The 114806-nt window shown below is 68.6% G+C and carries 103 protein-coding genes, 4 tRNA genes, 1 pseudogene and 1 riboswitch (1 of these 109 running past the window's edge); of the genes and pseudogenes, 63 read left to right on the top strand and 45 right to left on the bottom strand.

Annotated elements, in window-relative coordinates:
• From SCNU_RS14740 to SCNU_RS14725, 4 genes and pseudogenes are all read left to right on the top strand, one after another.
• Positions 1-1026: pseudogene (locus tag SCNU_RS14740) on the top strand (cytochrome P450) (it extends 353 nt beyond the left edge of the window).
• The gene (locus SCNU_RS20885; RefSeq protein ID WP_009680185.1) at positions 1026-1217 is read left to right on the top strand and encodes a ferredoxin; all 192 of its coding nucleotides are present in this window, start codon (positions 1026-1028) and stop codon (positions 1215-1217) included. The pseudogene SCNU_RS14740 and the gene SCNU_RS20885 overlap by 1 nt, the downstream one beginning before the upstream one ends.
• A gap of 1 nt (position 1218) precedes the next feature.
• Positions 1219-1773: a hypothetical protein gene (locus SCNU_RS14730; protein ID WP_009680184.1), complete on the top strand. Its 555-nt coding sequence runs from the start codon at positions 1219-1221 to the stop codon at positions 1771-1773.
• Complete coding sequence (locus tag SCNU_RS14725) at positions 1755-3014, top strand: hypothetical protein (protein WP_040518547.1); 1260 nt, start codon at positions 1755-1757, stop codon at positions 3012-3014. Before SCNU_RS14730 ends, SCNU_RS14725 begins: the two co-directional genes overlap by 19 nt.
• Positions 3015-3123: 109 nt before the next feature.
• Here SCNU_RS14725 and SCNU_RS14720 read toward each other — a convergent pair whose 3' ends face one another.
• Positions 3124-4017: a PaaI family thioesterase gene (locus SCNU_RS14720; RefSeq protein ID WP_009680182.1), complete on the bottom strand. Its 894-nt coding sequence runs from the start codon at positions 4015-4017 to the stop codon at positions 3124-3126.
• 249 nt (positions 4018-4266) lie between these two features.
• On the opposite strand from SCNU_RS14720, the gene SCNU_RS14715 reads away from it, so the two are divergent.
• The 8 genes from SCNU_RS14715 to SCNU_RS14680 all read left to right on the top strand — a co-directional run bounded on the left by SCNU_RS14715 (position 4267) and on the right by SCNU_RS14680 (position 14602).
• On the top strand, positions 4267-5070 hold the full coding sequence (locus SCNU_RS14715; protein WP_040518519.1) for a TIGR03084 family metal-binding protein: 804 nt from the start codon (positions 4267-4269) through the stop codon (positions 5068-5070).
• Between the two features lie 8 nt (positions 5071-5078).
• On the top strand, positions 5079-6827 hold the full coding sequence (locus tag SCNU_RS14710) for an acyclic terpene utilization AtuA family protein (RefSeq protein ID WP_009680180.1): 1749 nt from the start codon (positions 5079-5081) through the stop codon (positions 6825-6827).
• Positions 6828-6829: 2 nt separating this feature from the next.
• Positions 6830-7990, top strand: coding sequence for an acyl-CoA dehydrogenase family protein (locus tag SCNU_RS14705; protein WP_009680179.1), 1161 nt, complete (start codon positions 6830-6832; stop codon positions 7988-7990).
• Positions 7991-8072: 82 nt separating this feature from the next.
• Complete coding sequence (locus SCNU_RS14700; protein ID WP_009680178.1) at positions 8073-9671, top strand: acyl-CoA carboxylase subunit beta; 1599 nt, start codon at positions 8073-8075, stop codon at positions 9669-9671.
• 11 nt (positions 9672-9682) lie between these two features.
• Positions 9683-11692: an acetyl/propionyl/methylcrotonyl-CoA carboxylase subunit alpha gene (locus SCNU_RS14695; protein ID WP_040518546.1), complete on the top strand. Its 2010-nt coding sequence runs from the start codon at positions 9683-9685 to the stop codon at positions 11690-11692.
• Between the two features lie 178 nt (positions 11693-11870).
• Positions 11871-13028, top strand: coding sequence for an acyl-CoA dehydrogenase family protein (locus SCNU_RS14690; RefSeq protein ID WP_009680176.1), 1158 nt, complete (start codon positions 11871-11873; stop codon positions 13026-13028).
• Between the two features lie 183 nt (positions 13029-13211).
• Positions 13212-14006, top strand: a complete 795-nt coding sequence (locus tag SCNU_RS14685) for an enoyl-CoA hydratase family protein (protein ID WP_009680175.1) — start codon at positions 13212-13214, stop codon at positions 14004-14006.
• Positions 14003-14602 carry a TetR/AcrR family transcriptional regulator gene (locus SCNU_RS14680; protein ID WP_009680174.1) on the top strand — a complete coding sequence of 200 codons (600 nt, stop codon included), beginning with the start codon at positions 14003-14005 and terminating at the stop codon, positions 14600-14602. Before SCNU_RS14685 ends, SCNU_RS14680 begins: the two co-directional genes overlap by 4 nt.
• A gap of 24 nt (positions 14603-14626) precedes the next feature.
• On the opposite strand, the gene SCNU_RS14675 is transcribed toward SCNU_RS14680, so the two are convergent.
• Both SCNU_RS14675 and SCNU_RS14670 read right to left on the bottom strand, forming a co-directional pair.
• Entirely contained in the window at positions 14627-15127 is a 501-nt protein-coding gene (locus tag SCNU_RS14675; protein WP_009680173.1) for a hypothetical protein, read from the bottom strand.
• A 71-nt stretch (positions 15128-15198) separates the two neighbouring features.
• Positions 15199-15705 carry a hypothetical protein gene (locus SCNU_RS14670; protein WP_139026037.1) on the bottom strand — a complete coding sequence of 169 codons (507 nt, stop codon included), beginning with the start codon at positions 15703-15705 and terminating at the stop codon, positions 15199-15201.
• Between the two features lie 167 nt (positions 15706-15872).
• Here SCNU_RS14670 and SCNU_RS14665 point away from each other — a divergent pair, with 167 nt between their 5' ends.
• Positions 15873-16385, top strand: coding sequence for a flavin reductase family protein (locus SCNU_RS14665; protein WP_009680171.1), 513 nt, complete (start codon positions 15873-15875; stop codon positions 16383-16385).
• Positions 16386-16401: 16 nt separating this feature from the next.
• Here SCNU_RS14665 and SCNU_RS14660 read toward each other — a convergent pair whose 3' ends face one another.
• From SCNU_RS14660 to SCNU_RS14645, 4 genes are all read right to left on the bottom strand, one after another.
• Entirely contained in the window at positions 16402-17763 is a 1362-nt protein-coding gene (locus SCNU_RS14660) for an MFS transporter (RefSeq protein ID WP_009680170.1), read from the bottom strand.
• Positions 17764-17984: 221 nt separating this feature from the next.
• Positions 17985-19094: an NDMA-dependent alcohol dehydrogenase gene (locus SCNU_RS14655; RefSeq protein ID WP_009680169.1), complete on the bottom strand. Its 1110-nt coding sequence runs from the start codon at positions 19092-19094 to the stop codon at positions 17985-17987.
• Positions 19095-19118: 24 nt separating this feature from the next.
• Positions 19119-20618, bottom strand: a complete 1500-nt coding sequence (locus SCNU_RS14650; RefSeq protein WP_009680168.1) for an aldehyde dehydrogenase family protein — start codon at positions 20616-20618, stop codon at positions 19119-19121.
• Between the two features lie 142 nt (positions 20619-20760).
• Positions 20761-22371, bottom strand: a complete 1611-nt coding sequence (locus SCNU_RS14645; RefSeq protein ID WP_040518517.1) for a helix-turn-helix domain-containing protein — start codon at positions 22369-22371, stop codon at positions 20761-20763.
• A gap of 89 nt (positions 22372-22460) precedes the next feature.
• On the opposite strand from SCNU_RS14645, the gene SCNU_RS14640 reads away from it, so the two are divergent.
• The 3 genes from SCNU_RS14640 to SCNU_RS14630 all read left to right on the top strand — a co-directional run bounded on the left by SCNU_RS14640 (position 22461) and on the right by SCNU_RS14630 (position 24678).
• Complete coding sequence (locus tag SCNU_RS14640) at positions 22461-23345, top strand: exodeoxyribonuclease III (protein WP_009680166.1); 885 nt, start codon at positions 22461-22463, stop codon at positions 23343-23345.
• Positions 23346-23429: 84 nt separating this feature from the next.
• A complete protein-coding gene (locus SCNU_RS14635; RefSeq protein WP_009680165.1) occupies positions 23430-23945 on the top strand; it encodes a hypothetical protein in 516 nt (171 codons plus the stop codon).
• A gap of 181 nt (positions 23946-24126) precedes the next feature.
• On the top strand, positions 24127-24678 hold the full coding sequence (locus SCNU_RS14630; RefSeq protein WP_009680164.1) for a lipocalin family protein: 552 nt from the start codon (positions 24127-24129) through the stop codon (positions 24676-24678).
• 57 nt (positions 24679-24735) lie between these two features.
• Here SCNU_RS14630 and SCNU_RS14625 read toward each other — a convergent pair whose 3' ends face one another.
• Positions 24736-26091: a TIGR01777 family oxidoreductase gene (locus SCNU_RS14625; RefSeq protein ID WP_009680163.1), complete on the bottom strand. Its 1356-nt coding sequence runs from the start codon at positions 26089-26091 to the stop codon at positions 24736-24738.
• 173 nt (positions 26092-26264) lie between these two features.
• On the opposite strand from SCNU_RS14625, the gene SCNU_RS14620 reads away from it, so the two are divergent.
• The gene (locus tag SCNU_RS14620; RefSeq protein ID WP_009680162.1) at positions 26265-27209 is read left to right on the top strand and encodes an SDR family NAD(P)-dependent oxidoreductase; all 945 of its coding nucleotides are present in this window, start codon (positions 26265-26267) and stop codon (positions 27207-27209) included.
• A 14-nt stretch (positions 27210-27223) separates the two neighbouring features.
• Positions 27224-27667: an SRPBCC family protein gene (locus SCNU_RS14615; protein ID WP_009680161.1), complete on the top strand. Its 444-nt coding sequence runs from the start codon at positions 27224-27226 to the stop codon at positions 27665-27667.
• Positions 27668-27726: 59 nt separating this feature from the next.
• On the opposite strand, the gene SCNU_RS14610 is transcribed toward SCNU_RS14615, so the two are convergent.
• The gene (locus SCNU_RS14610; RefSeq protein WP_009680160.1) at positions 27727-29517 is read right to left on the bottom strand and encodes a cytochrome c biogenesis protein CcdA; all 1791 of its coding nucleotides are present in this window, start codon (positions 29515-29517) and stop codon (positions 27727-27729) included.
• Between the two features lie 228 nt (positions 29518-29745).
• On the opposite strand from SCNU_RS14610, the gene SCNU_RS14605 reads away from it, so the two are divergent.
• Complete coding sequence (locus SCNU_RS14605; RefSeq protein ID WP_238526454.1) at positions 29746-30420, top strand: fasciclin domain-containing protein; 675 nt, start codon at positions 29746-29748, stop codon at positions 30418-30420.
• An 11-nt stretch (positions 30421-30431) separates the two neighbouring features.
• Complete coding sequence (locus tag SCNU_RS21060) at positions 30432-30785, top strand: lipocalin family protein (RefSeq protein ID WP_337998795.1); 354 nt, start codon at positions 30432-30434, stop codon at positions 30783-30785.
• On the opposite strand, the gene SCNU_RS14600 is transcribed toward SCNU_RS21060, so the two are convergent.
• The gene (locus SCNU_RS14600; protein WP_009680158.1) at positions 30770-32212 is read right to left on the bottom strand and encodes a cryptochrome/photolyase family protein; all 1443 of its coding nucleotides are present in this window, start codon (positions 32210-32212) and stop codon (positions 30770-30772) included. The two genes, SCNU_RS21060 and SCNU_RS14600, sit on opposite strands and share 16 nt — an antisense overlap.
• A 97-nt stretch (positions 32213-32309) precedes the next feature.
• Between SCNU_RS14600 and SCNU_RS14595 the strand changes: the two genes are divergently transcribed.
• From SCNU_RS14595 to SCNU_RS14575, 5 genes are all read left to right on the top strand, one after another.
• Positions 32310-33599, top strand: a complete 1290-nt coding sequence (locus tag SCNU_RS14595) for an NAD(P)/FAD-dependent oxidoreductase (RefSeq protein WP_009680157.1) — start codon at positions 32310-32312, stop codon at positions 33597-33599.
• Complete coding sequence (locus tag SCNU_RS14590; RefSeq protein ID WP_009680156.1) at positions 33596-34375, top strand: DUF1365 domain-containing protein; 780 nt, start codon at positions 33596-33598, stop codon at positions 34373-34375. Before SCNU_RS14595 ends, SCNU_RS14590 begins: the two co-directional genes overlap by 4 nt.
• Position 34376: 1 nt before the next feature.
• Positions 34377-35681, top strand: coding sequence for a class I SAM-dependent methyltransferase (locus SCNU_RS14585; protein ID WP_009680155.1), 1305 nt, complete (start codon positions 34377-34379; stop codon positions 35679-35681).
• Between the two features lie 65 nt (positions 35682-35746).
• Positions 35747-36301: an ECF RNA polymerase sigma factor SigK gene (gene sigK / locus SCNU_RS14580; protein ID WP_009680154.1), complete on the top strand. Its 555-nt coding sequence runs from the start codon at positions 35747-35749 to the stop codon at positions 36299-36301.
• On the top strand, positions 36294-37031 hold the full coding sequence (locus tag SCNU_RS14575) for an anti-sigma factor (RefSeq protein WP_009680153.1): 738 nt from the start codon (positions 36294-36296) through the stop codon (positions 37029-37031). The genes sigK and SCNU_RS14575 overlap by 8 nt, the downstream gene beginning before the upstream one ends.
• Here SCNU_RS14575 and SCNU_RS14570 read toward each other — a convergent pair whose 3' ends face one another.
• A complete protein-coding gene (locus SCNU_RS14570) occupies positions 37032-38288 on the bottom strand; it encodes a CynX/NimT family MFS transporter (RefSeq protein WP_009680152.1) in 1257 nt (418 codons plus the stop codon). It lies immediately after the preceding gene.
• A 56-nt stretch (positions 38289-38344) separates the two neighbouring features.
• Here SCNU_RS14570 and SCNU_RS14565 point away from each other — a divergent pair, with 56 nt between their 5' ends.
• From SCNU_RS14565 to tuf, 5 genes are all read left to right on the top strand, one after another.
• Positions 38345-39025, top strand: coding sequence for a FadR/GntR family transcriptional regulator (locus SCNU_RS14565; protein ID WP_009680151.1), 681 nt, complete (start codon positions 38345-38347; stop codon positions 39023-39025).
• 357 nt (positions 39026-39382) lie between these two features.
• On the top strand, positions 39383-39754 hold the full coding sequence (gene rpsL / locus SCNU_RS14560) for a 30S ribosomal protein S12 (RefSeq protein ID WP_009680150.1): 372 nt from the start codon (positions 39383-39385) through the stop codon (positions 39752-39754).
• Positions 39755-39759: 5 nt separating this feature from the next.
• Positions 39760-40230, top strand: a complete 471-nt coding sequence (gene rpsG, locus SCNU_RS14555) for a 30S ribosomal protein S7 (protein ID WP_009680149.1) — start codon at positions 39760-39762, stop codon at positions 40228-40230.
• A 97-nt stretch (positions 40231-40327) separates the two neighbouring features.
• Positions 40328-42433 carry an elongation factor G gene (fusA, locus tag SCNU_RS14550; RefSeq protein ID WP_009680148.1) on the top strand — a complete coding sequence of 702 codons (2106 nt, stop codon included), beginning with the start codon at positions 40328-40330 and terminating at the stop codon, positions 42431-42433.
• 201 nt (positions 42434-42634) lie between these two features.
• Complete coding sequence (gene tuf, locus SCNU_RS14545) at positions 42635-43825, top strand: elongation factor Tu (protein WP_009680147.1); 1191 nt, start codon at positions 42635-42637, stop codon at positions 43823-43825.
• A gap of 114 nt (positions 43826-43939) precedes the next feature.
• On the opposite strand, the gene SCNU_RS14540 is transcribed toward tuf, so the two are convergent.
• The 3 genes from SCNU_RS14540 to SCNU_RS14530 all read right to left on the bottom strand — a co-directional run bounded on the left by SCNU_RS14540 (position 43940) and on the right by SCNU_RS14530 (position 47568).
• Complete coding sequence (locus SCNU_RS14540) at positions 43940-44890, bottom strand: hypothetical protein (RefSeq protein ID WP_009680146.1); 951 nt, start codon at positions 44888-44890, stop codon at positions 43940-43942.
• A 140-nt stretch (positions 44891-45030) separates the two neighbouring features.
• Positions 45031-45501, bottom strand: a complete 471-nt coding sequence (locus SCNU_RS14535; protein WP_009680145.1) for a heme-binding beta-barrel domain-containing protein — start codon at positions 45499-45501, stop codon at positions 45031-45033.
• A gap of 45 nt (positions 45502-45546) precedes the next feature.
• Positions 45547-47568 carry an NAD(+) synthase gene (locus SCNU_RS14530; RefSeq protein WP_009680144.1) on the bottom strand — a complete coding sequence of 674 codons (2022 nt, stop codon included), beginning with the start codon at positions 47566-47568 and terminating at the stop codon, positions 45547-45549.
• Positions 47569-47665: 97 nt separating this feature from the next.
• Between SCNU_RS14530 and SCNU_RS14525 the strand changes: the two genes are divergently transcribed.
• Together SCNU_RS14525 and SCNU_RS14520 are read left to right on the top strand one after the other, a co-directional pair.
• A complete protein-coding gene (locus SCNU_RS14525) occupies positions 47666-48211 on the top strand; it encodes a copper resistance CopC family protein (protein WP_009680143.1) in 546 nt (181 codons plus the stop codon).
• 7 nt (positions 48212-48218) lie between these two features.
• Complete coding sequence (locus tag SCNU_RS14520) at positions 48219-49127, top strand: CopD family protein (RefSeq protein WP_009680142.1); 909 nt, start codon at positions 48219-48221, stop codon at positions 49125-49127.
• Positions 49128-49196: 69 nt separating this feature from the next.
• Here SCNU_RS14520 and SCNU_RS14515 read toward each other — a convergent pair whose 3' ends face one another.
• Entirely contained in the window at positions 49197-50099 is a 903-nt protein-coding gene (locus SCNU_RS14515) for an alpha/beta fold hydrolase (protein WP_009680141.1), read from the bottom strand.
• Positions 50100-50212: 113 nt separating this feature from the next.
• On the opposite strand from SCNU_RS14515, the gene SCNU_RS14510 reads away from it, so the two are divergent.
• The gene (locus SCNU_RS14510) at positions 50213-51103 is read left to right on the top strand and encodes an alpha/beta fold hydrolase (RefSeq protein ID WP_040518515.1); all 891 of its coding nucleotides are present in this window, start codon (positions 50213-50215) and stop codon (positions 51101-51103) included.
• Here SCNU_RS14510 and SCNU_RS14505 read toward each other — a convergent pair.
• Positions 51078-54146, bottom strand: coding sequence for an MMPL family transporter (locus SCNU_RS14505; RefSeq protein WP_009680139.1), 3069 nt, complete (start codon positions 54144-54146; stop codon positions 51078-51080). The two genes, SCNU_RS14510 and SCNU_RS14505, sit on opposite strands and share 26 nt — an antisense overlap.
• Positions 54147-54333: 187 nt before the next feature.
• On the opposite strand from SCNU_RS14505, the gene SCNU_RS14500 reads away from it, so the two are divergent.
• Both SCNU_RS14500 and SCNU_RS14495 read left to right on the top strand, forming a co-directional pair.
• A tRNA-Lys gene (locus SCNU_RS14500) sits at positions 54334-54406 on the top strand.
• A 255-nt stretch (positions 54407-54661) separates the two neighbouring features.
• Positions 54662-55834 (top strand): ArsB/NhaD family transporter, encoded by a 1173-nt coding sequence (locus SCNU_RS14495; protein WP_009680138.1) that lies wholly within the window; start codon positions 54662-54664, stop codon positions 55832-55834.
• A 44-nt stretch (positions 55835-55878) separates the two neighbouring features.
• Here SCNU_RS14495 and SCNU_RS14490 read toward each other — a convergent pair whose 3' ends face one another.
• Positions 55879-57060 carry an RtcB family protein gene (locus tag SCNU_RS14490; protein WP_040518513.1) on the bottom strand — a complete coding sequence of 394 codons (1182 nt, stop codon included), beginning with the start codon at positions 57058-57060 and terminating at the stop codon, positions 55879-55881.
• Between the two features lie 386 nt (positions 57061-57446).
• On the opposite strand from SCNU_RS14490, the gene SCNU_RS14485 reads away from it, so the two are divergent.
• The 8 genes from SCNU_RS14485 to SCNU_RS14450 all read left to right on the top strand — a co-directional run bounded on the left by SCNU_RS14485 (position 57447) and on the right by SCNU_RS14450 (position 65320).
• Positions 57447-57519 (top strand) — tRNA-Glu (locus SCNU_RS14485).
• Positions 57520-57564: 45 nt separating this feature from the next.
• Positions 57565-57638: transfer RNA gene (locus SCNU_RS14480), tRNA-Asp, on the top strand.
• 34 nt (positions 57639-57672) lie between these two features.
• Positions 57673-57746, top strand: a tRNA-Phe gene (locus SCNU_RS14475).
• A gap of 191 nt (positions 57747-57937) precedes the next feature.
• Positions 57938-60751, top strand: a complete 2814-nt coding sequence (locus SCNU_RS14470) for a ring-infected erythrocyte surface antigen domain-containing protein (RefSeq protein WP_009680135.1) — start codon at positions 57938-57940, stop codon at positions 60749-60751.
• 38 nt (positions 60752-60789) lie between these two features.
• Positions 60790-61953, top strand: coding sequence for a zinc-binding dehydrogenase (locus SCNU_RS14465; protein WP_040518512.1), 1164 nt, complete (start codon positions 60790-60792; stop codon positions 61951-61953).
• A gap of 137 nt (positions 61954-62090) precedes the next feature.
• Positions 62091-62645, top strand: coding sequence for a YceI family protein (locus SCNU_RS14460; RefSeq protein WP_040518511.1), 555 nt, complete (start codon positions 62091-62093; stop codon positions 62643-62645).
• Positions 62646-62720: 75 nt separating this feature from the next.
• Positions 62721-64448 (top strand): adenylate/guanylate cyclase domain-containing protein, encoded by a 1728-nt coding sequence (locus tag SCNU_RS14455; RefSeq protein WP_009680132.1) that lies wholly within the window; start codon positions 62721-62723, stop codon positions 64446-64448.
• Between the two features lie 2 nt (positions 64449-64450).
• A complete protein-coding gene (locus SCNU_RS14450; RefSeq protein WP_040518509.1) occupies positions 64451-65320 on the top strand; it encodes an oxidoreductase in 870 nt (289 codons plus the stop codon).
• A 10-nt stretch (positions 65321-65330) separates the two neighbouring features.
• On the opposite strand, the gene SCNU_RS14445 is transcribed toward SCNU_RS14450, so the two are convergent.
• The 4 genes from SCNU_RS14445 to SCNU_RS14430 all read right to left on the bottom strand — a co-directional run bounded on the left by SCNU_RS14445 (position 65331) and on the right by SCNU_RS14430 (position 71375).
• On the bottom strand, positions 65331-65966 hold the full coding sequence (locus tag SCNU_RS14445) for an alpha-ketoglutarate-dependent dioxygenase AlkB (RefSeq protein WP_009680130.1): 636 nt from the start codon (positions 65964-65966) through the stop codon (positions 65331-65333).
• Positions 65967-65999: 33 nt separating this feature from the next.
• The gene (locus SCNU_RS14440; RefSeq protein WP_009680129.1) at positions 66000-67154 is read right to left on the bottom strand and encodes a pyridoxal phosphate-dependent aminotransferase; all 1155 of its coding nucleotides are present in this window, start codon (positions 67152-67154) and stop codon (positions 66000-66002) included.
• Between the two features lie 157 nt (positions 67155-67311).
• The gene (locus tag SCNU_RS14435; protein ID WP_009680128.1) at positions 67312-68964 is read right to left on the bottom strand and encodes a DNA repair helicase XPB; all 1653 of its coding nucleotides are present in this window, start codon (positions 68962-68964) and stop codon (positions 67312-67314) included.
• 59 nt (positions 68965-69023) lie between these two features.
• The gene (locus SCNU_RS14430; RefSeq protein WP_009680127.1) at positions 69024-71375 is read right to left on the bottom strand and encodes a helicase-associated domain-containing protein; all 2352 of its coding nucleotides are present in this window, start codon (positions 71373-71375) and stop codon (positions 69024-69026) included.
• Between the two features lie 46 nt (positions 71376-71421).
• On the opposite strand from SCNU_RS14430, the gene SCNU_RS14425 reads away from it, so the two are divergent.
• Complete coding sequence (locus tag SCNU_RS14425; RefSeq protein ID WP_040518508.1) at positions 71422-71601, top strand: hypothetical protein; 180 nt, start codon at positions 71422-71424, stop codon at positions 71599-71601.
• 186 nt (positions 71602-71787) lie between these two features.
• Here SCNU_RS14425 and SCNU_RS14420 read toward each other — a convergent pair whose 3' ends face one another.
• The 3 genes from SCNU_RS14420 to SCNU_RS14410 all read right to left on the bottom strand — a co-directional run bounded on the left by SCNU_RS14420 (position 71788) and on the right by SCNU_RS14410 (position 73619).
• Entirely contained in the window at positions 71788-72420 is a 633-nt protein-coding gene (locus tag SCNU_RS14420) for a transglycosylase family protein (protein ID WP_009680125.1), read from the bottom strand.
• A 6-nt stretch (positions 72421-72426) separates the two neighbouring features.
• A riboswitch (cyclic di-AMP (ydaO/yuaA leader) is annotated at positions 72427-72619 on the bottom strand.
• A 263-nt stretch (positions 72620-72882) separates the two neighbouring features.
• Positions 72883-73413, bottom strand: coding sequence for a flavin reductase family protein (locus SCNU_RS14415; protein ID WP_009680124.1), 531 nt, complete (start codon positions 73411-73413; stop codon positions 72883-72885).
• Entirely contained in the window at positions 73410-73619 is a 210-nt protein-coding gene (locus tag SCNU_RS14410; RefSeq protein WP_009680123.1) for a hypothetical protein, read from the bottom strand. Before SCNU_RS14410 ends, SCNU_RS14415 begins: the two co-directional genes overlap by 4 nt.
• A gap of 117 nt (positions 73620-73736) precedes the next feature.
• Between SCNU_RS14410 and SCNU_RS14405 the strand changes: the two genes are divergently transcribed.
• On the top strand, positions 73737-74156 hold the full coding sequence (locus SCNU_RS14405) for a cold-shock protein (RefSeq protein WP_009680122.1): 420 nt from the start codon (positions 73737-73739) through the stop codon (positions 74154-74156).
• Between the two features lie 104 nt (positions 74157-74260).
• On the opposite strand, the gene SCNU_RS14400 is transcribed toward SCNU_RS14405, so the two are convergent.
• Positions 74261-74845 (bottom strand): DUF2771 family protein, encoded by a 585-nt coding sequence (locus SCNU_RS14400; RefSeq protein WP_009680121.1) that lies wholly within the window; start codon positions 74843-74845, stop codon positions 74261-74263.
• Between the two features lie 60 nt (positions 74846-74905).
• Positions 74906-76702: an MFS transporter gene (locus SCNU_RS14395; RefSeq protein WP_009680120.1), complete on the bottom strand. Its 1797-nt coding sequence runs from the start codon at positions 76700-76702 to the stop codon at positions 74906-74908.
• 141 nt (positions 76703-76843) lie between these two features.
• On the opposite strand from SCNU_RS14395, the gene SCNU_RS14390 reads away from it, so the two are divergent.
• The 3 genes from SCNU_RS14390 to SCNU_RS14380 all read left to right on the top strand — a co-directional run bounded on the left by SCNU_RS14390 (position 76844) and on the right by SCNU_RS14380 (position 81038).
• Positions 76844-77626 carry a DUF3027 domain-containing protein gene (locus tag SCNU_RS14390; protein WP_009680119.1) on the top strand — a complete coding sequence of 261 codons (783 nt, stop codon included), beginning with the start codon at positions 76844-76846 and terminating at the stop codon, positions 77624-77626.
• On the top strand, positions 77607-80342 hold the full coding sequence (locus SCNU_RS14385; protein WP_009680118.1) for a sacsin N-terminal ATP-binding-like domain-containing protein: 2736 nt from the start codon (positions 77607-77609) through the stop codon (positions 80340-80342). The genes SCNU_RS14390 and SCNU_RS14385 overlap by 20 nt, the downstream gene beginning before the upstream one ends.
• Before the next feature lie 63 nt (positions 80343-80405).
• Positions 80406-81038 carry a phosphatase PAP2 family protein gene (locus SCNU_RS14380; RefSeq protein WP_009680117.1) on the top strand — a complete coding sequence of 211 codons (633 nt, stop codon included), beginning with the start codon at positions 80406-80408 and terminating at the stop codon, positions 81036-81038.
• Here the strand turns inward: SCNU_RS14380 and SCNU_RS14375 are convergent.
• Positions 81014-81268 carry a DUF2530 domain-containing protein gene (locus tag SCNU_RS14375; RefSeq protein WP_009680116.1) on the bottom strand — a complete coding sequence of 85 codons (255 nt, stop codon included), beginning with the start codon at positions 81266-81268 and terminating at the stop codon, positions 81014-81016. The genes SCNU_RS14380 and SCNU_RS14375 overlap by 25 nt on opposite strands.
• A gap of 97 nt (positions 81269-81365) precedes the next feature.
• On the opposite strand from SCNU_RS14375, the gene SCNU_RS14370 reads away from it, so the two are divergent.
• Complete coding sequence (locus SCNU_RS14370) at positions 81366-82871, top strand: NCS2 family permease (RefSeq protein ID WP_009680115.1); 1506 nt, start codon at positions 81366-81368, stop codon at positions 82869-82871.
• A 13-nt stretch (positions 82872-82884) separates the two neighbouring features.
• On the opposite strand, the gene SCNU_RS14365 is transcribed toward SCNU_RS14370, so the two are convergent.
• The gene (locus SCNU_RS14365; protein ID WP_009680114.1) at positions 82885-84117 is read right to left on the bottom strand and encodes a GNAT family N-acetyltransferase; all 1233 of its coding nucleotides are present in this window, start codon (positions 84115-84117) and stop codon (positions 82885-82887) included.
• A 75-nt stretch (positions 84118-84192) separates the two neighbouring features.
• On the opposite strand from SCNU_RS14365, the gene SCNU_RS14360 reads away from it, so the two are divergent.
• Positions 84193-85059, top strand: coding sequence for a TrmH family RNA methyltransferase (locus SCNU_RS14360; protein ID WP_009680113.1), 867 nt, complete (start codon positions 84193-84195; stop codon positions 85057-85059).
• Positions 85060-85228: 169 nt separating this feature from the next.
• Positions 85229-85708 carry a P-loop nucleotide/nucleoside kinase family protein gene (locus SCNU_RS14355; protein ID WP_238526453.1) on the top strand — a complete coding sequence of 160 codons (480 nt, stop codon included), beginning with the start codon at positions 85229-85231 and terminating at the stop codon, positions 85706-85708.
• 91 nt (positions 85709-85799) lie between these two features.
• On the opposite strand, the gene SCNU_RS14350 is transcribed toward SCNU_RS14355, so the two are convergent.
• The 3 genes from SCNU_RS14350 to serC form a co-directional block, all read right to left on the bottom strand.
• The gene (locus SCNU_RS14350) at positions 85800-86708 is read right to left on the bottom strand and encodes a DUF6928 family protein (RefSeq protein ID WP_238526452.1); all 909 of its coding nucleotides are present in this window, start codon (positions 86706-86708) and stop codon (positions 85800-85802) included.
• On the bottom strand, positions 86705-87619 hold the full coding sequence (sepH, locus tag SCNU_RS14345; RefSeq protein ID WP_009680110.1) for a septation protein SepH: 915 nt from the start codon (positions 87617-87619) through the stop codon (positions 86705-86707). Before sepH ends, SCNU_RS14350 begins: the two co-directional genes overlap by 4 nt.
• Positions 87620-87814: 195 nt before the next feature.
• On the bottom strand, positions 87815-88948 hold the full coding sequence (serC, locus tag SCNU_RS14340) for a phosphoserine transaminase (RefSeq protein WP_009680109.1): 1134 nt from the start codon (positions 88946-88948) through the stop codon (positions 87815-87817).
• 165 nt (positions 88949-89113) lie between these two features.
• Between serC and SCNU_RS14335 the strand changes: the two genes are divergently transcribed.
• Together SCNU_RS14335 and SCNU_RS14330 are read left to right on the top strand one after the other, a co-directional pair.
• Positions 89114-90025, top strand: a complete 912-nt coding sequence (locus SCNU_RS14335) for an ABC transporter ATP-binding protein (RefSeq protein ID WP_009680108.1) — start codon at positions 89114-89116, stop codon at positions 90023-90025.
• Positions 90022-91620, top strand: a complete 1599-nt coding sequence (locus SCNU_RS14330; RefSeq protein ID WP_009680107.1) for an ABC transporter permease — start codon at positions 90022-90024, stop codon at positions 91618-91620. Before SCNU_RS14335 ends, SCNU_RS14330 begins: the two co-directional genes overlap by 4 nt.
• Before the next feature lie 25 nt (positions 91621-91645).
• Here the strand turns inward: SCNU_RS14330 and SCNU_RS14325 are convergent, their stop codons facing one another.
• Positions 91646-91930, bottom strand: coding sequence for a putative quinol monooxygenase (locus SCNU_RS14325; RefSeq protein WP_009680106.1), 285 nt, complete (start codon positions 91928-91930; stop codon positions 91646-91648).
• Positions 91906-92622 (bottom strand): membrane protein YczE, encoded by a 717-nt coding sequence (yczE, locus tag SCNU_RS20655; protein ID WP_009680105.1) that lies wholly within the window; start codon positions 92620-92622, stop codon positions 91906-91908. Before yczE ends, SCNU_RS14325 begins: the two co-directional genes overlap by 25 nt.
• A gap of 60 nt (positions 92623-92682) precedes the next feature.
• Here yczE and SCNU_RS14315 point away from each other — a divergent pair, with 60 nt between their 5' ends.
• The 3 genes from SCNU_RS14315 to SCNU_RS14305 all read left to right on the top strand — a co-directional run bounded on the left by SCNU_RS14315 (position 92683) and on the right by SCNU_RS14305 (position 96187).
• A complete protein-coding gene (locus SCNU_RS14315; protein WP_009680104.1) occupies positions 92683-94104 on the top strand; it encodes an aminotransferase-like domain-containing protein in 1422 nt (473 codons plus the stop codon).
• Between the two features lie 77 nt (positions 94105-94181).
• Entirely contained in the window at positions 94182-94892 is a 711-nt protein-coding gene (pdxH, locus tag SCNU_RS14310) for a pyridoxamine 5'-phosphate oxidase (RefSeq protein ID WP_040518506.1), read from the top strand.
• Positions 94892-96187 carry an MFS transporter gene (locus tag SCNU_RS14305; RefSeq protein ID WP_009680102.1) on the top strand — a complete coding sequence of 432 codons (1296 nt, stop codon included), beginning with the start codon at positions 94892-94894 and terminating at the stop codon, positions 96185-96187. Before pdxH ends, SCNU_RS14305 begins: the two co-directional genes overlap by 1 nt.
• On the opposite strand, the gene SCNU_RS14300 is transcribed toward SCNU_RS14305, so the two are convergent.
• The 5 genes from SCNU_RS14300 to SCNU_RS14280 all read right to left on the bottom strand — a co-directional run bounded on the left by SCNU_RS14300 (position 96184) and on the right by SCNU_RS14280 (position 100701).
• The gene (locus tag SCNU_RS14300; RefSeq protein WP_009680101.1) at positions 96184-96543 is read right to left on the bottom strand and encodes a PLDc N-terminal domain-containing protein; all 360 of its coding nucleotides are present in this window, start codon (positions 96541-96543) and stop codon (positions 96184-96186) included. The two genes, SCNU_RS14305 and SCNU_RS14300, sit on opposite strands and share 4 nt — an antisense overlap.
• 336 nt (positions 96544-96879) lie before the next feature.
• Positions 96880-97848 (bottom strand): alpha/beta fold hydrolase, encoded by a 969-nt coding sequence (locus SCNU_RS14295; RefSeq protein ID WP_009680100.1) that lies wholly within the window; start codon positions 97846-97848, stop codon positions 96880-96882.
• Between the two features lie 156 nt (positions 97849-98004).
• Positions 98005-99036: an oxygenase MpaB family protein gene (locus tag SCNU_RS14290; protein ID WP_009680099.1), complete on the bottom strand. Its 1032-nt coding sequence runs from the start codon at positions 99034-99036 to the stop codon at positions 98005-98007.
• Between the two features lie 64 nt (positions 99037-99100).
• Positions 99101-100003 (bottom strand): 5-oxoprolinase subunit C family protein, encoded by a 903-nt coding sequence (locus SCNU_RS14285; protein ID WP_009680098.1) that lies wholly within the window; start codon positions 100001-100003, stop codon positions 99101-99103.
• Complete coding sequence (locus SCNU_RS14280) at positions 100000-100701, bottom strand: 5-oxoprolinase subunit B family protein (RefSeq protein ID WP_009680097.1); 702 nt, start codon at positions 100699-100701, stop codon at positions 100000-100002. The genes SCNU_RS14285 and SCNU_RS14280 overlap by 4 nt, the downstream gene beginning before the upstream one ends.
• A gap of 144 nt (positions 100702-100845) precedes the next feature.
• On the opposite strand from SCNU_RS14280, the gene SCNU_RS14275 reads away from it, so the two are divergent.
• The 3 genes from SCNU_RS14275 to SCNU_RS14265 all read left to right on the top strand — a co-directional run bounded on the left by SCNU_RS14275 (position 100846) and on the right by SCNU_RS14265 (position 103634).
• Complete coding sequence (locus SCNU_RS14275; protein WP_083812612.1) at positions 100846-102156, top strand: citrate synthase; 1311 nt, start codon at positions 100846-100848, stop codon at positions 102154-102156.
• A gap of 2 nt (positions 102157-102158) precedes the next feature.
• Positions 102159-102515 carry an FKBP-type peptidyl-prolyl cis-trans isomerase gene (locus SCNU_RS14270; RefSeq protein WP_009680095.1) on the top strand — a complete coding sequence of 119 codons (357 nt, stop codon included), beginning with the start codon at positions 102159-102161 and terminating at the stop codon, positions 102513-102515.
• Positions 102516-102650: 135 nt separating this feature from the next.
• Entirely contained in the window at positions 102651-103634 is a 984-nt protein-coding gene (locus SCNU_RS14265) for an oxidoreductase (protein ID WP_009680094.1), read from the top strand.
• 11 nt (positions 103635-103645) lie between these two features.
• On the opposite strand, the gene SCNU_RS14260 is transcribed toward SCNU_RS14265, so the two are convergent.
• The 4 genes from SCNU_RS14260 to SCNU_RS14245 are packed head-to-tail and all read right to left on the bottom strand — an operon-like array spanning position 103646 to position 106580.
• Positions 103646-104833 carry an ABC transporter permease gene (locus SCNU_RS14260; protein WP_040518529.1) on the bottom strand — a complete coding sequence of 396 codons (1188 nt, stop codon included), beginning with the start codon at positions 104831-104833 and terminating at the stop codon, positions 103646-103648.
• Between the two features lie 5 nt (positions 104834-104838).
• Positions 104839-105729 carry an ABC transporter ATP-binding protein gene (locus tag SCNU_RS14255; protein ID WP_009680092.1) on the bottom strand — a complete coding sequence of 297 codons (891 nt, stop codon included), beginning with the start codon at positions 105727-105729 and terminating at the stop codon, positions 104839-104841.
• 10 nt (positions 105730-105739) lie between these two features.
• A complete protein-coding gene (locus tag SCNU_RS14250; RefSeq protein WP_009680091.1) occupies positions 105740-106315 on the bottom strand; it encodes a hypothetical protein in 576 nt (191 codons plus the stop codon).
• On the bottom strand, positions 106308-106580 hold the full coding sequence (locus tag SCNU_RS14245; protein ID WP_009680090.1) for a helix-turn-helix transcriptional regulator: 273 nt from the start codon (positions 106578-106580) through the stop codon (positions 106308-106310). The genes SCNU_RS14250 and SCNU_RS14245 overlap by 8 nt, the downstream gene beginning before the upstream one ends.
• 86 nt (positions 106581-106666) lie before the next feature.
• On the opposite strand from SCNU_RS14245, the gene SCNU_RS14240 reads away from it, so the two are divergent.
• Positions 106667-107398: an enoyl-CoA hydratase gene (locus SCNU_RS14240; protein WP_009680089.1), complete on the top strand. Its 732-nt coding sequence runs from the start codon at positions 106667-106669 to the stop codon at positions 107396-107398.
• A 98-nt stretch (positions 107399-107496) separates the two neighbouring features.
• On the opposite strand, the gene SCNU_RS14235 is transcribed toward SCNU_RS14240, so the two are convergent.
• Positions 107497-108816: a D-arabinono-1,4-lactone oxidase gene (locus SCNU_RS14235; protein ID WP_040518504.1), complete on the bottom strand. Its 1320-nt coding sequence runs from the start codon at positions 108814-108816 to the stop codon at positions 107497-107499.
• The gene (locus SCNU_RS14230) at positions 108813-110063 is read right to left on the bottom strand and encodes an alanine racemase (protein ID WP_009680087.1); all 1251 of its coding nucleotides are present in this window, start codon (positions 110061-110063) and stop codon (positions 108813-108815) included. Before SCNU_RS14230 ends, SCNU_RS14235 begins: the two co-directional genes overlap by 4 nt.
• Positions 110064-110213: 150 nt before the next feature.
• On the opposite strand from SCNU_RS14230, the gene SCNU_RS14225 reads away from it, so the two are divergent.
• Genes SCNU_RS14225 through SCNU_RS14215 form a run of 3 tightly spaced genes read left to right on the top strand, consistent with a single transcriptional unit; the run spans position 110214 to position 114029 of the window.
• The gene (locus SCNU_RS14225) at positions 110214-111257 is read left to right on the top strand and encodes an MBL fold metallo-hydrolase (RefSeq protein ID WP_009680086.1); all 1044 of its coding nucleotides are present in this window, start codon (positions 110214-110216) and stop codon (positions 111255-111257) included.
• A complete protein-coding gene (locus SCNU_RS14220; RefSeq protein ID WP_040518528.1) occupies positions 111254-113782 on the top strand; it encodes an HAD-IC family P-type ATPase in 2529 nt (842 codons plus the stop codon). The genes SCNU_RS14225 and SCNU_RS14220 overlap by 4 nt, the downstream gene beginning before the upstream one ends.
• Before the next feature lie 46 nt (positions 113783-113828).
• Positions 113829-114029 carry an antitoxin gene (locus SCNU_RS14215; RefSeq protein WP_009680084.1) on the top strand — a complete coding sequence of 67 codons (201 nt, stop codon included), beginning with the start codon at positions 113829-113831 and terminating at the stop codon, positions 114027-114029.
• A 104-nt stretch (positions 114030-114133) separates the two neighbouring features.
• Here the strand turns inward: SCNU_RS14215 and SCNU_RS14210 are convergent.
• Positions 114134-114806, bottom strand: a 673-nt coding sequence (locus tag SCNU_RS14210; protein WP_009680083.1) for an HNH endonuclease signature motif containing protein, incomplete at its 5' end; no start/stop codon positions are given.

The following is a 114806-nucleotide window of genomic DNA, read 5'->3' as shown; positions in this document are numbered from 1 at the left end:
CACCATCCCAGACGAGGTGGAGCGGATGATCGCCGACTGGGGCGACGAGGGGGAGATCGATCTCCTGGACTTCTTCGCCGAGCTGACGCTGTACACGTCGTCGTCGTGCCTGATCGGCCGCAAGTTCCGCGAGGAGCTCTCCGGGCACATCGCGCACCTGTACCACGAGCTCGAGAAGGGCACCGATCCCATCGCGTACGTCGACATGCACGCGGACATCGAGAGCTTCCGTCGCCGCGACGCCGCGCGCGCCGAGCTGGTGGAGTTCATCGGCGGCGTCATGGACCGGCGCATCGCGAATCCGCCTGCGGACAAAGAGGATCGGGACCTGCTCGACGTCCTGGTGTCGCTCAAGAACGACGACGGCTCGCAGATGTTCACCCCGGACACCGTCACCGGCATCTTCATCTCGATGATGTTCGCCGGGCACCACACGACGTCGGGAACGGCGGCGTGGACGCTGATCGAACTGCTCAAGCATCCGGACTATCTCGCCGAGGTCACCGGTGAGCTCGACGGGATCTATTCGGACGGAACCGAATACAGCTTCGCCGCGATGCGTCAGATCCCGAAGCTGGAAGGGGCGATCAAGGAGGCGCTGCGACTGCATCCGCCGCTGATCATCCTGATGCGGCTGGTCCAGGAGGACTTCGAGGTCGGCGGGGTCACCGTGCACAAGGGGCAGTCGATCGCCGTCTCGCCCGCGGTCTCGAATCGCCTGCCCGAGGACTTCCCGAATCCCGACGCCTTCGATCCGGCCCGATACGACGAGCCCCGCCAGGAGGACCTCGTCAACCGCTGGACCTGGATCCCGTTCGGCGCGGGCAGGCACCGCTGTGTCGGCGCGCAGTTCGCGATGATGCAGCTCAAAGCCATCTTCTCGGTGCTGCTGCGCAACTACGAATTCTCCCTCGTGCAGGACGCCGACAGCTACCGCAACGACCATTCCAAGATGGTCGTCCAGCTGCAGTCCGGAGGAGGCTGCTGCACCAGCCGTGCCGTGTCGCCTACCGGCGGGTGCGGTGATGCGCGTCGTCGTCGATCTCGACCTGTGCCAGGGACATGGCATGTGCGAGATGGAGGCGCCCGACGTCTTCGAAGCGGGCCGCGACGCCGTCACCCTGCTCGATGAGACCCCCGATGAATCCCGGCGCGCCGAAGTGGAGGCCGCCGTCCGTTACTGCCCTACCCAAGCCCTGAAGATCGTGGAGGACTGACATGGCATTTCCCCGCTCCGAACTGGACGAGATGAAGCAGCGCTGGCTCGACGCCAACGTCGAGGCCGAGAAGGCGGGCGACTGGCGTCCGCTGGCCGAGTTCTACACCGAGGACGCCACCTACGGGTGGAACTACGGACCCGAGAAGGACTTCATGGCCGTCGGACGCGACGAGATCCGCGAGATCGCGCTCGGACAGGAGATGGAGGGCCTGGAGGGCTGGGAGTACCCGTATCAGGCGTGGGTGATCGACGAGCGGACCGGCGACATGATCGGGCTGTGGCGGCAGATCAACGAGGGGCGCCGTGAGGACGGGTCCAACTACGCGGTGCACGGCATCGGCGGCAGCTGGTTCCGGTACGCGGGCAACTTCCAGTTCAGTTGGCAGCGTGACTTCTTCGACTTCGGGAACGTCTCCGCGCTGTTCCTCGAGATGCTGACGAACCAGGCGTGCAGCGACGGCATGCTCAAGCGGATCGAGAAGTCCGCGCCGGGGAATCTGCCCGGCTGGTATCCGCGCGACGAAGCCCCCGTCGGATTGTGGGAGATGCCGTGAGCCCGACGTCGCTGACCCACGATCAGCTGGCGACGCTGGTCCCGGAGTCGCTGCTGTCGGGCCAGCTGATCGACCGGTCCGGGATGGCGCACCTCATCGCGGAGTTCGGCCGCGAGGGGATGACGCAGGTCGCCATTGAGGAGTGGATGGCGGCGAGCCCGGTCTACACCGCGCGGATGCGGACGGCCCTCGGCATCGACGGCGATGGTGTCGAGGACATGTTCAAGTGCCTGCAACTCGACATCGGCGCGCCGCCGCAGTTCATGGACTTCCGATACCGGATCGTCGACCGGTACCACGGCTCGTTCGTCCTCGACCACTGCGGAGCGTTGCTCGACGTGGAGCCGATGGGCGAGGAGTACGTCACGGCGATGTGCCACGACATCGAGGATCCGACGTTCGACGCGACCGCTATCGCGACGAACCGGCGGGCGCGGATCCGTCCCGTCCACCGTCCGCCGCGAGTGCCCGCCGATCGCGCGCCGCACTGCGAGTGGACGGTCACGATCGAACCGGATCGCGAGGAGCTGCCGCTGCCTGCGGTCACCGAGCCGACGTTGGCGACGCGCGCGGCGGCGATCGAGTTGAGTGCGATCGACCCCGCCGACGCGGATGGTCTGGTCGACTACCGGGGACCGCTGGTCGAGGACCTGGCGTTCGGCGAGTTCTCGACGTCGGCGCTGGTGCGGATTGCGGAGGAGACGGCGCTGCAGCACCAGCTGCTGGCGATCGGTTTCCTGGCCTCGGTGCGGCGTCGGACCGATGAGGGCACGGCCGACGCGATCCTCGACAAGCAGCTGATCGGGATCGCCGGAATCACCGCCGAACGGCTCGCGGCGAGCGTGTTCGGTCGCCGGAACGACGCGCAGGCGCTGGCCGACGTGCTCAACGTCCACCCGGTGTTCGGGCCGACGCAGTACACGGGCGTCGTCGCCGAGGCGGTCGGAGACGGTGTGCGCGTGCGCATTCCGCAGGATTCTCCGGCGGTCGAAGACGGTGCGTGGCTGCGGCTGCTGTCCCAGGGCCGCCTCGATGCGCTGCAGTCCGCAGCCCGCGCGGTCGACGCGACCTGGGTGGTCGGGGAGGCCGTCGTCGATGGCACCGATCTGGTGGTGTCCATTGGCCGCGGAGATCCGCAGCTCGAGTCCGGCGAGGTCGCGATCGTGCGCTTCTCCGCGGGCTCGTCGTTCGCCTTCGCCGACCGAGGCCCGTCGAAGGCGTTGCCGCTGTCGGTGGTGTGAATCGGGACGTCACCTACATGCGCTCCCCGAACTTGCAGGCGCGGACCTCCGGAAGTCCGCGCCTGCAAGTTCGGGGAGCGTGTGTGGTCGGGATACGCGGCCCGACGGCCTACACGTCGAAGCGGGCGTCGGCCGTGGCGCGGCCGAGGAGCTGATCGCCGTCGTACATGCGGGCGTCGAACAGCGACAGCCGGCGGCCCAGCTTCACCGGCGTCACCTCGACGCGTACGGTCCGGCCGTCGACGATGGGGGAGCGGTGGAACTCGCAGGTGAAATCGATCAGCTGGTACCCGCCGCCTGCGCGGACGTTGCGCTGTGCGCCGAACGAGCACGCCTGCCCGAGCATGGTGGCGATCACGCCGCCATGCATGGTGCCCATGAGGTTCGCCATCCACGGCTCACCGGTGAACTCCGCCTCGATCGAACCGTCGTCGTTCGACCGGGTGACGGTGCCGCCGAGAATGCCGGCGAGCGGTCCGACCGGGAGACTGCCGTCGATGAGCTTCGCGATCACGTCGGCACCGGACAGTGCGGGATCGAGTGCGGGGACCGCGGGGAGGGTGTTCGGGGCGGGCGGATCGGCCTGCCACTGGCCGGATTCGCCCGTGGTGGGCCGCCCCACGCGAACGCCGCGGGCGACGCCGAAGCACAGGGTGTCGCCGTCGCCACCGGTGATCGCGACCGAGGTGGTGCCGTAGGTGTCGTTGTGCATCTGGACCTCGCCGGTGGCCCGGACCATGTCGTGCAGGCGCGGTCGTTCGACCATCGACATGGTGAGCCGTGCCTGCATCGACGACGAGTCCATGTTGAGCCGGTGGAACGGGATGCCGCCGATGTCGTCGAACAGGACCGCGAACGCGGGGAGTTCGATCAGTCCGCGGTGATCGGTCAGGTCGGTGCCCAGCTTCTGTGTGAGGACGGGCGTCGCGGTCTCCGTCTCGCGGCCGATGCCGAAGGTCGAGAAGGGATCGGCGTTCCGAAGCGGCGCGGCATGAGTCGTCATGCGTCCGTCATATCAGCACGTCGGACGGGGTGACACTCCGCGGAGGCGGGAGTGAGACCGTCGCCACTCACTGGGGTGCCGCGAGGGATCTGTCCGTTCCGGGGCTGCCGAGGGCAGATTGCCCTCGCAGGCGCGCGCAGCGACAGTCTTTCTGCGAAGGCGACGGTTCCGACCTGCGGTGGAACATGAAGCAGAGCAAAACAATCATTCGTGCTTGATTTATTCGGGCGTCCGTGTGACTCTGGTCGCATGGCGATTGTGGACGACCTGGTGCAGGCGTTGCAGGCGGAATCCGAATCTCTCGACGATCTGGTCGCGGCCCTGCCGGTCGAGGCGTGGTCGACCCCGACGCCCGCGGAGGGGTGGACCATCGCCCACCAGATCGGGCACCTGCACTGGACCGATCGGGTCTCCTTGCTGTCGGTGACCGATCCCGACGGCTTCCAGGCGCTGCTCGCCGAGGCCATGGGCGATCCGATGGGCTTCGTGGACGCGGGTGCCGAGGCAGAGGCGGCACGACCGCCCGCCGAGCTGCTCGCCGACTGGCGTAAGACGCGGGCGAGGCTCGCAGGCGCGCTGATCGCCGTCCCCGACGGCACCAAGCTGAACTGGTTCGGGCCGCCGATGTCGGCGCCGTCGATGGCGACCGCCCGGCTCATGGAGACGTGGGCGCACGGTCTCGACGTCGCCGACGCGCTCGGCGTGGAGCGGGTGGCCGACGACCGGATCAAGAACGTCGTCCACCTCGGTGTCCGCACCCGGAACTTCGCATACATGGTGAACGGGCTCGAGGCGCCGGCGGAGGAGTTCCGGTTCGAGATCACCGCGCCGTCCGGCGAGGTGTGGACGTGGGGTCCGGAGGGTGCGTCGAACGTCGTGCGCGGCCCGGCCGTCGACTTCTGCGAGCTGATCACCCAGCGCCGCCACCTGTCCGATCTCGCGCTGGACGTGATCGGCGCCGATGCGCAGAAGTGGGCGACGATCGCTCAGGCTTTCGCCGGCCCGCCCGGAGGCGGCCGCGAGGCGAGCGGTCTCAATGGCGAAATGCATTAGGAGGAACGATGTCTGACGCAGCACGACCGATCCGGATCGGCAACGTCTCCGGCTTCTACGGCGACCGCTTCAGCGCGGTCCGCGAGATGCTCGAAGGCGGTGAGCTCGACTTCATCACCGGCGATTATCTCGCCGAGCTGACCATGCTGATCCTGGGTCGCGACCGCCTCAAGAACCCCGATCTCGGCTACGCGAAGACGTTCCTGCGCCAGATGGAGCAGAACCTCGGTCTGATCGCCGAGAAGGACGTCAAAGTGGTCGTCAACGCCGGCGGACTCAACCCGCACGGGCTGGCCGTCGCGCTGCGCGAGGTGATCGAGAAGCTCGACGTCGACCGCCGCGTGGCCTTCGTCAACGGCGACGACATCGTCGGTCGGGCGGGCGAGCTGGGCCTGGGCTCACCGATAGCCGCCAACGCCTACCTCGGCGGCTTCGGCATCAAGACGGCGCTCGACGCCGGTGCCGACATCGTGGTCACCGGACGCGTCACTGACGCGTCGCTGGTGGTCGGATCGGCGGCGTCGGCGTTCGGCTGGGGCTACGACGACCTCGATCAGCTGGCGGGCGCGGTGGTCGCGGGTCACGTGATCGAGTGCAGCGCCCAGGCGACCGGCGGCAACTACTCGTTCTTCACCGAGATCCCCGACATGGGGCGCCTGGGCTTCCCGATCGCCGAGGTCGCGGCGGACGGCTCGTCGGTGATCACGAAGCACGAGGGGACCGGCGGCTCGGTCCAGATCGGGACGGTCACCGCCCAGTTGCTGTACGAGGTCGGCGGTCCGCGCTATTACAACCCGGACGCCACCGCGCGGATGGACACCGTCGAACTGTCGCAGGTGGGCCCGGACCGCGTTCGGGTCAGCGGCGTGAAGGGCGAGGCTCCGCCGAAGGATCTGAAGGTGTCCCTGAATCATCTGGGCGGGATCCGCAATGAGTTCGAAGTGGTCTTGACCGGCCTCGACATCGAGGCCAAAGCGGCCGTCTTCCAGGAGCAGTTCGAGGCTGCGCTCCCGGAGCGTCCGGCCGAGCTGACGTGGGAGCTGGTCCGCCTCGATCGGCCCGACGCGGATACCGAAGAGAAGGCCAGCGCCATGCTGCGCTGTGTCGCGCGGGATGCCGACCCGAAGAAGGCCGGTCGCCAGTTCACCGGTGCCGCAGTGGAACTCGCGCTGGCGAGCTACCCCGGTTTCACGCTCACCGCGCCTCCCGGAAACGGTGCGCCCTACGGCGTCTTCGAACCCGCCTACGTGGACGCTTCGCTGGTGCCGCATCAGGTGAATCAGCCGGACGGCGTCACCGTGCGGATCGAGCCGTCGCCGTTGCGCACGGAGCCGATCGTCGACCGGAGCGTGCCGTCGTCGAGCACGACCACCGACTGGGGCGCGACCGTCGACCTGCCGCTGGGCACGATCGCGGGCGCCCGCTCGGGTGACAAGGGCGGCAGTGCGAACATCGGGCTCTGGGCGCGTTCGGACGACGAGTACGCGTGGCTCGACGAGACGCTCAGCGTCGCGAAGCTGAAGGAACTGTTGCCGGAGGTCGCCGACCTCACGGTCCACCGCTATCGGCTGCCGAACCTGCGCGCGGTGAACTTCGTGGTCGAGCAGGTGCTCGGTCGCGGCGTCGCCGAGAACGTCCGTTTCGATCCGCAGGCCAAGGGACTCGGCGAGTGGCTGCGTTCGCGCGTCGTCGCCGTGCCCACTCGGTTCGTCGACGCGCAGTCCGCGGCGAACCGCCGATCAACTGAAGGGAACTGAGAGTGCCCATCGTGAGCGACATCTGGGACTCGCCGGAACGACGTGAACTCCGCAGCAGCATCGCGGGATTCGTGGAACGGCACATTCTGCCGTACCAGGACGAGTGGGAACGGGAGGGGCTGATCCCGCGCGAGACGCATCTGGCGGCCGCCGAGTTGGGGCTGTTCGGCCTCGGCGTGCCCGAGGAGATCGGCGGTAGCGGCGGCGACCTCGTCGATGCCACGATCCTGGTCGAGGAACTCCACTACCGGGGTGTGGCCGGCGGCGTCTTCGCATCTCTGTTCACCCACGGCATCGCATTGCCGCATCTGATCGCCGCCGGGGATCAGGATCAGATCGACAAGTGGGTCCGCCCCACGCTGGCCGGCGAGAAGATCGGCAGCCTCGCGATCACCGAGCCCAGTGGGGGCAGCGACGTCGGCCATCTGCGCACCACAGCCGTTCGAGACGGGGATCACTACGTGGTCAATGGGGCCAAGACGTTCATCACGTCGGCCGTGCGCGCGGACTTCGTCGTCACCGCGGTCCGCACCGGCGGGCCGGGGGCTGCCGGGGTGTCGCTGCTGGTGATCGAGAAGGGCACGCCCGGTTTCGAGGTGGCGCGCAAGCTCGACAAGATGGGCTGGCGCAGTTCGGACACGGCCGAACTGTCGTTCACCGACGTCCGGGTGCCGGTCGACAATCTGGTCGGCGCGGAGAACTCCGGATTCGCGCAGATCGCGCAGGCCTTCGTCACCGAGCGTGCGTCGTTGGCGTCGCAGGCGTATGCGAGTGCGCAGCGCTGCCTGGACCTGACCCTCGAGTGGGTCCGGAACCGGGAGACGTTCGGCAAGCCCCTCATCGCCCGGCAGTCGGTGCAGGACAGCGTCACCGAGATGGCCCGCAGGATCGATGTGGCGCGGACGTACACGCGATCGGTCGTCGAGCGGCGCGTGTCCTCGGGCGACGATCTGATCGCGGAGATCTGCTTCGCGAAGAACACCGCCGTCGAGGCGGGCGAGTGGGTCGCGAACAAGGCTGTCCAGCTGCATGGCGGGATGGGCTATATGCGCGAGTCCGAGGTGGAGCGACAATACCGCGACATGCGCATCATCGGCATCGGCGGCGGCACCAACGAGATCCTGACCGGTCTCGCGGCGAAGCGATTGGGGTATCAGGCATGAGGGCGAGCGTAGCGACGGGGGATGTCGGGGCGAGCGTAGCGACGGGGGACGTCGGGGCGAGCGTAGCGACGGGGGATTCGAAATGACCATCATCCGCAGCAGGATCGACACGTCGTCGGAGGAGTTCGCGACGAACGTCGAGGCGATGAACGCCAAGCTCGCCGAGCTGGATCTGGAGTTCCGTAAGGTGCTGGCCGGCGGTGGCGAGAAGTACGTGGAGCGGCACCGGAAGCGCGGCAAGATGACTGCGCGCGAGCGCATCGAGCTGCTGGTCGACGAGGATTCGCCGTTCCTGGAGCTGTGTCCGCTCGCGGCGTACGGTTCGCAGTTCACGGTCGGCGCGTCGGTCGTGGTGGGGATCGGTGTCGTGGAGGGCGTCGAGTGCTTGATCGTGGCGAACGATCCGACAGTCAAGGGCGGCACGTCGAATCCGTGGACCCTGCGAAAGATCCTCCGCTGCAACGACATCGCCAAGCAGAACCGTCTTCCGGTGATCTCGCTGGTGGAGTCCGGCGGTGCGGATCTGCCGACGCAGAAGGAGGTGTTCGTCCCCGGCGGCCGGATGTTCCGGGACTTGACGAACCTCTCGGCGGCGGGCATCCCGACGATCGCGCTGGTGTTCGGCAACTCGACGGCGGGCGGCGCGTACGTCCCCGGTATGAGCGATCACGTCGTCATGATCGAGGATCGGTCCAAGGTGTTCCTCGGCGGTCCGCCGCTGGTCAAGATGGCGACCGGTGAGGAGAGCGACGACGAGGAGCTCGGCGGTGCGAAGATGCACGCCCGGGTCTCGGGTCTCGGCGACTACCTGGCGGCGGACGAGCAGGACGCCGTGCGCATCGGTCGCCGGATCGTCGCGCGGCTGAACTGGCGTAAGCAGGGTCCGGGGCCGGTCGCGCCGTCGATCGAGCCGCGGTACAGCCCGGAGGAACTGCTGGGAATCGTTCCGCCGGATCTGAAGATTCCGTTCGATCCGCGTGAGGTGATCGCCCGGATCGTCGACGACTCCGACTTCGACGAGTTCAAGCCCGAGTACGGCGCGTCGCTGTGCACGGGGTGGGCGCGGATCCACGGTCATCCGGTGGGCATCCTGGCCAATGCGCAGGGCGTGCTGTTCTCGGCGGAGTCGCAGAAGGCGACCCAGTTCATCCAGTTGGCGAACCGCAGTGACACGCCGCTTCTGTTCTTGCACAACACGACCGGCTACATGGTCGGCAAGGAGTATGAGCAGGGCGGCATCATCAAGCACGGCGCGATGATGATCAACGCGGTGGCGAACTCCACCGTTCCGCACATCTCGGTCCTGGTGGGTGCGAGCTACGGCGCCGGCCACTACGGCATGTGCGGCCGGGCGTACGACCCACGGTTCCTGTTCGCGTGGCCGAGTGCGAAGAGCGCGGTGATGGGTGCCGCGCAGCTGGCGGGCGTCATCTCGATCGTCTCGCGGGCGGCCACCGAGGCGCGCGGCGGCACTGTCGACGAAGAGGCGGATGCGGGCATGCGGGCCATGATCGAGGCGCAGATCGAAGCCGAGTCGGTGCCGATGTTCTTGTCCGGGATGCTCTACGACGACGGCGTCATCGACCCGCGCGACACTCGCACGGTGCTCGGTCAGGCACTGTCGGCGATCGCGTCGGCACCCGTCGAGGGCACCAGCAACTTCGGCGTCTTCCGGATGTGAGGAATCTGCACATGAGTAATGCAATCACTTCTGTTCTGGTGGCCAACCGCGGCGAGATCGCGAGCCGGGTGTTCGCCACGTGCGTCTCGATGGGATTGAACACCGTTGCGGTGTACTCCGATCCCGATGCCGACGCGCCGCACGTGCGTGCCGCGGACGCGGCGGTGCGTCTGCCGGGCTCGACGTCGGCCGAGACCTACCTGCGCGGGGACGAGATCATCGCCGCCGCGCAGACCGCGGGTGCCGATGCGATTCATCCCGGTTACGGGTTTCTTTCGGAGAACGCGGAGTTCGCGCAGGCCGTGTCGGACGCGGGGCTGACCTGGATCGGTCCGCCGCCCGCCGCGATCCGCGCCATGGGCTCCAAGGTCAACGCGAAGGCGCTGATGGACGAGGCCGGGGTGCCGGTGCTCAAGGACATCGATCCGGAGTCGGTGACCGCCGACGAGCTTCCGCTGCTGATCAAGGCCTCCGCAGGCGGAGGCGGTCGTGGCATGCGGATCGTGCGGGACCTGGCGGAGCTGAGTGACGCCGTCGCCGCGGCTCGCCGCGAGGCGGAATCGGCGTTCGGCGATCCGACCGTCTTCTGCGAACCGTACGTCGAACGTGGGCATCACATCGAGGTGCAGGTGATGGCCGACGATCACGGCGAGGTCTGGGCCGTCGGCGAACGTGAGTGCTCGATTCAGCGCCGTCATCAGAAGGTGGTCGAGGAGGCGCCGGCACCGCTGGTCGAACGGGTAGGCGGAGACATGCGCGAGCGGCTCTTCGCCGCGGCGCGCAAGGCGGTCGAGTCGATCGGTTACCGCGGCGCGGGCACGGTCGAGTTCCTGGCGGACGAGAACGGCAAGTTCTTCTTCCTGGAGACGAACACGCGCCTGCAGGTGGAGCATCCGGTCACCGAACTCACCACCGGGGTCGATCTGGTGGAGTGGCAGCTGCGCGTCGCGATGGGCGAGCCGCTCGGTGAGGCGCCGGTGGCGGCGGCCGCGGGCGGGTTCGGACACTCCATCGAAGTGCGTCTCTACGCGGAGGATCCTGCGCACGACTGGCAGCCGCAGTCGGGCAGGGTGGTCCGGATCGATCTGCCCGCCACAACGCGGTTCGGGCTTCTGGAGCGGCCGGGCGTCCGCGTCGACTCGGGCATCACCGACGGCAGCGAGATCTCGACGTTCTACGATCCGATGCTCGCCAAGGTGATCTCGTGGGCCCCGGATCGAGCACAGGCCGCGGCCATCCTGGCCCGGGCGCTCTCGGACGCTCGCATCCACGGTTTGGTGACCAACCGGGACATGCTCGTGAACACGCTGCGCGAGAAGGACTTCCTGGCCGGCCACACCGACACCGGATACCTGAGCGAGGAGCGGGTGGGGGAGTTGTCCGCGCCCCTCGCCGGCGAGGGCGCCGATCTGGTGGCCGCGACCGCGGCCGCGCTGGCGCAGTCGGCGCGCAACCGGGCGACGGCGACCGCGGTGCCTGCCGCGCCGTCGGGCTGGCGCAACCTGGCGTCCGACTACCAGCGCAAGACCTACGTCGCCGCCGACGGCGCCGAGATCGTCGCGCGATACCGCGTGGCGCGTGACGGCTCGGTAGAACTGCCGGATCTCGACGGAGTGACGGTCGAGTCGGTGACGCCGGACGTCGTCGTGCTGACCCGAGCGGGTGTCGTGCGGCGCTATCAGGTGAGCACGGTCGGCGACCAGGTGTTCGTCGACTGGCCGGGCGCCTCGGTGACGCTCACGCGCGCACCGCGGTTCATCGACCCGGCCGCCGTGCAGCGGCCCGGATCGCTGTTGGCGCCGATGCCCGGTTCGGTGATCCGGGTGGCCGTCGCCGAGGGCGATCGGGTGACCGCGGGCCAGCCGCTGCTGTGGCTGGAGGCGATGAAGATGGAGCACACCATCAGCGCGCCGTCGGACGGTGTGGTCTCGGTGCTGGCCGTCGAGGAAGGCCGTCAGCTCGCCGTCGGAGACGTACTGGCGGTCATCGACGATGACGCGGAGTCCAGGTCGGTCGAGTAGTCCAGGTTGGTCGAGTAGTCGTCGAGCCGCTAGGCGAGACGGCGTATCGAGACCCGCTTCGCCGGCAGATCTCGATACGCCCTCGGCTAGCGCCTCGGGCTACTCGATCAACCTGGGGCCGTGTCCCACCCAACGTGATCATCAGAGACCAGAACTCACTACCCATTGAAGGAGCCCCATGAGTTTCAGCGAGACCGAAGAACAGATCGCACTGCGCGAGGCGGTGGCCGCACTGGTGACCAAGTACGGGCACCAGTACTTCACCGATTGCGCGAGGCAGGGCCGCAAGACCGACGAACTGTGGAACGAGGCGGGCCGGCTCGGATTCATCGGCGTCAACCTCCCGGAGGAGTACGGCGGTGGCGGTGCCGGGATGTACGAGCTCGCGATCGTGATGGAGGAGATGGCAGCCGGCGGCAGCGGCCTGCTGATGATGGTCGTCTCTCCGGCGATCTGCGGCAACATCATCGCCCGGTTCGGTACCGACGAGCAGAAGCAGCGGTGGATCCCCGGACTCGCCGACGGTTCGATCACCATGGCGTTCGGCATCACCGAACCCGACGCCGGATCCAACTCGCATCAGATCACCACCACGGCGCGACGCGACGGCGACGAGTGGATCCTCAACGGCCGCAAGGTCTTCATCTCCGGTGTCGATCAGGCGCAGGCCGTCTTGATCGTCTCGCGTACCGAGGACGCCAAGACCGGTCGGCTCAAGCCCGCGCTGTTCATCGTGCCGACCGATGCGCCGGGCTTCGAATATCAGGTCATCGACATGGAGATGGTGAACCCGGAGAAACAGTTCACCCTGTTCCTCGACGACGTCCGGTTGCCGTCCGACGCGCTCGTCGGCTCCGAGGACGCGGCCCTCAGCCAGCTGTTCGCCGGACTGAACCCGGAGCGGATCATGGCGTCCGCGTCGGCCGTCGGCATGGGCCGCTACGCGCTCGACCGCGCCGTCGAGTACGCGAACGACCGCACGGTGTGGAAGACGCCGATCGGTGCGCATCAGGCGATCGCACATCCGTTGGCGCAGGGCAAGATCGAGCTGGAGATGGCCAAGTTGATGATGCAGAAGGCCGCCACCCTGTACGACGCGGGCGACGACTGGGGCGCGGCCGTGCCCGCCAACATGGCGAAGTATGCGGCGGGTGAGGCGACGGCGAAGATCGTCGATCAGGCGATCCAGACGCTCGGCGGCAACGGACTCACGATGGAGTACGGGCTCGCTGCGATGCTGCCGCTCTCGCGCCTGACGCGGATCGCCCCGGTGAGCCGCGAGATGATCCTGAACTTCGTCGCGCAGACTTCGCTGGGTCTGCCGAAATCGTATTGATCGCCGGCTGTCGCCGACAACTCGGCATGGTCGGCGGCGCATCGGCATCCGGGCTGGAACGAGGGGATGGGCGGGGAGATTCCGACGAGCTCTTCGCAGGGACGAGGCGCTAGCCGAGGAGGAATCTCCCCGCCCGTCCCCGGCGCACCTCGCCGAGAACCTGAACACTGAAAGGGCCAGACAATGACCGACGACCTCCTCGTCCGCACGAGCGTCGACGCCTCCGTTCTCACAGTCATGCTGGATTCCCCAGCCAATCGCAATGCGCTCAGCGCTGCGCTCGTCGCGCAGCTGCAGACCGCGTTCGACGCGGCCGTCGACGAGTCCATCCGCGCCGTCGTCCTCACCCACACCGGCGGAACGTTCTGCGCCGGCGCCGATCTCGGCGAGGCCCTCAAGCGTGGGCTCAGTCCGGAGGAGGCGACGGCTGAGGGCGGCAAGGCGATGGTCGGGCTGATCCGGACGATCCTCGAACTCGACAAGCCGGTGATCGTCGTCGCCGACGGGCATGTGCGGGCGGGGGGACTCGGCCTGGTCGGTGCCGCCGACATCGCGCTGGTCGGGCCGGCGGCGACCTTCGCCCTCACCGAGTCCCGACTCGGGCTGGCGGCATCGATCATCTCGATCCCGCTGCTGGCCAAGATGACGGCGCGCTCGGCGGGCCGCTACTTCCTGACCGGCGAGAAGTTCGGCGGGCGACGAGCACAGGAGATCGGTCTGGTCACGTCCGCGTGGGACACCGCCGAGGATCTGGCCGCCGATCTCGATGCTGTGCTCGAGGGCATCCGGAAGGCCTCGCCGCAGGGGCTTTCGATCAGCAAGAAGCTGACGACCGCCGCGCTTCTCGACGGCTTCGACGAGGCCGCGACGGCGCGCGCGGAGGAGTCGATGAAGCTGTTCGCCTCCGACCAGGCCCGTGAGGGAATGACGGCCTTCCTCAGCAAGCGCAGGCCCGAATGGGACACTAGTCGCGAATGAACGCACCGCTTCGAGAACCACAGCAGGACCGCTCCCGGGCCACCCGGGAGCGGCTGCTGGCGTCCACCGTCGACCTGCTGGCCACCCGGGGCTGGGCCGCGACGACCGTGGCGAAGGTGGCAGAGGATGCGGGCGTCTCGCGCGGTGCGGCGCAACATCACTTCCCGACCAGGGAGGCGTTGTTCACCGCGGTGATCGAGCAGATGTACGACAACATGACCGCCGAGGCCGGTGCGGCTCTGGCCGAGCTGCCCACCGGACCCGACAGCATCGCCGCGGTGGTCGCTCAGGCGGTCGCGATCTACACCGGCAAGCCCTTCAAAGCCGCGTTGCAGGTGTGGTCGGCCGCCGCGTCCGACCCCGCCCTCGGCGAGGTCATCCGGCCGCTCGAGCTCAAGCTGGGTCGCGCGGCCCACAAGCTGGTCGTCGCCGGACTGGATCCGGACGGCTCCAGGCCTCAGGCTCACCGGCTCGCGCAGATCACGCTGGACCTGGCCCGCGGCTTCGGTCTCGCCGACACATTGACCGACGACTCGCGTCGTCGGGCCGGCGTCCAGGCCGCATGGGTCGAGCAATTGACCGTCGCTCTGGGGTAGGAGCGGACTCCAGCGCGGGGCGACTCAGGCGGCGCAGGGCGACGTCGCAACGACGCTCAGTACGTATTTCCCCGAGGGCAGGGTCGCGGCTCGCACAGTCACCGCGTAGTCGACGGCGTCGCGGTAAGTTGCGCTCCCGGGTGGCTCGGGGTCGGGTCGAGTCCAGGGCTGTCGGTGGAAGTCCTGCCGGGTGAGCCCGGCTGCGCGAGTCAGCGTCGCGGAAACGAGGGCGCCGTCGGGGTCATCGACCATCCACTCCTTTCGGATCCGATACGGCGGACCCACGCTCTCGCCTGCGTCGCCGGTGTTGCAGCCGAGCCGCGTCGCGGCGTCGATCGACGTGGTCGACGGCCGACCGGACACCTGCTCGACGAGCTCGGTGACTCGGGCGTCGGCATCGTCGAGCCGTATCGACGGCGGTGGAACCGTTTGCGCGAACGGCGACGGGACGGCGTCGCAACCGGTTAGGGCGGCGCCGCCCGCGCACAGCAGGACGACGATTCGTGGCAGTCGTCGTCCCGGCATTCGTCGACTGTGGCATAGGTCGACGTCGCGGTCGTTCGAACAGCGTGTTTCGAGATTCGGGCGGAGCGCGGTCAGGCGTGTGACAGCACCTGCAGCACGATGACCGCGCCGGCGAGCGCCGCCTCGATCGCGAGCAGGCCGAGCTGCTGCTGCCAGGTGATACCGACTCGGCGCACCGCGCTCCAACAGATCAGCACGAGTGCGACCGTCAGCGCGATCGTAGACGCGAGCAGTGCTGCGTCCACGTCCCAATCGGTGATCCATGCGATCGCCAGGAAGATGAACGGCAGCGTGACCGACGACAGCGCACCGAAACTGGTCCGCACCGCACGGAAGAACTCATGGCGGGTCATCAGGCTGCCGTGGACCACCGGATGCGCCAGGATGTCGGCGGTGAAGACGGCCAGCACCGTGCCGCCGAGGGTGATCGCGAGGGTCACGAACGCGGCCAGGTCCGTGACACCGCCGTGCATGCGGATGGCGAGCGTCACCGACAGAGTCGCGAAGATCAGGTAGATCGACTCCTTCAGATGCGCAGCACGTTCCTCACGAGTCGGCTGTGGACGCGTGCCGGGCATGAGCTGATGGTAGTCGGAGTGCGCCGGAGCGGCGGTGATACGTCGTGGTACGACGGGGATCGGGCCGCCGTGCACGGAGCGCCCCACGGCTGTCGGATCTGAACGCTAACGTGGCGGACATGATCACGATGACTTCGCTCGTCGACCACGTCGCGTTCGACTGACCGATGGCTGGTGCGGATGGCCACTCGGCCTTCGAGGAGATGATGACGACCGTCGAGTCGCCGGTCTATCTCGTCACGACCGTCGCTGGAGACCGGCGGTCCGGATGCCTCGTCGGCTTCGCGGCCCAGATGAGCATCGATCCCTCGCGGTTCGTTCTGGGGATCTCGCGGGCGAACCACACGCATGCGGTGGCCGCCGAGGCGGACCATCTCGCAGTGCACGTGGTGGGCCGCGACCACCTGGACCTGGTCCGGCTGTTCGGGTCCGAGACCGGCGACGAGATCGACAAGTTCGATCGATGCTCGTGGACCGAGGGGCCGTTCGGATTGCCCGTCCTCACTGATGCCGGGATCTGGTTCGCCGGTCGAGTGCTGGACCGGATCGACGTCGGCGGCGACCACACCTGTTATGTGCTCGAACCCGTCGGCGGTGCGATTCCCGGACACTCCGCGGTTCGCGGCGATTGGGTCGGCGCCGCCGACGTCGACCAGCTCGATCCAGGGCATCAGGCCTGAACGCGGTGGGCGGCGGTCAGACCGAGGCCGAGGAGATCTTCGCGGTCAGATCGCGGCCGCGGGATTCGCGGATGATCGCGATGCCGACGAGCGAGCACAGGGCGCCGACGATCATCGTCAGGCTCAGCGGCACGCTCGATCCGTCGGCCGCAGCGACAAGCGAGGTGGCGATCATGGGAGTGAAACCGGCGCCGATCAGACTCGCCAGCTGGTAGCCCATCGACACGCCGGTGTAGCGGACGCCGGTGCCGAACATCTCCGACAGCATCGGGGCGAGGGGCGCGTAGAGGGCGTTCTGAATCGCGATGCCGATCATCAGGCCGACCGTCAGGATCACGACCGACCCGGTGTTGACCATTGCGTACATCGGGAAGGCGAACGCGATGGCGCAGATCGCGCCCGTCAGGCTCACCGTCCGTCGACCGATTCGGTCGGACAGCGCGGAGAACAGCGGAATGCACACCAGACCCACGGCGGAGGTGAAAAGGCCGGCCCGCACCACGTCGGCCTTGTCGTAGCCGATCGACGGTCCGTACGCGAGGATGTGCGAGCTGATCAGCGCAGTCAGGACGAAGGGGCCGATGCCAACCGCGGTGGCGAGGATCAGCGCACGCGGCCGGGCGAGGATCTGGAGGGCCGGGATCTTCTCCGTCTTGTCCTGCTCGGCCTTTTCGGTGGCCTCCTGGAACACCGGGCTCTCGACGACGCTGAGGCGCACATAGAGGCCGATGGCCAAGAGCAGGGCGCTGAGCAGGAAGGGAATGCGCCAGCCCCAGCTCATGAAGCTGCTGTCGGGGAGCATCGTGACGACGACGACCGCGGCGGTGGCGGCGAGCGAGCCAAGCGGGGAGCCCATCTGCATGACGCCTGCCCACGTGCCGCGTTTGTTCGACTCGGCATGCTCGATCACCATCAGCGCGGCTCCGCCCCATTCACCGCCTACCGCGATGCCCTGCACGATGCGCAGCGCGACGAGCAGGATGGGTGCCGCGACTCCGATGGTCGCGTAGGTGGGAAGGACGCCGATCAGGAAACTCGCCGCGCCCATCATCGACATCGACAGGATGAGCATGGTCTTGCGTCCGAGTCGGTCACCGAAGTGCCCGAAGATCACGCCGCCGAGCGGGCGTGCCACATAGCCGGCGGCCAGCGTTCCGAACGCGGCGATCGTCGACACCGCGCCGCTCGCGCTGGGGAAGTACAACTCGCCGAAGACCAGCGCCGCCATCGTGCTGTAGAGCAGGAAGTCGTAGTACTCGATGACGGTACCCAGCAGGCTGGACAGCGCCACGCGGCGGATCTGCTGGAAGCCGCCCTCCGGGGAGTCGATGCGGCGGTCGGGGTCGGCCGATGGTTGCGGGGTTCGGATAGCGCTCACGGGGGATCCCTTCCGAGCTGTTCGGATGACGGAGGGTTGACTCGATGTCGTTCAATCAGTCGACACTTCGATCGCTAACCAAGCAAGCGCTAGTTCCGGTCAGCGGAACTTGTCGTATCATCCGAGCGGTCGTCGGGCATCCCCGCCGGTGCCGATCGTGTGCATGGAACCGCGGGCTCACCGGCGGTCGGACGCCGATGAGCCCGCGGGCTCGGGGTGGGTCAGGCGTGCATGATCACGCCGCGGATGTTCTTGCCGTCGCGGAGATCCTGGTAGCCCTTGTTGACGTCTTCGAGTGAGTAGCGCTGGGTGACGAGTTCGTCGAGCTTCAGCTCGCCGGCGTCGTACAGCCGCAGCAGCTTGACGATGTCGTACTGCGGGTTCATCGAGCCGAACAGCGAGCCCATGATCGTCTTCTGGTTCAGCGTGAGATCGGCGCCGGACACTTGGACGGTCAGTTTGGCGGGATCGGCGAGTCCGGTGATGACCACCTTGCCGCCCTTGCCGATGACGGCTGTCGCGGCCTGGACCACCGGGACGTCGACGGTGCCGACCAGGACCAGCGCGGCGTCGGCGCCCTGGCCCCACGTCAACTCCGAGACCTTCTCCTGGGCCTCCTCGGCGGTGGCGAAGGCATGCGTCGCCCCGAACTTCAGCGCCTCGGTGCGCTTCATCTCGACCGGGTCGACGACCACCACGTACTTGCAGCCCGCGCCGACCGCGCCCTGGACCGCGTTGATACCGAGTCCACCGATCCCGTAGATCACGGCGGTGTCACCCGCCCGCAGATTGCCCGCGTTGACTGCGGTTCCCCAGCCGGACGGGACACCGCAGCCGACCAGTACCGCGGTCTCGAGCGGCAGCCAGTCGTCGACCTTGACCACCGAATGCTGCGAGATGGTGGCGTACTCGGAGAAGGTGCCGAGCATGCACATGGCGCCGAAGTCCTGGCCGTTCGCGTGGAAGCGGAAGGTCCCGTCGGGCATCGACCCCTCGAGGATGGTGGCACCCATGTCACACAGGTTCTGGCGACCGGTGGAACAGTAGCGGCAGGTGCCGCAGTTCGGGATGAAACTGCAGACCACGTGATCGCCGGGCTTGACCTTGGTGACGCCGGGCCCGACCTCTTGGATGATGCCGGATCCCTCGTGTCCGCCGACGATGGGATAGCGCGGCGGGAGGTCGCCGTCGGTGAGATGCAGGTCGGAGTGGCACAGGCCGGCGGCGGTGTACTTGATCAGGACTTCGCCCGCGCCGGGTCCGTCGAGATCGAGTTCCATCAGCTCGAACGGCTTGCCGGGCTCCAGCAGGACTGCGGCTTTGGTCTTCATGAGTTTCTCCTGGTGTGCGGCGAGTCAGAGGGCGATGTTGACGGATTTGGTCTGGGTGTAGAGGTCGAGCGCGGAGTCGCCGAGTTCGCGGCCCCAGCCCGACTGCTTGAAGCCGCCGAACGGGAGGGCGGTGTCGAAGCCGTTGTACTGGTTCACCCAGACCGATCCGGCCTTCACCGCGGCGGCGGTGCGGTGGGCCTTCGAGATGTCCTTGGTCCAGATGCCGGCGGCGAGGCCGTAGATCGAATCGTTCGCGGCGCGGGCGACGTCGTCCTCGTCGTCGAACGGAAGGGCGGCGACGACCGGACCGAAGATCTCCTCCTCGACGATCGAGTACTCCGGCTTCACGTCGACGAAGACGGTCGGCTCGATGAAGTAGCCCTGATCGCCCCAGCGCTTGCCGCCGGTGAGGGCGCGGGCGCCGTCGGCCAGACCCTCGTTGATGTAGCGGGAGACGCGGTCGAACTGTTCCTGCGAGACCAGCGGTCCGAGCTCGGTGGTCGGGTCGAGTCCCGGTCCGATCTTGGCCTGCGACGCGGCGTCGGCGACAGCCTGCGTGAACTCGTCGAAGATGCTGCGCTGCACGAACAGCCGGGTGCCCGCGACGCAGCACTGGCCGTGGTTAAACATCCACGCGGCCACCGATCCGGCGACCGCGGCCTCGATGTCGGCGTCGGCGTACACGATGTTCGGGCTCTTGCCGCCGAGCTCGAGGGAGACCTTCTTCAAGTTGCCGGTGGCGGCCTGCACGATCTTCTTGCCGACCTCGGTGGAGCCGGTGAACGCCACCTTGTCGACGTCCATGTGCGCCGACAGTGCGGCACCCGCCTCGCCGAAACCGGTGACGACGTTGACCACGCCGGGCGGGAAGCCTGCCTCCTCGAAGACCTGGGCCAGCATCAGTGCGCTGAGCGGCGTCTGCTCGGCAGGCTTCAACACGACGGTGTTGCCCGCGGCGAGCGCCGGGGCGAGCTTCCACGTGGCCATCAGGATCGGGAAGTTCCACGGGATGATCTGCCCGCACACGCCGAGGGACTCTCGGCGGGTGTAGGCGTGGAACTCGGCGTCCGGTCCGGCGAACGGCATCGACGGGGTGATCGACGCGCCCTTGATCTTGGTTGCCAGGCCGGCGTTGTACCGCCACACGTCGGCGGACCAGCCGACGTCGACGGCGGTGGCGATGGCGACGGACTTGCCGTTGTCGAGGGCCTCGAGCTGACCGAAGATCTGGGCGCGCTCGGACAGGATGTCGCCGACGCGCCAGATCAGACGCTCGCGCTCGTTCGGCTTCATTCGACCCCACGGGCCCTCGTAGGCGGCGCGGGCGGCGGCGACCGCCCGGTCGATGTCGGTGGCGTCGCCGTGCGGGACATTGGTGATGGTCTGGCCGGTCGCGGGATCGACGGTGGCGAACGTGCGGCCGGACGCGGCGTCGACCCACTGTCCGCCGATGAGCATCTGGCGGTCGCGGGAGACGAAGTCGGCGACCTCGGGAAGCAGGGCGGAGTCGAGCGTTGCGGTCATGGGACCCTCCTGGTGCGCGTGTGATGGTTCTGCCGCCTGTGATGTGGACCACTGCGCGGCGTGCATCATTTATCGCCCGTTTCCAGGGGGTGTGCGTGTGCAGAAATTGAACAGCGCGGGTGGACGGTGCTGGACGGTCGGGTCAGCGTCCGATGCCCAGCGCCCGGATCCGCGCGTACAGCGTGGTCCGGGAGACGCCCAGGGCCTTCGCGGCGTGGGACTTGTTGCCCGAGGCGGCGTCGAGCGCGTCGATGATCGCCTGCCGCTCCGCCTGCTCCATGCCCATCAAGCGGGAGGCGCGGGTGGATCCGCGGTACTCGGCGGGCAGGTCGGCGGCGGTCACCAGGCGGGAGCCGCGCGCCAGGACCGCCGCGGCGGCCTCGTCGAGCACGATCGACAGCTCGGTCAGGTTGCCCGGCCACTCCTGGCAGACCAGGGCGTCGGCGGCGTCGGATCCGAGCTCCAGCTGGGAATCGATCCGCTCGACGAGTTCCTGTCCGATGGCGGCGATCTCACTGGTCCGCTGGCGCAGCGGCGGCAGCGTGATCCGGCTGCGGCAGCGGCCGAGCACCGCGGCGAGGGAGGACGAACCACCCGTTGCAGGTTCCGAGATGACGACGATCGGCGGCCTGCCCGGCTCGTACGTCGCGATCGCCGTCTGGAGGAGGCGGAGCGAGCGGTCGTCGAGGAGGTCGGCGCCGTCGATCACCAGTCCGGTCTCCCGCGACCGCGCTTCTCGGATCGCGCCGGCGAGGTCCGGGACGGTGCCGTCGAGCAGGCGGGCGGCGACGTCGAGCAGCACTCGATCGGCCGGGACCAGGGCTTCGGCGCGAGAACTGCGACCGGTTCCCGGCTCGCCGCAGATCGCGATCGACGCCACGTCGGTGGTCGTGGGGGCCGCCAGGACGGAAGCCTGGTCGTGATCCAAGCGCGGGCGCAGACGGAAGACGGCCGCGTGCCGGACACCCGGGAGACGGTCGACGGCGACGTCGGCGACGATCCCCGACACCAGCGTCATGGTGCGGTCGCGAGAGGAACCCCCGTGGACCATCATGCGCAGGGTGCCGAAGTCGCCCGGGCCCAGCAGACCGGCCGCGAGAGTGTTGGTGAGCTGCAGGTCGTCGCCCACCGCGGCGACCGCGACGTCGCGCCGCCGGGATGCCTTCTCGAACGCCGCGACGACGGCCCGGTGCTCGGCGTGGGAGCGGTTCAGCAGTCGCTCGGCGATGTCGTCGACGAGCCCGCGGACCAGCGGCACCGACAGCGGGTTGATGCGGGGCGCGATCTCCGTCATGCAGATCACGCCCGCCACGCGGCGGGTGGCGGGGTGGATGATCGGTCGGCCGAAGCAGCTCAGCCTCCGGAACTGCTCCAGGTAGTGCTCGCCGCCGTTGATGACGACGTCGCCGCGGACCTCCGCGGTGGTGCCGAGGGCGGTCGTGCCCATCGCCTCCTCGTCGAAGGCGGCGCCATCGACGGCACCGGAGTCGGCGAGATGCCGCTCCAGGGTGGTGTCCGCGGACACCCGGGCCACCATCCGACTCTGGTCGTCGACCAGCAGCAGCGCCGTCTTGGTTCCGCCGAGTACCTCGGCCGCGCGCGCGAGCACGGGCCGCGCGGCGTCGAGGAGCGGGTCGGCGGCGGCGATGTCGGAGAGCGTCGGGACGGGACGATCATCGGGCTCCAGGCCCGACGACTGCACGCGCCGCCACGATGCGGCGATCACGTCGCGCTGGGGGAGCTGGGTTGTCACGGGTCTACTGTGACACGGATTACAGGTGTCGGGCTAGAAGGGCGGTGCGGGTTCCGAGTCCGCTCGCGGCCCCGACTACGGTGACCGGTATGCGCCTGGCGACCTGGAACGTGAACTCTGTCAAGCAGCGGGTACCGCGACTTCTGCCCTGGTTGGACGACCGTCAGCCCGACGTCGTGTGCCTGCAGGAGACCAAGGTGTCCGACGAGGCGTTCGCCGCCGAGCTCGGCGACGAGCTCGCGGCGCGCGGCTACGAGTTCGCGCACGCCGGGCAGGGGCAGTGGAACGGTGTCGCCCTGCTGAGCAGGGTGGGGCTCGACGACGTCCGCGTCGCGTTCCCGGACGCTCCCGGATTCCCCGACACGACCGGTGAGCCGGAGGGACGCGCCGTGTCCGCAGTCTGCGACGGTGTGCGCGTCTACTCGGTGTACGTGCCGAACGGCCGCGAAGTGGACTCCGACCACTACAACTACAAGTTGAACTGGCTGGAGAAGCTGCGGCTGGCCGTCGAGCCCGACGCCGATACGACCGTCATCTGCGGCGACTACAACATCATTCCGACCGACGCCGACTGCTTCGACCCGGAGGCCTTCGTCGGCCACACCCACGTGACGCCGGCGGAACGCGAGGCCTTCGAGGCGCTCAAGGCTCTCGGTCTGCACGACGTGATGCGCGACCACTGGCCCGACAAGCAGATCTACACCTACTGGGACTACCGCGCGGGGATGTTCCACAAGGACCTCGGCATGCGAATCGACTTCCTCCTCGCCGGCGGTTCGGTGGCCGAGCGCGCGAAGGCGTCGTGGGTGGACCGGCAGGCGCGCAAGGGCACCAAGCCCAGCGACCATGCACCGGTCTTCCTCGACCTGGACGTCGCACCTGACGGCGACGTGGGTCCGGTGGTTCCGCCGCCGTCGCGGCCCTCGAAGCCTGCCGCAGGCTCGGTGAAGCTGCCGCACACGATCGGCGACTGAGAAGCCGGGACCCGGCACCACCTCCGTCGGTCGGACGCACGACACCCCTCCACACCGCCGTCACCAGCGGATACGGTCGAGCACATGGGACTCTTCGACAAGCTGACCGGCACCAAGAAACCTGCCGCCGGAACCCCCGCGCGCAGCCCGCAGGAGGTCGCGAACGCCATCATGGCGGTGAATCGTCCGACGGCGCCCTTCCAGATCCGACCGGCCCGGTCCGACGAGGGCTGCGACTTCGTTGCCGAATGGCGGATCGTCGACGCCCGCTGGTACGAAGTCTTCGCGAAGGCGTCGCTGACCTCGGTCTTCCAGATCCTCCTGAAGCTGGATCCCGCGCAGCACGAGGTCCGTGCCGTCGACCGTGAGTGGACCGTCGAATGGCGCGCGGGGGTGCCGTCGCTGTCGATGAAGGCCGAGGCCTTCCGCGGGCAGAAGGTGGAGGCGTCGTTCGGGACCGCGTACGCGTTCACCGAGCAGGGCCAGTACGGCCAGGTGTACAACTATCGGTTCCGCACCGGGGAGATCAAAGAGCCGATCCAGGACGCCGTGACCGGCGCCGGGTGGACGTACAAGGGCGTGTCGTTCGGGAAGCTCTGACGGCGCAGTCGTCACCCATCCGAATCAGATCCGTCTCCGAATCCTTGATGGCGTCCGTCTTCGTCGACGCCGCCGCGGAAATGTCGCACCACAGGATCAGGAGACCGCCATGTCAGCCCCGACCGCACCAGTCACTATTCGTCGAGCCCGAGGCGGCCTGAGACGACGCGCCCTCGCGATCATGCTTACTGCCGTCGCGTGTACCGCCGCAGTCCCCGCGGCAGCCGATGCGGCGTCACCCGCGCCGTTCGCCGGGTTCGACCTGTCGGAGTACCTGGGCACCTGGCATCAGCTGGCGGCCGTTCCGCAGGCGTTCAACCTGGTCTGCGCACGTGACACCCAGGCGCGGTACTCGCTCAGCCCGCGTGGCGCTGTCACGGTTCGCAATTCGTGCACCACGTGGACCGGGCAGAAGAACCGGATCAAGGGCACCGCCACCGTGCTGGACACGAAGACCGACGCACGGCTGCATGTGAGCTTCCCGGGCATCCCGAATCCGGATCGCGGGCGCGCCAACTACATCGTGACCGCAGTGGGACCGGACTACTCGTGGGCGCACGTCACCGATTCGCGCCGGGGCTCAGGGTTCGTCCTCTCCCGTACGCCGTCGCTGTCCTCGAAGCAATGGTCCGCCGTCCGACGCGCCATCGCGCGAGCAGGCAACGACGACTGCCTGTATCTGACGTCGCCGACGACCGGTGGCTTCGAGCAGATCCGCCGACTCTGCGACTGATCTCTCCGACCGTCGCACGCCGAGGTCGTCGTGAAGGCGACCTCGGCGTGCAGCGGCTCAGTGCATGCGACCCAACTGGTGCCGGAGGCAGGCCTCGAGCGATCCCCTGCGGAACCGATGTCCCCGGTCGGCGAGCGCTGCGGGCACCGCGCGCTGGTCGGCCAGCGCCAGCTCGCGGGCGCCCTGGTCACCGAGAATCAGCCGTGGGCCGAGCGCGGGCGTCGGCAGCAGCGCAGGCCGCCGCAACACCGATGCGAGAGTCTTCGCGTACTCGGTCCCGGTGACGGGTTCCGGAGCCGTCGCGTTCACCGGGCCGGACAGGTCGGCGTCGTACAGTGCGCGGTGATAGACGTCGACGAGGTCGTCCAGGTCGATCCACGACAGCACCTGCTTCCCGCTGCCCAGACGACCGCCGAGACCCGCCGTGAACAGCGGACGCTGGATCTGCAGGGTGCCCCCGCGCGGGCTCTGGACGATGCCGGTCCGCACCTGCACGGTCCGGAGACCGCCCTGCGCTGCGGGCGCAGTCGCCTCCTCCCACGACCGCACGACGTCTGCGAGGAAGTCGTCGCCGGAGGCGGCGCTCTCGTCGAGCGTCTCGTCAGGCCGTTCGTGCCCGTAGAAGCCGATCGCCGAGGCGCTGATGAACACCGTCGGTCCGTCCGTGGCGCCGACGGCCGCGTCCGCGAGGCGGCGCGTCGGTCCGACGCGGCTGTCGCGCACCGCGGCACGGTGCCGGTCCGTGAATCGGCCGGCGATCGGGGCTCCCGCGAGATGGATCACCGCGTCGACCCCGTCGAGCAGGTCGGCGGCCGGGGCGTCGGGGTCCCACCGACGTTCGTCACGGCTCCGCGGGTCGTGGCGAACGAGGCGGATCACCCGATGGCCGCCGGTGGTGAGGAACGCGCAGAGTTGGGAGCCGACCATTCCGGAGGCGCCGCTGACCGCCACCACCGACGGTGCCAGACCGGCAGCGCGGGCCGATGTGTGGGAGGCGAGGTCGTCGGCCAGCTGCCGGTGCCGATAGCGGAAGGTGGACCGCAGCAGCGTACCGGGTACGGCGGTGTGGACCCGATCGGTGAGGCGGGTGGTGGTCGCGCTCTCTTCGGTGAACACGTGCTCATGCCTCCACGGACCGGACAGCAGGGCGGGAAGGGTGGCGATCCCGTCGGAGATCCGCTCGTCGACGAACCGATGCGGCGGGTCGTACTCATCGACGAGATGCTGCGCGCGCCATCGCAATCCGCCGGGCAGACCGAGGATCGCGTGCCCGTCGGCGATCGACGACGCCTCGCGGACCGCCCGCATCGGCTGCCACGGCGGGAGCAGCCGCAGCAATGCTCCCCGGCGTTCGTGCCATGCGAAGACCTCGTCGATCGGGGCATCGAGAAGGACGGTGTGCTCAAAGCTCATCTGGGTTCCTTACCAGTGGTGGTTCGACGCTGATTCATGACGCTGAGTGATTCGGAGCCGATGCTCACCCGGATCGCCTGACGTCATCCACCTGAGACACCGAGGACCGATCCGAAGCGGCGACCGCTCCGAATGACTGCAGTGTCCGGACAACGGAAAGGCATGGAACACCGATGAAACTGCTCGACACAGCACTCGACCGAGCGGTGGTCGCCGGTTACTCGCGGGTGGGGTACCGGGTGCGCGCGGCGTCGTGGCCCGACGACGATCCTCAACCGGAAGTGCTGACCGGGAGGACCGTGGTGGTGACGGGCGCGACCTCCGGCATCGGCGCGGCCATCGCCGCCGGCGCACTGGCGCTGGGCGGTCGAGTGATCCTGGTGGGACGGGATCGCGAACGCGCCGACCGTGTCCGCGCCGACCTCGAGGCACGACGACCCCACGCCCGGGTCAGTATCGAACTCGGCGACATGTCGGACCCCCACGACGTCGACGATCTGGCTGCCCGGCTCGCCGAAGACTCCGTCGACGTCGTAGTGCACAACGCGGGCGTGATGCCCCCTACGCGCACCGAGTCTCCGGACGGGCACGAACTGTCGCTGGCGACCCACGTCCTCGGCCCGATCCGACTCACCGAACGACTGCTCCCGCAGCTCGCGGCGAGCTCGGACGCGCGGGTGATCTTCATGTCGTCCGGCGGCATGTACACCGCGGCGCTGCCGGTCGGTGACATCGACTACCGGTCCGGCGAATACCGCGGTGCGCGGGCCTACGCGCGGAGCAAACGGATCCAGACCGAGATGGTGCCGATCCTCGCCGAGCGGTGGGCGGACGCGAGCGTCATGACGGCGGGCATGCATCCTGGCTGGGTCGACACCCCCGGGGTCGCCGAGTCGCTGCCACGCTTCGGACGCGCGATGGGTCCGCTGCTGCGCACCGTAGAGCAGGGCGCTGACACCGCGGTCTGGCTGGCGGCGACCGCCCCGAGACCTCCGACCGGCCGCTTCTGGCACGACCGCCGCCCGCGCCCGATGAACTACCGGCTGCTGTCGGGAGAAACGAACGAGGCCGACCGTCGCGCCGTCTGGAACGACGTCCTCGCGGCCGCCGGACTCTGAGGAGGAACACAGCCATGATCAGCATGCAGCGCACCGTCACGACGACGGCCCCGGCCGTCGCCGTCTTCGATTACCTGGCGGACTTCACCAACGCCGAACAGTGGGACCCGAACGCAGTGAAGGTGATTCGGCTGTCCGACGACGCCGGCACGCCGAGCGGCGATGTCGTCTACCGCGTCACCAGTCGGTTCGCCGGTCGCGAGACCGACCTCGACTACCGGCTCGTCGACCTGCAGCCGCACACGTTGATCCGCTTGCGCGGGGAGAAGCCCGCGGTGACCGCGGTCGACACCATTCGGATCGAGCCGCGACCGGACGGCACCGCCGTCACCTATGCGGTGGAGTTCGACTTCCACGGGGTGTTCGGCCTGCTTGCGCCGCTGCTGCGCCCCGCGGTCCGCAGGCTGCTGGAACAGGGTGCCGTCGGTCTGTCGGAGGAACTTGCCCGCCTGGGATGATCGGCGTCGGTCGAGCGGGGAAGGGGAGCGGCGCGGCGAGCACCGCGGACCGGCCGACGTCACCCGTACGTGAACGAGAAGACCGTCATGCCCTCAGGGATCGACACCTCGACGCGACCGCGCTCGGCGGCCGAGCTGTGCACGATCCGGTGCAGAGTCGGCGGTCCGCTGATCGGAAGCGAGGCGACCGGCCCGCTGCCGACAGTCCCGCCGTCGCCAGTCCCGCCGCTGCCGGTGACGCTGATCGTTCCGGTGCCGCCCGCGACGATGTAGACGTCCTTCGCGCGGTAGTCGAGGGTGATGGTCGCGTCGTGGTCGGCGCGCGCTCCCTGATAGTCCAGCGTCCAGCGACCGCCGAGAGCGAAGGTGTCGGAGCGAAGTTCGCGGGGCGACTCGAAGTCGGCGGTGCCTGCACGGTAGGGCGTGGAACCGCCGTAGTTGACGACCTTGCCGACTCCCAGATATGTCTCGGGAGTGGTCGCCTCGGTGGGCGTGGTGTCTGTCTGCTCGGTGGGCCGCGGCAGATCGATCCCCGGATGCGCGTCGGTCAGCAGCTCTCGGATCAGCCGCTCGGACTGTTCGTATCCGCCCTCGCCGAAGTCGATGTGCCGGACGGTCCCGGACGCGTCGATCAGGTACTGCGCCGGCCAGTAGCTGTTCCGATAATTCGTCCACGTCGAGAACGCCGGATCGAGCGCGATCGGGTACTCGATGCCCAGGCGCCGCGCGGCAGTGACGACATTGGCCGGCACCTTCTCGAATGCGTACTCCGGGGTGTGCACGCCGATCACCTCCAGACCGCTGTCGCGATACGCGCGGTACCAGTCCACGACGTGCGGGATCGCTCGCTGGCAGTTGATGCACGAGTACGCCCAGAAGTCGATCAAGACCACCTTCCCCCGAAGGTGCGACAGGGGCAGCGCCTGGCCGTCGGGAGTGTTGAACCAGTCGGTGATGCCCGTCAACCGGGGTGCGGCGCCGCAGCTCTGCAACTCCTCGGCGCCGTCGGTGCAGTTGCTGAGCTGTCGGTTCTCGTCGGTCACGATTCCGCCGAGATCGAGCCGGCGGTTCAGATCATCGCCGCCGCCGACGGAGTTCTGCAAGGCTCCGGTGTAGTCGGGGATCGTGCGTTGCAGTGCGCCGGGAACGTCGAAGACCAGTCCGACGGCCAACGCGATCATCACCACGCCGCCTGCGACGCGGATCAGGCGCTGCCTGCGGCGAAACGCTCCGACGCGCTCGGCGACTCGTCGCCCGGCGAGAGCGAAGAACAGCAGGGGCAGTGTCGCGCCGATCGCGAACGACAAGGTCAGGACCACGGTGCGGGCCCCGATCTCACCGGTCGCGCCCGCGACCACGATCGCGGCGAGCACCGGGCCCGCGCACGGCACGTACAGCACGCCCAGCGCCAGTCCCAGGCCGAAGCCGGAACGACCTCGACCGACCGAACGCTGGGGCAGTCGTGCGAAGGGCTTCTCCAGGAGCTGCTCGATCCGCGGGAAGATCAGTCCCAACCCGATCGCGGTCAGCACCACCAGACCGGCCCACCGGATGCTGTCCTGGGGCAGGCGCACCAGCGACAGCAGACTCGACCCCACCAGGGTGACGAGCGAGAAACTCGTCACGAGGCCGGCGATGACCCGGTAGGGGCGGGAGCTCTCGGCGAGGCGGTCCCGTCGCGTCGACGCGTCCCCTGCGTCCTCGGCGACACCCTCGGCGTTCCCGTCTGCGTCGTCGGTGCGCGCGTTCTGGGCGCCCGAGAAGAACAGGACCGGCAGCACCGGCAGGATGCACGGTGAGATCCCGGTGATGAGTCCGCCGACGAAGCCGATCGCTATCAGTGAGGTCATGCAGGTCATTCGGCGCGGTACCGGTCCCGGATGGGTCGCGCGGTCGGGTCTAGCAGGCTCGACCGAGAACGCGTCGACATCGGACCCATCCGTTTTCGCGACCGCCCCGAATGACTGACGGCACTGCTGATGACCCAGGCAACCGCCGCGGTCCACGACAAGGGAGAGCAGCCGATGAGAACACGAACGATGCGCGCAGGAAGAAAGACGGCCGTCAAGGTGACTGCGATGGGATTCGCCCTCGCTGTCGCGGCGTCGATGACCGCCTGCTCGAGTGACGACATGGACAGTGCGGCGTCGAGCTCGCCGATGGCGACCACGGCCATGAACTCGTCGCCGATGAGCGCCGACCCCGCCGCGGATCTGGTGGGACCGGGCTGCGCCGACTACGCCAAGAAGGTGCCGACCGGACCGGGCTCGGTGACCGGCATGGCGACGTCACCGGTCGCCGTGGCCGCGTCGAACAACCCGATGCTGACCACGCTCACCGATGCGTTGTCGGGCAAGCTCAACCCCCAGGTGAACCTCGTCGACACGCTCAACGGCGGCGAGTTCACGGTGTTCGCGCCGGTCGACGACGCCTTCGCCAAGGTCGATCCGGGCACTCTCGACATGCTCAAGACCGACGCGCCCGCGCTCAAGTCCCTGCTGACCTATCACGTCGTCTCCGGTCAGCTCGGTCCCGATCAGGTCGTCGGCAAGCACAAGACCGTCGAGGGCGCGACCGTCGAGGTCACCGGCAGCGGCGATGATCTGTCGGTCGACGGAGCGCGGGTGATCTGCGGTGGCGTGCACACCGCCAACGCGACCGTCTACCTGATCGACAAGGTCCTCACTCCGCCCGCCGACAGAGCCCCCCCCCCCCCCCGCCGACAAGTGATGAGCGCATCGGCGGCGGGGTAGCGGGCGACGCGGTGCGTCGTCTCGATCGGGACGACGCACCGCGGGCGTGCGCTCCGCGCGCCGATGCTGTCCGTACCAGGAACGTTGTGGAGACCAGGAGAATAGACGATGTCGGAGCAGCGTGGAGTGACCGTCCGCAGCGCGGTCGCCACCACCCGCCGAACTGTGTGATCGTGGCGCTCGGCAGGGACTACTCGTGGGCGCTGGTGACCGACCCCGCCCGGACGTTCGGCTTCGTGCTCTCCAGAACACCGGTCCTGTCGTCGACGCAGTGGAAGTCGGTCCGCGGTGCGGGGTGCCGTCGGTCTGCCGGAGGAACTCGCCCGCCTGGGATGACGGGCGTCGCGCGTCACAGATCGCGGTAGCGAGCCAGGGCCACCACGCGTTCCTCAGCGTGGTCGACGATCGGCGGCGGGTAGCCTCGGTCGCCGTCGGTGCCGTCGAACAGGGCGGGCTCGGCCGTGCGTCCGCCCGCATGCTTCCACGGCCGATGGACGGCCTTGCCTGCGATGCCGCGAAGCTCGGGCACCCAGCGGCGCACGTAGTCGCCCGAAGGGTCGAAGCGTTCGCCCTGGGACACCGGATTGAACACCCGGAAGTACGGGGCGGCATCGGTGCCGCAGCCTGCCGTCCACTGCCAGCCGTGCTGGTTGGACGCGAGGTCGCCGTCGACCAGGTGCGTCATGAAGTACCGCGCGCCGCGCCACCACGGCAGGTGCAGATCCTTCGTGAGGAACGACGCCACGATCATCCTCACCCGGTTGTGCATCCAGCCCTCCGCCAGCAGTTGGCGCATCCCGGCGTCGACGATCGGATACCCGGTCCTGCCGCGGCACCAGGCGTCGAACGCCGCATCCGCGTCCGGGCCGCTGTCGTACTCCATCTGATCGAACTTCGCGTCGACGCCGGTGCGAGCAGTCTCGGGGCGATGGAAGAGGACATCCGCGTAGAAGTCGCGCCAGGCCAGCTCACTGCGCAGGGTGGTTGCGCCGTCGTCGGTCCGCGCCCGCAGATCGTGCAGGATCGTTCGCGGATGGAGGCAGCCGAACTTCAGGTACGGCGACAGGCGTGACGTCGCGTCGAGATCGGGCCGGTTGCGGTCGTCGGCGTAACGATCCAGCTCGCTGGTCCCGCCGTCCCGGAACGCGCGCCATCGCTCGAGCGCGGCCTTCTCCCCGGCGACGGGCAACGCCGCGGCGTCGCTCGCCTCCTCGGTCAGCAGCTCGGCGACGGCGGCACGTCCCACACGTTCGATGCGGCCGCGCGGAAGAATCGAATCCGGGTCGAGCCAGTCGACGGTGTCCGGTCCCGTCAGCGCGGGCGAATGCCAGCCGTGGTCGAGCCACGCCCGCTTGAACGGAGTGAAGACACGGTAGGGCCCGCCGGCCTTGGTGCGGACGCGCCCGGGCGACACCGCGTACGGGGAGCCGGTCCGAATCAGCGGCACCGAGGCCGGCAGGGCCGCCTCCACCGCCTCGTCCCGGGCACGCCCGTACGGGCCGAAATCCTCACTCACATGCACCGAGTCGACGGACAGAACGTCGACGAGCTCGGGGATCACCTGAACCGGATCGCCCGACACCACCAGGAGCCGCCCGCCGAGATCGGCGTCGAGAGCCTCCAGGCATCCGGCGAGGAAGGTGGTCCGCGGTGCACCCGACGGACGCACCAGGGCGTCGTCGAGCACGAAGACGGCGAGCGCCGACTCCGCGCGGTCAGCCGCGGCCGACAGCGACGGCAGATCGGAGAGGCGGAGATCGCGGCGAAACCAGACGATGGCCGGTGAGTTCATGGTTTCCAGTGTGCCCACCCATCCGCTCGCGCGGTGGCTCCGAATGGCTTCCGTGACTGCAACCAATGACCTTCAGCCCACGGCACGACGAGTCGCGGTGATCGGCGGCGGCGTGGCCGGATTGACGGCCGCCTACCTCCTGGCACCGAGCGCTCAGGTGACGATCTTCGAGGCCGATGACCGCCTCGGCGGGCACGCCCACACGCACCAGGTGACCGCCGCCGACGGCTCGCCGATGCCGGTCGACTCCGGCTTCATCGTCCACAACGACCGCACCTATCCCACCCTGTGCCGACTCTTCGACGACCTCGGCGTCGCGACCCAGGCCACCGACATGTCGATGTCGGTCCGTTCGGAACTGACCGGTCTCGAGTACGCGGGCGCGCGCGGCCTGTCGGGTCTGTTCCCTGTCCCACGAAATCTGGTGCGCGGCCGCTACCTGCTGATGCTGGCGGAGGTCAGTCGGTTCCATCGGCTGGCGCGCCGCGTGCTCGACGATCCCGGCGACGACCAGTCCCTCGACGACTTCGTGCGCCGCAGCCGCCTGTCGGGCTACTTCCGCGAGAACTTCCTGTTGCCGCTGGTGGCCGCCGTGTGGTCGTGCGATGAGCAGACGGCCGCCCGCTATCCGGCCCGGTATCTCTTCACCTTCCTCGACCATCACGGGATGCTGTCGGTCCACGGCTCACCCGAGTGGCGCACAGTGGTCGGCGGTTCGGCGACCTATGTTCGCGCGGTCGCCGACCACGTGCGTGCGCACGGCGGCGAGATCCGACTGTCCGCCCCCGTCGACGACCTCGCCGAGATCGGCTCCGGTGTCGCGGTGACCGCCGGCGGAACCACCTCTCTGTTCGACGCCGCCGTGGTCGCGACGCACCCGCACCAGGCGCTGTCGATGCTCCGGGCGCCGACGACGCTGCAGGCCGACGTGCTGGGCGCCATCGGCTACGTCGGGAAGCCTGCGGTCCTGCACACCGACGAGAGCCTGCTCCCCGTCGCGATGAACGCGCGGGCGTCCTGGAACTACCAGATCCGCGACGACAGCGTGCCCGACGGCAGCGGGATCGCCGTCACCTACGACATGACCCGCCTGATGCGACTGCCGGGCGACGGTCCACGCCACCTCGTGACGATGGGACGTACCGACCTGGTCGACCCGACGACGGTCCTCGCGGAGATGCGCTACGAGCATCCGATCTACGACCTCGACTCGGTGGCGGCGCAGCAGCGACTGCCGCAGATCGACACCCGGGCCGTCGTCTTCGCCGGCGCCTACCACGGGTGGGGCTTCCACGAGGACGGCGCGGCCTCGGGGGCGCGCGCTGCGCAGCTCCTCGGCGGCACCTGGCCCACGTCGACGCAGACCCAGGCGGTGGCGGCGCGATGACCGCGCCTTCGACCCCGTCACTCGTCGCGACGCGGATCAACCATGTACGGCGCGAGCCCGTCGACCACCGGTTCGCGCACCGCAGTCTGAGTTGGTTCGTCGACATCGACGAGCTCCCGGAACTCCCGCGAGCCCTGCGCTGGGCGGCGCGCTTCCGGGCGGCCGACCACTTCCCTCAGCCCGCGCAATCGGGCGACACCCTGCGCAGTCGTCTCGACTCCCACCTCGATGATGTCGGCGTCGCCCGCCCGACCGGAGCGGTGACCGCGCTGCTCTCACCGCGGGTGGCCGGCTATGTCTTCAATCCGCTGACCGTGTTCTGGTGCCACGACGCGGCGGGCGCCCTGCAGTACGTCGTCGCTGAAGTGCACAACACGTACGGCGGTCGGCACTGCTACCTGGTGCGCACCGACGCGGCCGGTCGTGCCGAGGTGGAGAAGGAGTTCTACGTCTCGCCGTTCAACGACGTCTCCGGCCGCTACCGTCTGGCGCTGCCCGAACCGGATCCCGCGGGCCGCGTCCGGCTCTCGGTGATTCTGGACCGGCCCGGTCAGGCGCCGTTCACCGCGACGCTCGTCGGCCGAACGCGAGCGGCCACCGTCGGTGCGGTGATCACCGCGCAACTCACCGCCCCGCTCGCCCCGTGGCTCGTTGCCGCTCGCATCCGCATCCACGGTGTGTGGCTGTGGGCGCGAGGCCTGCGCATCGTCGATCGACCCGCTGACCCGATTCCCGCCGACCCCCCGCATGCACTTCGCCGACCGAAGGACTCGTGACATGACCACCGATCACCGCCTCCCGTACTCGCCCGCCGACATCCACGTGGACCCTCGGGCGTGGCCCGATGTGGCACACCGACCGACGTCCCGCCTCCGCGCCCTCGCCGCCGGTCGACTCTTCGCCGCCGCCACTCGACGTCTCCCGATCTCGGTCGAATACCCCGACGGACGGCTGGGAGGTGCCGCGTCCGACGCGGTGCTTCCGCGGATGATCGTGCGCGACCCCGAGTCGTTGTTCCACCGGCTCGGCACGTCCGGGCTCATCGGATTCGGTGAGGCGTACATGGCGGGGGACTGGACCACCGACGACCTCGTCGGCGTGCTCACCCCGTTCGCCGAACGCGTCGCGGAACTGGTGCCCGCGCCGCTCCAGCGACTCCGTTCGCTGGTGCTGCCTGGCCACCCCGATGACGAGCAGAACACCGTCGCGAACACGCGGTCCAACATCGCCCGGCACTACGACCTGTCCAACGAGCTCTTCGGAGCCTTCCTCGACGAGACGCTGAGCTATTCGAGTGCCTACTTCGGCTCGGATTCGGCTGCGGAGACGGCGGACTGGTCGATGCTCGCCGACGCGCAACGCGCGAAGATCGACCGCCTGTTGGACCAGGCGGGCGTCGGCGAGGGAACCCGGCTGTTGGAGATCGGCACCGGATGGGGCGAACTCTGCCTCCGCGCTGCCGCGCGCGGTGCGCACGTCCGATCGCTGACCCTGTCCAGCGAACAACGCGAGCTGGCGCTCGAGCGCGTCGCCGCGGCCGGCTTCGCCGATCGGGTCAGCGTCGACCTGCTGGACTACCGGCTCGTCGACGGCGAGTACGACGCGATCGTCTCGGTGGAGATGCTCGAAGCGGTCGGTCGCGAATTCTGGCCGGCGTACTTCCGCACGCTCGATCGGGTGCTGGTGCCCGGTGGTCGCGCCGCCGTCCAGGTGATCACCATGCCGCACGCGCGGATGCTGGCGTCCGAGGGCACGTACACCTGGGTGCACAAGTACATCTTCCCCGGCGGCCAGCTCCCCTCGATCGAAGCGCTGCGCGAGGTCACGACCGCCCACACCGGACTCGACCTGGTCGATGAGAAGGCGATGGGATGCCACTACGCGCGGACGCTGCGGTTGTGGCGCGAGCGGTTCGTTCGTAGCGACGCCGTCATCGCCGACCTCGGGTTCGACTCCGTGTTCCGTCGGATGTGGACGTTCTACCTGGCCTACTCCGAGGCCGGCTTCCGGTCCGGCTACCTGGACGTGTACCAGCTCGGCTTCGCGAAGCCCGCGGTGTCACAGACGCCCCGTCTGTCATGACTGTCGCGTTCGCTCCGGCTAGGCTGTCACTTGATGACATCCTCCCATCCGCGAGCGAGCGGCCGGTGACCGCCGAAGCGGAACAATTGGAGCGCCTCCTCGCCCTCGTGGCGACCGGCGATCGCGACGCCTTCGCGACCTTCTACGACCGCACCGGGTCGCGCGTGTACGGCATGGTGCTGCGCGTCTTGCGGGATCCGGGATACAGCGAGGACGTGACCCAGGAGGTCTTCCTCCAGGTGTGGCGAGACGCCGGCCGATTCGATGCGAGGCAAGGCAGCCCGGTGTCGTGGGTGTTGACCATCGCGCACCGTCGTGCGGTCGACCGCGTGCGATCCGAGACCTCGACGTCCGCGCGCGAGAGCCGCTACGGCATGCGCGAGCTCGCAGAAGTCGTTGCCGGCGTGGACGACGAGGTGGTGGCCCGGGACGCCGGGGACCGGGCACGGGAGTGTCTCGGCACGCTCACCGAGTTGCAGTCGGAAGCCGTGTGCCTGGCGTACTACGAAGGTTTCACGTACCGGGAAGTCGCTGATCGACTCGCCGTGGCGTTGCCCACGGTCAAGAGTCGAATCCGCGATGGGCTGAAGAGGCTGAGGGGGTGTCTGGGCAGTGAATGAGTTCGATGACGACCGACTGCGCGACCTGGCGCCGCTCATTGCGTTCGACGCAGTCGACGAAGTGGAACGTGCGCGCATCCTCCGCGAGGTGTCGGCGGCGGACGACGCGGCCCGCCGGGCCTTCGAGGCCGAACTCGCCGCGGCGCGCGAGACTCTCGCGAGATTCAGCGACGCGACCGCGACGGACCCGCCGCCGCCGCTGAGAGGTCGGATTCTGGCCGCACTCGACGAGGAGGCACGCGAGGACGGCGCCGCCTCGGTGCGCCAGGGCGCGCGCCGCCACCCTCGGCTCCGGTCCGCGGTGGTCGCCGCCGCCGCGGCTGTCGTACTCGGCGTCGGCGGGGTGATCGGTTACGCCGTCGCGAACCGAAGCGAGGCGCCCACGCCGACGCAGGCGGAACAGGTCTTCGCCGCGCCGGATGTTCGTACGACGACCGGCGCGGTGGCGGGCGGCGAGGCCACCGTGACCTACTCGCCGTCGGCAGGCGAGGGCGTCCTGGTGATGAACGATGTGCCGCCGCCGGCACCCGGCTCGATCTATCAGATGTGGCTGATCGGACCGGACGGGCCGCGACTCGCCGGAACGATGAGCGACGCCGACGTCGCGCCGTCGACGACGGCCGTGATCACCGATATGGGCGGCGCGACCGCGGTGGCGTTCACCGTCGGCAGTGCGGCGACCCCGGACAAGATGGTCTCCGACCCCGTCGCTCAGCTACCCCTGCGCTGATCAGCGCAGCTGGTCCTCGATGTAGCGCGGCCGGCAGATGATCCAGGCGCCGACGAGCATCACGGCGACGGTCGCGGTGAGGAACTCGAACGGGACGGTCCACGACCCGGTGGAGTCGTGCAGGACACCGAAGAGCAGCGGGCCGGCGCACGCCAGCAGGTACCCGACGCCCTGTCCGAAGCCGGACAGGGCCGACGAACCCGAACTGGTGCGGCTGCGCAGGTTGATCAGCGTGAGCGCCATGGGGAACGTGGTCGGTCCGATGCCGATGAGGATCGCCCACAGCCAGGGGGCGCTCAGCGGAGCCCACAGCAGTCCGGCGAAGCCGGCGAGCCAGCAGCAGGCGAAGGCGACGGCGAACGGGAACGGATTCCGGAACCGGGCGCACAGCACGGGTGCGACCAGTGTTCCGACGAAGCCGACGCCCGAGAACAACGCGAGCATCGCGCCGCCGAGGGACTCGCTGCCGCCCGCGTCACTCAGGACCGACGGCAGCCACGTGAACATCGAGTACGTCATCAGCGAGGTCATGCCGAACATCAGCGTCAGGCCCCACGCCATGCTGGTGCGCCACACCGGCAGGCGGGCGCCGTCGTCGGCGGTCGGCTTGGCCTCGTCCGGCAGATCGGCCTGTGCGCGGACGGTGGCGCGACGTTCGCGCACCACCCACAGCCACGGGAACAGCGCCGCCAGCGGCACCAGTGCCCAGATCGCGAGCGAGGTCCGCCAGCCCGCCGCATCGGCGACCGGAACCGCCATGGCCGCGGGCAGTGCGGTACCGATCTGAACGAACGTGATGTAGACGGTGCTGACGAGTGCGATCCGGTCGCTGAAATAGCGCTTCACCAGTGGCGGGATCAGGATGTTGCCGACGCCCATGCCGAACAGTGCGATGCCGGAGAGGATCAGCAGGGAGGCGACGTCGTGGGTCAGCGAGCGGGTGGCGATCCCGACGCCGGTCAGGATCACGGCGACGAGGGTGACCTGCTCGATGCCGAATCGGCGCCCCAGAGCGGGGGCGAGGATTCCGGCGAGGCCGAACATCAGCGTCGGCATCATGCCGAGCACGCCGCTGACGGCGTGCCCGAAGCCCATGTCGTCGGAGATCCGGGAGAGCAGCGGTGTGAGTGAGGTGACCGCGGTTCTCAGGCTGAGGGAGAACAGCACGATCGCGATCAGGACGACTGCGCGACCTCGCCAGGGGCCGAAGGACGTCTCGCGGCGTTCGGCGGCGGCGATCGCGGGCTCTGTCTGCATACGAGAAATCGTAGGATGAATGGCTGTATCTGCGCAAAGTGATTTAGACTGCGTCGGTGCAGACCGTGAAGCGTCAGAGTCTCATCGCGCAGGTGACGCAGCAACTGAGAAACGAGATCGCTGCCGGTCGCTGGGAGGTCGGCCAGCGCATTCCCACCGAACCCGAGTTGTGCGAGATGACCGGCACGGCCCGGAACACCGTCCGCGAGGCGGTCCACTCGCTGGTGCACGCCGGGCTGCTGGAGCGCAGGCAGGGATCGGGAACGTACGTCATCGCGACCGACGAGCAGGAGGTCGCGCTGGGCGGCTTCTTCGCCGCCGCGCGACGGCAGGACCTGCTCGAACTGCGCGAGGCGCTGGAGGTGACCGCGGCCGGACTCGCCGCTCAGCGCCGTGACGACGCCGACATCGCCACGCTCCGGGAACTTCTGGAACGCCGCAACCGTTCACTGGGAGACGAGGGTTCCGAGGGCGGCGACGGCCACGTCGACGCGGTGGAGGCTGACGCTCACCTGCATCGGGCCATCGTCGCGGCCAGTCACAACGCGGTTTACCTGGAGTTCTACGACTCGCTGCTGCCGTCCCTGCGGGCGTCGATCGCCGAACACGGCATCGGTGCGCACCGGCTCTACGAGGCGATGCACACGGCGCTCGTCGACGCGGTGATCGACGGGGAGCCCGGTGCCGCACGCCGTGCCGCGCGGGCGCTCTTGGAGAGCGTTGGCGAATTCCGGTGATCGGCGCCGGTAGCGGACTGTTTCGGTGCAGTTCCGATAGTGGTGTCAATCATTTTGACCGTGGTAAATCGGGGCGGTAAAGTATTTCGTCGGCGCCTTGCCATGCTAGGTGCTGCTCACCTGCCGGTATCCGGACGGACGCCGGTTGGGGGAGGGGTCGTGGACCATTAGAGGGCGTGCGACACGCCCGACAGCGGGTGCACGATTCGAACCTGACCTGCACATGAGTGCGGGTGGGGCGAGTTGCGGAAGCAGACTCATCGGCCTCGGCCGGATGGATCCGCTTGCCCGGAGCACCAACCGCAACGCACAACAACAAGGCCCGGCGGGAGCCGGTCCTCAAGGAGAAAGAACTCAGTGCCAACCATTAACCAGCTGGTCCGCAAGGGCCGCACGGACAAGACGTCCGCCAAGAAGACGGCAGCCCTGAAGGGCAGCCCGCAGCGTCGTGGCGTGTGCACCCGCGTGTACACCACCACCCCGAAGAAGCCGAACTCCGCACTGCGAAAGGTCGCCCGTGTGCGCCTGACCAGTGGCGTCGAGGTCACCGCCTACATCCCGGGTGAGGGCCACAACCTGCAGGAGCACTCGATGGTGCTCGTCCGCGGCGGTCGCGTGAAGGACCTCCCGGGTGTTCGTTACCGCATCATCCGCGGCTCGCTCGACACCCAGGGTGTCAAGGACCGCAAGCAGGCTCGCAGCCGCTACGGCGCCAAGAAGGGGAACTGATCTAAATGCCACGTAAAGGACCCGCTCCCAAGCGCCCGCTGATCAGCGACCCGGTCTACGGTTCGCCGCTGGTCACCCAGCTCGTCAACAAGATCCTGCTGGACGGCAAGAAGTCGACCGCCGAGCGCATCGTCTACGAAGCCCTCGAACAGGCCCGTGAGAAGACCGGTGCCGATCCGGTCGTCACCCTCAAGCGTGCGCTCGACAACGTCAAGCCCACCCTCGAGGTCAAGAGCCGCCGCGTCGGTGGCGCCACCTACCAGGTGCCGGTCGAGGTCAAGCCGGGCCGCGCCAACACCCTCGCGCTGCGCTGGCTGGTCACGTTCAGCCGCCAGCGTCGTGAGAAGACCATGGTCGAGCGTCTCGCCAACGAGCTCCTCGACGCGTCGAACGGTCTCGGTGCATCGGTGAAGCGTCGCGAAGACACTCACAAGATGGCCGAAGCCAACCGCGCCTTCGCTCACTACCGCTGGTGAGGTCGTCGCATCGGGCCGGGGGATGCGCACGCGAGCCCGGTCCGATGCGCTCGAACACTGACAGACTCACGTCCGAAAACTTCCCGAAGGGAACCTAATGGCACAGGAAGTGCTCAACGACCTCACCAAGGTCCGCAACATCGGCATCATGGCGCACATCGATGCCGGCAAGACCACGACCACCGAGCGCATCCTCTACTACACCGGTGTGAACTACAAGATCGGTGAGACCCACGACGGTGCGTCGACCACCGACTGGATGGAGCAGGAGAAGGAGCGTGGTATCACCATCACCTCCGCCGCCGTGACCTGCTTCTGGAACAACAACCAGATCAACGTCATCGACACTCCCGGTCACGTCGACTTCACCGTCGAGGTGGAGCGCGCGCTCCGCGTGCTCGACGGCGCCGTCGCCGTCTTCGACGGCAAGGAAGGCGTCGAGCCGCAGTCCGAGCAGGTCTGGCGCCAGGCCACCAAGTACGACGTCCCCCGCATCTGCTTCGTCAACAAGATGGACAAGATGGGCGCGGACTTCTACTTCACCGTGCAGACGATCATCGATCGTCTGGGTGCGAAGCCGCTGGTCATGCAGCTCCCGATCGGTGCCGAGGATGCCTTCGACGGCGTCGTCGACCTGCTCGAGATGAAGGCCATCACCTGGCGCGGCACCGTCGAGATCGGCGCCGAGCCGACCTTCGAGGAGATCCCCGCGGACCTGGCGGACAAGGCCGCCGAGTACCGCGAGAAGCTGCTGGAGACGGTCGCCGAGTCGGACGAAGCTCTCATGGAGAAGTACTTCGCCGGCGAGGAGCTCTCGATCGAGGAGATCAAGGGCGCCATCCGCAAGATGACGATCAACTCCGAGATCTACCCGGTCCTCTGTGGCTCGGCGTTCAAGAACAAGGGCGTTCAGCCCATGCTCGACGCCGTCATCGACTACCTCCCGAACCCGCTGGACATCGGCGAGATCGAGGGCCACGTCGTGGGCAACGAGGAAGAGACGATCTCGCGCAAGCCGAGCAAGGATGAGCCCTTCTCCGCGCTGGCGTTCAAGATCGCCGCTCACCCGTTCTTCGGCAAGCTCACCTTCGTCCGCGTGTACTCGGGTCGTGTGGAGCCGGGCACCCAGGTCATGAACGCGACCAAGGGCAAGAAGGAGCGCATCGGAAAGCTCTTCCAGATGCACGCCAACAAGGAGAACCCGGTCGACGACGCGGTGGCCGGCCACATCTACGCGATGATCGGCCTCAAGGACACCACGACCGGTGACACCCTGTGCGATCCGGCGAACCCGATCGTCCTCGAGTCGATGACGTTCCCGGACCCGGTCATCAACGTCTCGATCGAGCCGAAGACCAAGTCCGACCAGGAGAAGCTGGGCACCGCGATCCAGAAGCTCGCCGAAGAGGATCCGACCTTCTCGGTGAACCTGGACGAGGAGACCGGCCAGACCGTCATCGGCGGCATGGGCGAGCTCCACCTCGACATCCTGGTCGACCGCATGAAGCGCGAGTTCAAGGTCGAGGCCAACGTCGGCAAGCCGCAGGTCGCGTACCGCGAGACGATCCGCAAGACCGTCGAGAAGCACGAGTTCACCCACAAGAAGCAGACGGGTGGCTCGGGCCAGTTCGCGAAGGTCATCATCAAGCTCGAGCCGTTGGTCGACGCCGAGGACGGCGCGACCTACGAGTTCGCGAACGCCGTCACCGGTGGTCGTGTTCCGCGTGAGTACATCCCTTCGGTGGATGCCGGTGCGCAGGACGCGATGCAGTACGGCGTGTTGGCCGGCTACCCGCTGGTCAACCTGAAGGTCACCCTGCTCGACGGTCAGTACCATGACGTCGACTCGTCGGAGATGGCCTTCAAGATCGCCGGTTCGCAGGCCCTCAAGGAGGCTGCGAAGATGGCTCAGCCCGTCATCCTGGAGCCGATCATGGCCGTCGAGGTCACGACTCCGGAGGACTACATGGGCGACGTCATCGGCGACCTGAACTCCCGCCGTGGCCAGATCCAGGCCATGGAGGAGCGCAGTGGTGCACGAGTCGTCAAGGCTCAGGTGCCGCTGTCGGAGATGTTCGGCTACATCGGAGACCTGCGGTCGAAGACTCAGGGCCGAGCAAACTACTCCATGGTTTTCGACTCGTACGCTGAAGTTCCGGCGAACGTGTCGAAGGAGATCATCGCGAAGGCGACGGGCGAGTAATCTCGCTCGCCGTTTTGGCGGACCTCGCGCCGGGGCCGGCTATCGAATCCGCGCGCACAAACGAATAAGGTGGACGGCCAAGGTCCGACGTGACGTCGGACCGGCCGGACACCGGTTCAGCAAGACCGCTCCTGCCGACGGCAGGAAGTAAGAAACTCACTGCCGGGAACCACCCGGCAGCAACAGTCCAGGAGGACACAAGTGGGCAAGGCGAAGTTCGAGCGGACCAAGCCGCACGTGAACATCGGCACCATCGGTCACGTCGACCACGGCAAGACCACCACCACGGCGGCCATCACCAAGGTGCTCGCCGACCAGTACCCGGACCTGAACGAGAGCTTCGCTTTCGATCAGATCGACAAGGCGCCTGAGGAGAAGGCTCGTGGTATCACGATCAACATCTCCCACGTCGAGTACCAGACGGAGAAGCGTCACTACGCTCACGTCGACGCTCCGGGTCACGCCGACTACATCAAGAACATGATCACCGGTGCCGCCCAGATGGACGGCGCGATCCTGGTCGTGGCCGCCACCGACGGCCCGATGCCGCAGACCCGCGAGCACGTGCTGCTGGCTCGCCAGGTCGGCGTTCCTTACATCCTCGTCGCCCTGAACAAGGCCGACATGGTGGATGACGAGGAGATCATGGAGCTCGTCGAGATGGAGGTCCGCGAACTGCTGGCCGCTCAGGAGTTCGACGAGGACGCTCCGGTCGTTCCGATCTCGGCGCTGAAGGCGCTCGAGGGTGACCCGAAGTGGGTCGAGTCGGTCCAGAAGCTGATGCAGGCCGTCGACGACTCGGTTCCGGACCCGGTCCGTGAGACCGAGAAGCCCTTCCTCATGCCCGTCGAGGACGTCTTCACCATCACCGGTCGCGGCACCGTCGTCACCGGTCGTGTGGAGCGCGGCGAGGTCAACGTGAACGAGGAAGTCGAGATCGTCGGCATCCGCGACAAGAGCACCAAGACCACCGTCACCGGTATCGAGATGTTCCACAAGCTCCTCGATTCGGCTCAGGCCGGCGACAACGCGGGTCTGCTGCTCCGCGGCCTCAAGCGCGAGGACGTCGAGCGTGGCCAGGTCATCGTGAAGCCGGGCACCACGACCCCGCACACCGAGTTCGAGGGCCAGGCGTACATCCTGTCGAAGGACGAGGGCGGCCGCCACACCCCGTTCTTCAACAACTACCGTCCGCAGTTCTACTTCCGCACCACGGACGTGACCGGCGTCGTGACCCTCCCCGAGGGCACCGAGATGGTCATGCCGGGCGACAACACCGAGATGAGCGTCAAGCTGATCCAGCCGGTCGCCATGGACGAGGGCCTGCGCTTCGCTATCCGCGAGGGTGGCCGCACCGTCGGTGCCGGCCGCGTCACCAAGATCATCAAGTGATGATCTAGCCATACGGCATCGAGAACGCCCGTCCCGCTTCGGCGGGGCGGGCGTTCTGCTGTCCAGGCCTGCTGTCTGGGCCTTGCTCCGAGCCTGGCGACCATTATCTGGTCATCAGGCTCGGACGGAGCACGTCGGAGAGCGGCAGGGTCGTGGCCCAGTCTCCCAGCCCTGTGCGATCAGGATGCGGCCGACCTTCGCTGCGGTCGAGCAGGGGCGGCCGAAGACCTGGCCGCTCCCGATACGCACCGTCCGACGATCGGCGTGCGCGGCGGCGTCGAGGTCGCGTTCCAGGTCGCGATCCCGGGAGACGGCGTCGTCGTGGCCGAGGCGCCCGTCGAGTTCGACGACCAGCCCGAATTCGGGGTAGTCGATGTCACGGAAGCCGCGACGTCCGACGGTAGTGGGGGCCTGTCGCACGGGTGTCGGCAGACCGTGCCTGCGCTCCACCTCGTTCAGGTACTGGTGCTCGAGAACAGAGCAGGCCCCGTCTCGCACATCGGTGAGGACGTCACGTAGAAAGGCGTGCAAGCGTAGCCGTCGCCTGCGGTCCAGTGCGACGAGCAGCCGGTCGGCGGTCGTCCATCGACCGCCGACGACGTCGGACAGGATGGCGATCGCCTCGGTGGTCGAGCCGGCTGACGCGAGGTCGAGAACGGTCTCTTCGAGGCGGACCCGCGGCGGGTGGACGTCGGAGAGCATCACGGACTCGAGGTCGCTGCGGTAGTGGACGACGACGCCGGGAACCCCCGAGAGGTTGCGATGGGCGTCGACTGCGACGTGAATCGGGCCGCGCTCGTTTCCGTCGCCGGTGACGGCCCGCAGCGCCGAGGTGTGGCTGAGCGCCGCCGGTCCGGCGTAGAGTATCGCGCACCACGCGTGCTGAAGCCAGGTCATCGGACCGTTGTGCGTGATGTAGATCCCGTCGTAGACGGCGATCCAATCGCGGCGCCGCTTCCTGCGCCGGATGTCGGCCGAGTCAGCGCCGCAGGCCAACGCCTGGCGTCTGCTGATCACTCCGCTCTGCGCGCGGATGATCCGATCCAGCTCCGTACTGTCCCCCATGCAGGCAGTGTCGATCACTCTGCGCTGTTCGGAGGCTACTTGAGAAGGCTGTGGATACCGTCCGGTAGTGGCTGCTCCGAGTCCCGTGACCGGATACTGGTCACGGGACTCGGACCGGACGTCGAGATGAGTCGAACGGGTCAGACGCGGTGCAGTTCCGCGTGCAGGTGATGTGAGACGGGGACGTCGGCGTACGCCATCCACAGGTCGTAGGTGAGCGTGTCGCCGGACAGCTGGAAGCGCCGTCGGACGGCATTGACCTGCTTCGCGTCCGGGGAGACACCGAGCGTGTGCTGGGTGAAGTCGAGGACGGCCGGGTGCGACGGCGCGCGTTGCAGTTCGACGAACCCGGTCGGCTGGGCCACGAGGAGTTCGACGTGGTCGGTGCCTGCGAGGCGGAGGAACCCGGTCTCGGTGTGCATCGGCCGTCCACCGCCCGGGGCCCGGGTCCGGGACCGGTAGAACAGGAACGGCTTGCCGCTCGGCGACAGCTCCACCTCCTCCTGGTAGGTGAAGCTGTCGATGGTCGCATAATGCCCGGCCCCTTCGCCGCGCCAGAGGCCGGCGAAGGCGGTGAGCGGGCCGAGGACGTCGCGTGGTGAATCGGACATGGTGCCAGACTAGGCGCAACACGGCCCAGCCCGCGGCAGCGCCGACTACTCGGGGTGCAGTTCGCGGAGCCACGCCGACGACGGCGCGTCGGACGGGGAGCGCCAGTCGCCGCGCGGCGAGAGCGAGCCACCCGAGCCGATCTTCGGTCCGTTCGGCATCGCGGTCCGCTTGAACTGATTCGACATGAAGCGCTTGAGGAACACGGTCAGCCACTTGTCGATGGTGGCGGCGTCGTACTCGTTGCGCTCGTCGTCGGTCATCATCTCCGACCACGCGCCGTGGTCGCGATCGCTCCAGGCCTGCTGCGCCAGATACGCGATCTTGCTCGGGCGGTATCCGAATCGGGTGAGGTGATACAGGAAGAAGTCGTGCAGCTCGTACGGACCGACGTGGTCCTCGGTGCTCTGGATGTTCCCGTCGGCATCGGCCGGAACCAGCTCTGGGGAGATCACGTCGTCGAGGATCTCCTGCAGGGTCGCGATGGTGTCCGGCCCGTACCTGGCGGTGGTGATCTTCCAGCGGATCAGATGCTGGATGAGGGTTTTGGGAACGCTGCCGTTCACGTTGTAGTGCGACATCTGATCGCCGACGCCGTAGGTGCACCATCCGAGCGCGAGCTCGGACAGGTCTCCCGTACCGAGCACGATGCCGCCCAGGTGATTGGCGAGGCGGAACAGGTGCGACGTCCGCTCGCCCGCCTGAACGTTCTCGAACGTGACGTCGTACACGGGCTCGCCGTCGGCGAACGGGTGCTTGAGATCGGCGAGCATCTGCATGCACGACGGCCGGATGTCGAGCTCGTTGCCGGTGACTCCGAGCGAGTCCATCAGGACGTGACTGCGTGCGAGAGTGGCTCCGCCGGTGGCGAAGCCCGGCATGGTGTAGGCGTGGATGTTCGTGCGCGGCAGGCCCATCGCGTCGAACGCCTGGACCGCGACCAGCAGGGCGAGCGTCGAGTCGAGGCCGCCCGAGACTCCGATGACGATCTTGTCGATACCGGTGGAGCGCAGTCGGGCGACGAGCCCCTGGACCTGGATGTCGAGCACCTCGCGGCAGCGTTCGTCGCGGTCCGCGGCTCCGGTCGGGACGAACGGGAAGCGCGGCACCGCCCGGCGCAGGCCGTCGGTCGTCTCGGGTATGCCGACGGTGAATGACACGCGGCGGAAGGATCGGGCGCGATCGGCGAAGTCGCCGACCTGGTCGCGCAGGCTGATCATCCGGGCCCGCTCCTGTCGGAGTCGGTCGAGATCGACGTCGCCGACGATCAGCTGCGGCTCCATCGAGAAGCCCGCGGAGCGCGCCAGCAGCGTGCCGTTCTCGGCGATCAGCGCGTCGCCGTCCCAGGCGAGGTCGGTCGTCGATTCGCCGAAACCGGCGGACACGTACAGCTGTGCGGCGATGCAGCGCGCGGAATGGCCGGTGACCAGCGAGCGGCGGTAGGCCTGCTTGCCGACGGTCACCGGGCTGCCCGAGAGGTTCAGCAGGACGGTCGCGCCCGCGAGCGAGGCCCACGTGCTCGGCGGGATCGCGACCCAGCCGTCCTCGCAGACCTCGGCGTGGACGCGTAGGCCGGGAACGTCGTCGGCCTCGAAGATCAGGTCGGTGCCGAACGGCACGCGTTGCCCGCCGACGACGACGGTGTCCCGCACGGCGTCGCGCGCCGCGGCGAAGAACCGCTGCTCGTAGAACTCGCGGTAGTTCGGCAGGTACGACTTCGGCGTCACCCCGAGAATCCGACCGCCGTGGATCAGGACCGCGCAGTTGTACAGGGCGTCGTCGACGCGCAGCGGAGCACCGACCGCGACCACCGGCATGAGGTCGACAGTCGCCGCGACGACCGCCGCGAGTGCGGCGTCCACCTCGTCGAGCAGGGCGTCCTGCTGGACCAGATCGTCGACGCTGTAGCCGCACAGGCCGAGTTCGGGAAAGGCGACGACCGCCACCGACTCCCGGTGCGCGCGGCGGATCAGCTCGATGGTGCGCGAAGCGTTCTGGCGAGGATCGGCCAGGGCGACCTGCGGAACTGCAGCGGCGAGACGGGCGAAACCGTGTGAGTAGACCGACACACGTTCAGGCTAATGGGTGGCTGCATGTCACGATGGAGGAGAGTCGGCACCGGTCCGGCTCCGACTCTGTGACGACTCAAGGTCAGGTGTTCCGCGCATGTCCAGGTTCCTCGTACGTTCTTCGGTCTTCGCCGTGTTCGCGGCGGCTGCCGCGCTGTTGGTCGGTCTGGTCGCAGGCCCGGCCTCGGCGCATTCGGCGCTGGTGGGCTCGAGCCCCGAGCAGGGTGCCAAGATCGCGACCGCGCCGGACAAGGTGACGCTGACGTTCAACGAGGACCTCAAGTCGTCGTACGCCGTGCTCAAGGTGGTCGGGCCCGACAACCACTTCTGGCAGCAGGGCGAGCCGACCGTCGACGGCACCGAGATGTCGGTCGCGCTCAACGGTCTCGGACCGGCGGGCGAGTACAAGGTGAACTACCGCGTCACCTCGGCCGACGGGCACCCGGTGGAAGGCCAGACCACCTTCGAGCTGACCGCCGCGGGCACCGGCACGCCGGGGCCGGTGGCTGACGACTGGCAGCCCGATACCAGCCACGACGGACTCGGCGGCTGGGCCATCGCGGGCATCGTGATCGGTGCGATCGGTGTGATCGCACTGGTGGTGGGCGTGCTCGTGCTGATGATCACGCGCAGTCGGCGCTGACCGTCCGGTGAGTCCGACCGGCGTCGACGGGCTGCGCGCCGCGCTGGTGTCGGCGGGAGCCGCGCTGGTCGTCGCCGGCGTGGCGCTGTGCTGGGCGCTGGCCGAGCCGGAACCGTCCGCGGTGGCGGGAGCGGTGTCGATCGCGGCCGTCTCGCTGCTGCTGGGACTCGGCGCGCTGCCGTTCCTCGACGCGCGGCCGTCGCTGATCGCGATCGCCGTGACCGCGGGCGTCTGGGGCATCGCGAGTGTCCTCGACGGCTGGCTGCAGGTGGCGCAGAACCTGGGCGTCTCGCCCTGGGCAGTCCGAGTCGGCGACGTCACCACCGGACTGGAGTCGGGCCTACCGGTGCTGATCGGTCTGGTCGGCGCCGTCGCGATTCTGGGCTGGACGTTCGCCGCGATGCGCGGCGACCCGCCGGTTCCGGTGGTCGCGGTGATCGCCGGCGTCGGTGTGCTCGCGCTGTCGGTGACCGGCCACGGGACGGACTCGGCGTGGATACCGGTTGTGCTCGGGGTGCATTCGCTGAGCGCGGCGTGGTGGGCCGGGACGCTGGCCGCGCTCGTCGTCACCGTTCGGGGGAAGGGCGGCTGGGCGCGCAGTCTGCCGGAGTTCTCCCGATGGGCGCTGCCCGCGGTCGGTGCGCTGACGGTCACCGGGGTCGTCGTCGCATTGGTCCAGGTCGGGGTGGGACCGCAGCTGTGGGCGACCGGATACGGGCGGATCGTGCTGGCCAAGACGGTGCTGCTCATCGTGGTGCTCGGCCTGGCTGCGTGGCACCGGCGGTCGTGGGTGCCACGGGCGCGGAGGCACGGGGTGAGCGAGCGGGAGTCGATCACCCGGGCGGGTACCGAACTGCTTCTGCTGAGCGTGGTTCTGGGTCTGGCCGCGGGACTCGCGACGACGGCTACCGGGTAGCGTTCGGTTCTCTCGAGACTTCTGTCGAGTTGTCGACCGCAGGGAACGACAACTCGACAGAAATCGTCGTCAGTCCCAGGCGGCCAGCAGGACGTCGAGCATCTCGACGCTGTGGCCGAGTCCACTGATGTGGCTCTGTCCGGGCAGCGGGTGCAGTTCGGCGTGCGGGAGCAGGTTCACCATGTGCTCGCCATGCGCGAACGGGATGATGTTGTCCGCGTCGCCGTGCCACCAGTGGATGTAGGCGTCGACATCGCCGACGCGGAAGCCCCAGTCGCGGACGAACAGCTGCAGGTCGGCGAACGGCGCCTCCATCCGGCGGCTGCCGCCGTGCAGGAGGTCGTCGAGGAACATCGCCCGGAACTCCGGGCGCGACAGCAGTTCCCGGTCGGCCTCCGGCGACAGCCTGCCGTACAGACTGATCGCCGGGTCGGCGATCGGGCGGGCGAAGCCGAGGACGGTGCTGAGCACGGAGCCGATCGGCCGACCCGCGACGTTGATCAATGGAACCGCGTACTTCGCCAGATCGACCGCGCCGCCGTGAACCGCGTCCGGGCCGTTGATCGGCGCCACGCCGCCGACGATTCCCGTCGACACCACGCGATCGGCGAGGAACCGCGAGACCGCGAGCGAGTACGGGCCGCCGCCGGACAGTCCGATCACCGAGAACCGGTCGATGCCGAGGGTGTTGAGCACGGTCTGGAAGTCGATCGTGAAGTCGGCGATCGAGGAGTACTTGTGTGCGGTCGACGAGCCGACGCCCGGCCGGTCCAGGCCGATCAGGCGGAAGCCCCGGGTCTCCGCGTACTCTCGCGCCTCGGGCGGGATCTGGCGTCGCGCGCCGGGGGTGCCGTGCAGCCAGAGGACCGCAGGCCCCTCGGGAGAGCCGAACTCGGAGAAGCCGATGCGGCGGCGTCGTTTGTCGCCGACGGCGATGGAACCCTCGAGCTTCGGTCGGTCAATCGGAATCACGTCGCGGAGTATGTCAGATGTCCGGACGATCGGCGAGATGGATTCCTAGATTTGTCTAAGAGGAGCCTGTGAGCAGGGCACTTGGTGGATCGCTGTCGGTGTAAGTTGGGGACATGCCAGCTCTGAGCAGTCGTCTCGCCACCATGCGCCGCGGAATCGGTCACGCCGTGCGCCCGTACCCGGTCAAGGGGATCCCGACGGGCCGACGATTGAATCTCCCGGGGCGCGGGGAGACGTTCATCACCGACTCGGGTCGACCGGACGGACCCGTGATCTTCCTGCTTCACTCGGTCTCGACCACCGGTCTGCTGTGCTGGTACCCGGTGATCCCCGAGCTGGAGCGCGACTACCGCGTGATCACGATGGACCACCGGTTGCACGGACGCGGCATCGCCTCGGACGACTTCGTCCTCGACGACTGCGCGGACGACGTGGTCGCCGTCGCCGACGCCCTCGGGATCGATCGGTTCGTCGCCGCGGGCTTCTCGATGGGCGGCGGCATCGCCCAGCTCGCCTGGCAGCGCAGTCGTGACCGGGTCGCCGGACTCGTCCTGTGTTCGACAGGACCGTACTTCTCCAGCATCGAGCCGAACCGGCTGGCGTTGGAGCAGCGGATCGGCCGGGCGCTGACCGTCGTGGACAAGGTCCTGCCGACGCCGCCCGAGCGAGTCCTCGACGACCCGACCTCGCATCCGCTCAAGTGGGGACTCGCTCAGGTCTCGTCCACGCCACTCGGCCTGCAGGGGGTCTTCGCCGAGGCGATGGCCCGGTTCGACTCCCGGAGCTGGCTGGGCGAGGTCGACGTGCCGACCGCCGTCGTCGTCTCCACGCACGACAAGATCGTCCAGCCGGAACGACAGCAGCTGCTCGTCGACGGCATCCCGGGCGCACAGCGCTTCGACGTCGCCGGCGGCCACGCGTGCTGCGTCATCGGTGCCGAGAAGTTCGTGCCGGTCTTCGCCGACGCCGTCGCCACCGTCAGTCGTCAGTCGCTGGTCGTCTGACCGGCGGCGCGGGCCACCACATCCGTTCGCCGAGGACGGCGATCGTCGCGGGGACCAGAATCGACCGGACGACGAGGATGTCGAGCAGCAGCCCGACGCCGATCGTGAAGCCGATCTGCACCAGGTTGAGCGTGGTCCCCGACATCAGCGCGAACATGGTGATGGCGAAGACGAGCCCGGCGGTGGTGATGACACTGCCGGTGCTGCCGAAACCGCGGATGACGCCGGAGATCAGTCCACGACCGGCGGACTCCTCCCGGATCCTGGACGCGAACAGCATGCTGTAGTCGGCGCCGACCGCGATCAGCGCCATGCCCGCGACGGGAGCCACCGACCAGTCCAGCGGGATGCCGATGAGGTGCTGCCACACCAGGGTGCTGATGCCCATCACCGCGGCGAACGACAAGAGCACCGTCGCGACCAGGACCAGCGGTGCGACGACGCTGCGCAGCAATACGGTCAGCACGATCGTCACCGCGACGATCGCCGCGAGTCCGAAGATCAGCAGATCGCGGTGGAGCTGGTCGTTCATGTCCGCGGAGAGCGAGGCGAGTCCGGTGTTCGACACCTCGGCGTCGGCGAGTCCGGTGCCTGCGAGCGCCGACCGCGCGGCCGGAGCGAGACCGCGGCTGGCGGCTAGGGCCTCGCCGCTGTACGGATTGATCTTCCAGGTCACCATCATTCGCGCGGTGTGACCGCTGGGCGAGATCAGCAGCCGTCCGCCTTCGACCATCCGCGGATCGTCGAGCGCCTCGTCCGGGAGGTAGAAGCCCCGTCCGGGGCCGTCTGCGGTCGCCGCGCTCATCGGGCCGAGATATCCGGTGGCCTGCTTGAGGCCGGCGTGCAGCTTGTCGGTCAAGGCGGTCAGCGCAGCGGTGCCGTCGCGGACCTGGTGGAGGCCGTCGGCCAGTTGCGACATGCCGTCGGACAGCTCGCCGACACCGGCTTGCAGTCGGCCCAGGTCGGCACGGATCTGATCGGGGGTGCGGCCGCCCAGCTGAGAGAGCAGACCGTTCAGCTGGGTGAGGAGCCCGCGCAGGGCGACCACCGAACGCTCGGCGCGGGCCGTCGCCCGGCCGGGAACCGCGGCAGCGGCGCGCAGGCCCGACAGGGTTGCGCGGGCCTGGCCGCCCGTGGCGCGGTTGAGCTGGTCGAACGCCACTCGGGCCGCGGCGCATCGCGGATCGGCCGAGCATGCGGCCGGTGTCCGGGGCGCGATCAGCGGTGCGAAGACGCGATCGAACTCGTCAATCGCCGGCTGTGCGGCCGCCGCGCCTCGTCGGAGGTCTGCCACCGCCGGACTCACCGCGTCCAGGCTGCGACGCAGCGTGTCAGTGGCACTCGTGAGGTCGGAGCGTCCGTCGGTCGCGGCGGCGATGAAGGTCTGCGCGGCGTCCAGCGAATCGAGCACACCGCCGGCCATGGTGACCACCTGATCGGTCCCGGCGACGAGCTCGGGCATCCGCGAGTTCGCCTCGTCGGCGCCGTCGGTGAGCCGGCCGACGCCGGATGCGAGGCGGAGCAGATCCGGGCGGGCGTCCGCCATCTGTTTCGCGGCGCCGTCGAGTTCGTGTCCGACGCGTCCCGGCACATAGCCTGCGGCGGATTCGGTCAGCGGCTTGCCGTCGGGCCGGGTGATGGAGCGCACCGCTTCGACGGCGTCGAGCCGGGAGACGGCGTCGGCGGCCAGTTCCAGTGCGGCGAGGTCGGAGGTGTTGCGGACGTCGTGGTCGGCGCGGACGATCAGATACTCGGTCGCGACCGCGTTCACGCCGTAGTGACGGTAGACGGCGTCGTAGCCGCGGGTGGATTCGTTGGCGCGCACGAACATCGACGACTCGTCCCAGTTGGTCCGATGACCGATCAGCAGGGCGGCGCAGCTCACCAGGAAGATCAGCGAAGCGGCGGCGTAGATGCCGGCGCGACGCATGATCGTCGCCCCGCGATGCCGCCAGCGTCGTTCGGTGGACGGTCCAGGCTCGGCGAGTCCGCGCCGTCCGGCGATCGAGAGCAGCGCGGGCGGCAGGGTGAGGGCGAGCGCGAGGACCACCAGCACGGCGATCGCCGTCGGCGGCCCTGCCGTACGGAACATGCCGATCCGGGTGAAGATCATCGACGCCGACGCGGCCGCGATGGTCAGCGCGGACGCCACGATGATGGGCGCGGTGCGACCACTGGCCGAGGCGACCGCGTCGCCGACTGCCAGCCCCTTTCGGCGTCCCTCGTGGTACGACGCCAGGGTGAAGATCGCGTAGTCGGTCACCGCGCCGAGCACCAGGGCGGTCATGATCGCGATGGTGAAGTTCGAGATCGACAGCCATCCGTGGCCGCCGAGCAGTGACGCGATCGGACGGACGATCGCCAGGCCCAGCGCGAGGCTGATCAGTGGGATCGCGGCCGTCGATACCTTGCGGTACACGATGAACACGACGATCGAGATCAGCAGGATCGAGACGCCGGTGATGATCAGCAGTGAGAAGTCGATCGCGCTGAACAGATCGGCGAGGGTCGCCGTCGGTCCGGTGTAGTACGTCTGCAGCCCCGCCGGGGGAGCGGCGGAGTCGATCGCCGCCCGAATGCCCTGGGCCGCATGGTGAGCGCGCGTGGACCCGACCGACCCCTCGGCTGCCACGAGGATGTTGACGGCCTTCCCGTCCGGGCTGAGCGCGGCCTCCCGCGTGACCGGCTTGCCGTAGAAGTCGATGAGATACGCGACGTCGTCGCTCTTGGTGAGGGCGTCGACGAGCCGGACGTAGTAGGCGTCGTCCGCAGGCCCGAATCCCTTGTCGTCCACCAGAACCACGCTGCTGACGGCATTCGACGGCGGCACGCCGAAGTCTCGGGCCATCGCTTCGAGGTGCTGGTTCGCGGGCAGCGATCGCGGCAGGAAGTCGGCCGAGGTCTTGGACACCGTGACCTCGAGCTGTGGGATCGCGAGGTTGAGTCCGACGGCCGCGAGCACCCAGAAACCGAGGATCCACCAAGCGTGTCGATGCGCGAACCGTCCGACTCCGGTGAACGTCCGGCTGGGGCCGTGGGCCATGTGGGTCCTCCTGCGGTTGCGACGCCGGGCAGCGCCGGTGGGTATGTGTAACCCTAAGTTGCAGAGAATGATCGGTCTACTGTGATGGTGGACACCTGGCGGTTGCTTGAGGTTCGACGGGAGGCGATGCCGGGACCGGCACGAGGCGTTCGGTAGACTCCCTGACGTCGCGCTACGCGTGACGCACGCCCCTATAGCTCAGTTGGTAGAGCTACGGACTTTTAATCCGCAGGTCGTAGGTTCGAGCCCTACTGGGGGCACTGGTGAAACGCCAGGCCAGGGATGGTTTCCCTGGTCTGGCGTTTTGTATTGGAGTTGTCCAACGGGTGCGATGGCGTGTCCTGAGCGCCGGGTGGCTCTCGAGACCATGCGAGATCTGGCGGGCTCGACGAGCACTTCTGCGCCTACCCGTTGATCAACCGGTCGTGGGACGATGGTCCGGTGGTCATTACAGTCGAGACGGTTGTCGACGTTCTCGGATGCTCGCTAGCGTCGCCAAGACTTGCCGGTTGAGAGTGACCGCAGCCGCGCGCCGCTGGTGGTTCCTTGCGGTGTCGGTCGTCGCCGGAGGTACGCTCGTAGCGGCTTCGCCCGCAGAGGCCCGCGATCTCGTCGGACGGCTTGCGCCCGTGCTCGTGTTCGTCGCGGCGATGTCGATCGTCGTCAACATCGCTGCCGACGCCGGAGCGTTCGAGGCCGTCGCGGCGGGAATGCAACGGTTCACCTGGCGCGGGCTGTCCGCGTCCGCGGCGACGTGGACACAGGTAGTCGTTCTCGCGATGGTCAGCACGGTGTTCCTGTCGCTCGATACGACAGCGATCATGGTGACGCCGCTGGCGGTCGCGCTGGCCCGACGGTCCGGCGTCGGGATGGCAGCGGTTGGCTTTGCAGTGGTGTGGATCGCCAATATCGCTTCGTTGCTGCTGCCGGTCTCCAACCTCACCAATTTGCTGGCGGTCTCGGGTGGGACGTTCGCCGGCACCGGTGCCTACCTGTCCGTGATGTGGCGTCCCGCGTTGGTCGCCTCGGCGGTCGTGCTGGTGGCTTCGTGGATCGTCTACCGGTGGTCGGAGCGACGTCGGCCCGCGGTGGAGACGGCGCGGCGACAACCCGTCGCGTTCACCGGCGATGGTCCGCGGTTGCGAGTGAGCCTCATCGTACTGGGATGCCTGCTGCCGCTGTTGGTCTCACCGATCCCGTATTGGTTGACCGCGATCATCGGTGCTCTAGTGCTGTTGGGAGTGACTTCGCGTGAGAAGTTGCGCGCAGCGGCGGTCACCCTGATTCCGTGGCGCTCGCTGTTGTTCGTGGTCGCGCTGTCGTCGTCGGCGGCCGCGCTCCATGCGCTCGGCGCGATGGACTGGATGGCTCGATTGTTCAGCGACGGCCGACAGTCCGCCGGCGGCTTGCTCATTCTGGGCGGTGTGGGGGCGGGGTTGTCGAATGTCATCAACAACATCCCGGCGTTCCTCGCCCTCGACACGGTCGTAGACGGCACCACTCGGATGGCCGCACTGCTCGTGGGCGTCAATGTCGGTTCGATCGTGACTCCGTGGGCATCGCTGGCGACGCTGCTCTGGCACGACCAGCTGCGGCGAAGCGGAGTCGACGTACCGTGGCGCCGATACATTCTCGCCGGTGCCGTCCTGATGCCGATTGCGGTGATCCTGCCGATCCTCGCGATCTAGTGCCGTTCGCGGTGGACGATGTTCTGTACTCGAGTGGAATCGGCTCACGTCCCCTTGACGTTGAGGATCTGGCGGAGCTCGTGCTCCACGTCGACCAGATCGCGGGCATCCGCCATCACCTGGTCGATGTCCTTGTACGCGTCGGGGATCTCGTCGATCCACTCCTCGCCGTGGCGGTACTCGATGCCGGCCATCCGGGCGGCGAGGTCGTCGGCGGAGAACCGCTTCCGGGCTTCGCTCCGTGAGAATCGGCGGCCGGCACCGTGCGGTGCGGAACGTAGTCCGGGAGCGTTTCCCTTGCCGCGCACCACATACGACCGCGTGCCCATCGAACCGGGAATCACACCGCGCACTCCGTCGGCAGCGTTGATCGCACCCTTCCTGGTGAGCCACACCTTCTTGCCGAAGTGTTCTTCCATCACGGTGTAGTTGTGGTGGCAGTTCACCCGGTCGGTCTCCAGGTCGCCGCGCGCAACGCCCGCCCAGTGCTCGACGGCCCGAACGAACCGGTCCATCATCTCGGCGCGGTTCTCGAACGCGAACGCCTGCGCCCACTTCAGGTCCGTGAGGTAGTCGGTGAACTCCGGCGTGCCCTGCGGGAGATAGGCCAGATCGGGCGACGGCAGATCGATCCACCAGCGCTTGCAGAGCTGCTGAGCGATCTTGATGTGCCGCTTCGCGATCTTGTTGCCGACACCGCGCGACCCGGAATGCAGGAACAGCCACACTCGGTCCCGCTCATCGAGGCACAGCTCGATGAAGTGGTTGCCGCCGCCGAGTGACCCCAGCTGACGCTGCCACGTCGGGGAATGGCTCAGATCGACGCCGCTGGTCTCGGCGAGCTCGGTGAGTTCGTGGAGGCGGGTCTGGGTGAAGTCGTAGCGATCGACGCCGCGGTTGTAGTTGCCGGGCGACAGCGGGATCGCCGACTCCACGGACTCGCGCAGCGCGCGCAGGTCGAAGTCGGCGATCTGCTCCGCCGTCAGCATCGTCTCTGCGGCGATCATGCCGCAGCCGATGTCGACGCCGACGGCGGCCGGAATCACCGCGTTGATCGTGGGGATCACCGTGCCGACGGCCGACCCCATGCCGACGTGCGCGTCGGGCATCAACGCCACGTGACTGTGAACGAACGGCATCGACGCGGTCTCGGCAGCCTGATCGCGAGTCTTGGACTCCAGGCTGCTCGCGAAGCTGAGTACCTTGGGTGCAATCATTTCGGGCATAACGGGTAGTTCTACGCCGAACGTGTTGTGCCGTCGAGTGATTTACCCGCCTCTTCGAGGCCGCCGGCGAGGGTGTGGTTTGAAACTCTGCTCGTTCGAGGCTCGCCGAGGGCAATGTGCCCTCGGCGAGCGATGAGAGCGCAGTCTTTCTGCAGAGGTGGCTCCTGCTCCGGTTCGTGAGTACGACCGCGACGCTGAGATCGGCGGCGTCGAGGTCGTATCGACCGCGCGGGCGAAGGGGCGGGGATGCGCGGACGTCCGTCGGGTCGTGGGCGAACGCCTGTGCCGCGCCTGGTGAATTGCCGAGAAACTACCGATGACCAGCTGATTTGCGTTTGTGAGAGGAAGTGCCATAAAGTTTGTCTCGCTCCCAACGAGGAACACCGGCCCCCTTCGTCTAGCGGCCTAGGACGCCGCCCTTTCAAGGCGGTAGCGCGGGTTCGAATCCCGTAGGGGGTACGCGGAGAGAGTCTGATAAGGTTCTCAAGGCAACAAATTGAATATGGCCCTGTGGCGCAGTTGGTTAGCGCGCCGCCCTGTCACGGCGGAGGTCGCGGGTTCGAGTCCCGTCAGGGTCGCTTTTGGTTTCGGTTTTTGACGCCGACACCGTCCGGCCAGGTAGCTCAGTTGGTACGAGCGTCCGCCTGAAAAGCGGAAGGTCGTCGGTTCGATCCCGACTCTGGCCACATATTCAAAGAATCAGAGGCCCACCGGCAACGGTGGGCCTCTGATTCTCTTTGCATCGCGGGTCTCGCGGAAAGCTGCTTCACGGTTCTGCAGTCATTCATCTGCCGCGTAATCTAAGGGTTCAGCTAGGTAGTTTTCACCGGCCTGTGTAAGGGTTCTCGGTGAGATCAGCGCATGACGAGGAGGGGCGATGGCCAACGACGGGACACCGCAGGAGAACGAGCCCGCGTTGGAGGTCGTCGACAACGTCGTCGATCGCGAGTACACCGTCCAGCGGCTGGTGGAGAACCCGGTCGAAAAGGTCATCGACGTACCGGTGACACTGGAACGGGTCGTCGAGCGACTCGTGGTCAACACCGTCGACACCATCATCGACAAGCCGGCGACCGTCTCGCGCCTCGTCGAGAAGCCGGTGGTGACCGTCGTCGACGAGATCGCCGACAAACCGGTGTCCATCAGCCGCACGGTCGAACGCCCCGTCGTGACCATCGAGGACGAGGTCGCCGACAAGCCGGTGATCGTTCACCGGCGGGTGGAGAAGCCCGTCGTGACCGTGGTCGACAACATCGTCGAGCAGGCGGTGGAGATCCGCCGACTCGTCGAGCAGCCGGTCATCACGACGGTGGACGAGATCGTGGAGAAGCCGGTCGAGTTGCCGCGGTTGGTGGAGAAGCCGGTCATCACGGTGGTCGACGAGATCGCCGAGAAGCCGGTCGAGTTGCCGCGGTTGGTGGAGAAGCCGGTCATCACGGTGGTCGACGAGATCGCCGAGAAGCCGGTCGAGTTGCCGCGGTTGGTGGAGAAGCCGGTCATCACGGTGGTCGACGAGATCGCCGAGAAGCCGGTCGAGTTGCCGCGGTTGGTGGAGAAGCCGGTCATCACGGTCGTCGACGAGATCGCCGAGAAGCCCGTCGAGCTGCCGCGGTCGGTGGAGAAGCCGATCGTGACCTTCGTCGACGAGTTCGTGGAGAAGCCGGTCGAACTGCCGCGGCTGGTCGAGAAGCCGATCGTCACCGTGCGCGACGAGATCGTCGACCGTGACATCGAGATCCCCCGCATGGTGGAGAAGCCGATCGTCACCATTCTGGACGAGATCGTCGACAAGCCCGTAGAACTGCAGCGGCTCGTGGAGAAGCTGCTGGTGACCGTGGTCGACGAGATCGTCGAACGACCGGTCGAGGTCAGCAGGATGGTCGAGAAGCTGCTCGTCGAGATCACCGACGACGTGGTCGACAAGCCGATCAGCGTCGAGCGGATGGTCGAGAAGCCGATCGTCACCATCGTGGACAAGGTGGTCGAGATCCCAGTCGAGTCGATCGTCGAGAAGGTGGTCGAGAAGCCCGTCGAGAAGGTCGTCGAGGTGATCCGCGAGGTCCCGGTCGAGAAGATCGTCGAGAAGGAGATCGAGGTCCCGGTCGAGAAGATCGTCTACAAGCCGGTGGAGAAGGTGGTCGAGAAGCACGTCGACGCCACCGAGGACGCGGCGACGATCACCACGGTCGAGAAGGAGATCGAGGTCCCGGTCGAGAAGATCGTCTACAAGACCGTCGAGAAGGTGGTCGAGAAGGAGATGGAACTCGTCGTCGAGAAGGCGGAGATCAAGACGGTCGAGGTGCCGCGCGAAGTGGTCGTCGAGCAGATCGTCGACCGGCCCATCGAGAAGCCCGTCGACCACATCGTCGAGCGCATCGTCGAGACGCCGAACGTCGTTGAGAAGGTGATCGAGAAGCCTGTCGACCGCGAGGTCGAGCGCATCGTCGAGATCCCGAACGTCACCGAGAAGACGATCGAGAAGCCTGTCGACCACGTGGTCGAGCGCATCGTCGAGAAGCCGAACGTGGTCGAGCGGATCGTGGAGAGCCCGGTCGAGCACGCCGTCGAGCGCGTCGTCGAGAAGCCGGAACTGATCGAGAAGATCGTCGAGAAGCCCGTCGACCACGTCGTTGAGCGAGTGGTCGAGATTCCCGAAGTGGTCGAGAACGTCGTCGAGAAGCCTGTCGAGCACGTCGTGGACAAGGTGGTCGAAGTTCCGAACGTCGTCGAGCAGGTGATCGAGCAGCCGGTCGACCGGGTGGTGGAGCGGGTCGTCGAGATCCCGAACGTCATCGAGCAGATCGTCGAGAAGCCGGTCGACCATGTCGTCGAGCGGGTGGTGGAGCGGCCCGACGTGGTCGAGCAGATCGTCGAGCGGCCGGTCGATCACATCGTCGAACGCGTCATCGAGCGTCCCAACGTGATTCAGCAGACCGTGGAACAGCCGGTCGATCGGATCGTCGAGCGGGTGGTCGAAGTCCCGAACGTCGTCGACAAGGTGGTGGAGCGGCCGGTGGACCGCGTCGTCGAGCGGGTGATCGAGCGGCCGAACGTGGTCGAGAAGGTCATCGAGCAGCCGGTCGACCGGGTCGTCGAACGCGTCGTCGAGCAGCCGAACATCGTCGAGAAAGTCGTCGACAAGCCGGTCGAGCACGTGGTCGAGAAGATCGTCGAGCGGCCGGAGATCGTCGAGAAAGTCGTCGAGCAGGAGGTTCGGCGCGAGTTCGACAAGAACGTGCAGACCCCGGTCCTGGTCGAGAACGTCATCGAGAAGCGGTTCGACCACGTGGTCGAGCGGATCGTCGAGAAGCCGATCGAGCACGTCATCGAGAAGGTCGTCGAGAAGCCGGTCTACGTCGAGGTCGAGAAGATCGTGGAGAAGCCGATCGAGCAGATCGTCGTGGTCGAGAAGCCGGTGATCGTGCGCAAGGTGGTCGAGAAGGAAGTCGAGACGTTCGTCGACGAGTCCGAGGACACCGTCCACACGATCACGCACGACCAGCCCGAGCCGGAGGCCGCAGGCACCGAGACAGAGGTCGTCGACTCCGCGGCCGACACCGGTCGACATCATTGGGCGAACACCGACCCCGGCACCGGTTTCGCGGGCTCGGCGTCCGACGCGTCGCAGACCGGCGTGACGGTCGATCCGTCGTATCAGGTGCGTCGCGCGCGCCACCGCAGCAAGGACTGATCCCGGCGCGGGTTCGGGGCCGAACCTACAGTGGACGCATGAAAGCTGTGGTGTGTCATAAGGGTTCGCTCGAGGTCCGAGAGGTCGAGGTGCCCGAACCGGGGCCCGGACATGTGCTGATCAAGGTGCTGCGCGCCGGGATCTGCGGGTCCGACCTGCACGCGCGCGTGCACGGCGACGTCGTCGCCGACATCGGCGAGAAGGTCGGCTACGACCACTTCATGCGACCGTCGCAGGCGGTCGTCATGGGGCATGAGTTCGTCGGTGAGGTGGTCTCGTACGGACCGAAGTGCCGCAAGCGCTGGAGGCCGGGGACCGCGGTCGTCGCGATGCCGATCATCCGGCACGACGGCGAGGTAGAGATGGTGGGCCTGTCCGAGCGTGCACCCGGTGCATACTCCGAGTACCTGCTGGTCCAGGAGGACCTGACGATGCCGGTACCCGAGGGGCTGGATGCCGACCTGGCCGCGCTCACCGAGCCGCTGGCGGTCGCGCACCATGCGGTTCGCCGCAGCGACGTCGGCAGGCGCGACGTCGCGGTGGTGGTCGGCTGCGGACCGATCGGGCTGGCCGTCGTTCTCATGCTCAAGGCTGCGGGCGTGAAGACGGTGATCGCGAGCGATCTCTCGGATCTGCGGCGAGGTCTCGCCCGGCAGTGCGGAGCGGACGTGGTCGTCGATCCGGCGGTGGACAGTCCCTGGGATGCGGTCCCGGCCCAGGAGAAGCACTTCACCCGCGCCGGGGACCTCTTCTCGGTGGCGTTCGACGCGATGCACGCCCTTCAGGCGGTGCCCGGCGTGCCGTGGTGGGCGCTGATGAACGTGGCCGACAAGCTGTCCCTGACTCCTCGGGGACCGGTGGTCTTCGAGTGCGTCGGCGTACCCGGGATGATCGACGACCTCGTCACGCACGCGCCGTTCCGCTCGCGCGTGGTGGTGGTCGGCGTGTGCATGCAGCCGGATGTCTTCCAGCCTGCGATGGCGAGCAACAAGGAGGTCGACCTGCGCTTCGTCTTCGGCTACGACCCGGCCGAGTTCCGCAACACGCTGCATCTGATCGCCCGCGGCAAGGTCCGACCGCAGCCGTTGCTGACCGGCACCGTCGGACTCGGCGGCACCGCCTCGGCGTTCGAGGCGCTCGGCTCGGCGCAGAGCCATGCGAAGGTCCTGATCGATCCGTCGAGCGACGTCGTCGAGGTGTGATTCCGCCCGAGTTCTGTGTCCTGTGACACATCTGGAATTATCCGGACCGTGGTCCGGTTATGCTCTGTGTGTGCGGCAGTGACCGCCGCAGCAGGACCCACAACCCGACATCGACAGCGCCAAGCAAGGAGCACATCATGACTGCAGCAACCGTGACCCCCAGTGACCTGACCGCAGGCACCTGGACCATCGACCCGGTCCACTCGACCGTCGCCTTCTCGGTCCGTCACCTGATGGTCTCGAAGGTCCGCGGAAACTTCGACACCTTCGCCGGTGCCATCACGATCGCCGAGGACGGCACCCCCGCCGTGCAGGCCGAGATCGACGTGACCTCGATCAACACCCGCAACGAGCAGCGTGACGGCCACATCAAGTCCGCCGACTTCTTCGACGCCGAGCAGTTCCCGAAGGCCACCTTCGTCTCGACCTCCGTGGTCGAGAAGGCCGGCGACTACGAGCTCACCGGCGACTTCACCCTGAAGGGCGTCACCAAGCCGGTCACCCTGAAGATGGAGTACAACGGCGTCCACGCCGGCATGGGCCAGGGCCCGGTCGCCGGCTTCGAGGCCACTACCGTCATCAACCGCAAGGACTTCGGCATCGACATCGAGATGCCGCTGGAGACCGGTGGAACCGTGGTCGGCGACAAGATCACCATCACGCTCGAGATCGAGGCGACCCACACCGCCTGATCGCTCCACCCCCGCATCACCTCCCGGTCTTCGGTAATCTCAGTGAGATTCCAAGCGCCCGGGAGGTGATTGCTTTTGCGTGACCAGACTCGGGCCGATCTGCATCGTTTCGCGATCTGGATGGATCGTCGCCTGAAGCTCGCGTACTTCGGCGGCCGCCTGGTGGAGGGCGGCAGCGAACGCGTCGCCAACGAGTGGCGTGCGATGGACATCGACACTCGACGTGGGATCGTGGCACGGGCGATCGTCCTCGGTGGCGCGATCATGGGCGGCGCGAAGATCCTCATCAGCATCGAGACGTTCATCGCCGTGATGCTGGCGTTCAGCGGCGGTGAGTTGACGCTGCATTCCGGCAACGACGATCCCGGCATGCTCGCCATCCTGATGTCGACTCTGGTCGGACTGCTGGTGAGCATCGCGATCTCCCTGCTGTTCCTCCGGCCGCAGTTCGCGTGGTTCGTCAGCGGCACACCTGCGGACGACGAACGGCGCATGCAGGTCCAGGTGATTCCGGCCCGGGTGGTCTATGCCGACCTCGTGGGATGGCTGGCCGCCTACGTCACGTACGTGCTCGTCTCCGGTGCCCAGCCGGTGTTCCTGCTGGCGATGCTGGTCGCGTTCATGCTGGCCGCCACCACTTCGGCCTGTCTGAACTACATGTTCATCGAGAGCGCGGTCCGGCCGCTGGTGGTCCTGGCACTCGGCGGGCGGTCGATGCGGTTCGCCATGCACGGTGTCCGTGAACGGATGGCCGTGATCTGGTTGGTGTCGTCGGCCGTGCCGATGGTCGGCATGGTGACGATCATCGTCGGCCGCGCCCTCGATCTGGTACCGCAGGTGCACGACAACTTCGACTGGCCGATCGCCTTCCTCGCGTTCATCGCGCTGGCCTCCGGTGCTCGCGTCGTCGGGCTGGTCGGCCGGGCGATCCGCGACCCGCTCAACGAGATGAGCACGGTCGTCGAGGCGGCGAGCGACGGCGATCTGACCCAACGGGTCGCGGTCTACGACTCGTCCGAGATCGGCGTCCTTCAGGACGGCATCAACGGCATGCTCGACGGGCTCGAGGAGCGCGACCGGATGCGTGAGATCTTCTCCCGGCACGTCGGCGTGGGCGTTGCCGATCTGGCGCTGGAGCACGACGGCGAGCTGGTGGGCTCCAACACCGACGCCGCGATGATCTTCGTCGACATCACGGGGTCGACGTCCTTCGCGGCGCGACGCGATCCACGTGAGACGGCGGTCGTGCTGAACGCCTTCTTCTCCATCGTCGCCGAGGTGGTCGCCGAACACGGCGGCTTCATCAACAAGTTCGAGGGCGACGCCGCGCTCGTGGTCTTCGGCGCACCGGAGCCGATGGACAATCCCGCCGAAGCCGCGCTGGCCGCGGCGCGCGAACTGGGTGAGGCGCTCGGCGAGAAACTGCCGCTCGAGTGGGGGATGGCCGTTTCGTACGGCTCGGTGTTCGCCGGGAACATCGGGGCCCGGACTCGGTACGAGTACACGGTGATCGGAGATCCGGTCAACGAGTGCGCCCGACTGTCCGATCGTGCGAAGGAGGGCTACTCGCCCGTGTACGCGAGCGGCGCGGCCGTCGACCGGGCGGGGGAGGCCGAGGCCGGACGGTGGCGTCGCGTGGATCGGGTGACGCTCCGCGGGCGCGCCGAGCCGACCGAGATCTTCGCGCCGCGCGACCTGCTGGTCCGGGCCGAGCCGCCGTCGCTCGGTAGTGTGCTGGCTGACCTGGTGAAGTTCGCCAGGCCCCGTGAGCGGCCGCAGCGTGTCGCGCCGAAGGAGCAGTGACGATGAGTGGATGGTCGGCCGACCGGATTCCCGACCAGAGCGGTCGCCGGTATGTGATCACCGGCGCCAACAGCGGACTCGGTGCCGCGATGGCCGAGGCGCTGACTGCTGCCGGTGCCGAGGTGACGATCGCGTGCCGGAATCTGGATAAGGCCGAGCGCGTCGCCTCGTCGATCGGCGATCGCGCGCGAGTGGCAGAGCTGAATCTGGCCGACCTATCGTCGGTCCGTGAATTCGCGACGGGCGTCGATGACTTCGACGTACTGATCAACAATGCCGGTGTCATGGCGCTGCCGTTCGCGCGCACCGTCGACGGGTTCGAGATGCAGATGGGGACCAATCACCTCGGGCACTTCGCGCTGACCGGACTGTTGCTGCCGAAGATCGGCGAGCGCGTGGTCACCATGTCGTCGCTCGCCCAGAACTGGGGCCGCATCCACGCCGACGACCTCAACTGGGAGCGACGCCGCTACAACCGATGGTCGGCGTACGGGGACTCCAAGCTGGCGAACATGGTGTTCGGCCGGGAGTTGTCGCGCCGGCTCACCGAGTCGGGTTCGCCGGTGCGCTCGGTGCTCGCCCATCCGGGCTACGCCGCGACCGGCCTGATGCGGCAGTCCGAGACGCCGGTCGACTATCTGATGAGAGCGGGCGAGATGCTCCACGTCGGCCAGTCCGCGGCGCAGGGTGCCCTGCCCGCGCTCTACGCGGCGACCGAGGACGTCGCGAACGGCAGCTACTGGGGGCCGGACTTCGTGGTCCGCGGGGCTCCCGCGTCCGCGCGATATCGCTCGGCGGCCGACGATCAGCCGACCCGCGACCGGCTGTGGGTCGCTTCGGAGAAGCTCACGGGCGTGACGTTCGAGGTGTGACGGCCCGCCGTCAGCGCACACCCGAGGGGCGGAACTGGACGCTGATCCGCGGGCCCGCACCGGGGCTCTTCGGCACCGCGTGGTCCCACGTCCGCTGGCAGGTGCCGCCCATCACGAGGACGTCACCGGAGCTCAGGACGAACTTCCGCGACTGCCCTCCGCCGCGCGGCCGCATCAGCAGGGTGCGCGGCGATCCGAGCGAGACGATCGCGATCAGCGTGTCGTCGGTCCGGCCGCGACCGATGCGGTCGCCGTGCCAGGCGACGCTGTCGGAGCCGTCGCGATAGAGCGCGAGTCCGGCGGTCGCGAAGCCCTCGGGCAGCGCGTGCCGGTAGTGCGCGTTCAGGTCCGCGCGCATCGCGGCGAGCAGCGGGTGCGGCAGCGGCTGACCCTCGGCGTAGAACGAGAGGAGTCGGGGGACGTCGACGATGCTCTCGTACATCTGCCGTCGCTCGGCGCGCCACGGGACGTCGGCGTGCAGGTCGTCGAAGAGTTCCATCGAGCCGGTGACCCATCCGGGTCGGACGTCGACCCAGGCGCCGTCAGTCAATCGGTGACGGAAGAACTGGCCGGTCAGCGACGCCAGCCCGAGGCCTGACGCACCGACGGCGACGTCGAACAGCGAGGCCTGCACTCCGGGAGTCATGTCCCGAGTGTACGCCCAGATCGAACGTATGTTCTACAGTCTGCGGAGTCTTGCCGCGGCGTCGGCGATCACGTCGTCGCGCTTGCAGAACGCGAAACGCACCAGGTGCCGCCACGACTCCTTGTCGTCGACGAAGGCGCTCACCGGCACCGCCGCGACGCCGACTCGCGCAGGCAACTCGCGGCAGAACTGGTCGCCGTCGGCGTATCCGAGCGGACGCGGGTCCGCGCACACGAAGTAGCCCGCCTCGCTGCGGTGGACCTCGAAGCCGACGGAGGCGAGAGCCTCCGCGAGTACCGTCCGCTTGCGCTGCAGCTCGGCGGCATTCTGTGCGGCCCAGCCCATCTCGGTGCGCAGCGCGTGCGCGACCGCGGGCTGGAACGGACCGCTCCCGACATAACTCAGGAACTGCTTCGCGGCGCGGGCGGCGGCGACGAGTTCGGCGGGCCCGGTGATCCACCCGACCTTCCATCCGGTGCAGCTGAAGGTCTTGGCCGCGCTCGAGATCCGCAGCGTCCGCTCGGTCATGCCGGGCAGCAGTGCCAGCGGGTGCTGCTCGCGGCCGTCGAAGAGGAGATGCTCGTACACCTCATCGGTGATCGCGACGACGTCGTGCTCGACGGTCAGCCGCGCGATCTCGGCGAGGTCGTCGTCGCTGAGGACGGTGCCGGTCGGGTTGTGCGGGGAGTTCACCAGGACTGCCGCGGTGTTCGGTCCGAATGCGTCGGCGAGAGCGTCGCGGTCGAGGACGAAACCGTCGCCGTCGGGCACTAGCGGCACCGTCCGGCGGACGCCGCCGGCGAGCGCGACGCAGGCGGCGTAGGAGTCGTAGTAGGGCTCGATCATCACGACCTCGCGACCCGGTTCCACCAGCCCGAGCAGCGCGCCGGAGATGGCCTCCGTGGCACCGACCGTCACCAGTACCTGGGTGTCCGGGGCGAGGTCGAATCCGTAGAAGTCACGCTCGTGCTCGGCGACGGCGTGACGCAGCGACGGGACCCCGATGCCGGGCGGGTACTGATTGTCGCCGCCGTTGATCGCGTCGACCGCCGCGGCCAGCATCGACGCCGGACCGTCGGTGTCCGGGAACCCCTGGCCCAGATTGATCGCATCGTGCGCGACCGCCAGCGCCGACATCTCGGCGAAGATCGTTGACGTGAACGGACGCATGCGGTCGACCAGAGGCATGCGTCCAGGTTGGCACACGGGGCGGGTCGGCCGGTCGAGTTGCCGTCGGAGCGGAGCGAGGCGACCGCATCGAGATCGTCGTGCGGGTCTCGATGCGGTCGCCTCACTGCGGTCGGCGTCCTTACTCGGCCGACCCGGGGTCGGTTGCCGGCGGCCTCTACGGCAGGGGCGGTCCGACGATGTCGTCGGAGTCGACGATGCGGTATGCGTAGCCCTGCTCGGCGAGGAAGCGCTGCCGGTGGGCGGCGTAGTCGGCGTCGAGGCTGTCGCGCGAGACGACGGAGTAGAAGTGGGCCTGACCGCCGTCGGACTTGGGTCGCAGCAGCCTGCCGAGCCGTTGCGCCTCCTCCTGGCGCGAGCCGAACGTGCCGGACACCTGCACGGCGACCGACGCCTCCGGCAGATCGATGGAGAAGTTCGCCACCTTCGACACGACCAGTGTCTGCAGTTCGCCGCGGCGGAACGCGTCGAAGAGCTTCTCGCGCTCCGCATTCCGGGTGGAGCCCTGAATCACCGGGCAGTCGAGTTCGCGGCCGAGCTCCTCCAGCTGATCGATGTACGCGCCGATCACCAGTGTCTGCGAGTCCTTGTGGCGGTCCAGAATCGAGCGGACCACACGGACCTTCGAATGCGCGGTGGAGCAGAGCTTGTACTTCTCCTCCGGTTCGGCGACGGCGTATTGCAGTCGTTCCTCATCGGTCATCGTCACGCGGACCTCGATGCACTCGGCGGGCGCGATCCAGCCCTGCGCCTCGATGTCCTTCCACGGTGCGTCGTAGCGCTTGGGGCCGATGAGACTGAATACGTCGCCTTCGCGACCGTCCTCGCGAACCAGCGTCGCCGTGAGGCCGAGGCGGCGCCGGGACTGCAGGTCCGCGGTCATTCGGAACACCGGGGCCGGAAGCAGATGGACCTCGTCGTAGATGATGAGCCCCCAGTCGCGGGAGTCGAACAGGTCGAGGTTCTTGTACTCGCCCTTCGACTTCCGAGTCATCACCTGGTAGGTCGCGATGGTGACCGGGCGGATCTCCTTGCGCTCGCCCGAGTACTCGCCGATCTCGTCCTCGGTCAGCGACGTGCGAGCCACGAGTTCGCGCTTCCACTGCCTGCCGGCGACGGTGTTGGTGACCAGAATCAACGTGGTCGCACCGGCTTTCGCCATCGCCGCCGCGCCGACCATCGTCTTGCCTGCGCCGCACGGGAGCACGACGACGCCGGAACCGCCGGCCCAGAACGAGTCGGCGGCCAGCTCCTGGTAGTCGCGCAGGTGCCAGTCGGACTGGTCGAGGTCGATCGGGTGCGCCTCACCGTCGACGTACCCGGCCAGGTCCTCGGCGGGCCAGCCGACCTTCAGCAGGATCTGCTTGAGCCTGCCGCGCTCGGACGGATGCACGACCACCGTGTCGTCGTCGATCCGGGCGCCGAGCATCGGCGCGACCTTCTTATTGCGCAGGATCTCCTCGAGCACCGCGCGGTCCAGGCTGACCAGCGTCAGACCGTGGGCGGGGTTCTTCGTGAGCTGCAGTCGCCCGAACCGGCCCATGGTGTCGACGATGTCGACCAGCAGCGGCTGGGGGACCGGGAAGCGGGAGTGGGTCACCAGGGCGTCGACCACCTGCTCGGCGTCGTGCCCGGCCGCGCGTGCGTTCCACAGCGCGAGCGGCGTCACCCGATAGGTGTGCACGTGCTCGGGTGCGCGCTCCAGTTCGGCGAACGGCGCGATCGCCGCGCGAGCCGCCGCGGCACCCGGATGGTCGACCTCGAGCAGGAGGGTCTTGTCCGATTGCACGATGAGGGGTCCGTCAGTCACCCGTCCATTGTCCAGATTCGCCGCGGGTGTGGCTACCGGCCCCGGGCCGGCGGTCCGCGTCAGAGCAGTTCGACGCGGGTGATCCGGTGCAGGGGGAACCGCAGTTCCTCGTCGCCGCCCTCTTCGTCGGCGACGAGCTGCCCGGCGGCGAGCGAGCGCGCATGCAGCACGTGCCTGCTCGCGGCGCCCTGGGCGTCGACGTAGCCGATGCGCAGTCGCCGCCCGGTGCGCAGCGCCAGCTGGATGAGGGTAGAGACCGTCTCGCCCTCGACGGCGGAGGCTCCGCTCGCGGCCGCCGTCGCGGCGATCGGACCGGCCGCGCGGTCCGCGGTCCGCATCCGGGACACGACCGCCTGCGCCTGCCCCGGCCCGATCGCCGAGCGCCGCGGGGCCGGCGACGACGCCGCGCCTCGCGCCGGCACGCGCACGCCTCGGCTGCGCAGGTCGATCAGTGCGCCGGACGAGTCCTCGCCCGCCGGTGCGAATCCCGCCGCCTGGAGCCGGTCGATCACATCGCGCAGCGGCGCCGCCGACACCGCGACGGTCGGCGCCAGGGCCCGCAATGCCAGATCGGCCGCGGCGTCGCTGCGGAGCACCTCGGTGAGGGTGGCGGTGTCGTCGCAGCGGATGAACGACGACGCGACGCCGGCCCGGAGGGTGCCATGGCGCCGGGCGACGTCGTCGATCAGGTACGACATCGACTGGGGCACGGGTGTGCGCGAATGCTCTTGGAGGAAGGCGCTGATCTCGGCACTGCTCCGGCCGGTGTCGAGTGCGCGCCGGACGCTGTCGTCGGTGACCCGGTACATCGAGGCGGCGCCGCCCGACTCGAGGTCGGCGAGCAGGCGGAGGCGGTCTGCGGTGTCCGGTTCGAGCGGACCGGGGACGACGACCGTCAGATCGGCCTGGACCAGGAAGTAGTCGATCAGTTCGGGCAGCGACCCGGTCATCGCGGTGAGGACGTCCGACGGGGCGTCGTCGTCCGGCGCGGCGGCCAGCAGCAGACGACCCGCGGTGGTCAGCGAGCCGTGCGCCACGAGCCCGAGTTCGGTCGCCTCCCGCAGGGTCTGTGACACGGTGTTCAGGTTCATCCGGCGGAGCTGTCGGGGGTGACGCCAACCGAGCACCGCGGTCAGCGACTCGGCGGTGACCGGGTGCGCAGGAGCGGCGTCGGCCAACGGGGCGAGGATCATCCGGCGGGAGGCAGCGGCGGTCGCGTCGAACAGTTCGGCGGAGAGCGCGGCGAGGGTGTTCCCGTCGCGATCGGTGTCGCCGATCTGCCACGGGCGACGGGGCAGCTCCAGCCAGGCGCGGGCCATGCCGAGCCAGCGGCGATCGGTGCCCTGGTGCGCCCACGCGTCGACGGCGGTGGTGGGCGCGAAGACGTCCTCGGCGAGGTAGTCGTGCTGTGCCGAATCCGGTGGACCGGCGTCGAGCAGCCGCTGCTTGGCGAGGACCTCGACGAGCATGCCGACGCGGGTCACCGAGAGCGCCGTCGTCTTCGCCAGCCGTCGGAGCTCCCGGATTCCGAGGCCACCGGACCGCAGCATCGCGGCGGGCGCCGAGCCGAGGGCGTCGATCAGATCTCCCGCGTGCCGCAGCAGTTCGAGCACTTCGCCGGCGCCCGCGGCGTCGACCGCCGACGCATCGAAGCGACCCGGCCCGTCCTGATCGGTCAGGGCCGGTTCGCGCAGCGTGCGCGTGACCAGCGGCGGTTCGCCGCGAAGCACCTGACCCACCTGCGGCGGCAGCTCGACCGTCTGCTCATCGATCCGGGCGAGCAGCCCCAGCGAGAGGAGGGTCGGAACCGGTGCGGCCGGGTCGGCGTCGGGGGCGGCGTCGCGGCTCCGGCCGAGGGCCGAGCCCTGGGCGAGCGTGGTCAGCAGTTCCCGCGGGCGGTCGTCCACGGACTCGATCCGCTCGCGGATCTCCGTCGGATCGAGTCCGGAGATCGGCCCGAGCAGGTTGTGCGCGCGCCAGGGCAGGGCGGCGGGCAGGTGCGCGCCGCCGATCCAGTGGGCGTACTTGCCGCGCTTGGCCGGACCGGTGCCCCAGAGCAGCCCGCGAGTCACGAGAGTCTCGATCCGGGCGTCGACGTCGGCGCGCAACGCCCGCTTGCCGATCCGCTGGACGATCTCGTCGCGTCCGACGGGTCCGAGCAGTTCCTTGCGTTCGCCGAGCGCGTCGGCGGCGTCGAGGAACGCCTCGAGCACCGCGACCGCGAGCAGATCGAGGCCTTCGCCGGCGAGCGCCACCGACGCCGCGGACAGGGCGCGCTGGGCGAGTACACCGGTGCCGCGCGGCGGGGGAGAGGCGAGGTCGGGCCGGGCGATCAGCAGCGCGGTGAGAGCGTCGTCGGAGCGCCCGGCGAGATCGTCGGCCAACCCGCGCAACGGCAGGTCGGGACTCATTCGGCCAACTTTACCGCCGCAGAGGGCGGCATGGCACAATGAGGTCGTGGCAAAGAAGAATGGATACGTGGACAACGGCTGGCCGACCGAGATCGGTGACGAGCACGCAGTGACCGAACTCGTTTCGCACCTGGCCGGCGCACTTTCGCCGTACGGCGACACGCAGCTCCCGCAACCGGCTGAGGACCTGCCGTTCATTCAGTCGCACACCGTCGTCAACCGCTGATCTGACAGCGGACTCCCACCGGCCGGACCGACAGGTCCGGTCGGTTTTGTCGTATCCGCTTCGCTCGCCTGCATCCGCTCCAGTCCGGAGGTGAGCGGATGCAGGCGACGCGCGCGGATGCGGTCAGCGGTCGCATGCAGAAAGGCCCCCGCCGAGGCGGGGGCCTTTCTGGTGGAACTCAGGGGGTCAGGGCAGGTTGACCAGGCCCTTGTTCTGGTTGTACAGCTTCAGCTGATCCGGGGTGAGCTGGTAGCCGGAGTCCTTCGCGGCCTTCCATGCGCTACGGACCTCGGGGCTGACCTTCGAGCTGTTGACGGCCTCGTCGACCTGCTGCTTGGCCTCATCGGTGCTCTTGGCATCCGCCGTCTTGCCGAGCTCGGACTTCGGAGCGTCCTGAGCCTTCGGGGCGATCGGGTTGGCCGGCTTCGGGGTCGACGGCGCGGTGCGCTGGGTAGCGCCCGAGAGCGGACCGCCGCAGGTGGGCCATGCGCCCTTGCCCTGGGTGGCCAGCACGCGCTCGCCGACGGCGATCTGCTGCTCACGGGTGGCCTGGTCGGCGCTCGGAGCGTACTGGGTGCCGCCGTGGGCCGCCCAGGTGCTCGGGCTGAACTGCAGACCGCCCTGGTAGCCGTTGCCGGTGTTGATGGCCCAGTTGCCGCCCGACTCGCACTGCGCGACCTGATCCCACTCGGAATCGGTGGCGGCCGAGGCGTGGCCCGCGCCCATGAGGGCTGCGCCGCCGCCGATGATGGCCGAGGTGAGGGCGATCTTGGCGAAAGTCTTGGTGTTGGTCGTCTGCTTGGCGTGACGTCCGGACATAGTCTTCGTTCCTCTCTCCACGCGCCTACGAGGTGAGCTGTCGGGTTCGGGCTGAGAGGTGCCCGGTCCGGCTCGCGTCGCTGGGTGCGACGTCTGCCGGACTTAACCCCAAGGTCGTTCATCGAGATGATCGACCGGTTCCCGGAGGATTGTGGGTCCCCCGTCCTCGCTCCTGAACTTGCATCAGCGGAGTTCTACCGGCGGAAGCGAGGTTGGGCGCGACCGGCAAAACTGGTGTTCGGGTGGTCGCCTGGTTGACGGCCGCCATGAACACTACGGTGTCGCCCAGGTTTGGACAGCCTTTGCGTCGACCCGCGGTCAACGGCCGGTAGCACTTGCTTGGTCGGCATTTCGGCGTCGGTGCTGCTCACGGCACTGATACCCGTTCCGTGTCCGGCTTGTTATCGACTTGTTATGTGACAAAGGTCACAGCCCGATTGAGACGTCAGACACGGGGGAATGTCAGGATTGTGCGCGCCGAGCTTCGAGTGCCCGGAAGCTGCTGGCGTGGAAGACAAGTGGTTCGACGTCGGGGTCGCACCGGAGCGCTGCGATCGCGAGCAGCACCACGATGTGGTCGCCGGCGGGGATCTCGGCGAACACCGTGCACTCGAGGTGTGCGGTGGCCCCGGGGATGTACACCGCTCCGGATTCGTCGGAGATCGGCCGGACGCCGGTGAAGCGCTCCTCCGGCGGTCCGGCGAGCCTGCGGCAGATGTCGCCCTGGTGGGCCGCGAAGACGCTGACGCCGACGGTGCCGCCCTTGAGCGTCGGCCACGTCGCCGATCCGTTGCGGACGCACACCGACACCAGCGGGGGGTCGAGGGACACCGTGGTGAATGCGCTGGCCGACATGCCGATCGGCTCGTCGTCCGCACCGTCACCGCTTCGGCACACCGCCACCACGCCGGAGGGGAAGCAACTGAAGGCCCGCTTCAGTTCGCCTTCGTCGGTCACCGGCCGGAGCGGGCGATCCGGATCGATCTGATTCATCGACTGCGCCGTCCCGACAGCAGGGCGAAGACGATGCCGAGCAGCAGTCCGACCGGAGCGCACATCGCCAGAAGGTAGACGATCGTCACGGGTACGGTTCCGGTGTCCCGGACCGCCGGGAAGAGCAGTGCGATGCTCGCGATCATGCCGATGCCGAACAGAACGACGGCGACCCCGAGCAGGCGTGAGGACTTCTGGGTCTGCATGGCATCAACGGTAGCCGGGACGGTAGAATCTGTTTCAGTGCGCCTCTGCTCGGACTGCCATCGGGCTCGGGCGCTTTTGTCTTGTGGCAGACCAGATCAGTTGTGAAGGTGATCGCTGTGCCGACCGGCCGGGTGAAGTGGTACGACTCCGCGAAGGGCTTCGGGTTCCTCTCGCAGACCGACGGTGAGGACGTCTATGTGCGGGCCAACGCCTTGCCCGCCGACGTTCCCGAGCTGAAGGTCGGTCAGAAGGTGGAGTTCGACATGGCGGCCGGTCGTCGCGGACCGCAGGCGCTGCGCGTCACCGTCCTCGAGCCCGCTCCCAGCGTCTCGCGGAACACTCGGGAAGCCGCTCGCCGTGAACGTGATGCCAAGCGCCTCTCGCCCGACGAGTTGCACGGACTCATCGCCGACCTCATCACGCTGCTCGAGGGCAAGGTGCAGCCCGACCTGCGCAACGGTCGCTACCCCGATCGGAAGACCGAGCAGCGTATCTCGGAAGTCGTTCGCGGCGTCACCCGCGAGCTCGATCGCTGAGGTCCCAGTTCGACGTTGCCTGCGGGTCGATCCGGGATCCGCTCGCCTACGACGAAGCCCGCTCAGTCACTGACTGAGCGGGCTTCGTTGCGCTTGAGACCGGCCTAGCCTCGCTGGTCGGGGAGTTCCCGGGTGCTGAAGATCCGGAAGTCGACCGGCAGGGTGCGGATCGAGAAGGTGCCACGGATCGAGAAGTCGGCGTCCAGGGTGTCGCCGCCCATCCCGGGGGTCTTCTCCCGGTACGCGGAGATCGACGAGATCTCGACACCCATCAGCACCCGGCGCGGTTCGCTGTGCAGGATCTGGGTGTACATCGTGTCCGGCATGTGCAGCCACATCACCCGTTGGATGCCGCGCGGTGTCGCGTATTCGGCGATCAGCGTCCACGGTCCGCTGGCGACCTCCTTCGGCACACTCAAGGTGACCCGCTCGCCGACGGCGACGGGGTGGTCGTAGGTGCGCAGCTTGAACCGGCCCCTCGCGTCCACACCGCGGCAGTCGTCCATCTGCACCGAGCACCAGTACGACGGCTCCGCACGCGTCAGATCGTCCCCGGCCTGGAATGAGACGGTCGGCAGCGGCTTCTCGTGACCACTGACCAGCAGTGCCGTCGCGCCGGCGATGATCACGAGTGCGGCGACGACTACCGCTCCGATGATGGTGAGGGCCTTCTTGTCCGCCGGTTGCATCACGGTGAATCCGTCTTTCTCTCGAGGGGGGCTGGGCTGGAGGTCTGAACTGCGAGCCGATCAGCGCGGTGAGCGCAGGTGATCGGGGATCGCGATGGGCATGGTCGGAGCGGCGTGATCGGGTCGACGACCGCCGAAACCGGGGACCAGGGTGGAGCCGCGGCTGGTGAGGACCGTCTGCACCAGGCCGATGCCGACGAACACGCTGACCACCGTGAATCCGATCCAGAGCTCGGTGGGCAGGAGGACTCCGAGTGTCGCGCCGAACACCCAGCACAGCTGCAGAACCGTCTCCGACCGCCCGAACGCGGACGCCCGCGACTGCTCCGGCAGATCGTCCTGAATGCTCGAGTCCATGCAGACCTTGGCGATGGCGCTGGTCGCCGATCCGATGAAACCCGCGACGACGACGAAGACCAATGAGTTGAAGGCGGCGGCCAGCACGCAGCCGACGAAGGTCGCCACGGTCGACCACACGACGATCGCGGTCGGATTGCGCAGCTCGATCCGCGTACCCAGTCCGTTGCCGAGCGCATTGCCGACACCCGCGGCCGCGCCCACCGCGCCGAGCATCATCAGCTGCGCCCAACCGGACCCGAGGTGGTCCTGGGCCTTGGCGTAGAACGCGATGTAGAGGGTCAGGAATCCGGTGAGGATGCGGATGGTGCCGTTGCCCCACAGCCCGGTGACCACGGACCTGCCCAACGGCTGGCGCATCTTGTCGGCCAGGCGTTTCGACAGGCTCTGCTTGCCGAGCTCCGACGTCGGAGCCTCGGCATCCGGATTGCCGCGGTAGGTGATGGTGGTGGGCACCTCGCCCTCGGTCACCTCGACCCACGACGGAATCTTCATGCAGTAGTAGCCGCCCATCGCAGCCACCACCACGAGCCAGAGCATGGCACCGGGGACGTGGAAGGGCAGGAACTTGCCGAGCACCATCTCCAGCGCGCCCGCGATGCCGCCGCCGATGATCGTGCCGCCGATGAGGCCGAACGTGGTCAAACGCGAATTGACCCGAGGCAGGTCGATGGACGGCGGGAGCACCCGGGGAGCGACGGCCGACTTGAGAACGCCGAACGATTTGGAGAGCACCATGAGGCCGAGGGCACACGGGTACAGCACCCACGGCGTGTAGGTGAGCTGGCCGGCGGCGGAGTCCCACGAGCAGTTGAAGATGATCAGCAGGCCGAGGACGGCGCGCAGGCCGAACGTCGCTGCCATCGCCAACCGTCGACCGTTCTGCAGACGGTCGAGCAACGGACCGATCAGCGGTGCGATCAGGGCGAACGGGGCGATGGTCAGCGCCAGGTACAGGCCGACGTTGACCTTCGACTCCGCGGTCGCAGCCGCGAAGAAGAGCGTGTTCGCCAGTGCGACGGCCATCGCGGCGTCGACGGCGCTGTTGGCGATCACCGGCAGGGTGAGTGCGGTGAGACCCGAACGATCGGCGCCGTCGGCGGTCGCGGCACGGTGCACCATGTTGACGCCCCGCGCGGTGAAGTACTTCGAGCGGCGCGCGAAGACCCGGACCACGGTGACCTTCTCCGGGGGCACGTACTCGGCACCGCGACGACCGCCGTCCGGACCCGACTCCGACCGGATCCGCGAGGTGGGCTGGTCGAGCGGCTCGGTCTGCGGATCCAGCGGCGGCAGATGCGGATTGCGGGTCCGCGGTGGCAGGTAGCCGTCGCTCGCCGGCCGCTCGCGGGATTCGAAGGGCCGGGTCGGGACCCGCGGGCGGGGATCGGCCGGGTAATTCGCCTGGCCGGGATGCGGAGCGGGTCGCCGCGGCGGTCGCGGAGGCTGCTGCCGGTCACCGCCGGGCGGGCGGTTGTCTCCGGATTGACGAGGATTCACACCTCCGATTGTTCCTTATCGCACCGACACGGCAGGGAACAGGCGGCTCAGGGCAGTTCGTCCGGGGGACATCCGGGTCGAAAATCCTCGGGAAAGGTGCCTGACGTGCATTCCGGCGGGTGGCTATTGCACACTGGAAGGGTGAGTGTTGCATTCGAGAACGGCGCCCTGGTGGATGCCGTCGCCTTTGCGCGGGACGCTTTGGTCGCCGACGGTGAGACGCCCGGCGAACATCTGGGAGCTCGTGCGGAGGGTGAATACGCGGCCACCCACTACTTCGCGGCACAGGTCCCCGGCTATCGGGGCTGGCAGTGGTGCGTCGTCGTCGCCGGTGCGCCGGACTCCGCGGAGTTGACGGTCAGCGAGACGGTGCTGCTTCCGGGCGACGGCGCCCTCCTCGCTCCCGAATGGGTGCCGTGGGTGGATCGCGTGGCCCCGGGCGATCTCGGCCCCGGCGATCTGCTGGCGGCTCCCGTCGACGATCCGCGCCTCGTGCCGGGCCAGATCGACACACTCGACATCGACCCGATCGACGCCGACCAGGTGGGCCAGGTGTCCGCCGAGATCGGTCTGGGCCGCAAGCGGCTGCTCTCGTTCGACGGGCGCGCCGACGCCGCGCAGCGCTGGTACGACGGTGAGTTCGGCCCCGACTCAGCGATGGCCCGGAACGCGCGGCACTCCTGCGGCACCTGCGGTTTCTATCTGCCGATCGCGGGGGCATTGCACGGTGCGTTCGGCGTCTGCGCCAACGAACTCGCGGCCGACGGCCGGGCGGTCTCGGCCGAGTACGGCTGCGGCGCGCACTCCGACGTCCGTCCCGCCGCGGGCAACGGCAGTCCCGCATACGACGCCTTCGACGACGGTGCCGTCGAGATCGTGACGCTGCCCGCAGCCCCGGCAGCCGATGGCGCTGCCGGAGCCTGATCCCGCGGATCCCTTCGGGACCGCCGACCTGCGCCGTGCCACCCTGCGCGGCTGGCAGTCGTCGCCCACCCGGCTGGCAGAGGACGCCGCAGCCGAGGCCGAGCTCCTCGAGATCGGTTACCGCGACAGGCTTTTCACCGAGCTGATAGCGAATGCCGCCGACGCGGCGAGCGCGGCGGGCATCGTCGGACATGTGGCGGTGTGGGCCGACGGTCGGTCGGTCCACGTCGCGAACACCGGTGCTCCGCTCACCGCGGCGGGAGTGCGCTCCTTGACCGCCTTGCGGGTCTCCCCGAAGCACGGCGACGACGGCACGACCGTCGGCCGGTTCGGCATGGGCTTTCGGGCCACGTCGCTCGCCCCGCGGGTGGTCGTGGCGTCGACGAGCGGGTCCATCGAGTTCGACGCCGCGCGTACCCGAGACGCGGTGGCCGCCGTCGCCGCCGACGCGGCGCTCGATCGATTGCCCGCCCAGCGCCTCGCCTGGCCGTCGGATGCATCGCCGTCGCCGGGCTTCGACACCGAGGTGATCCTCGCGGTCGACGACGACGTCGCAGGCGAGCTGGTCGCCGCGGCGGCCGGGCAGGCCCCGGATCTGCTGCTGGAACTGCAGGCGATCGATCGGATCGTCGTCGGCGCCCACACCTTCGAACGACGCGACGACACCGACACCGTGGTGGTCTCGCGCGACGGCGTCGAGCACCGGCGCTGGCTGATCGCGCGGACGGAGCGCACCCGCTGGCTCGCGTCTGTGCGGGACGGCAGGGTGGTGCCGCTCGGCCGCGACGTGCTGCGCAGTCCCACGGCGACGGACATCGAGCTGACGCTGCCCGCCCGGGTGATCGCCGATCTGCCGTTGACGCCCGATCGCCGGGAACTGCACCCGGACGCCGACATCGCGGCCGCCGCCGCGGGATACCCCGAACTCGTCGCGCTGGCGCCGGACGACCAGAAGCAGGTCCTCGTGCCGCCGCCCGCACTGCCCGCCGGAGGTGTGGACGGGGTGCTTCGCGAGGCGGTGCGATCGGAACTGGCCGTCGCGCAATGGGTGCCGTCGGCGACCGGGGAAGCCCTGTCGCCCGACCGGACGTGGGTGTTCCCCGGCATCACCGCCGAGCTGGCCGAGCTGCTGTCGGAGGTGCTTGAGCCGTTGGCGCATCCCGACGTCAGCGATCGCGTGACCGCCTCCCTGCTCGTCGGACTCGGTGCGCGCGAGATCGGCCTGGCCGACGTCGCAGAGCTGCTGTCCGGGTCGAGCGGTGCCGATCATGACTGGTGGGCGCGGCTCTACGCGGCCCTGTCCGGCTTCGTTCCCGACGCGCGCGCCGCCGAAGAACTCGCGACGCTGCCGGTCCCGCGAGCCGACGGCCGCATGCACGTCGGTGGCCGCGGACTGTTCCTGATCGACGGCCTCGAAGAGCTCGCTGACCCGCCCGTCGTGAGCTGGGTGCCCACCGTCGCGCCCGACGCCTACGATCCGCTGCTTGAACGGCTGGGATTGACGCGCATCTCGCCGGAGCAGGCACTCGCACTGCCGGAACTCGCCGCCGCGATCGACGACTCCGACGACGACGTGCTCGTCGACGCCGTGCTGCGAATCCTCGGACTTCCGCACGCAGGCACCGCCCCCGCCGACCTCGGCTCGCTCGAACTGCGGGGGGCCGACGGCGATCATTGGCCCGCCGACGAACTGCTGCTGCCCGACAGCCCGCTGGCGCAGGTGCTCGTCGCCGACTCGCCGTTCGGGACGGTGGCCGACGAGGTCGTCGAGCGGTACGGGCGCGACGCGCTGCGGCGGCTGGGAGTGGGCTGGGGCTTCACCGTCGTGCACGATCCGGCGCCCGTGGCGCCCGAGCACGATCTCCCCGACGAGGAGGAGTGGTGGGATTCGCACGAGGTCCCGCCGGACGAGCTGCACGCGGTCCGGGACCTCGACCTCGTCGATCCGGCGCGCTGGCCGGCCGCCCTCGAACTCCTCGCCTCCGACGACCACACCGCGCCGCTGCTGACCGGCGGCTACACGCGGTGGTGGCTGCGCCGGTACGCCGAGATCGACGGGGTGCCGCTCCGTCGGCTCCGCGGAGTCGACGATGTCGGCCTGCGCGGGCTCCTCGACCCCGTCCAGGTCCCGGTGGCGGCGGCGGGACTGCTCGCCGGCCCGGCACCGGATGACGCGGCCGACGCGAGCGATCGCCTCGCCGCATTGGCCGACCCGGACCGGGCCGTGCCGAGCGGCGTCGCGGTCGGTGCCCACGCGGCACTGGTGGCCGCGGTGGTCGACGGCGCATTCCGAGTGGCCGACGTCGATCCGCCGGACCGGTTACGAACCGTCGCCGGAACCACGACCGACGATCCGGTGGTGATCGGTGCCCCGTGGTGGGTGGACGTGATCCCGCCGGAGCGCGCGGTGCTGCCCGGACTGCCCCCGGATAGCGCGGCGGCGGCGGTCCTCGCCGACCTCGTCGACGCGCCGACCGCCGACGCCGTCTGTCAGGTGCTGCCCGACCCGGGCGGCGACGCGGTGGACGCCGACTCCGCTGAAGCGGTGCGACTGCTCGCTGCGGCCGGGCTCACCACCGCCCGCCAGGTCCGGATCCACGACGACCTGCACGTCGAGATCACCGACGACGACCGGACGCGGCGGCAGCGGATCCCGCGCTGGGTCACCGATGACGGCGTCGTGCATCTGAGCCGGGGCCGGTCCGGACACACGTGACCGGCGATGTGCGATAAGACAGTACGGTGAGCCGCGAACGACCGGCTCCCCGGAGAGGCATCAGTGCAGCAGTTTCCGATCGACGACCGCATCACGAACTGGGTGGTGGAATCGCGCCATGAACCGCTGACGTCCGTGGTTCAACTGGTGACGGTGTTCGGTGACACGTTGACGCTCGTCCTGGTGGTCATCGGCGTGTTCGTGCTGGCCTGGATGGGCAACCGCATCGACCTGTCAGCGCTGATCGTCTTCGGCGGTCTCAGCGGCTACGTGCTGATGCTCCTGCTGAAACTGCTGTTCGCGCGTGGCCGACCACCGATCGAGGACCGGCTCATCGACGTCGGCGGTGCCTCGTTCCCATCCGGGCACGCGATGCTGAGCACCATCGTCTACGGGCTCTCCGCGGTGATCCTGTTCCGGCTGTACCCGTGGGTTCGCGACCGGCCGTTGATCCTGCTCTGGGTACCGGTGCTGATCGGTTTCATCGGCCTGAGCCGCGTGTACCTCGGCGTCCACTGGATGTCCGACGTGGTCTTCGGCTGGCTGTTCGGCGTCCTGTGGATCCTGATGTGCCTGGTCACGCACGCACAGCTGGTTCGACGACCCGCACTCCTGCGGGTGGGGACCAAGCGGATGACGACGAAGGCCGGACAGCCGCGATCAGGATCGGGTCAGCGGACGTCCAACCCCTCCTGAGCGCCGCGGGAACCGCGACGGACCGCGGCCTTCTGCAGGAGGACGACGCCCGTTCCCAACACTCCGACGCCGAGCCCGACGAGGCAGACGGCGAGTGCACGGTCGGAGCCGAGGTCGGTGAGCCACACGACCAGCGTGGCCGCCGCCCACACGAGCATGCCGACGACGATCACCGGTTCGGGAGCGCGAAGCTTCGCCGGAAGCTGAGGAATCTGCGGCTCGTCTGACATGACCTCAGGGTAGCTTTCGCGCCCGCGGTGCACCGAAAGCGGCGGTCATGCGCAACAATTATGCGAACTCTTCCTCGACACCGTGAAGGACCAGCCGATGACCGATCCGGTCGACACCGATCCGCAGGAGGCGGACGACCCCACGCCCCCGAAGGCCTCGCCATCCGTACTCGATCGCTATTTCAAGATCCGTGAGCGGGGGTCGACCGTGGGCCGCGAGATCCGCGGCGGTCTGGTCACGTTCTTCACGATGGCGTACATCGTGGTGCTGACTCCGATCATCATCGGCGGCGTCCCCGGACAACCGATGAACGCCGACTCGCTCGGCAACGTCCTGCCGATGCTCCAGGTGGCGGCGGTGGTGGCTCTGGCGGCCGGCGTGATGTCGGTGGTGTTCGGGCTCGTCGCCAACTATCCGTTCGGCATCGCTGCGGGCATCGGCATCAGCAGTCTGCTCGCGGTCACGATCGCCCCGCAGATGAGCTGGCCCGCGGCCATGGGCCTGGTGGTGATCAACGGTGTCATCATCGTGATCCTCGGTTTCACCGGCGTGCGCACCGCGGTGTTCAACGCGGTCCCGTCCGAGATCAAGTCGGCGATCGCCGCGGGCATCGGCGCGTTCATCGCGTTCATCGGATTCATCAACGCGGGCTTCGTGACCCGCCCCGAGGGTGCGGGATCGCCGCCGGTCCAGCTCGGCGACGACGGATCGATCACGACCGTCCCGACGCTGATCTTCGTCATCGGTGTGCTGCTGATGGCGATCCTCATGGTCCGCAAGGTCCCGGGCGGGCTGCTGCTCGGCATCATCGTGATGACCGTGGCGTCGATCATCGTCGAGAGCATCATGCATCTGGGGCCGGCGTCCGAGGGCAACGGCGGATGGGCGATGAACGTCCCCAAGCTGCCCAGCGGCATCGGCGGCATGCCCGACTTCGCACTCGTCGGCGACGTCGACCTCTTCGGTGCCTTCACCGGTGAGTTCAACAATGTCAGCGCGCTGATCGCGTGCGTCTTCCTGTTCACCCTGCTGCTGTCGAACTTCTTCGACGCGATGGGCACGATGACCGGTCTGGGCAAGGAAGGCGGTCTCTCAGACGCCGACGGCAACCTTCCGGGTATGGGCAAGGCGCTGATCGTCGAGGGCACCGGAGCCATCGTCGGCGGTGCGGCGTCGGCGTCGTCGAACACCGTGCTGGTCGAGTCGTCGGCGGGTATCGCCGAAGGGGCGCGCACCGGTCTGGCCAATGTGGTCACCGGCGTGCTGTTCCTGGGCGCGATGTTCTTCACCCCGCTGTACAGCGTCGTCCCGATGGAAGCCGTCTCGCCGGTGCTGGTCGTCGTGGGCGCGCTGATGATGGGCCAGATCCGCGACATCGACTTCACCCGGTTCGAGGTCGCGCTCCCGGCGTTCCTGACCATCGTCGTCATGCCGTTCACCTACTCGATCGCCAACGGCATCGGCGTCGGCTTCATCAGCTGGGTGGTCCTCGGCGTCGCCCGCGGCAAGTGGCGCCAGATGCACCCGCTGCTCTACATCGTCGCGGCGCTGTTCATCGTCTACTTCGCGCGCGGGCCGATCGAGAGCCTGATCTCGGGCTGATCGGCCGGGCCGTTCAGAAGAACGTCCCGGCGAACGGCGCCTCGTCGACGGCGAACATCGAGGCCAGCGTCGACGCGGCGGCCGAGTCGGCGTCGATGCGGTCGGCCGCGGTCATCTCGCGCACGCTGATCCCGCCGAGGTAGATGCTCGAGAGGGTCGCGATGTCGATCCCGATCTGCGCGTCGTCGTCGGTGCGGGTCACCGTCGCACGACCGCCCGCGACCGTCAGCCGGTACCGCCCGGCCCGATCGCCGAAACCGTCGGTGACATCGAGGACGAGGTCGCCGTCGGCGGCGTAGGTGCGCAGTTCCAGCGCCGCGACCACGTCGAGGATCGACACCCACAGCTGATCGGCGCGTCCCTGGACCTCCAGGGCGCGGGCGTTCACCAGCTTGTGCGGCAGCGGGTCGTCGACGGGGATCGACGCCGTCACCGCGGACACCAGATCGAGGCTGGTGAGCACGCGCCACAGATCGGTGTGCGCCTGCGGGGTGGTGTAGACGAGGTCTTCGACGATCGCGGTCTTGTCCCGAGCGTCGATGCGGTACGCGGCGTAGCCGTCCGCGTGGAGCAGGTAGTGCAGCCCGCTGGTCTGCGAGTTACGACGGAAGTTGCGGTCGGCGATGATCGACGGCCACCACGTGTCCGGACGGGTGATGGCGCCGTTGCGGCCTGCGGCCCACGCTCGATGCACCGCGGGCACGTGCCGGACGACCTGTTCGGTGCTGCCGTAACGGACGCGCGAGTCGGCGGGCGCCGGTGTGCGGAACTGCGCGGCCGCCGGCTCGACCCGGATCCGGTGCGCGAACATCGCCGGGCCGAAGCCGAAACGCTCGTAGATGCCGCCTTCGGAGGCGGTCAGCGTGGCGAGCGGGAAATCGCGTTCCCGCCACGTGCGGTACTGCTCGGTGATCATCCGGCGCAGGAGACCGCGGCGGCGGTGCGTCGCCGACACCGACACCCAGGACAGTCCCGCGGTGGTCGCCGCGGCTCCGCCGGGGACGGTGACGGGGACGGGGAAGTACAGCGAGACCGCGACGATCGGCTGACCCTCCGAAGCGGTGTCGCGCACGACGACGGTGTCGCCCTCGCCCGCTCGGTTGCGGAATTCGATCATCTCGTCGGCTGGCAGCGGCTTCGGCAGCGCGAACGCGCGGGCGTCGATGGCGAGGATCTCGGGCCAGTCGGTGCCCCTCGGTCGTTCGAGGGACAACGGATCGACGGGGCCGGACGACTGATTGTTCACCAGTCCAGTGTGCCAGGGCTCACGCGGGCGGATGCAGGCCGTCGCTGACCGGGGACGATATGGCACCGTTGACGGGTGAACTCGACAGACTCAGGCCTCGCAGGCGACGGCCTCGCCGTGGACGTGATCGACATCGTCGACCCGTCGGATCCTCGCGTGGACGACTTCCGGGACCTCAACTCGGTGGACCGTCGCCCGGACGTGCCCGCCCTGCCCGGCGGACGCGTCGGCAAGGGGCTGGTGATCGCCGAGGGCGTGCTGGTCGCGCAGCGGATGATCGCCTCGAGGTTCGCCCCGCACGCCTTCTTCGGAGTGGACCGGCGGATGGGCGAACTGGATGCGGATCTGCGGGACCCGTCGTTGCGGGGCGTGCCGTTCTACCGGGCGTCCGCCGAGGTGATGGCCGAGGTGATCGGTTTCCATCTCAATCGCGGCGTCCTGGCCGCCGCCCGACGTCCCGTCGAGCGGACGGTCGTGGACGTGATCGAGCACGCGCGGACAGTCGCCGTTCTGGAGGGCGTCAACGATCACGAGAACATCGGCAGCATCTTCCGCAATGCGGCCGGACTGGGCGTCGACGCGGTGGTCTTCGGCGCGGGCTGCGCCGATCCGCTGTACCGCCGGTGCGTGCGCGTCTCGATGGGTCATGCCCTGCTGGTGCCGTTCGCCAAATCGCAGGACTGGCCCGGCGACCTCGACGTACTCCGGGACTCGGGGTTCACCACCGTCGCGTTGACGCCGGGAGAGGGCAGCGTCCCGCTCGCGGGCGCGGTGTCGGGCGGCAAGGTCGCCTTCCTCGTCGGCGCCGAGGGACCGGGCCTGGCCGAGCACACGATGCGTCGTTGCGATGTCCGGGCCCGGATTCCGATGAGCCGCGGTACGGATTCGCTCAACGTCGCGACGGCCGCCGCAGTGGCGTTCTACGAGCGCGCTCGGGTGTAGGCGGCTCCGCTGAACGACAGCACGAGCTACCGCCCAGCGGTTTCCGCACAGGGTTGACCGCTGACGGTACCTCGGACGTCATTCGGCCTTGATAGACCGTGATCGGTCGACCTTGTGCGCGCTGAGCGAGTGACCCGTCGGCCGGGTGGCGGCGCGTAGGGTTTGCCCGGTGGCAACGGACACGACTCGAACATCCCGCGTCGTGATGATGTGCGGGCCCGGTGGCGCGGGCAAGACGACGTACGCCAAGCGCCTGGAGCGCGACGGGTGGACGCGCTTGTCGTTCGAGGTGGAGTTCTGGGACCGCGGGATCACCACGATGCCGTCCGCGGAGGTGGTCGCCGAGGTGGCGGCGGACCTGAAGGGCCGTCTGCTGTGCCTCGTCGCGGCGGGGAACGACGTCGTACTCGACTTCGGCTTCTGGTTCCGGCGCCAACGTGATCAGTACCGCGAACTGCTTGCACCGGCGGGGATCGTGCCGACGACCGTCTACCTCGCGACCGACCTCGAGACCATCGTGAGTCGCGTCGGCGACCGACACGGCAGGCAGGCGGACGATTGGCCGCTGACCGAGCAGACGGCGACGGAGTACTTCGAGCGGTTCGAGCCGCCGACACCCGAGGAAGGGCCGCTCGAAGTGGTCCGTTAGGGGACGCTCCGGATCCGCGTAGATCGAGGTCCGTCGCGGTGTCCGGGGCACCGCGTTCCTTGCCGGACCACGCGGATGCGGGAGACGGACTCTACAGGCGGCCGCGGAAGCCGAAATAGCGTGAGATCGGGCCGGGCGTCCTCGACGACGGCTCGTCGGACGCCGGAGCCGAGTCGGCCGTCGTGGCGATCGGTGCCGTCGTGGCGATGGGCGAGGTCTCGTCGTCCGATGGACTCGCGCCCTGCGCGCTGATGGGTGCGGTCTCGGCCGCGTCCTCGGACGTCGAGTCGGCATCGCCGCGCGGCGGGTTGTCGGCCCGCAGTGACACCGAGGACTCGATGAAGCCGTCCCGGCCGTCGTCGGGACCGATCCGGTACACGGTGACCGGGACGCGGGCCGGGTCGACGGCGCCCTCGGCGTTGGTGTGGAATCCGAACCCGAACCAGGCGAGGTGAGCCGCGTCCGCGAGTTCGCCGGGATGGAAGGGGAGAGCCAGCGGATCGCCGGAGGCGTGCGTCTGCGGATGCTCGCCGGCCCAGAACGGACCCTCGAACGGATAGGGCAGGCCGACGTCCGCGCGAATGACGGTGGGCGTGCCGACGAAGGCGCGCTGCATCTCGCCGTCGTGCCAGCGGGCGAAGCAACCGGTGTCGGTGTCCGGGTCGAGCGAGATGACCGCCCACGAGTGGCCGACGCCGAGATCGTCGAGGTAGCCGGTCAGTTCGGTCGGGTCGGCGGTCCGCAGACTCGTACCCGCCAGGACCGCCAGTGAACCGAAATGAGCTGCGAAGACCCGATTGTCGGGGCCGTCGACGACGGCGGCGAGATCCGAGGTGCCGATCGGGGTGATCTCGGTGTCGGCGAACGCCTGCTCGATGAAGTCGGTGGTCTTGTCCGGTTCGATGTACGCCCCGGCGGCCAGCTCCGCTGCCGGATCGGGGCAGTCGATGAACCAGAGGGCAGTAATGTTCGGCAGCACCGAGCCTCCAAGTCGCGTCATTCGTTCGGGTGGCTCCGTACGCCGAGCAGCACGTCCTCCCACGCAGGAACTGTAGGCTTGGCGCGCTTGCTGCGGTGCCGTGGGGTCGAGTCCGAGTCCTCTTGTGCCGCCGGGCCTTCCACCGGACGCTCGTCCCGGTACCGCAGGTCCAGCACTTCGCCGAACGGATCCTGCCGGTGCGTCTGCTCGCCGGTGAGGTCGTCGGCGTTGACCGTGACGTACTCGTGCCCGTCCTCGGTGACCTCGCGCGTCGGCGGTTCCGGCACAGCGACGACCGCGGGCCGTCGCACCGTCCTCGCCAGCTCCGGTTCGGTGAGTTCGACGGCGAGATCGTCCATCGGGTCGGTGGTGCCGCCATGAGCGCCGGGCGTGAAACGCCAATGCGCGAACGAGTCGGCGTCGGGATCGGGGGACACCTGGACCACCCACTGGCCGGCTTCGGTCCGCCATGCGTCCCATTCCGCGTTCTGGGGTGAATTACCGCGTAGCACAAGACATTCGGCGACGATCTCGCCGAGCGTCCCGGCGACGGGGCCGTCGACGCCCATGGGATGGGAGGCGCGAGCCAGCTCTGCCGCCCGGCTCCGCTCGAGGATCACCGGGTGCGCGAAGCGATTGATCTTGTCGACGCCGACGCCGGTGGCCTCGGACAGTTCCTCCACCGTCGCGCCGGAGCGTACGCGAGCCTGAATCTCGCGGGGGGTCAGGGTGAGGGCGGGCGGTGCTTCGACCGCCGGAGCGTCCTCGGGGTCCGGCTCGGCGGGCTCATCGGGCTCGATGGGCTCCGGCGGATGCACCAGCGTCCGCAGAGTGTTGTCGATCGGGATCTGGAACTCCTCGCCCGAGTCCAGATCCATGACGAAGATGAACGCACCCTCTGAGTCGGCGCGATCGGCATGAAGTTCGCGCATCGACTCCTCCTCCGGTCACCAGGTACGCGGACATTGCGTCCAGCCTAGTGAATTTCTGTGCCGAACGGTGGGTGGACACGCGGTGAATGTGCAAGTGTGACCGTCGTCCACGAGGCGGGCACGGCCCGACACCACGACGAAACGCTGCCCGCCGGAGTGGCCGGCGGGCAGCGTTTCGGGACTGGGGTCAGCGGATCAGAGGCGCTCGACGATGTAGTCGATGCACTGGGTCAGCTTGGTGACGTCCTCGGGGTCGATGGCCGGGAACATGCCGATGCGGAGCTGGTTGCGGCCGAGCTTGCGATACGGCTCGGTGTCGACGACTCCGTTGGCGCGCAACGTCTTCGCGACGACGGCCGCGTCGACCGAGTCGTCGAAGTCGATGGTGCCGACCACCTGGCTGCGGTGCGCGGCGTCGGCGAACGGGCCGGCGAACGAGCTGGCCTCGGCCCAGTCGTAGAGGCGCGAGCTGGAGTCGGCGGTACGGCCGGTGCAGAAGTCGAGGCCGCCGCCGGCGTTCATCCACTCGATCTGGTTCGCGAACAGCAGCAGCGAACCGAGCGCCGGCGTGTTGTAGGTCTGGTTCTTGGAGCTGTTGTCGACGGCGGTCGGCAGCGACAGGAACTCGGGGCACCAACGACCCGATGCGTTGATCTCCTCGATCCGGGCCAGCGCGGCCGGGCTCATGATCGCGACCCAGAGGCCGCCGTCGGAGGCGAAGCTCTTCTGCGGTGCGAAGTAGTAGACGTCGGTCTGGGAGATGTCGACGGGCAGACCGCCCGCACCCGAGGTGGCGTCGATGGCGACCAGCGCGTCGCCCGCGGCGGCGGGGCGGAGCACGGGGACGGCTACGCCGGTGGAGGTCTCGTTCTGCGCCCAGCCGATGAGGTCGACGCCGTCGACGTCGTCGGCGGTCAGTGCGGCGGGGTCCGGGGCGGTGCCCGGGTCGGTCGAGATGACCTTGGGGTCCTGCAGGAAGGGCGCCTTCTTGGAGACGGTCGCGAACTTGGACGAGAACTCGCCGTAGGTCAAGTTGAGTGCACGCTCGCGGATGAGACCGAAGGCGGCGGCGTCCCAGAAGGCGGTGGTGCCGCCGTTGGAGAGAACGACCTCGTAGCCGTCGGGCAGGGAGAACAGCTGGGTCAGGCCCTCCCGGATGGCACCGACGACGTTCTTGACCGGGGCCTGACGGTGGCTGGTGCCGAACACCGAGGCGCCGGTGTCGACCAGCGACTGCAGCTGCTCGGGGCGGACCTTGGACGGGCCGCAGCCGAAACGGCCGTCGGCGGGAAGGAGTTCGGCGGGCAGCGTGATCGCGGTGTCGGTCATGGTCACGATTCTAAAACAGCCCTGGTCGACTCCGTCGAGTCGCCGGGTGACGATCGTGGGACGGCTCACCCGGGCCGGGCGGGAATCTCGTCGGTTGGACGGCTTTCGGGCGACGGACGGAGCACGATATGCGTGGAGGTTTCACAGCGCGTCGAAGGTGAGGGTATGACGACATCGAAGGTGATCGATGTGCGGGGACTGCAGAAGAGGTTCGGTTCGTTCGCCGCACTCGACGGGCTCGATCTGAGTGTCGCCGCCGGTGAGGTCGCGGGATTCCTGGGGCCCAACGGTGCCGGCAAGTCGACGACCATCCGCATCCTGCTCGGCATGCTTCGCCAGGACGGCGGCCAGGCTGCGGTGTTCGGGGCGGACCCGCACCGCGACGCGGTCGCCATCCATCGCCGACTGGCCTACGTGCCGGGTGATGTGACGCTGTGGCCGCAGCTGACGGGCGGCGAGTGCATCGATCTGCTGCTCCGCCTGCGCGGGATCGACCCGGACCGCACACCCGCCCGCGCGACGCTGATCGACCGATTCGAACTCGATCCGACCAAGAAGTCGAAGTCGTACTCCAAGGGCAATCGGCAGAAGGTGGCGCTCGTCGCCGCCTTCGCCGCAGACACCGATCTGCTGGTGCTGGACGAGCCGACGTCGGGACTCGATCCGCTGATGACCCGGGAGTTCACGCGGTGCGTCGCGGAGCGGGCGGAGCGCGGTGCCGCGGTCCTCATGTCGTCGCACCTGCTCGCCGAGGTCGAGGCCCTGTGCAGCTCGGTGACGATCATCCGGGCGGGCCGGACCGTTCAGACGGGGAGGCTCGAGGATCTGCGCCACCTGAGGCGGTCACGGGTGACCGCGGAACTGGCTCGCGCCGCCGCCCTCGAATCACTTCCGGGTGTGCACGACCTCGAGACGACCGCCGACGGCGAGATCACCTTCACCGTCGACGACGAGGCGCTGTCCGCGGTCACCGCCGAGCTCTCGAAAGCGGGAGTCACGAGACTGTCGATCGAGCCGCCGAGCCTGGAGGAGTTGTTCCTGCAGAACTACAGCGATCAGGACCAGGTGGGGGCATGACCGCAGCCGCGACGCGCTGGGGGCTGCTGGCGCGGATGGACGTGCGACGGGAGCGGGTGATCGTTCCGGCCACCGTCGTCCTGTTCGCCGTCATCAACCTGTCGACGGCCGCAACGATTCAGAATCTGGCGAGCGATCCCGCGCAGGAACAGGCCCTGCGGCTGACCGCGGGCACCAACGCGGCGTTCCGCTTCCTGCTCGGCGCCGTTCCGGACGCCGACTCGCTCGCCGCGCTCGCGTCGTGGCGTGCCGGACTGTTCATGGTCGCCTCCCTCGGAGTGTGCGCCGCGATGGCGGTGGTCCGCCTGACGCGCAAGGAGGAAGAGGCGGGCCGGACGGAGCTGACGCTGGCGGGCGCCGTGGGACCGGTGGCGCCTGCCGTCGCCGCGGTCACGGTGGTGATCGGGTTCGTCATCGCGGTGTCCGCGGCGATGGCGCTCACCCTGCTGTCGGTCGACGGTGCCGACGCGATGTCGTTGATCGCGGTGTTCGCGCAATATCTGAGCACCGGTCTGGCGGCGATCGGGCTCGCGGTGGTCGCCGCAGAGGTCTTCCCATCCGCGCACTCGGCCAACCTGGCGGCGTCGACCGTGGTGCTCGTCGGATACGTCCTGCGCGGTGTGGCCGACACCGTCGACGGCGCATCGTGGCTGCGGTGGACCTCACCGGTCGGCTGGGCCGAGGCGGTCGAACCCTTCGACTCCAACAACCTGTGGCCGGCGTCGGCCTCGCTCGTGGTCTTCGCCGCCGGTTTGGCGTTCGCGCCGGTGGTCCGCAGGCGCCGCGATCTCGGCTCGGGCGTCCTCGCGGTGCGGCCGGGGCCGGCGACGGGTCCGGGTCTGCGTTCGCCCCTGGTGCTGGTCTGGCGGCAGAGTCGGTCGATCGTCTTCTCCTGGGCAGGTGGCATCGCGGCGTACGGCGTGATCATCGGCGTCGTCACCAACCAGGTGGAGTCTCTTGCGGGGAGCAACAAGGCGATGACCGACTTCCTCGAATCATCCGGGGCGGGGGGCACCCTGACGCAGATCTTCCTGTCGACGATGACCGCGTTCCTCGCCGTCGCGGCGGTCGGAGCCGGGGTCTCGCTGGTCATCCGCTGGCGCTCGGAGGAGACCAGCGGCCGCCTGGAGGTGCTGCTGGCCACGCCGGTCTCGCGACGGCGGTATTTCTGGACACAGTCGTCGATGGTCGGCGGTGCCATCGTGGCCGTGATGATCGCGGCGCCGACGTCGATCCTGGTGGGCGCCGGACTGGCGGGCGCGGGCTGGGGATCCACCGCACGGACCGTGTTCGGGATGGCCGCGGCGTCGCTGCCCGCGGCCGCTGCGACCATCGCACTCGCCGTCCTGTTGTATGCGATCGACGGACGCCTCGCGATCGTCGGCTGGCCGTTGCTCGTCGCCTCGTGGCTGCTCGGGCCGTTCGGCGGCATGCTCGGACTGCCGCAGTGGGTGCGCGACATCTCGCCGTTCACGCACGTGCCGATGATCCCGCTGCAGGCGGTGCAGGCGATGCCGCTGGTGATTCCGGCGCTCGTCGCGGTGGTGTTCGCCGTCGGCGCCGCGTATCTGTGGGAGCGTCGCGACCTGGGCTGACGATCACCAGAGGCGGGCGACGCGCTCAGTCGAGGGCGGCCGTGTGGTGCGACTCCCAGAGCTCGATGTGCGGCCCGAACTCGTCGAGGAACGCCCGGATGTGCGGGGTGCTGCCGTGGTCGTCGAGGGCCTGCCTGCTGGTCCAGTGCTCGAAGCAGTGGAACAGGCACGGATCGTCGAGGTCCCGATAGAACTCATAGGTGATGCACCCGGGCTCGGCCGACACCGGCTGCACCAGCCCGCGCATCGCATCGGCGGCACGATCGGCGTGATCGGCGTGGACTCTCAGTTTGATGAATGCGGTGTGCACGGCGACGACCTCTCGACGGTGGGAACGGATTCGACGCTAGGCGGGTGAGGGTCGCGCGCGCTGTCGTCGTTCCCGGTCTGCGGGATCTCGCCGGTGACGGAGGTATCGCCCGCGACCGCTCGGTCGACGTGCATCAGTGCGGCGAACCACTGGATCAGGGGGCCGACGGTGACGGCGTACAGGACCGTTCCGATTCCGAAGTCGCCGCCGAGGAGGACGCCGATCACCACGACGAGCGCTTCGAGCGCCGTACGCACCACCCGCACCGACCAGCCGGTGCGCGCGACGATGCCGGTCATCAGTCCGTCGCGTGGGCCGGGGCCCAGGCGCGCGCCGATGTACAGCGCGGTCGCGAAGGCGTTGACGACGATGCCTGCGAGCATCATCGGGATCGCGATCGCCGCTTTCGGGTGGTCGGGCAGGTACGGCGTGGCGGCGTCGAACGCCAGCCCGATGACGACCACGTTCGCGACGGTGCCGAAGCCGGGGCGTTGCCGCAGTGGAAGCCAGGTGACCAGGACCACGGCACCGACGATGATCGTGACGGTCCCGACCGAGAGTCCGAGTTGATTCGCGAGGCCCTGGTGCAGCACGTCCCACGGGATGTTTCCCAGTCCGGCGTGCAGGATCATCGACATCGAGACGCCGTAGAGAACCAGGCCGACGGCCAGAGCCAGTAGTCGTTTGAGCATGAACCCACTGTGCGACCAACTGGCATTTGAATCCATAGCCAGTTGTGAAACACTGGACTCATGATCGCTCCTACCGGTGCAATCGGTGCGACAGCGCTGGCACGTCATCTCGGGTCCTGGCGCCCAGCGGGGCCGCGGCCGGGCTATCAGGCGCTGGCCGACGGACTCCGGGTCCTGGTGCTCGACGGCCGCGTTCCAGTCGGCACCGCACTGCCGAGCGAACGCACCCTCGCGGAGGTCCTCGGGGTGTCGCGGACCACGGTCGCGGCCGCGTACGCCGCGCTGCGCGAGAGCGGCCATCTGCTCTCCCGCCAGGGCGCCCGCAGCGTGCTGAGCCTGCCGGTCCAGGTGCCGGCCGAGCCGCTCGACCTCGGTGCGGAGGCCGACATGATCAAGCTCAACATCGCGGCGCCCGCGGCCCCCGAACAGATCGTCCACGACGGCTTCCGCCACGCGCTGGAGTGCGCGCCGAGTTACCTCGCGGGCACCGGGCTCTACCCCAACGGGCTGCGCGCGCTCACCGAGACGATCGCCCGGCGATACACCGAACGCGGGCTGCCGACCGATGCCGATCAGATTCTCGTGACGTCGGGCGCGCAGCATGCGCTCCGGCTGGTCCTCGACACCCACGTCTGCCCCGGCGACCGCATCCTGCTCGAGCAGCCCACGCACCACGGCACCATCCTGGCGCTGGCCCGGCATCGTGCCCGGGCGGTCACCGTCGGTCTGCACCCGATATACGGCTGGGATCTCGATCAGCTCGAATCGGTCGTGCGGCTGCAGCGGCCGCGATTGATCTTCGTGATCCCGGACTTCCAGAATCCGACCGGCCTGCTGCTCGACGAGGCGGGCCGCATCCGACTGGGCGAGATCTCCGCGCGACACCGGGTCCCGGTCGTGGTGGACGAGACGATGGTCGAACTGGGTCTCGACGTGATGGCGCCGCCTCCGCTCGCGAGCTTCGCGCCGCCGGGAGCGCAGATCATCACCCTCGGATCGGCGAGCAAGACGGTGTGGCCGGGTCTGCGGGTGGGCTGGATCCGCGTCGACGGCCGGCCGGACACGTACGCGTTGGCTCGCTACGAGTCGGACCTCGGCGGTGCGGTGTTCGAACAGTTCGCCGCGCAGTACGCGCTGGCCAACCTGGAGGCCTTCCTGCCTGCGCGCCGGGCCCGGCTTCGCGAGCAGCGGGCGGCCGCCATGCACGCGATCGCCGAGCATCTGCCCGGTGCGGTGCCGGTGCGGGGCGTCGGCGGACTGTGCATCTGGACCGCCTTGCCGCGCCCGGTCGCCAATGCGACGGCCGCGGCGGCCGCCGAGCTCGGGGTCAGGCTGATCCCGGGTGGATCGGCAGCGGCTCCGAGGCAGAGAGGCGGGCCTCGCCTCGCCTCGGATGTCGACCGAACGGCCAGACCACTCCGCCACGCGCCAGATCATGACGTGAGCCGATCGACCTCGTCGGACAGGCGTACCGGCGGGTGACGGGCGATGAGGTGCCGGAGTCGTCGGCGAGCGCGGTCGGGTTGCCCGATCGGCTCGTCGTCTGAAGTGGAAGTAGCATGCACATCGTGAAAAAGCTGGTAGACCTGCCGAGTATGCGAGTCGGTTATGCAGCAGGCGGCGACAGCGAATCCGGCGCCGACGGGATGTCGGCGAATCTCGATCCCTCGTGGTTCGTCGGCGACCCGCCGTGGCGGTCGTTGTTCGAGACCTGGCTCGCCGAGGCCGTCGCCGCGCGGATCCCGGAGCCGAACGCGATGGTCGTCGGCACCGTAGACGAGCAGGGGCATCCCGCCACCCGCACGGTGCTGTGCAAGGGCGTCAGCGACGCGGGCATCGTCTTCTTCACCGGCTACGAGTCGCAGAAGGGCCGGGCCCTGGCGACGAATCCGTATGCGTCGGCGACCTTTCCATGGATCGCTCTGGAACGTCAGGTTCACTTCCGCGGCCGTGTCGTGAAGGTGGACGCCGAGGAGACCCTGCGGTACTGGAACTCTCGACCGCGGGGGTCGCAGCTGTCGGCGTACGCGTCGGCGCAGTCGCAGCCCATCGGCTCGCGAGCCGAGCTGGAGGCCGCCGCAGCTGCGACGGCCGAGCGGTTCGGCGGCGCGGACGACGGTGAGCCGGTCCCGGTGCCGCCTGCCTGGGGCGGGTACCGGATCGAGCCCGAGGTCGTGGAGTTCTGGCAGGGGCGTGCCAACCGGCTGCACAATCGGGCGCGGGCGGTGCGGACGTCGGAAGGGTGGCGGACCGAGCGCCTCCAGCCCTGATGGCGCGGGGAATCCTGGCCGACACCCGGCCGCTGCAGAACGTCTATTTCCGGCGGTTGTGGACCGCCAACATCGTCACCGTCATCGGTGCGCAGCTGACCATCGTCGCGGTGCCTGCGCAGTTGTACGCGATCACCGGAAGCTCGGCGTACGTCGGACTGAGCGGCGTCTTCGGACTCGTTCCGCTGGTGGTGTTCGGTCTGTGGGGCGGCGCACTCGCCGACACCTTCGACCGCCGACGGATCCTGACGATCACCACCGTCGGCCTGATCGTCACGTCGGCCGCGTTCTGGGCGCAGTCCGCTTCCGGCATCGACAACGTGTGGCTGCTGCTGGGCATCTTCGCATGTCAGCAGGCGTTCTTCGCGGTCAACCAGCCGACGCGCACCGCGGTGCTGCCGCGCATCCTGCCGCTGGAGCGACTGCCCGCCGCGAACTCCCTGAACATGACGGTGATGCAGGCGGGAGCCATCGCGGGCCCGCTGGTCGGCGGCGCGTTGATCCCGGTCCTCGGCTTCTCGACGCTCTACTTCGTCGACGCGATCTGCTTGTTCGCGACGCTGTGGGCGGTGATCAGTCTGCCGCCGCTGCCGCCGGAGCACTCCGGCGGCGAGCATGATCGGCCGACCGCGGGCTTCCGCTCGGTGGTCGACGGCCTCGTGTACCTCAAGGGACACCCGGTGCTGCTCATGTCATTCGTGATCGACCTGATCGCGATGATCTTCGGCATGCCGCGCGCCCTGTTCCCGCAGATCGCGCACGAGAGCTTCGGCGGGCCGGCCGACGGCGGCGTCGCCTTCGCCCTGCTGTTCATCGCGATTCCGCTGGGTGCGGTGGTCGGCGGCGTGCTGTCGGGATGGGTGTCGCGCGTGCAGCGGCAGGGGCGGGCCGTGGTGCTGTGCGTGCTGATCTGGGGTGTGTCGATCGCCGTCGCGGGCGGCGTGCTGGTCTTCGCGCACGGCACCATGCTGCCGGTGCTGCCGATCGTCGTCCTCGCGTTGATGGTCGGCGGAGCGGCGGACATGGCGTCGGCGGCGTTCCGTCAGACCATGTTGCAGTCGGCGGCCAGCGACGACGTGCGGGGGCGCCTGCAGGGCGTGTTCATCGTGGTGGTCGCGGGCGGGCCGCGCATCGCCGACGTGACCCACGGTGCGGCCGCGGCCGTCGCGGGTACCGCGGCGACCTTCGCGGGCGGTGGCGTTCTGGTGGTGATCTTCACCGTGATCGCGACGCTCGCGGTGCCGGTGTTCTGGCGGTATCGGGTGACGATCGGCGAGCGCGAGCGTCCGGCCTAGGCTCGCCCATCGTCCGGCTCGTCGGGATCAGTCGCGTCGGAATCGCCGGCCTTGCGCCGTTGCGCCTCGGCTCGTTCACGGGTCTGACGGCGGAACTCGGCTTCATCGCGCGCCCGAATCGCCGCTCGATATTCGGGGCGCTCGTACTCGGGGAACCCCGTCGTGCGTGGCGGCGGCGTGGCGCCTTCCGGTCGGCCGATCACCAACCACAGCACCGAGCCGATCAGCGGCAGCAGGATCACGATCAGAATCCAGAGCGCCTTGGGCAGATGGCGGACTCGGTACTCGTCGGTGACGATGGCGTCGACGAGCGCCGCGATCCAGATCAGCAGTACGATTCCGCCGATTATCGGCATGGCTCCCCCCCGGAATTGCTCGAATCGGAAATCTAACACGAATCGTCGTTCCGAGTGCCGGGGACAGGTGAGGTCGGCGTGCCTCCGGGGGCCTGGGATTCCTGCCGCCCGGGGTGCGCCCGTTCTGTCAGAGGTGATCCATATCATAGTCCGCGCAGGGGCGGAGGTGGCCGCGGAGGTCGTCTCGGGTTGTTTGAGAACTTCATAGCGCGTCGCGGTACAGGCGGCACGGGTTGCTTCCGGGGCATGGGGCTGGAGGAGTGGTCGGTGGGTGCTGCGACGGCATTCGGGGTTGTGGCGCAGGGGGCCACGGCGCCGCCGCATGGAGCGGCTCGGTCAGTCGAGGTCTCGCAGGAACCCGATCATCGCGTCGTTGACCTGGTCGGCGGCCTCCATCTGAACGAAGTGTCCGGCGCCGGGGACGACGAGGGTCGAGCGCAGGCCCGGCACCATCGCCTTCATCGTGTCGAAGGGGTTCTCACCCATCATTTCGAGCACGGGGTCGTTCCCGCCGGCGATGAATGTGGTGGGGACGGTGACCGGGAGGTCGTGAAGGTCTTCGGTCTGCTCCCACACGTAGTCGTCCGCGCGATACCAGTTCAGTCCGCCGGTGAAACCGGTCCGCGTGAATTCGTCTGCGTAGTAGTCGAATTCGGACTCGCTCAGCCACGACCACGGCAGCGCGGGCGGGTCGGGCAGAACGTCGAGGTAGCCGTTGCCCTCCGACGGGAAGTCCCAGCAGTCCAGGTAGCGGTTCGCGCCGCTGAGTGCGTGGAAGATCTTCGTGAGGAACTCGCGAGGGCGGTCGCCGAGTTCACGGTCGGCGACGCCGTACTCCTGGAAATAGTGCAGGTGCACGAAGTGCTTCGACGCCATGTAGCGGAACCCGTCGGTGGGACGGACAGGCGACCGGGGTGTCCGGGGGACGCTCAACTGCATGAGGGCCCGGACCCTCCCGGGCGCCCATGCAGGCAGGTCCCAGACGAGTTGGGCGCCGAAGTCGTGCCCGGCGAACACCGCGTCGTCCAGGCCCAGGGCGTCGAGCAGTCCGACCATGTCGGCGACGGTGTGCTTGCGGTCGTACTGACTCGGGTCCGCAGGGGAGTCGGTTCCGCCGTAGCCGCGCATGTCGGGAGCGATGACCCGATACCCGGCCTCCGAGAGGGCGGCGAGTTGATGGCGCCAGCTGTACCAGAGGCCGGGAAACCCGTGGCACAGCACCACCGGATCGCCGTCGCCCTGTTCCGCGATGTGCATCGTGATGTCGCCGACGTCGACGGATCGGTGAGTCAGTGGTGCGGGCATGCGTTCTCCTCCGTCGGGCTGCGGTTTTCTGCTTGAAAGACTGCCTTCTTCAGTCCCCGGCGCGTGGTCGAAACAGCGAACCCGGAGCGGTTCGGCCCGGATGTGGTTCTCGCCCGGCGGCATCGCCGGGCTAGCGGAATCATCATCGGACCGCGTTCAGGCCTCGTTGTCCTGCCACGGCAGATTCGCGCGGCGTCCGGCGTGCACCGGGCAGTAGTGGATCGGGTTATCGCGTTCGGGGCCCGACGGCAGGTTCCGCGTCGGACTCTCGAGCAGCGGTGCGTTCGCGGCCACCCGGCCGGCGACGCGATCGAAGGCGTCTCGCGGGCGGGGGTGCTTCTCGTATCGGGCCGGCGGCAGGCTCATGGCGGCGTTGACCGCCCTGCCGAACATCCGGAACCTGCGCTGGTCGGAGTCGCTCCAGGTCAGTCCCATCATCTCGCGGACGGGCTCGTCGTAGAGGCCCGTGGTGATCCACATGAAGAGACGTCCGACGATGCCGACCTGCTTGCGCCACAACCAGTCCGGCATCCACGCCCGCATCCATGGGGGCGGCGGGAGCGTGGTGATGTCGAGCACGGTGCGGACGGCGGCGTGATCGCGAAGCACCCGGCGGCACATGTGGTCCCAGTACTCGAGGAACTCCTCGTAGGTGTCCGGGCACGGACGCATGCTGACGCCGTATTGGGCGTACCAGGCGCGTGACTCCTCGAACAGTGCGCGCTTGTCGGCTTCGGAGATCGGCGGGCCGAACGCCTCGGCGCAGCGGATGTTGCCGTACCAGAAGGTGGCGTGCGCCCAGTAGAAGACGTCCGGGTCGAGCGCGTGGTAGCGCTCGCCGTTGTCCATCGTGCCCTTGATCGTGAGGTGGTAGTCGCGGACCGCACGACCGGTCTCCGGGGTCTGGTCGAAGACGACGCCGCTGATCGGGTACAGCGACCGCATCAGCCGTTCCCACCGTTCGCCGAAGAAATCGGAGTGGTCCCAGACGCCTGCGGCGAGCTTGGGGTGCATGTTCTGCATCGACCCGGACCACAGGCCCATCAGCATGCCTCGCCAGCTCCCGAAATAGCGCCAGGTCACCGAGTCGGGGCCGGGGGCGGGGATCTCGGCGGCGGATCGCGCGCCGGAGAAGCGGTCGGCGTCGTCGAACTGTCCTTCGCCCGTCGGGGCTGCCACCTGCGTCATGAGACGAAGGTTATTGTTCGTCTCAGGCTGAGTCAATCATCCGGACGCGCTCGACCACCGTCGATCAGCGCAGCACGATCCGGACTTCGTCCCCGGCCGTCAGCTGGGCCGCGCGGGACACCGATTCGGCGGTGAGGACGGCGACCACCGGATAGCCGCCGGTCACCGGGTGGTCGGCGAGGAAGATGACCGGCTGACCGCTCGGCGGTATCTGGACGCCGCCGAGCGGCACCCCCTCGCTTCGCATCTCGGGGACGTCGTCGCGGTGCCGGACCGGCGGATCGTCGGCGACGCGGTCGAGGCGGACACCGATCCGATTCGAGGCCGGGGAGACGGTCCACCGGCCGTCGCCGAGAACGGTCACGTCGACGACGCGGTCGTCGCGAGGTCCCGTCGCCGCGACCAGCGACACGATCTCCGGGATGCTGCCGACCGGGGCGAATCCGCTTGCCGGCCACTCGTTCTCATCGGACCCGATGGCGAGGACGTCCCCGACGCGCAGCGGATCGGGGCCGAGTCCCGACAGTGTGTCGGTCGATCGGGAACCGAGTTCGGCGAGTACGTCGAAACCGCCGCGCACTGCGACGTAGTTGCGACAGCCTCGGACGGGCGCGTCGACGCGGACCACGGCGCCGTCGCGCACCCCGATCGCGCTGTGGCTGCCCGCCTCGACGCCGTCGATCGTCACCCGGACAGCCGGACCGGTCACGGCGAGGAGCATCCGTCCCGTTGCGCGCGCGGACCAGCCGCCGAGCGTCACTTCGATTGCGGCGGCGCCCTCGGGGTTGCCGACGAGTCGGTTCGCCTGGGCGAGTGCGGGCAGGTCCGCGGCGCCCGAACGGGGGACGCCGAGATGTGCCCGACCGGGCCTGCCGAAGTCCTGGACGGTGGCGAGCGGACCGGTGGACAGGACGGTCAGAGTCGCGTGCTCGCGCCCACCCCTGTCGGACGGAGTGAGATGTCTCACCGTTCCTCCTCTGTCGGCGGGCGCTGCGCCGCACGGAATCGCACCGTCATCCCGGCCGTCAACCGCGACGGCGGCTCGGCGGCGCTGTCCCACATCGCGACGTCGGTGGTGCCCAGGAGGAACCAGCCTCCGGGGCTGCTGCGGGGGTAGACGGCGCTGTAGCCGGCCGCGACCGCCACGGAGCCCGCGGGCACCACCGGACGGGACTCGGTGCGGCGGGTGATCCTGGCGAGAGTCCGCACGTGCTCGGGCGATGTGCCCGCGGCGGGTACGAGATAGCCGAAACCGGGCGCGAAGCCCATGAACTGCACGGTCCACAGAACGGCGGAATGTGTTGCCGCCAACTGTGTCTCGGTGATCTCGGCGAGTTGCGCCGCTTCCGCGAGGTCGGCGCCGTCGTAGACCACCGGGATCTCCAGGTCCGCCGTCGCGGGGAGGCCGTTGCTCCGCCGGGCCTCCGTGAACGAATGCCGGGCCCGATGCACCACGCGGAGAACCGACAGCTCGTCGAGCCCGGCACCGGGGAGTGCCTCGACGAGGATCGTGTGCGCGCTCAGGACGACGTCGCAGGACGCGAGCGCGCCGTCGTGGAGTGCGGATCGCAGGGCCTTCGCGACGTGGGCCGCCTCGGCCTCGGGTGCCCGGCCGGTGCTGAAGTCCAGCAGGACGGCGTCGCTGCCCGCTCGGAGCTCTCGCATTCCAACACGGTACCCACATGTGAGTAAGCTGAGCACGCGACAAGCGTCGCGGGCGCCGAGGTGGGACCCTCATGCGGTGTCCGAGTCGAACCACGACTAGGTTGTTACCCAGCAACTGCTCACCCGCGAGTTAAAGGGGTTTGTGTGTCCGTTGACAATGACGTGACCGAACAGACGACAGGTAAGTTCACCTACCCGGGTGGCGAGATCGATCTGCCGATTCTGAAGGCCACCGAGGGTAGCGATTCGGTCGCGCTGGGCCCGTTCCTCGCCAAGACCGGAATGACGACCTTCGACGGCGGCTTCGTCAACACGGCGTCCACCAAGTCGGCCATCACCTACATCGACGGCGACGCGGGCATCCTGCGGTACCGCGGCATTCCGATCGACCAGCTGGCTGAGAAGTCGACGTTCATCGAGGTCAGCTACCTGCTGATCTACGGTGAGCTGCCGACCGCCGCGCAGCTCGACGAGTTCGCAAACAAGATTCAGCGGCACACCCTGCTGCACGAGGATCTCAAGCGGTTCTTCGACGGCTTCCCGCGCAACGCTCACCCGATGCCGGTGGTCTCGAGCGCCGTCAACGCGCTGAGCGCCTACTACCAGGACTCGCTCGATCCCAAGGATCCCGAGCAGGTGGAACTGGCGACCATCCGACTTCTCGCGAAGCTGCCGACGATCGCGGCGTACGCGTACAAGAAGTCGCAGGGCCAGCCGTTCCTGTACCCGGACAATTCGCTGAGCCTGGTCGAGAACTTCCTCCGGATGACCTTCGGCTTCCCGGCGGAGCCGTATGAGGTGGACCCCGAGGTCGCCAAGGCCCTCGACATGCTGTTCATCCTGCACGCGGATCACGAGCAGAACTGCTCGACGTCGACCGTGCGCCTGGTGGGCTCGTCGCAGGCCAACCTGTTCACGTCCATCTCGGGCGGCATCAACGCGCTCTGGGGCCCGCTGCACGGCGGCGCCAACCAGGCCGTGCTGGAGATGCTCGACGAGATCCGCGCTTCCGGCGGCGACACCAAGGCCTTCATGACCCGGGTGAAGAACAAGGAAGACGGCGTGAAGCTCATGGGCTTCGGTCACCGCGTCTACAAGAACTACGACCCGCGTGCGGCCATCGTGAAGAAGACCGCCGATCAGATCCTGACCTCGCTGGGCGTGGAGGACGAGCTCCTCGACATCGCGAAGGGCCTGGAAGAGGTCGCGCTGCACGACGACTACTTCGTCGAGCGCAAGCTCTACCCGAACGTCGACTTCTACACCGGCGTCATCTACCGGGCCATGGGCTTCCCGACCCGCATGTTCACCGTGCTGTTCGCGCTCGGCCGCCTGCCCGGCTGGATCGCGCACTGGCGTGAGATGCACAACGATCCGACCACCAAGATCGGCCGCCCGCGTCAGCTGTACACCGGCTACACCGAGCGTGACTACATTCAGATGGGGGACCGCTGACCATGAGTAAGCCCGAAGTCGATTTTCCGGAGGGCCCGGCCCCGACGTCGCTCGAGATCACCGATCTGGTGATCGGCGAGGGAGCCGAGGCTCAGCACGGCGGCACCGTCGACGTGCACTACGTCGGCGTGGAGTTCGACTCCGGCGAAGAGTTCGACTCGTCGTGGGACCGCGGTCAGTCCGCGCGCTTCCCGCTCGACGCCCTGATCCCCGGCTGGCAGGAGGGCATCCCCGGCATGAAGGTCGGCGGTCGTCGCCGTCTCGTCGTGCCGCCGGAGCTCGCCTACGGTCCGGCCGGCGCCGGACACCGGCTGTCGGGCAAGACGCTGATCTTCGTGATCGACCTGCTCGGCGTCTGACCGCAGCGAATACATGGCACCAGGCAGAGGCCGCGTCGCATTCAGCGACGCGGCCTTCGCCGTCTCGTGGACGAGTGGCCGGCCCGGTGCAGATCTCAGCAACATGGACGAATCCACCACCGAAGGAGAAGCTCGATGACATTCACCGCGATGGTCGCCCGGGAGCGTGACGGAGCAGTGGCCCTGGCCCGCGAGAGCCTGGACGACAGTTCGCTTCCTCAAGGCGACGTGACGATCCGCGTCGAGTACTCCAGCGTCAATTACAAGGACGCTCTCGCGGTGACGCCGCGCGGCGGTGTGGTGCGGGACTATCCGATCATTCCCGGCATCGATATCGCGGGCGTCGTCGAGGAGTCGTCGTCGGACGACTTCGCGCCGGGTGACGCGGTGGTCGCGCACGGCTACGACATCGGTACCGCCCAGCATGGCGGCTACGCCGAACGGGCCCGAGTCCGCAGCGACCAGCTGGTGCGCCTCGAGGAGTTGTCGACCAGGGAGGCGGCCGCCATCGGCACCGCAGGCTTCACCGCGGCGATGAGCGTCCAGGCCATCCTCGACGGCGGCTACCGCCCCTCCGACGGCCCGGTTCTGGTGACCGGTGCCAGCGGCGGCGTCGGCTCGGTCAGCGTCGACCTGCTGTCGAAGTTCGGCTTCGACGTCGTCGCATCGTCGGGGAAGCCGGACGCCGCTGGACTGCTCACCGGACTCGGGGCGTCGTCGGTCATCGGCAGGCTGCCGGAGGACCCGGAGGCGCGGATCCGCCCGCTCGACAAGCAGCGGTGGTCGTGCGCGGTGGACTGCGTCGGCGGTCGTACCCTCGCCTACGTGCTGTCGACGACGTCGTACGGCGGGACCGTGGCGGCCAGCGGATTGACCGGCGGTGCGGGGCTGGACACCACGGTGATGCCGTTCATCCTGCGCGGCGTGACCCTCGCGGGCATCGATTCGGTGCAGGCGAGCATCTCGACGCGGCGTGCGCTGTGGAAACGACTCGAGTCCGACCTGCGACCACTGCACCTGGACGACCTCGTCTACGAGATCTCGCTCGACGACCTCCCGCAGGCGCTGGACCGGATCCTCGCCGGCGGAGCGACCGGCCGCGGCGTGGTCCGGATCTGAGCTGCCCGGCGCTACTTCCGGCCGGTCACCATTCCGGCGACCTCGCCCCACTTGATGCGGCTTCCGGTTCGCAGGATCGAGAGCGTGTAGATCCGCGAGGCGATCCAGACAGCGGCCAGGCAGGCGACGATCATCAGGGCGAGGGTGCCGATCACCTGCGCGGCGTCGGTATCTCCGGTCGCGATGCGGATCGGCATGAGGACGGCGCTGAACGGCGGGATCCAGCTCAGCGTCTGGATCAGTGTCGAGTCGAGCGCCTGGATGCCGAACGTGCCCGAGTAGAGCGCTGCCATGACCAGCAGCGTCAACGGCGCCGAGCTGGAGTTGAGTTCCTCCTGCCGACTGACCATGGCGCCGGTCGCGGCGTACAGCGCGGCGAAGAACAGGAAGCCGAGCAGGAACCAGACGATCACCGCGGCGAAGACGGCGGTCGCCGTTCCGGTCAGGGTGAGGAGCCCCGTCGCCTTCCCCGCGATGAGCGCGGTGGCGCCGATCAGGACCACTTGGCCCAGCGAGATGGCGCCGATGCCCAGAATCTTGCCCCACAGCAGTTGCAGCGGCCGCACCGACGACAGCAACAGTTCGACGATCCGCGACGACTTCTCCTCGACGACGCCGACGGCCACCATCAGGCCGCCCATCATGATCGCCATGATCAGCAGGATCGAGCCGACGAGCGCGACGGTGATCCGTTGTGCCTGATCGGGTTTCGCCTCCTGCGTGCGTTCGGTGATGAACCGGGTCGGGGGCAGCGACGCCGCGTCGACGCCGCGGGCGCTCAACGCCGACGCCAGGTCGTGCTGGGCGACCACACCGCGCAGGACGCCCTCGATGGTCGGATCCATGCCGTTCTTGCTGATGGCCGCGTACCGGCCGTCGGGTCCGACCACCAGCGCGGCGGACAGGTCACCGTCGGCGACCCGAGCTCGTGCCGCAGCGGGATCCGGTAGCGTGACCGCGTCGATCCGTTGGCCGGCCGCATCACCGCCGGCTTCGATCGCCTGGGAGAGGCTGACGTCGCCGCCCACGACGGCGACCTTCTCCACGCTCTCACCGCCGGACAGGGACGACCAGACGACGGCGCCGATGATGATGACCGCCAGCATGATCCCGGTGCTGACGATGAACGACCGCTCGCGGGCGCGGGTGGTGATCTCGCGGCCGGCCACGAGCAGGATGTTGCTCAGAGTCGAGTTCATGGGATTCACACCAGCTCTCGGAACAGTTCGGTCAGGGTCGGCGCGGTGGTCGCGAATCGGTGCACGGGGCCCGCGCTGAGGGCGGCGGCGAGAATCCGCTGGTCGTCGGCGCCCTCATCGATGTGGAGCACGGCCGACCGATCGTGGTACTCCACGTCGGTTACGCCGGGCAGTCCGTCGGCCCACCTTCCTGCGGAGTCCGGTCCGGTCACCTCCAGCCGCAGTCCGTCCCTGGCGCGGAGGTCGTCGACGGTGCCGACGGCCTTCATCACGCCGCCGGAGATCACTCCGACGGTGTCGCACAGACGCTCCACCAGGTCGAGCTGATGCGAGGAGAAGATGACCGGGATGCCCTGTGCGGCTTTGTCGGTCAGGACCTCGCTCATCACGTCGACGGCCACCGGGTCCAGTCCGGAGAAGGGCTCGTCGAGGACGAGCAGATCGGGGTCGTGCACGAGAGCGGCGGCGAGCTGCACCCGTTGCTGATTGCCGAGGGAGAGGTCGTTGACGTTGTCGCCGATCCGCTCGTGGATGCCGAGTCGTCGGGTCCACTTCTCGGTGGCGGTCGTGGCGTCGGACTTCGACAGTCCGTGCAGCCGCGCCAGGTAGACCAGCTGGTCGCCGACCTTCATCTTCGGGTACAGGCCGCGTTCCTCCGGCATGTACCCGATGCGCTTGCGGTCGGCGAAGCCGATCGGAGCGTCGCCGAGACGGACGTCGCCGGAGTCGGCGGCGAGCACCCCGAGCACGATGCGCATGGTGGTGGACTTGCCTGCGCCGTTGCTGCCGACGAAGCCGAAGATCTCGCCCGGCGGCACCGTGAAGGTGACCTCCCGCAGCGCGGTGACGGATCCGTAGTTCTTGGCGAGGCGGTTGACGTTCAGTGCTTGTGGCACGTGGAGTCTCCTAGTTCTCGTCGCTCGGGTACTCGGGTTCGGGGTCCTGCATCCACCAGGACATGAGGACGTCCGGCACACAGGAGAGGGAGTAGACGGAGGCGATCAGCAGCCACGCGATCGACATCAGCAGCGTGCCGTCGACCTGCTCCCGGAGACTCAGTGTGATCAGAATGGCGTACACGACCAGCATCGGCGGGAGCAGTAGGTTGTAGGCCAGGGCGCGAGCGGCGTTGCGTTGCGTCAGCTGGATCTCGTCGAGCGTGTCGGCGGGAGCGCCCGCGATCGATTCGGTCACCACCCGCAGCATCATGACCGCCGCCAGCGACGTCAGCAGGAAGACGAGGAACGGGACCGACGACCAGACGGGGTACCAGAACGAGACCACCGACGTGATCACGACGGCGGCGAGCAGCGCCAGCAGGATCGACGACAGCAGCCGCCTGCCGCGGCGATCGCGCAGTCCGGGAAACCAGGATCGGGTGCTGCGGACGAACCGATCGTGGCGCTGTGCGGCCGATCTGTTGTAGCGCCACACCCATCCGGGGACGGCGGAGTCTGGAAATACGTAGTTCGGGTCATGCATCGTCGTTCCCCCCGTAGAGCTCGGTCGACATCGCTGTGAACTCGGTGCGGCTGAAGACCGCCTCGACCGGCAGGCCGAACACATCGCAGATCCGGAACGCCAGATCCAGGCTCGGGTAATTGTCGCCCCGCTCCAGAGCGCCGACCGACTGGACGTTGACGTCGACCAGATCGGCCAGTTGGGCGCGGGACATCTTGCGCTCGGCGCGGAGCACCGAGATGCGGTTGTAGATCGGGAGCTTGGGCCCCCTCCTGACCGGACTCACAAAACAGAGTGTTGTGAAAACACAACGAATTGTCAAGGAATGGCCCCCGACGGGCGACGAAGGTCCCGGGTCGATAGCATGCCCGCATGATTGTGAGCAGCACCACCGGAAACGTCACGACCATCGAGCTGGCCCGCGAGGAGAAGCGCAACGCTCTCGACGAGGCCATGGTGCGAGACCTCTCGCAGGCCTTCACCGCAGCCGTCGACGGGGGAGCGCGAGCGATCGTCCTGACGGGGCGGGGCAAGGTCTTCAGTGCGGGCGCCGACCTGTCCGGCCCGGTCTACCAGGAGTCCTTTCTGGATCAGCTCGTCGCGCTCATCGAGCAGATCGAGTCCACGCCGGTGCCGGTGATCGCGGCGCTCAACGGCGCCGCTCTCGGTGCCGGCCTGCAGCTGGCGATGGCGGCGGACCTGCGCGTCATGGCGGGCAAGGCGTTCGCCGGAATCCCGGCCGCCAAGATCGGCGTCGCCGTCGACGAGTGGACCATCCGCCGACTGGTGTCCCTGGTGGGTGCCGGCCAGGCCCGCGGCATGCTGATCGGCTGCGAGCCGCTGTCGTCGGACCGCGCGCTCACCCTGGGGTTCGCGAACCGCTTCGGCGATCTGGACGTCGCGCAGCAGTGGGCCGCCGAGATCGCCGGGTACGCCCCGCTGACCCTGCGGCACTACAAGCTGGTGCTCACCGGCGACGGCGCCCGCGACGACGCCCCCGACGAGCGCGTCGCCGCGATGCGCTCCGCTTGGCTGAGCGACGACGTCCAGGAGGCCCGCGCCGCGCGCACCGAGAAGCGCGCGCCGGTCTTCACCGGCCGCTGACTGGACCGTGCCGTCCTCCGCGTCCCCGCCACCGCACCTGATGGACACATGGTCCACGAGCAGCCCTCACGGGGACGCGCAGGTCGCCGGCTCCGATCTCAGTCGCCCAGGGTCTGCTGCAGGTACGGGTTCGTGAAGGTGCGGTTCGGGTCGAACTCGTTCCGGACGGCGAGGAAGTCGTCGAAGCGCGGGTACACGCTGCGGAGGTACTCCGCGTCGCGGGTGTGCATCTTGCCCCAGTGCGGACGACCACCGTGCGCGGTCATGATGTCTTCGACGTCCTGGAAGTAGGCTTGCGAGTCGCGGGCGTCGTCGCGGTGGTAGCGGTGCACGGCGATGTAGCCGGACTTGCGGCCGCCGGCGGTCGACAGCATCAGGTCGTCGGCGGCCGCGGCACGGACCTCGATCGGGAAGCTGACCTTGTGCTTGCGGCGGTTGATCGTGGCGCGCAGCTCGCGCAGGGCCTCGGGCACCGACTCGAGCGGGATCGCGTACTCCATCTCGCGGAAGCGCACGTCGCGCGAGGAGATGAAGATCTTGTCCGACCGGTCGGTGTACGTCCGCGCGGACAGTGCCCGCCCCGACAGCTGGTTGATTGCGGGAACCACACGCGGCTGCTTGGCGCTCAGCGTGCACAGGATGCGGAACATCCCGTTCGACAGCAGTTCGTCGTCGACGTAGCGGCGGATCCTGCCGGGGCCGCTTGCGGGCGTGTCCGCGGGAAGCCGGGTGTTGGTCTTGGTCAGGGTCCGCGTGGTGTGCGGGAACCAGTAGAACTCGTAGTGGTCGATCGCGGCGACGCGGTCGAGGAAGCCGTCAATGGTCTCGTCGGCGTCGGCGGGCGACTCGACGGCCTCGATCGCGAAGGCGTCGACCAGTTGGAGAGTCACGTCCGTGAGGACGCCCAGAGCGCCGAGGCCGAGCGCGGCGGCCTTCAGGTCGGGGTCGTTCTCGCCGATCGTGCGGACCCGTCCGGTGCCGTCGACCAGGGTGAGTCCGCGGATCTGCGTCGAGATGCCGCCGAACTCGCCGCCGGTGCCGTGCGTGCCGGTGGACGTGGCGCCGGAGACGGTCTGCCGGTCGATGTCACCCAGATTGGCCATCGCCAGCCCGAGCGGCTCGAGGATCGCTGGGATCTGGTGCAGGTGCGTGCCCGCGCCGAGCGTGATGCGCTTGCGGGCGGTGTCGACGTCGCGGACGCCCTGGAACCCGGACATGCCGATCTGGATGCCGGGGGCGACGGCGATCTCGGAGAAGCTGTGACCGGAGCCGACCGGTTTCACGGTGTCGCCGCGCTCGGCGGCGGCCGCGACCGCCGCGGCCAGCTCGTCGACGCTCTGCGGCATGATCAACCGTGTGGGCGTGCACCGCGCGGTGCCGCCCCAGTTGCTCCACGTGCCAGTCGCCGCTTCGCTCACAAGAAACACTTCCCTTCTCCACGGTACGTCGGGACCACGTCCACGACCTCCGCTCGCCCGTCGGCACCGCGCTCGATGAGCGCGACCGACTCCGACCTCTCGCACACTTCACCGGACTTGGTGTGCCGGAACCAAACCCTATCGCCGATCGCGAGCGTCGCCGCAGCCGCTCCGCGCAGCGGAGTCTGCACCTCGCCGGCTGCCTCGGTGCCGATGAACTGCAGGCCGGAGGGCCAGACGGGCTTCGGGAGCCGGTCGGCCGCGGGTGGTCCGGAGGCGATCCAGCCGCCGCCCGCGCACGTCACGATTTCGTGGTCGGGACGACGCAGGACGTCGAGTCCGAAGCTCAGGGCGGGTGCGGGCTGGAAGTGCTTGTAGGTGTCGAACAGGTGGCCGCCGAAGAATCCGCTGCCCGCCGCGATGTCGGTGACCGCGCCGTCCTTCGCGGTCTCCTCCAGGGAGCCGGTGCCGCCCGCGTTGACGAACTCGAGATCGGCGACCTCGCGCAGCGCGGCGATCGCCTTGCCGCGCCGATGGCGCAGCTCGACCATCGAGACCGTCTGCATCGTCTGGACCGCGGTGTTCATCAGGAACTTGCCCGCCACCTCGTTGCCGACGCCGGCGACCTGGGCCTCGTACGACATCGCGCCGACGAGACGGAAGCCCTTCCGGGCGGCGACGGTTCGCGCGAGCCGCTGAGCCTGCTCCACCGAATGCACCGGCGAGCGGCGGACACCGACGTGAACGTGGCCCGCGACCGCCCGCAACGAGGCGTCGAGGTCGATCGCGATCCGCACCACGGGGCGGCGTTCGGGTGCGACGACCGCGTCGACGATGTCGAGCTGTGCCGGATCGTCGATCAGCAGGGTGACACGCTCGCACGCCGTCGAGTCGGCGAGGAGCGCGGCGAGGGCGGCCCGCTTGACGGTCGGGTAGCCGAGGAGCACGTCGGTGACGCCGGATTCGGTCGCCAGCCAGTGAGCCTCGGCGACGTCGTAGGCGAGGACGCCGGCGAAGCCGTCGCGCTGCAGGATGTCGTCGATGACCGATCGCACGCGCAGCGATTTGCTCGCGACGCGGATGGGCACGCCGCCCGCGCGGGCCCGGAGATCGGCGACGTTGTGCTCGAGGGCGCCGAGGTCGAGGGCCAGAACAGGGGAGTCCAGCCCCGCGCGCCGGACGGCGTCGTCGATTCCGCCCCAGTACTCGGCGGGGTCGGTGACGTACGGGTTGTCAGTGGGCGGCATGGTGCGGCAACTCCTTTGAGAATCCGACGGTCGCGACAACGATTACGCTAGACAAGCGTGAGGACACTGGGAAACACGGTCGCCGAAAGTGCTTCGGCGGTACAGACGAGGCTGGCGAAGTCGGCACGGATCTTGCCGCCGCTGAATGCGATGGGAGCGAGCCGGGAGCACATCGCCCCACTGACCGCCGAATCGCCGTTCGCTCGCGGGGGCGTCTTCGCCAATCGCGAGCGGGCGCCCGAGGTCAATGGCCCCGACATGTCGACGATGCTCGACATGGCGCGGCGGCCGGGAAAGCCGAGCGGTGAGATCCCGGTGCATCGTCCGGAGTTCACCGCGGGGCCGCTGGGCCTGTCGGCGACCTGGCTCGGTCACGCGAGCACGGTGGTCGATCTGGACGGCGTCCGGATCGTCACCGACCCGGTCCTGTCCGAGCGCTGTTCCCCGTCGCAGATCATCGGGCCCCGGCGGATGCACCGCGCCCCGGTGACCGCCGGTCAGCTGCCGCCGGTCGACGTCGTCTTGATCAGTCACGACCATTACGACCACCTCGACACCGCGACGGTCGTGACCATCGCGCGGACGCAGCCGGACGCGGTGTTCGTGGTGCCGGTCGGGGTGGGAGCCCATCTGCGGTCGTGGGGCGTCGAGGCGGATCGGATCCGGCACGCCGACTGGTTCGAGCAGGTCGACCTGTCGGTGCGGGGCACCGAGGTCAGTTTCCACGCCGTTCCCGCGCGGCACTTCTCGGGGCGCGGACTGTCGCGCAACCTGACGCAGTGGGTGAGCTGGGCCGTCGTGGGTCCGCATCACCGGTTCTTCTTCTCCGGGGACACCGGGTACACCGAGTCCTATGCCGAGACGGGCACCACGTTCGGGCCCTTCGACCTCAGCCTCATCGCGGTCGGCGCCTACGACCCCGCCTGGCCGGACATCCACCTCAACCCGGAGGAGGCGCTCGCCGTCCACCGGCTGCTGAGCGGCGACGAGCCCGGCGCGCTGTTCGTCCCGATTCACTGGGGTACGTTCAACCTGGCACGGCATTCGTGGGTGGATCCGGTGCGCAGACTCACCGTCGAGGCGCAGCGGACCGGCGTCGACGTCTGCGTGCCGAGTCCGGGCTCGACCATCGCGCCCGACAGCCGTACCGGTACGGCGATGTTCGATCCGACCTGGTGGGAGCGATGCGCATGACGACCTCGACGACGACCGGGCGCGACCCCGGTCTCACCGCCGCCGAGGTCGCCGAGCGCACCGCCGCCGGTCAGGCGAACGTCACCGCGGACAAGTCGGGCCGCAGCGTCGCCGACATCGTCAAGGCCAACGTCTTCACGCGGATCAACGCGATTCTCGGCGTCCTGTTCGTGATCGTCGCCTCCACCGGCTCGTTCATCAATGGACTGTTCGGCCTGCTGATCATCGCCAACAGTGGTATCGGCATCATCCAGGAGGTCCGCGCCAAGCGCACCCTCGACCGCCTCGCGATCGTCGGCCAAGCGCGTCCGATGGTGCGCCGAGACGGCGTCGCCGCCGAGGTCGCGTCGTCGGAGGTCGTGCTCGGCGACATCATCGAACTCGGCCCCGGCGATCAGGTCATCGTCGACGGCGCGACGATCGAGTCCGAGTCGCTCGACATGGACGAGTCGCTGCTCACCGGTGAGGCCGACGCGGTCGACAAGGGACTCGGCGACGAGATCATGTCCGGCAGCTTCGTGGTCGCCGGGTCGGGCGCGTATCGGGCGACGAAGGTCGGCGCCGACTCCTACGCGAACCAGTTGGCGGCGGAGGCCTCCAAGTTCACCCTCGTCTCCTCCGAACTCCGGTCCGGCATCGATCAGATCCTTCGCGTGATCACCTGGCTGCTGATCCCGGCGGGCATCCTGACCATCGTCAACCAGCTGTTCATCAGTCAGAACGGCATCCGGACCGCACTGCTCGGCATGGTGGCCGCGCTGGTCCCGATGGTCCCCGAGGGTCTGGTGCTGATGACGTCGATCGCGTTCGCGGTCGGCGTGGTGCGACTCGGCCAGCGGCAGTGCCTGGTCAACGAACTCCCCGCGATCGAGGGTCTGGCGCGCGTCGACGTCGTTTGCACCGACAAGACCGGAACGCTCACCGAGAACGGCATGCGACTGTCCGAGGTGCGGATCGTCGACGACGCCGTGGCGCAGGCGCAGGTCGAAGCGGCGCTGGCCGCGATCGCCGCGCACGACCCTCGCCCGAACGCGAGCATCCAGGCCGTCCAGGAGGCGTTCGACGAGGCTCCAGACTGGTCGACGTCGGCGGTGCTGCCGTTCAGCTCGGCCAACAAGTTCTCCGGGATGTCGTTCGTCGACGGCGCCGGCGTTTCCGAGGGCAACTGGCTCATCGGTGCGCCGGACGTCCTGCTCGACCCGGACTCCGACACCGCTCGGCTCGCGTCCGACCTCGGCTCCACCGGTCTGCGCATCCTGCTGGTGGCGACCACCGACGTCCCGGTCGACACCGAACCGGCCGGCCCGACCGCGGTCCCCGGAACCCTGGTGCCCACTGCGCTGGTCGTGCTCGAACAGCGGGTCCGGCCCGATGCCCGCGACACCATCGAGTACTTCGAATCACAGAACGTCGCGGTCAAGATCATCTCTGGCGACAACGCGCGGTCGGTCGGCGCGGTGGGGGAGTCACTCGGACTCGGCTCACCGGACACCGCCGTCGACGCGCGGCAATTGCCGACCGACGATGAGGCGCTGGCCGGCGTGATCGCCGACGCCGACGCGTTCGGCCGGGTGCGGCCGGATCAGAAGCGCGCGATGGTCAAGGCGCTGCAGTCGAAGGAACACACCGTCGCGATGACCGGCGACGGCGTCAACGACGTGCTCGCGCTCAAGGACGCCGACATCGGCGTCGCGATGGGCTCCGGTTCGTCCGCCGCGCGGTCGGTGGCGCAGATCGTCTTGCTGGACAACAAGTTCGCCACCCTGCCGTACGTGGTCGGCGAAGGCCGTCGCGTCATCGGCAACATTGAGCGGGTCTCGAACCTGTTCCTCACCAAGACCGTCTACGCAGTCCTGCTGGCCCTCCTGATCGGCTGCGCCGGGCTGCTCGCCAAGGGCTTGGGCTGGGCGTCGATCAGCTACCCGTTCCAGCCGATCCACGTCACGATCTCCGCGTGGTTCACCATCGGCGTGCCCGCGTTCGTGCTGTCGCTCGCGCCCAACAACGAGCGTGCCAAGCCCGGCTTCGTGCGCCGGGTGCTCACCCAGGCGGTGCCCAACGGCATCATCGTCGGGCTGTCGACCTTCGTCTGCTTCCTGCTGGTCAATCGTGACTACTCGGCGGCTCTCGGCGGCTATGTCGCGAACGCCACCACCCGGCCCAGCGACGGCATCGCGGCCGTCGCCAATGCCACCCAGACGGTCGGCGCGGTGCAGACGCAGGCGGCCACGGCCGCACTCGCCACGATGATCGCGATCGCCGTCTACGTGCTGGTGGTGGTCGCGCGGCCGTACAACTGGTGGAAGATCGTGCTGCTCGCGGTGTCCGTCGGCATGTACGTGCTGATCTTCACGGTCCCGTTCAGCCAGCGGCTGTTCCACCTGGACTCGTCGAACGGCCACATGATGGCGATCGCGGGCGTCTGCGCGGCGGTGGGCATCGTGGCCGTCGAGATCTCCACTCGGGTGCTCAACGGCTATCTGGACCGTCGGACGCGGCTCGGCGAGCAGCGCGTGCAGGTCTGAAGTCACTGATCGTGCACGTCGCCGAATCCACAGTACGATCGCGTTCATGGATCTCAAAGGACTCGTTGACAAGGCCAAGGCCGCACTGAAGTCGAACCCGGATCTCATCGAGAAGGGCGGCGACATGATCGACAAGGCGACCGGCAACAAGTACGCCTCGCACGTCGACAAGGCACAGGACGCGGCGCGCAAGGCGGTCGGGGCCGAGGAGGCACCGCAGCAGCCGAAGGACGACGAGGCGAAGTAGCGTCGACCGAGGCGCCGTTGCCGCAGCGGCGACGCCGAGTGCGCGCCGAACCGGCCGTTGATCGAATTCGGACATGCCGGTGTCCCGGCCGGTGAGGGTCGGGGTCAGGCGGCGAGCAGCGCGTCCAGGTGGGCTTCGGCCCGGGACGCGTCGAGTGCGGGCGGTGCGTGCGGTCCCTGGTCGGGGAGGAGTTCGGCGTGGTGGATCTGGTTGATCCGCCATCGCTGCCCGGGCCGTTCGCCGACCGGCCGCCAGGCGACGCGTCCGGCGTGTGGGCCGTCGATCAGGATCATCGTCTCCCAGTCGCCGAGTCGTTTGCCGACGCTGCGATTGTGACGGCCGCATGCGGCGCCGAGGTGATCGACGTCGGTCGGGCCGCCGTCCTGCCAATCCGGGAAATGATGGGCCTGCGTCCGCGAGAACGGTGCCGAACACCCCGGCGCGGTGCATCCGCGATCCCGCGCGAACAACATCAACCGCTGCGCCCTCGACGCCAACCTGCGGCCCCGCCCCAGGTACAGCGGCTGACCGGTCGCCTGGGAGAACACCGCCAGATGCGGCGTCGCCCCGGCAGCCATCTGCACGAGATCGGCGACCGGAATCCGCGTTCCCGTCGCGGTCAGCGCCACCCCGGCATGCTCGCGCAGTTCCCGGTCGGTGACCGTGATGACCAGCTGCGACGACAACCGGCCGCCGCCGGTACCGCTGGCTTCGCCGTGGGCGCGGACGAACCGCAGCACCGCCAGCAATCCGTCATGGGTGCGCTGTGCGGCACTG

Origin of the sequence: Gordonia neofelifaecis NRRL B-59395 (assembly GCF_000192435.1) — a bacterium.
GTDB classification, from domain to species: Bacteria; Actinomycetota; Actinomycetes; order Mycobacteriales; family Mycobacteriaceae; genus Gordonia; species Gordonia neofelifaecis.
Note: the sequence above shows the minus strand (reverse complement) of the source record. Positions and strands in the feature narration are given on the sequence as shown.

Bases quoted from the DNA above. Each gene is read 5' to 3' on its own strand.
- SCNU_RS14610 (WP_009680160.1), bottom strand. From the start codon at position 29,517: ATGACCTCACTGATAGCGATCGGCTTCGTCGGCGGACTCATCACCGGG.
- SCNU_RS14225 (WP_009680086.1), top strand. From the start codon at position 110,214: ATGGGAGCGAGCCGGGAGCACATCGCCCCACTGACCGCCGAATCGCCG.
- SCNU_RS14375 (WP_009680116.1), bottom strand. From the start codon at position 81,268: ATGTCAGACGAGCCGCAGATTCCTCAGCTTCCGGCGAAGCTTCGCGCT.
- SCNU_RS14315 (WP_009680104.1), top strand. From the start codon at position 92,683: ATGATCGCTCCTACCGGTGCAATCGGTGCGACAGCGCTGGCACGTCAT.
- SCNU_RS14270 (WP_009680095.1), top strand. From the start codon at position 102,159: ATGAGTAAGCCCGAAGTCGATTTTCCGGAGGGCCCGGCCCCGACGTCG.
- sepH (WP_009680110.1), bottom strand. From the start codon at position 87,619: ATGCGCGAACTTCATGCCGATCGCGCCGACTCAGAGGGTGCGTTCATC.
- SCNU_RS14265 (WP_009680094.1), top strand. From the start codon at position 102,651: ATGACATTCACCGCGATGGTCGCCCGGGAGCGTGACGGAGCAGTGGCC.
- SCNU_RS14670 (WP_139026037.1), bottom strand. From the start codon at position 15,705: ATGCCCGGCACGCGTCCACAGCCGACTCGTGAGGAACGTGCTGCGCAT.
- SCNU_RS14605 (WP_238526454.1), top strand. From the start codon at position 29,746: ATGGGATTCGCCCTCGCTGTCGCGGCGTCGATGACCGCCTGCTCGAGT.
- SCNU_RS14350 (WP_238526452.1), bottom strand. From the start codon at position 86,708: ATGACGCGACTTGGAGGCTCGGTGCTGCCGAACATTACTGCCCTCTGG.
- SCNU_RS14430 (WP_009680127.1), bottom strand. From the start codon at position 71,375: ATGAGTCCCGACCTGCCGTTGCGCGGGTTGGCCGACGATCTCGCCGGG.
- SCNU_RS14685 (WP_009680175.1), top strand. From the start codon at position 13,212: ATGACCGACGACCTCCTCGTCCGCACGAGCGTCGACGCCTCCGTTCTC.
- SCNU_RS14640 (WP_009680166.1), top strand. From the start codon at position 22,461: ATGCGCCTGGCGACCTGGAACGTGAACTCTGTCAAGCAGCGGGTACCG.
- pdxH (WP_040518506.1), top strand. From the start codon at position 94,182: ATGCACATCGTGAAAAAGCTGGTAGACCTGCCGAGTATGCGAGTCGGT.
- SCNU_RS14730 (WP_009680184.1), top strand. From the start codon at position 1,219: ATGGCATTTCCCCGCTCCGAACTGGACGAGATGAAGCAGCGCTGGCTC.
- SCNU_RS14295 (WP_009680100.1), bottom strand. From the start codon at position 97,848: ATGCCCGCACCACTGACTCACCGATCCGTCGACGTCGGCGACATCACG.
- SCNU_RS14570 (WP_009680152.1), bottom strand. From the start codon at position 38,288: ATGCAGACAGAGCCCGCGATCGCCGCCGCCGAACGCCGCGAGACGTCC.
- SCNU_RS14450 (WP_040518509.1), top strand. From the start codon at position 64,451: ATGAGTGGATGGTCGGCCGACCGGATTCCCGACCAGAGCGGTCGCCGG.
- SCNU_RS14260 (WP_040518529.1), bottom strand. From the start codon at position 104,833: ATGAACTCGACTCTGAGCAACATCCTGCTCGTGGCCGGCCGCGAGATC.
- SCNU_RS14470 (WP_009680135.1), top strand. From the start codon at position 57,938: ATGGCCAACGACGGGACACCGCAGGAGAACGAGCCCGCGTTGGAGGTC.
- SCNU_RS14625 (WP_009680163.1), bottom strand. From the start codon at position 26,091: ATGAGCTTTGAGCACACCGTCCTTCTCGATGCCCCGATCGACGAGGTC.
- SCNU_RS14510 (WP_040518515.1), top strand. From the start codon at position 50,213: ATGCCAGCTCTGAGCAGTCGTCTCGCCACCATGCGCCGCGGAATCGGT.
- SCNU_RS14330 (WP_009680107.1), top strand. From the start codon at position 90,022: ATGACCGCAGCCGCGACGCGCTGGGGGCTGCTGGCGCGGATGGACGTG.
- SCNU_RS14600 (WP_009680158.1), bottom strand. From the start codon at position 32,212: ATGAACTCACCGGCCATCGTCTGGTTTCGCCGCGATCTCCGCCTCTCC.
- SCNU_RS14385 (WP_009680118.1), top strand. From the start codon at position 77,607: ATGGCGCTGCCGGAGCCTGATCCCGCGGATCCCTTCGGGACCGCCGAC.
- SCNU_RS14700 (WP_009680178.1), top strand. From the start codon at position 8,073: ATGACCATCATCCGCAGCAGGATCGACACGTCGTCGGAGGAGTTCGCG.
- SCNU_RS14420 (WP_009680125.1), bottom strand. From the start codon at position 72,420: ATGTCCGGACGTCACGCCAAGCAGACGACCAACACCAAGACTTTCGCC.
- SCNU_RS14615 (WP_009680161.1), top strand. From the start codon at position 27,224: ATGATCAGCATGCAGCGCACCGTCACGACGACGGCCCCGGCCGTCGCC.
- SCNU_RS14490 (WP_040518513.1), bottom strand. From the start codon at position 57,060: ATGCCCGAAATGATTGCACCCAAGGTACTCAGCTTCGCGAGCAGCCTG.
- SCNU_RS14665 (WP_009680171.1), top strand. From the start codon at position 15,873: ATGGCTGGTGCGGATGGCCACTCGGCCTTCGAGGAGATGATGACGACC.
- SCNU_RS14720 (WP_009680182.1), bottom strand. From the start codon at position 4,017: ATGACGACTCATGCCGCGCCGCTTCGGAACGCCGATCCCTTCTCGACC.
- SCNU_RS14290 (WP_009680099.1), bottom strand. From the start codon at position 99,036: ATGACGCAGGTGGCAGCCCCGACGGGCGAAGGACAGTTCGACGACGCC.
- SCNU_RS14630 (WP_009680164.1), top strand. From the start codon at position 24,127: ATGCTTACTGCCGTCGCGTGTACCGCCGCAGTCCCCGCGGCAGCCGAT.
- SCNU_RS14370 (WP_009680115.1), top strand. From the start codon at position 81,366: ATGACCGATCCGGTCGACACCGATCCGCAGGAGGCGGACGACCCCACG.
- SCNU_RS14280 (WP_009680097.1), bottom strand. From the start codon at position 100,701: ATGCGAGAGCTCCGAGCGGGCAGCGACGCCGTCCTGCTGGACTTCAGC.
- SCNU_RS14400 (WP_009680121.1), bottom strand. From the start codon at position 74,845: ATGCAACCGGCGGACAAGAAGGCCCTCACCATCATCGGAGCGGTAGTC.
- rpsG (WP_009680149.1), top strand. From the start codon at position 39,760: ATGCCACGTAAAGGACCCGCTCCCAAGCGCCCGCTGATCAGCGACCCG.
- SCNU_RS14240 (WP_009680089.1), top strand. From the start codon at position 106,667: ATGATTGTGAGCAGCACCACCGGAAACGTCACGACCATCGAGCTGGCC.
- SCNU_RS14465 (WP_040518512.1), top strand. From the start codon at position 60,790: ATGAAAGCTGTGGTGTGTCATAAGGGTTCGCTCGAGGTCCGAGAGGTC.
- SCNU_RS14300 (WP_009680101.1), bottom strand. From the start codon at position 96,543: ATGCCGATAATCGGCGGAATCGTACTGCTGATCTGGATCGCGGCGCTC.
- SCNU_RS14590 (WP_009680156.1), top strand. From the start codon at position 33,596: ATGACCGCGCCTTCGACCCCGTCACTCGTCGCGACGCGGATCAACCAT.
- SCNU_RS14250 (WP_009680091.1), bottom strand. From the start codon at position 106,315: ATGCATGACCCGAACTACGTATTTCCAGACTCCGCCGTCCCCGGATGG.
- serC (WP_009680109.1), bottom strand. From the start codon at position 88,948: ATGACCGACACCGCGATCACGCTGCCCGCCGAACTCCTTCCCGCCGAC.
- SCNU_RS14460 (WP_040518511.1), top strand. From the start codon at position 62,091: ATGACTGCAGCAACCGTGACCCCCAGTGACCTGACCGCAGGCACCTGG.
- SCNU_RS14445 (WP_009680130.1), bottom strand. From the start codon at position 65,966: ATGACTCCCGGAGTGCAGGCCTCGCTGTTCGACGTCGCCGTCGGTGCG.
- SCNU_RS14440 (WP_009680129.1), bottom strand. From the start codon at position 67,154: ATGCCTCTGGTCGACCGCATGCGTCCGTTCACGTCAACGATCTTCGCC.
- SCNU_RS14655 (WP_009680169.1), bottom strand. From the start codon at position 19,094: ATGAAGACCAAAGCCGCAGTCCTGCTGGAGCCCGGCAAGCCGTTCGAG.
- SCNU_RS14410 (WP_009680123.1), bottom strand. From the start codon at position 73,619: ATGCAGACCCAGAAGTCCTCACGCCTGCTCGGGGTCGCCGTCGTTCTG.
- SCNU_RS14335 (WP_009680108.1), top strand. From the start codon at position 89,114: ATGACGACATCGAAGGTGATCGATGTGCGGGGACTGCAGAAGAGGTTC.
- SCNU_RS14525 (WP_009680143.1), top strand. From the start codon at position 47,666: ATGTCCAGGTTCCTCGTACGTTCTTCGGTCTTCGCCGTGTTCGCGGCG.
- SCNU_RS14710 (WP_009680180.1), top strand. From the start codon at position 5,079: ATGTCTGACGCAGCACGACCGATCCGGATCGGCAACGTCTCCGGCTTC.
- SCNU_RS14675 (WP_009680173.1), bottom strand. From the start codon at position 15,127: ATGCCGGGACGACGACTGCCACGAATCGTCGTCCTGCTGTGCGCGGGC.
- SCNU_RS14635 (WP_009680165.1), top strand. From the start codon at position 23,430: ATGGGACTCTTCGACAAGCTGACCGGCACCAAGAAACCTGCCGCCGGA.
- SCNU_RS14305 (WP_009680102.1), top strand. From the start codon at position 94,892: ATGGCGCGGGGAATCCTGGCCGACACCCGGCCGCTGCAGAACGTCTAT.
- SCNU_RS14220 (WP_040518528.1), top strand. From the start codon at position 111,254: ATGACGACCTCGACGACGACCGGGCGCGACCCCGGTCTCACCGCCGCC.
- SCNU_RS14215 (WP_009680084.1), top strand. From the start codon at position 113,829: ATGGATCTCAAAGGACTCGTTGACAAGGCCAAGGCCGCACTGAAGTCG.
- SCNU_RS14535 (WP_009680145.1), bottom strand. From the start codon at position 45,501: ATGTCCGATTCACCACGCGACGTCCTCGGCCCGCTCACCGCCTTCGCC.
- SCNU_RS14695 (WP_040518546.1), top strand. From the start codon at position 9,683: ATGAGTAATGCAATCACTTCTGTTCTGGTGGCCAACCGCGGCGAGATC.
- SCNU_RS14680 (WP_009680174.1), top strand. From the start codon at position 14,003: ATGAACGCACCGCTTCGAGAACCACAGCAGGACCGCTCCCGGGCCACC.
- SCNU_RS20885 (WP_009680185.1), top strand. From the start codon at position 1,026: ATGCGCGTCGTCGTCGATCTCGACCTGTGCCAGGGACATGGCATGTGC.
- yczE (WP_009680105.1), bottom strand. From the start codon at position 92,622: ATGCTCAAACGACTACTGGCTCTGGCCGTCGGCCTGGTTCTCTACGGC.
- SCNU_RS14715 (WP_040518519.1), top strand. From the start codon at position 4,267: ATGGCGATTGTGGACGACCTGGTGCAGGCGTTGCAGGCGGAATCCGAA.
- SCNU_RS14415 (WP_009680124.1), bottom strand. From the start codon at position 73,413: ATGAATCAGATCGATCCGGATCGCCCGCTCCGGCCGGTGACCGACGAA.
- SCNU_RS14690 (WP_009680176.1), top strand. From the start codon at position 11,871: ATGAGTTTCAGCGAGACCGAAGAACAGATCGCACTGCGCGAGGCGGTG.
- SCNU_RS14230 (WP_009680087.1), bottom strand. From the start codon at position 110,063: ATGCCGCCCACTGACAACCCGTACGTCACCGACCCCGCCGAGTACTGG.
- SCNU_RS14505 (WP_009680139.1), bottom strand. From the start codon at position 54,146: ATGGCCCACGGCCCCAGCCGGACGTTCACCGGAGTCGGACGGTTCGCG.
- SCNU_RS14620 (WP_009680162.1), top strand. From the start codon at position 26,265: ATGAAACTGCTCGACACAGCACTCGACCGAGCGGTGGTCGCCGGTTAC.
- SCNU_RS14540 (WP_009680146.1), bottom strand. From the start codon at position 44,890: ATGGGGGACAGTACGGAGCTGGATCGGATCATCCGCGCGCAGAGCGGA.
- SCNU_RS14585 (WP_009680155.1), top strand. From the start codon at position 34,377: ATGACCACCGATCACCGCCTCCCGTACTCGCCCGCCGACATCCACGTG.
- SCNU_RS14650 (WP_009680168.1), bottom strand. From the start codon at position 20,618: ATGACCGCAACGCTCGACTCCGCCCTGCTTCCCGAGGTCGCCGACTTC.
- fusA (WP_009680148.1), top strand. From the start codon at position 40,328: ATGGCACAGGAAGTGCTCAACGACCTCACCAAGGTCCGCAACATCGGC.